The sequence below is a fragment of the Pseudonocardia ammonioxydans genome (genome assembly GCF_900115005.1).
Classification (GTDB): Bacteria; Actinomycetota; Actinomycetes; order Mycobacteriales; family Pseudonocardiaceae; genus Pseudonocardia; species Pseudonocardia ammonioxydans.
In genome coordinates this window covers 57,672-173,014 of sequence record NZ_FOUY01000003.1, presented here as the reverse complement: position 1 = coordinate 173,014, position 115,343 = coordinate 57,672, and the positions used below count along the sequence as shown (strand labels likewise).

92 protein-coding genes and 1 riboswitch (2 of these 93 cut by a window edge) are annotated in these 115,343 nt (G+C 74.6%); of the genes, 42 read left to right on the top strand and 50 right to left on the bottom strand.

Going from position 1 to position 115,343, the window contains the following annotated elements:
* Positions 1 to 449, top strand: partial view of a PucR family transcriptional regulator gene (locus BM093_RS37835; protein WP_093337879.1) — the 3' portion only. 1,066 nt of this gene lie to the left of the window's left edge; 449 of the gene's 1,515 nt are visible here — the last part of the coding sequence; the start codon falls outside the window, past its left edge; it ends in the stop codon at positions 447 to 449.
* Positions 450 to 532: 83 nt separating this feature from the next.
* Positions 533 to 1,213: an NADPH-dependent FMN reductase gene (locus BM093_RS05065; RefSeq protein ID WP_093337875.1), complete on the top strand. Its 681-nt coding sequence runs from the start codon at positions 533 to 535 to the stop codon at positions 1,211 to 1,213.
* 993 nt (positions 1,214 to 2,206) lie between these two features.
* Here BM093_RS05065 and BM093_RS05060 read toward each other — a convergent pair.
* From BM093_RS05060 to pdhA, 3 genes are read right to left on the bottom strand one after another with little or no spacing between them, the layout of a single operon-like run.
* Positions 2,207 to 3,643, bottom strand: a complete 1,437-nt coding sequence (locus BM093_RS05060; protein WP_093337872.1) for a dihydrolipoamide acetyltransferase family protein — start codon at positions 3,641 to 3,643, stop codon at positions 2,207 to 2,209.
* Positions 3,640 to 4,629 (bottom strand): alpha-ketoacid dehydrogenase subunit beta, encoded by a 990-nt coding sequence (locus tag BM093_RS05055; protein WP_177238273.1) that lies wholly within the window; start codon positions 4,627 to 4,629, stop codon positions 3,640 to 3,642. Before BM093_RS05055 ends, BM093_RS05060 begins: the two co-directional genes overlap by 4 nt.
* Positions 4,629 to 5,705 (bottom strand): pyruvate dehydrogenase (acetyl-transferring) E1 component subunit alpha, encoded by a 1,077-nt coding sequence (pdhA, locus tag BM093_RS05050; protein ID WP_093338125.1) that lies wholly within the window; start codon positions 5,703 to 5,705, stop codon positions 4,629 to 4,631. The genes BM093_RS05055 and pdhA overlap by 1 nt, the downstream gene beginning before the upstream one ends.
* 159 nt (positions 5,706 to 5,864) lie before the next feature.
* On the opposite strand from pdhA, the gene BM093_RS05045 reads away from it, so the two are divergent.
* Entirely contained in the window at positions 5,865 to 6,323 is a 459-nt protein-coding gene (locus BM093_RS05045) for an Lrp/AsnC family transcriptional regulator (protein WP_093337870.1), read from the top strand.
* Between the two features lie 158 nt (positions 6,324 to 6,481).
* Positions 6,482 to 7,219, top strand: a complete 738-nt coding sequence (locus BM093_RS05040; protein ID WP_177238272.1) for a sulfite exporter TauE/SafE family protein — start codon at positions 6,482 to 6,484, stop codon at positions 7,217 to 7,219.
* Positions 7,220 to 7,438: 219 nt separating this feature from the next.
* Here BM093_RS05040 and BM093_RS05035 read toward each other — a convergent pair whose 3' ends face one another.
* Positions 7,439 to 9,523 (bottom strand): serine/threonine-protein kinase, encoded by a 2,085-nt coding sequence (locus BM093_RS05035; protein ID WP_143105262.1) that lies wholly within the window; start codon positions 9,521 to 9,523, stop codon positions 7,439 to 7,441.
* 145 nt (positions 9,524 to 9,668) lie between these two features.
* Positions 9,669 to 10,208: a MarR family winged helix-turn-helix transcriptional regulator gene (locus tag BM093_RS05030; protein ID WP_177238271.1), complete on the bottom strand. Its 540-nt coding sequence runs from the start codon at positions 10,206 to 10,208 to the stop codon at positions 9,669 to 9,671.
* 206 nt (positions 10,209 to 10,414) lie between these two features.
* On the opposite strand from BM093_RS05030, the gene asnB reads away from it, so the two are divergent.
* A complete protein-coding gene (gene asnB / locus BM093_RS05025) occupies positions 10,415 to 12,307 on the top strand; it encodes an asparagine synthase (glutamine-hydrolyzing) (RefSeq protein WP_177238270.1) in 1,893 nt (630 codons plus the stop codon).
* A 39-nt stretch (positions 12,308 to 12,346) separates the two neighbouring features.
* Positions 12,347 to 13,186: a DUF427 domain-containing protein gene (locus BM093_RS05020; RefSeq protein WP_093337859.1), complete on the top strand. Its 840-nt coding sequence runs from the start codon at positions 12,347 to 12,349 to the stop codon at positions 13,184 to 13,186.
* A gap of 42 nt (positions 13,187 to 13,228) precedes the next feature.
* On the opposite strand, the gene BM093_RS05015 is transcribed toward BM093_RS05020, so the two are convergent.
* Together BM093_RS05015 and BM093_RS05010 are read right to left on the bottom strand one after the other, a co-directional pair.
* The gene (locus BM093_RS05015) at positions 13,229 to 14,407 is read right to left on the bottom strand and encodes an erythromycin esterase family protein (protein ID WP_177238269.1); all 1,179 of its coding nucleotides are present in this window, start codon (positions 14,405 to 14,407) and stop codon (positions 13,229 to 13,231) included.
* 51 nt (positions 14,408 to 14,458) lie between these two features.
* A complete protein-coding gene (locus tag BM093_RS05010) occupies positions 14,459 to 14,941 on the bottom strand; it encodes a MarR family winged helix-turn-helix transcriptional regulator (RefSeq protein WP_093338117.1) in 483 nt (160 codons plus the stop codon).
* A gap of 93 nt (positions 14,942 to 15,034) precedes the next feature.
* Between BM093_RS05010 and BM093_RS05005 the strand changes: the two genes are divergently transcribed.
* Complete coding sequence (locus BM093_RS05005) at positions 15,035 to 16,123, top strand: M20 family metallopeptidase (protein WP_245773306.1); 1,089 nt, start codon at positions 15,035 to 15,037, stop codon at positions 16,121 to 16,123.
* Positions 16,124 to 16,162: 39 nt separating this feature from the next.
* On the opposite strand, the gene coaA is transcribed toward BM093_RS05005, so the two are convergent.
* Entirely contained in the window at positions 16,163 to 17,092 is a 930-nt protein-coding gene (gene coaA, locus BM093_RS05000) for a type I pantothenate kinase (RefSeq protein ID WP_177238282.1), read from the bottom strand.
* A 272-nt stretch (positions 17,093 to 17,364) separates the two neighbouring features.
* Here coaA and BM093_RS04995 point away from each other — a divergent pair, with 272 nt between their 5' ends.
* Both BM093_RS04995 and BM093_RS04990 read left to right on the top strand, forming a co-directional pair.
* On the top strand, positions 17,365 to 18,690 hold the full coding sequence (locus BM093_RS04995) for a hemolysin family protein (RefSeq protein ID WP_093337848.1): 1,326 nt from the start codon (positions 17,365 to 17,367) through the stop codon (positions 18,688 to 18,690).
* Complete coding sequence (locus BM093_RS04990; RefSeq protein ID WP_093337845.1) at positions 18,687 to 19,739, top strand: hemolysin family protein; 1,053 nt, start codon at positions 18,687 to 18,689, stop codon at positions 19,737 to 19,739. Before BM093_RS04995 ends, BM093_RS04990 begins: the two co-directional genes overlap by 4 nt.
* A 4-nt stretch (positions 19,740 to 19,743) precedes the next feature.
* Here the strand turns inward: BM093_RS04990 and BM093_RS04985 are convergent, their stop codons facing one another.
* From BM093_RS04985 to BM093_RS04970, 4 genes are read right to left on the bottom strand one after another with little or no spacing between them, the layout of a single operon-like run.
* Entirely contained in the window at positions 19,744 to 20,307 is a 564-nt protein-coding gene (locus tag BM093_RS04985; protein WP_093337842.1) for a DUF7676 family protein, read from the bottom strand.
* The gene (locus BM093_RS04980; RefSeq protein WP_093337839.1) at positions 20,304 to 22,271 is read right to left on the bottom strand and encodes an ATP-binding cassette domain-containing protein; all 1,968 of its coding nucleotides are present in this window, start codon (positions 22,269 to 22,271) and stop codon (positions 20,304 to 20,306) included. Before BM093_RS04980 ends, BM093_RS04985 begins: the two co-directional genes overlap by 4 nt.
* 1 nt (position 22,272) lies before the next feature.
* Positions 22,273 to 23,403, bottom strand: a complete 1,131-nt coding sequence (locus tag BM093_RS04975; protein WP_093337836.1) for a FecCD family ABC transporter permease — start codon at positions 23,401 to 23,403, stop codon at positions 22,273 to 22,275.
* The gene (locus BM093_RS04970) at positions 23,403 to 24,629 is read right to left on the bottom strand and encodes an ABC transporter substrate-binding protein (protein WP_218162665.1); all 1,227 of its coding nucleotides are present in this window, start codon (positions 24,627 to 24,629) and stop codon (positions 23,403 to 23,405) included. Before BM093_RS04970 ends, BM093_RS04975 begins: the two co-directional genes overlap by 1 nt.
* Before the next feature lie 302 nt (positions 24,630 to 24,931).
* Here BM093_RS04970 and BM093_RS04965 point away from each other — a divergent pair, with 302 nt between their 5' ends.
* On the top strand, positions 24,932 to 25,816 hold the full coding sequence (locus BM093_RS04965; RefSeq protein WP_093338114.1) for a 3-methyladenine DNA glycosylase: 885 nt from the start codon (positions 24,932 to 24,934) through the stop codon (positions 25,814 to 25,816).
* A 25-nt stretch (positions 25,817 to 25,841) separates the two neighbouring features.
* Here BM093_RS04965 and BM093_RS04960 read toward each other — a convergent pair whose 3' ends face one another.
* Positions 25,842 to 26,039, bottom strand: coding sequence for a hypothetical protein (locus tag BM093_RS04960; RefSeq protein WP_093337829.1), 198 nt, complete (start codon positions 26,037 to 26,039; stop codon positions 25,842 to 25,844).
* A 266-nt stretch (positions 26,040 to 26,305) separates the two neighbouring features.
* Here BM093_RS04960 and BM093_RS04955 point away from each other — a divergent pair, with 266 nt between their 5' ends.
* The gene (locus BM093_RS04955) at positions 26,306 to 28,261 is read left to right on the top strand and encodes a vWA domain-containing protein (protein WP_177238268.1); all 1,956 of its coding nucleotides are present in this window, start codon (positions 26,306 to 26,308) and stop codon (positions 28,259 to 28,261) included.
* Positions 28,262 to 28,306: 45 nt separating this feature from the next.
* On the opposite strand, the gene BM093_RS04950 is transcribed toward BM093_RS04955, so the two are convergent.
* Complete coding sequence (locus BM093_RS04950) at positions 28,307 to 30,082, bottom strand: ABC-ATPase domain-containing protein (RefSeq protein WP_093337826.1); 1,776 nt, start codon at positions 30,080 to 30,082, stop codon at positions 28,307 to 28,309.
* Positions 30,083 to 30,332: 250 nt separating this feature from the next.
* Between BM093_RS04950 and BM093_RS04945 the strand changes: the two genes are divergently transcribed.
* Positions 30,333 to 31,406: a DUF368 domain-containing protein gene (locus BM093_RS04945; RefSeq protein WP_093337822.1), complete on the top strand. Its 1,074-nt coding sequence runs from the start codon at positions 30,333 to 30,335 to the stop codon at positions 31,404 to 31,406.
* Positions 31,407 to 31,490: 84 nt separating this feature from the next.
* Here BM093_RS04945 and BM093_RS04940 read toward each other — a convergent pair whose 3' ends face one another.
* The 4 genes from BM093_RS04940 to BM093_RS04925 all read right to left on the bottom strand — a co-directional run bounded on the left by BM093_RS04940 (position 31,491) and on the right by BM093_RS04925 (position 37,146).
* Positions 31,491 to 32,996 carry a CoA transferase gene (locus tag BM093_RS04940; protein ID WP_093337818.1) on the bottom strand — a complete coding sequence of 502 codons (1,506 nt, stop codon included), beginning with the start codon at positions 32,994 to 32,996 and terminating at the stop codon, positions 31,491 to 31,493.
* Positions 32,993 to 34,744, bottom strand: coding sequence for an acyclic terpene utilization AtuA family protein (locus BM093_RS04935; protein WP_093337815.1), 1,752 nt, complete (start codon positions 34,742 to 34,744; stop codon positions 32,993 to 32,995). Before BM093_RS04935 ends, BM093_RS04940 begins: the two co-directional genes overlap by 4 nt.
* A gap of 243 nt (positions 34,745 to 34,987) precedes the next feature.
* Positions 34,988 to 36,361, bottom strand: coding sequence for an MFS transporter (locus BM093_RS04930; RefSeq protein ID WP_093337813.1), 1,374 nt, complete (start codon positions 36,359 to 36,361; stop codon positions 34,988 to 34,990).
* A gap of 128 nt (positions 36,362 to 36,489) precedes the next feature.
* Positions 36,490 to 37,146, bottom strand: coding sequence for a TetR/AcrR family transcriptional regulator (locus BM093_RS04925; protein WP_093337810.1), 657 nt, complete (start codon positions 37,144 to 37,146; stop codon positions 36,490 to 36,492).
* Positions 37,147 to 37,266: 120 nt separating this feature from the next.
* Here BM093_RS04925 and BM093_RS04920 point away from each other — a divergent pair, with 120 nt between their 5' ends.
* Positions 37,267 to 38,178, top strand: coding sequence for a shikimate dehydrogenase (locus BM093_RS04920; RefSeq protein ID WP_093337808.1), 912 nt, complete (start codon positions 37,267 to 37,269; stop codon positions 38,176 to 38,178).
* Positions 38,179 to 38,266: 88 nt separating this feature from the next.
* Entirely contained in the window at positions 38,267 to 40,531 is a 2,265-nt protein-coding gene (locus BM093_RS37005) for a bifunctional sugar phosphate isomerase/epimerase/4-hydroxyphenylpyruvate dioxygenase family protein (RefSeq protein ID WP_093338108.1), read from the top strand.
* Positions 40,532 to 40,642: 111 nt separating this feature from the next.
* Here the strand turns inward: BM093_RS37005 and gcvP are convergent, their stop codons facing one another.
* Positions 40,643 to 43,552, bottom strand: coding sequence for an aminomethyl-transferring glycine dehydrogenase (gcvP, locus tag BM093_RS04910; RefSeq protein WP_093337805.1), 2,910 nt, complete (start codon positions 43,550 to 43,552; stop codon positions 40,643 to 40,645).
* A 163-nt stretch (positions 43,553 to 43,715) separates the two neighbouring features.
* Positions 43,716 to 43,811: riboswitch (glycine riboswitch) on the bottom strand.
* 81 nt (positions 43,812 to 43,892) lie between these two features.
* On the opposite strand from gcvP, the gene BM093_RS04905 reads away from it, so the two are divergent.
* The gene (locus tag BM093_RS04905; protein WP_093337803.1) at positions 43,893 to 44,192 is read left to right on the top strand and encodes a YiaA/YiaB family inner membrane protein; all 300 of its coding nucleotides are present in this window, start codon (positions 43,893 to 43,895) and stop codon (positions 44,190 to 44,192) included.
* A gap of 12 nt (positions 44,193 to 44,204) precedes the next feature.
* On the opposite strand, the gene BM093_RS04900 is transcribed toward BM093_RS04905, so the two are convergent.
* The 5 genes from BM093_RS04900 to clsA all read right to left on the bottom strand — a co-directional run bounded on the left by BM093_RS04900 (position 44,205) and on the right by clsA (position 47,458).
* Positions 44,205 to 44,783 (bottom strand): MerR family transcriptional regulator, encoded by a 579-nt coding sequence (locus tag BM093_RS04900; RefSeq protein WP_218162664.1) that lies wholly within the window; start codon positions 44,781 to 44,783, stop codon positions 44,205 to 44,207.
* 239 nt (positions 44,784 to 45,022) lie between these two features.
* Positions 45,023 to 45,499, bottom strand: coding sequence for a bifunctional nuclease family protein (locus BM093_RS04895; protein ID WP_010224693.1), 477 nt, complete (start codon positions 45,497 to 45,499; stop codon positions 45,023 to 45,025).
* A 278-nt stretch (positions 45,500 to 45,777) separates the two neighbouring features.
* Positions 45,778 to 46,227, bottom strand: coding sequence for a glycogen accumulation regulator GarA (garA, locus tag BM093_RS04890; protein WP_093337799.1), 450 nt, complete (start codon positions 46,225 to 46,227; stop codon positions 45,778 to 45,780).
* Positions 46,228 to 46,414: 187 nt separating this feature from the next.
* Positions 46,415 to 46,807 carry a glycine cleavage system protein GcvH gene (gene gcvH / locus BM093_RS04885; RefSeq protein ID WP_093337797.1) on the bottom strand — a complete coding sequence of 131 codons (393 nt, stop codon included), beginning with the start codon at positions 46,805 to 46,807 and terminating at the stop codon, positions 46,415 to 46,417.
* A gap of 9 nt (positions 46,808 to 46,816) precedes the next feature.
* Positions 46,817 to 47,458, bottom strand: coding sequence for a cardiolipin synthase ClsA (gene clsA, locus BM093_RS04880; RefSeq protein ID WP_093338105.1), 642 nt, complete (start codon positions 47,456 to 47,458; stop codon positions 46,817 to 46,819).
* A gap of 176 nt (positions 47,459 to 47,634) precedes the next feature.
* Between clsA and BM093_RS04875 the strand changes: the two genes are divergently transcribed.
* From BM093_RS04875 to BM093_RS04860, 4 genes are all read left to right on the top strand, one after another.
* Entirely contained in the window at positions 47,635 to 48,189 is a 555-nt protein-coding gene (locus BM093_RS04875; protein WP_245773305.1) for an OsmC family protein, read from the top strand.
* Between the two features lie 294 nt (positions 48,190 to 48,483).
* Positions 48,484 to 49,392 carry an MEDS domain-containing protein gene (locus BM093_RS04870; RefSeq protein WP_093337793.1) on the top strand — a complete coding sequence of 303 codons (909 nt, stop codon included), beginning with the start codon at positions 48,484 to 48,486 and terminating at the stop codon, positions 49,390 to 49,392.
* Positions 49,393 to 49,405: 13 nt separating this feature from the next.
* Entirely contained in the window at positions 49,406 to 50,380 is a 975-nt protein-coding gene (locus BM093_RS04865; protein WP_093337790.1) for an ATP-binding protein, read from the top strand.
* Between the two features lie 258 nt (positions 50,381 to 50,638).
* A complete protein-coding gene (locus BM093_RS04860) occupies positions 50,639 to 51,520 on the top strand; it encodes an AfsR/SARP family transcriptional regulator (protein ID WP_143105261.1) in 882 nt (293 codons plus the stop codon).
* An 82-nt stretch (positions 51,521 to 51,602) separates the two neighbouring features.
* On the opposite strand, the gene BM093_RS04855 is transcribed toward BM093_RS04860, so the two are convergent.
* Positions 51,603 to 52,418 carry an enoyl-CoA hydratase/isomerase family protein gene (locus BM093_RS04855; protein ID WP_093338103.1) on the bottom strand — a complete coding sequence of 272 codons (816 nt, stop codon included), beginning with the start codon at positions 52,416 to 52,418 and terminating at the stop codon, positions 51,603 to 51,605.
* Between the two features lie 5 nt (positions 52,419 to 52,423).
* A complete protein-coding gene (gene fgd, locus BM093_RS04850) occupies positions 52,424 to 53,428 on the bottom strand; it encodes a glucose-6-phosphate dehydrogenase (coenzyme-F420) (protein ID WP_093337785.1) in 1,005 nt (334 codons plus the stop codon).
* A gap of 200 nt (positions 53,429 to 53,628) precedes the next feature.
* Here fgd and BM093_RS04845 point away from each other — a divergent pair, with 200 nt between their 5' ends.
* From BM093_RS04845 to BM093_RS04830, 4 genes are all read left to right on the top strand, one after another.
* Positions 53,629 to 54,471 (top strand): polysaccharide deacetylase family protein, encoded by an 843-nt coding sequence (locus BM093_RS04845; RefSeq protein WP_093337783.1) that lies wholly within the window; start codon positions 53,629 to 53,631, stop codon positions 54,469 to 54,471.
* Positions 54,472 to 54,617: 146 nt separating this feature from the next.
* Positions 54,618 to 56,456: a DNA helicase RecQ gene (gene recQ / locus BM093_RS04840; RefSeq protein WP_093338100.1), complete on the top strand. Its 1,839-nt coding sequence runs from the start codon at positions 54,618 to 54,620 to the stop codon at positions 56,454 to 56,456.
* A gap of 63 nt (positions 56,457 to 56,519) precedes the next feature.
* Complete coding sequence (locus BM093_RS04835) at positions 56,520 to 57,101, top strand: DinB family protein (protein ID WP_245773304.1); 582 nt, start codon at positions 56,520 to 56,522, stop codon at positions 57,099 to 57,101.
* 97 nt (positions 57,102 to 57,198) lie between these two features.
* Positions 57,199 to 58,218, top strand: coding sequence for a fatty acid desaturase family protein (locus BM093_RS04830; RefSeq protein WP_093337779.1), 1,020 nt, complete (start codon positions 57,199 to 57,201; stop codon positions 58,216 to 58,218).
* Positions 58,219 to 58,276: 58 nt separating this feature from the next.
* On the opposite strand, the gene BM093_RS04825 is transcribed toward BM093_RS04830, so the two are convergent.
* From BM093_RS04825 to BM093_RS04810, 4 genes are all read right to left on the bottom strand, one after another.
* A complete protein-coding gene (locus BM093_RS04825; protein ID WP_177238281.1) occupies positions 58,277 to 60,541 on the bottom strand; it encodes a HelD family protein in 2,265 nt (754 codons plus the stop codon).
* 170 nt (positions 60,542 to 60,711) lie between these two features.
* Positions 60,712 to 63,117: a glycoside hydrolase family 65 protein gene (locus tag BM093_RS04820; protein ID WP_093337777.1), complete on the bottom strand. Its 2,406-nt coding sequence runs from the start codon at positions 63,115 to 63,117 to the stop codon at positions 60,712 to 60,714.
* Positions 63,114 to 63,845, bottom strand: coding sequence for a beta-phosphoglucomutase family hydrolase (locus BM093_RS04815; protein ID WP_093337775.1), 732 nt, complete (start codon positions 63,843 to 63,845; stop codon positions 63,114 to 63,116). The genes BM093_RS04820 and BM093_RS04815 overlap by 4 nt, the downstream gene beginning before the upstream one ends.
* A gap of 73 nt (positions 63,846 to 63,918) precedes the next feature.
* On the bottom strand, positions 63,919 to 66,126 hold the full coding sequence (locus BM093_RS04810; RefSeq protein WP_177238266.1) for a histidine kinase: 2,208 nt from the start codon (positions 66,124 to 66,126) through the stop codon (positions 63,919 to 63,921).
* A gap of 139 nt (positions 66,127 to 66,265) precedes the next feature.
* Here BM093_RS04810 and BM093_RS04805 point away from each other — a divergent pair, with 139 nt between their 5' ends.
* Together BM093_RS04805 and BM093_RS04800 are read left to right on the top strand one after the other, a co-directional pair.
* Entirely contained in the window at positions 66,266 to 68,812 is a 2,547-nt protein-coding gene (locus BM093_RS04805; protein WP_093337770.1) for a DEAD/DEAH box helicase, read from the top strand.
* A gap of 76 nt (positions 68,813 to 68,888) precedes the next feature.
* Entirely contained in the window at positions 68,889 to 71,078 is a 2,190-nt protein-coding gene (locus tag BM093_RS04800; protein WP_143105260.1) for a putative bifunctional diguanylate cyclase/phosphodiesterase, read from the top strand.
* Between the two features lie 12 nt (positions 71,079 to 71,090).
* On the opposite strand, the gene BM093_RS04795 is transcribed toward BM093_RS04800, so the two are convergent.
* The 3 genes from BM093_RS04795 to BM093_RS04785 form a co-directional block, all read right to left on the bottom strand.
* Positions 71,091 to 71,876: an LLM class F420-dependent oxidoreductase gene (locus tag BM093_RS04795; protein WP_093337764.1), complete on the bottom strand. Its 786-nt coding sequence runs from the start codon at positions 71,874 to 71,876 to the stop codon at positions 71,091 to 71,093.
* A gap of 59 nt (positions 71,877 to 71,935) precedes the next feature.
* Positions 71,936 to 72,652 (bottom strand): DUF742 domain-containing protein, encoded by a 717-nt coding sequence (locus tag BM093_RS04790; protein ID WP_093337761.1) that lies wholly within the window; start codon positions 72,650 to 72,652, stop codon positions 71,936 to 71,938.
* Positions 72,653 to 72,723: 71 nt separating this feature from the next.
* Complete coding sequence (locus tag BM093_RS04785; protein WP_093338095.1) at positions 72,724 to 73,701, bottom strand: alpha/beta hydrolase; 978 nt, start codon at positions 73,699 to 73,701, stop codon at positions 72,724 to 72,726.
* Positions 73,702 to 73,968: 267 nt separating this feature from the next.
* Between BM093_RS04785 and BM093_RS04780 the strand changes: the two genes are divergently transcribed.
* Entirely contained in the window at positions 73,969 to 74,484 is a 516-nt protein-coding gene (locus tag BM093_RS04780) for a DUF3093 family protein (RefSeq protein ID WP_143105259.1), read from the top strand.
* A 7-nt stretch (positions 74,485 to 74,491) separates the two neighbouring features.
* Here the strand turns inward: BM093_RS04780 and BM093_RS04775 are convergent, their stop codons facing one another.
* Positions 74,492 to 75,697 (bottom strand): acyl-CoA dehydrogenase family protein, encoded by a 1,206-nt coding sequence (locus BM093_RS04775; RefSeq protein WP_093337755.1) that lies wholly within the window; start codon positions 75,695 to 75,697, stop codon positions 74,492 to 74,494.
* Between the two features lie 137 nt (positions 75,698 to 75,834).
* Between BM093_RS04775 and fdhA the strand changes: the two genes are divergently transcribed.
* Positions 75,835 to 77,049 (top strand): formaldehyde dehydrogenase, glutathione-independent, encoded by a 1,215-nt coding sequence (gene fdhA, locus BM093_RS04770; protein ID WP_093337752.1) that lies wholly within the window; start codon positions 75,835 to 75,837, stop codon positions 77,047 to 77,049.
* A 3-nt stretch (positions 77,050 to 77,052) separates the two neighbouring features.
* Here the strand turns inward: fdhA and BM093_RS04765 are convergent, their stop codons facing one another.
* Entirely contained in the window at positions 77,053 to 77,622 is a 570-nt protein-coding gene (locus tag BM093_RS04765; RefSeq protein WP_177238265.1) for an NAD(P)-binding domain-containing protein, read from the bottom strand.
* A gap of 51 nt (positions 77,623 to 77,673) precedes the next feature.
* Between BM093_RS04765 and BM093_RS04760 the strand changes: the two genes are divergently transcribed.
* Positions 77,674 to 78,423 carry an HpcH/HpaI aldolase family protein gene (locus tag BM093_RS04760; RefSeq protein ID WP_177238264.1) on the top strand — a complete coding sequence of 250 codons (750 nt, stop codon included), beginning with the start codon at positions 77,674 to 77,676 and terminating at the stop codon, positions 78,421 to 78,423.
* Between the two features lie 6 nt (positions 78,424 to 78,429).
* On the opposite strand, the gene BM093_RS04755 is transcribed toward BM093_RS04760, so the two are convergent.
* The 13 genes from BM093_RS04755 to BM093_RS04690 form a co-directional block, all read right to left on the bottom strand.
* Positions 78,430 to 78,816, bottom strand: a complete 387-nt coding sequence (locus tag BM093_RS04755) for a nuclear transport factor 2 family protein (RefSeq protein ID WP_093337748.1) — start codon at positions 78,814 to 78,816, stop codon at positions 78,430 to 78,432.
* A gap of 100 nt (positions 78,817 to 78,916) precedes the next feature.
* Positions 78,917 to 80,041, bottom strand: a complete 1,125-nt coding sequence (locus tag BM093_RS04750; RefSeq protein WP_177238263.1) for a VanZ family protein — start codon at positions 80,039 to 80,041, stop codon at positions 78,917 to 78,919.
* Between the two features lie 109 nt (positions 80,042 to 80,150).
* Complete coding sequence (locus BM093_RS04745; RefSeq protein WP_218162662.1) at positions 80,151 to 81,116, bottom strand: hypothetical protein; 966 nt, start codon at positions 81,114 to 81,116, stop codon at positions 80,151 to 80,153.
* 28 nt (positions 81,117 to 81,144) lie between these two features.
* Positions 81,145 to 82,176, bottom strand: a complete 1,032-nt coding sequence (locus tag BM093_RS04740) for a hypothetical protein (RefSeq protein ID WP_177238262.1) — start codon at positions 82,174 to 82,176, stop codon at positions 81,145 to 81,147.
* Positions 82,173 to 82,703 (bottom strand): UGSC family (seleno)protein, encoded by a 531-nt coding sequence (locus BM093_RS38310; RefSeq protein ID WP_425439103.1) that lies wholly within the window; start codon positions 82,701 to 82,703, stop codon positions 82,173 to 82,175. Before BM093_RS38310 ends, BM093_RS04740 begins: the two co-directional genes overlap by 4 nt.
* A gap of 45 nt (positions 82,704 to 82,748) precedes the next feature.
* Positions 82,749 to 83,645 carry an NAD(P)/FAD-dependent oxidoreductase gene (locus tag BM093_RS04725; protein WP_093337731.1) on the bottom strand — a complete coding sequence of 299 codons (897 nt, stop codon included), beginning with the start codon at positions 83,643 to 83,645 and terminating at the stop codon, positions 82,749 to 82,751.
* Entirely contained in the window at positions 83,642 to 85,033 is a 1,392-nt protein-coding gene (locus BM093_RS04720) for a UGSC family (seleno)protein (RefSeq protein WP_143105258.1), read from the bottom strand. Before BM093_RS04720 ends, BM093_RS04725 begins: the two co-directional genes overlap by 4 nt.
* A gap of 9 nt (positions 85,034 to 85,042) precedes the next feature.
* Positions 85,043 to 85,366, bottom strand: a complete 324-nt coding sequence (locus BM093_RS04715) for a UGSC family (seleno)protein (protein WP_093337726.1) — start codon at positions 85,364 to 85,366, stop codon at positions 85,043 to 85,045.
* A gap of 5 nt (positions 85,367 to 85,371) precedes the next feature.
* The gene (locus BM093_RS04710) at positions 85,372 to 86,649 is read right to left on the bottom strand and encodes an MFS transporter (RefSeq protein WP_177238261.1); all 1,278 of its coding nucleotides are present in this window, start codon (positions 86,647 to 86,649) and stop codon (positions 85,372 to 85,374) included.
* Between the two features lie 106 nt (positions 86,650 to 86,755).
* Positions 86,756 to 87,469: a GntR family transcriptional regulator gene (locus BM093_RS04705; RefSeq protein ID WP_218162660.1), complete on the bottom strand. Its 714-nt coding sequence runs from the start codon at positions 87,467 to 87,469 to the stop codon at positions 86,756 to 86,758.
* 66 nt (positions 87,470 to 87,535) lie between these two features.
* Positions 87,536 to 88,522 carry a methylmalonyl Co-A mutase-associated GTPase MeaB gene (gene meaB, locus BM093_RS04700; RefSeq protein ID WP_093337721.1) on the bottom strand — a complete coding sequence of 329 codons (987 nt, stop codon included), beginning with the start codon at positions 88,520 to 88,522 and terminating at the stop codon, positions 87,536 to 87,538.
* A 143-nt stretch (positions 88,523 to 88,665) separates the two neighbouring features.
* Positions 88,666 to 90,894: a methylmalonyl-CoA mutase gene (scpA, locus tag BM093_RS04695; RefSeq protein WP_093337718.1), complete on the bottom strand. Its 2,229-nt coding sequence runs from the start codon at positions 90,892 to 90,894 to the stop codon at positions 88,666 to 88,668.
* Entirely contained in the window at positions 90,891 to 92,837 is a 1,947-nt protein-coding gene (locus BM093_RS04690; RefSeq protein WP_093337716.1) for a methylmalonyl-CoA mutase family protein, read from the bottom strand. The genes scpA and BM093_RS04690 overlap by 4 nt, the downstream gene beginning before the upstream one ends.
* 192 nt (positions 92,838 to 93,029) lie before the next feature.
* Between BM093_RS04690 and BM093_RS04685 the strand changes: the two genes are divergently transcribed.
* The 12 genes from BM093_RS04685 to BM093_RS04630 all read left to right on the top strand — a co-directional run bounded on the left by BM093_RS04685 (position 93,030) and on the right by BM093_RS04630 (position 112,049).
* On the top strand, positions 93,030 to 93,659 hold the full coding sequence (locus BM093_RS04685) for a molybdopterin-dependent oxidoreductase (protein ID WP_093337713.1): 630 nt from the start codon (positions 93,030 to 93,032) through the stop codon (positions 93,657 to 93,659).
* 2 nt (positions 93,660 to 93,661) lie between these two features.
* On the top strand, positions 93,662 to 94,375 hold the full coding sequence (locus BM093_RS04680) for an FAD-binding oxidoreductase (RefSeq protein ID WP_245773303.1): 714 nt from the start codon (positions 93,662 to 93,664) through the stop codon (positions 94,373 to 94,375).
* 114 nt (positions 94,376 to 94,489) lie between these two features.
* Positions 94,490 to 95,566, top strand: a complete 1,077-nt coding sequence (locus BM093_RS04675) for a hypothetical protein (protein ID WP_143105257.1) — start codon at positions 94,490 to 94,492, stop codon at positions 95,564 to 95,566.
* 211 nt (positions 95,567 to 95,777) lie between these two features.
* Positions 95,778 to 100,091, top strand: a complete 4,314-nt coding sequence (locus BM093_RS04670) for a Pls/PosA family non-ribosomal peptide synthetase (RefSeq protein ID WP_218162659.1) — start codon at positions 95,778 to 95,780, stop codon at positions 100,089 to 100,091.
* Positions 100,088 to 100,813, top strand: coding sequence for a BPL-N domain-containing protein (locus BM093_RS04665; protein ID WP_245773302.1), 726 nt, complete (start codon positions 100,088 to 100,090; stop codon positions 100,811 to 100,813). Before BM093_RS04670 ends, BM093_RS04665 begins: the two co-directional genes overlap by 4 nt.
* Positions 100,810 to 102,597, top strand: coding sequence for a heparan-alpha-glucosaminide N-acetyltransferase domain-containing protein (locus tag BM093_RS04660; RefSeq protein WP_093337705.1), 1,788 nt, complete (start codon positions 100,810 to 100,812; stop codon positions 102,595 to 102,597). Before BM093_RS04665 ends, BM093_RS04660 begins: the two co-directional genes overlap by 4 nt.
* 10 nt (positions 102,598 to 102,607) lie before the next feature.
* Positions 102,608 to 104,050, top strand: a complete 1,443-nt coding sequence (locus BM093_RS04655) for a M1 family aminopeptidase (protein ID WP_093337703.1) — start codon at positions 102,608 to 102,610, stop codon at positions 104,048 to 104,050.
* Positions 104,051 to 104,195: 145 nt separating this feature from the next.
* Entirely contained in the window at positions 104,196 to 105,662 is a 1,467-nt protein-coding gene (locus BM093_RS04650; protein ID WP_093337701.1) for a cytochrome ubiquinol oxidase subunit I, read from the top strand.
* A gap of 27 nt (positions 105,663 to 105,689) precedes the next feature.
* Positions 105,690 to 106,724, top strand: coding sequence for a cytochrome d ubiquinol oxidase subunit II (gene cydB, locus BM093_RS04645; protein WP_093337698.1), 1,035 nt, complete (start codon positions 105,690 to 105,692; stop codon positions 106,722 to 106,724).
* On the top strand, positions 106,721 to 108,667 hold the full coding sequence (cydD, locus tag BM093_RS04640; RefSeq protein ID WP_093337696.1) for a thiol reductant ABC exporter subunit CydD: 1,947 nt from the start codon (positions 106,721 to 106,723) through the stop codon (positions 108,665 to 108,667). Before cydB ends, cydD begins: the two co-directional genes overlap by 4 nt.
* Complete coding sequence (gene cydC / locus BM093_RS04635; RefSeq protein ID WP_093337694.1) at positions 108,664 to 110,385, top strand: thiol reductant ABC exporter subunit CydC; 1,722 nt, start codon at positions 108,664 to 108,666, stop codon at positions 110,383 to 110,385. The genes cydD and cydC overlap by 4 nt, the downstream gene beginning before the upstream one ends.
* A gap of 311 nt (positions 110,386 to 110,696) precedes the next feature.
* On the top strand, positions 110,697 to 112,049 hold the full coding sequence (locus BM093_RS04630) for a GH39 family glycosyl hydrolase (protein WP_093337692.1): 1,353 nt from the start codon (positions 110,697 to 110,699) through the stop codon (positions 112,047 to 112,049).
* Positions 112,050 to 112,119: 70 nt separating this feature from the next.
* Here the strand turns inward: BM093_RS04630 and fabG are convergent, their stop codons facing one another.
* A complete protein-coding gene (fabG, locus tag BM093_RS04625; RefSeq protein WP_093337690.1) occupies positions 112,120 to 112,878 on the bottom strand; it encodes a 3-oxoacyl-ACP reductase FabG in 759 nt (252 codons plus the stop codon).
* A gap of 164 nt (positions 112,879 to 113,042) precedes the next feature.
* Between fabG and BM093_RS04620 the strand changes: the two genes are divergently transcribed.
* Both BM093_RS04620 and BM093_RS04615 read left to right on the top strand, forming a co-directional pair.
* Positions 113,043 to 113,801 (top strand): class I SAM-dependent DNA methyltransferase, encoded by a 759-nt coding sequence (locus BM093_RS04620; protein ID WP_093337688.1) that lies wholly within the window; start codon positions 113,043 to 113,045, stop codon positions 113,799 to 113,801.
* Between the two features lie 107 nt (positions 113,802 to 113,908).
* Entirely contained in the window at positions 113,909 to 114,670 is a 762-nt protein-coding gene (locus BM093_RS04615; protein ID WP_093337685.1) for an SDR family NAD(P)-dependent oxidoreductase, read from the top strand.
* On the opposite strand, the gene BM093_RS04610 is transcribed toward BM093_RS04615, so the two are convergent.
* Positions 114,663 to 115,343, bottom strand: the 3' portion of a protein-coding gene (locus BM093_RS04610; protein WP_093337683.1) for an IclR family transcriptional regulator. Its footprint extends 102 nt past the window's final position; the window shows 681 of its 783 coding nt (coding positions 103-783); its start codon lies beyond the right edge, outside the window; the stop codon is at positions 114,663 to 114,665. The genes BM093_RS04615 and BM093_RS04610 overlap by 8 nt on opposite strands.

Here is a 115,343-nt window from a genome sequence, read left to right as displayed (position 1 = left end):
GGGTCCGCGGCATCCGCGCCGGCATCTCCGACCCGGTGCCGGTGACCGGCCTCGGCCGGGCGCTGCGCGAGGCGGGCCGGGCTCTCGACGCGGCCGGCCGGCGGGACCGGGCGGTGCTGCGGTTCGCCGACCTGGCCGGCAGCGGGCTCGCCGCGCTCATGGCCCCGGAGGACGCCACCGCCTTCGCCGAGTCGGTGCTCGCTCCCCTGGTGCGGCACGACGCGCAGCGCCGGGGCGACCTGATCGGCTCGCTGCGCGAGTGGCTGGCCCACCACGGCCAGTGGGATCCGGCCGCGGGCCGGCTCGGGGTGCACCGGCACACGCTGCGCGCCCGGATCGAGAAGGCGGGCTCGCTGCTCGAGCGGGACCTCGACTCGCCGGGTGTGCGGGCCGAGCTCTGGTTCGCGCTGCACTCGCGGGAGGCCGGCGACCCCGCCCATCCGAGCTGAGCTTGACCTGAAGTGAGATCGAGCTTTTAGCGTGGTCCGGGAGCGGGCGGAAGGGCCGCCCGACGATCCCGAGGAGCGCACCCGTGTCCACCTCCGGCACCACCCTCACCGGCACCACCACCTCCGGCACTTCCGGCTCCGATACCACCGCCTCCGGTGTCACCGGCTCCGGTACCCGGACCGCCGCGGCGGCCGATGACGGCGGGCGCGACGGTCCCGTCCGGATCGCGGTGATCATCGGCAGCGTCCGCACCGGCCGGTTCGGGCCGACCGCGGCCCGCTGGTTCGCCGGGGAGCTCGCCGGGCGCGACGACGTCGTCACCGATGTGGTCGACCTGGCCGCGGCGACCCTCTCCCCCTCCCTCGACACGGCCGACGACGACCTGCGGCGCCGGCTCGACGCCGCCGACGCGTTCGTCGTCGTGACCCCGGAGTACAACCACTCCTATCCGGCCGGGCTCAAGTCCGCGATCGACGCGTTCCACGCCGAGTGGGCGGCCAAGCCGGTCGGGTTCGTCAGCTACGGCGGCCTGTCCGGCGGGATCCGCGCCGTCGAGCACCTGCGTACGGTGTTCGTGGAGCTGCACGGCGCGCCGGTGCGGGACGCGGTGAGCCTGCACGAGTTCTGGTCGCTGTTCGACGCCGACGGCCGCCTCACCGACGGCGGCGCCGGGGCGGCCGCCGCCCACGTGCTCGCCGGCCAGCTCGTCTGGTGGGGCCGCGCCCTGCGGAACGCCCGGGCGGCGCACGGCACGCCGGCCTGACCTGTCGGCTCCGGTACCCGCACCCCCGGGGGCCGCCCCGCCCCAGCTCTTGCTGCAGAGCTTGCCGGCCCTCGGTCCGGTACCCGCGCGCCCCCCGGGGCCGCTCGCCCCGGACCGCCGGCTCCCGGACCGCGGCCCAGGCAGCGCGGCTCCCGAGCCGGCCGGGACACGGCCCGGTCGGCGTCGCCGGAGCGCATCGCCGTCGGGCGTCCGCCGCGCCGGATGGCCGGTCGCGAGGCGGCCGGGCCGGGGCACACCGAGCCGGCTGCCGCCGCGCCCGGCCAGCCCGCCCCGGACGCCAGGGGGTGCGGCGCCGGTCCGGGCGATGCCGGTTCTGCCGGTGAGCCGGACCCGGGCCAGGCCGGTGGGCGCGGCGGCTGTGGGCTGTGGGCTGTGGGCTGTGGGCTGTGGGCTGTGGGCGACAGCGTGCACGTCGGGCCGGGCGTCGGCACCGAGCGGCACGTTCTCGCCCTCCAAGGGGCGACAGCGTGCATCTGGGCGGACCGCGGGTGGCGAGTGGCACGTTCTCGCCCTCGGACGGGCGCAAGCGCGCGTGTCACAGCACCAGGGCCCGACGATCAGCACGTTCTCGCCCGGTCCGGGGCGGAGCGCGGCCGGGTTCCGGCCGCTCCCCCGGCGGGCCGGGGGTCGTCGGTTCGTTGACGAAATGCCGGCGTCAACGAACCATTGACAACGAAGCAGTGACACCTAGGCATCGACACCTAGGCATCGACAACGAAGCGTGACCACAGCACCGCCGGCATGTCGACGCCGTACGGCTCGGCACGCACGCCGACCTGCGCCGCGCCCCTGGCGTAGTCGGTCACCTCGGCGGCGTGCAGCAAGGCCTCGGTCGGGATGCCGCCCCGGTGCAGGCAGGTGCCACACCCAGCTCGTCCTTCTCCACCAGGACGAGCTGGGCGACGCGCTACACGCAGGCGTAGCGGCCGGAACCCTCGCCCAGGACGACGAGGTCGACGCTGCGTCCGGCGGTCACAGGTCGGCCATCGCGGAGGCCGGGGACTCGACGGCGTCGGCGACGAACCGGAGGAACCCGCCCGCCGTGCCGCCGTCGCACACGCGGTGGTCGAACACCAGCGACAGCTGCACGATCTGCCGGGCGACGATCTCGCCGTCGACGACCCACGGGCGCGGCAGGATCCGGCCCATGCCGAGGATGGCGGCCTCGGGATGGTTGATGATCGCGGCGCTGCCGTCGACGCCGAGCACCCCGTAGTTGTTCAGGGTGAACGAGCCGCCGCTGAGCTCGGCCGCGGTCGCGGTGCCCGCGCGGGCCGCCGCGGTGAGCCTGCGGATCTCGCTGTCGAGGCCGCGCATGCCGAGCCGGTGCGCGTCCCGGACCGCGGGCACCACGAGTCCGCGGTCGGTCTGCGCGGCGATCCCGAGGTGGACGCCGTCGAGGTGGGTGATCTCGCCGCGTCCGGTGTCCACACGGGAGTTGAGCTCGGGGAAGCGGGCCAATCCGGCGACGACGAACCGGGCGACCATGGCGAGGACACCCGGTGCCGCACCACGCGCCCCGAGCTGCGCGCGCAGCTCCAGCAACGCGGTCGCGTCCACGTCCACCCAGGTGGTGGCCTCGGGGATCTCGGAACGGCTCCGCGACAGGGTCTCGGCGACGGCCTTGCGCAGGCCCGTGAGCGGGACGCGGGTGCGGATCGGGAGGCCGGTCCGGCGGTCCACGCCGTCCTCGGCGACGGGAGCCGGCGGTGCCGTCGGGCCCTGCTGTGTCGTCGGGCTCTGCTGTGTCGTCAGGCTCTGCTGTGTCGTCGGGGGCTGCTGTGTCGTCGGGGGCTGCTGTGTCGTCGGGCTCTGCGGAGCCGGCGGGCTCTGTGGCGCCGCGGCGGCCACGGCGGCCTCGACGTCCCGGCGGGTGATCAGGCCGGCCGGACCCGTCCCCGCCAGCGCAGCGAGGTCCACTCCCTCGAGCCGGGCGAGCCTGCGGACGATCGGCGAGATCACCGCGGGCCGGTCGCCGTTCCCCCGGGGATCCCGCGGGGCGGGGGCGGGCACCGCGGAGGTGGGAGCGGCGCCCCGGCGCCGGCGCCGGGACGACGGGGCACCGCCGGAGGTGCCGTACCCGATGAGGACGTTGCCCGACCCGGCCCGCTCCTCCTCCACGTAGGTCTGCTCCGCGGCGCTCGGCGTCTCCTCGGTGGTGGCAGCCTCCTCGGTGGTGACAGAGATGAGCGGCTCGCCGACGGCGAGCGTGGCGCCCTCCGCACCGTGCAGCTGAGCGACCACGCCGCCGAACGGCGAGGGCACCTCGACCATCGCCTTGGCCGTCTCGACCTCGGCGACGGGCGCGTCGACCGCGACCGTGTCACCGACCGCGACCAGCCACCGGACCAGCTCCGCCTCGGTGAGGCCCTCCCCCAGGTCGGGCAGGGTGAAGACCTGCGCGCTCACGCGGCGTCCTCCCAGTGCAGGGTGTCGACGGCGTCGAGGATCCGGTCGACGCCGGGCAGGAAGTGGCGCTCCAGCTTCGGAGCGGGATAGGGCACGTCGAACCCGGTGACGCGGCGCACGGGGGCCTCGAGATGGTGGAAGCAGCGCTCGGACACCCGCGCGGCGATCTCCGAGGCCACCGAGGCGAAGCCCGGTGCCTCGGCGACCACGACGGCGCGCCCGCTCCGGCGGACCTCGGCGGCGACCGTCTCGTCGTCGAACGGCACGATCGAGCGCAGGTCGAGCACGCCCAGGTCCCGCCCCTCGGTCGCGGCCTGCTCGGCGGCGGCCAGCGCCACGGGCACCGAGGGTCCGTAGGCGATCAGCGTCGCGTCCGCGCCGGGCCGGCGCACGACCGCGCGGCCGATCGGCGGCACCCCCGCGCCGACGTCGACCTCCTCCTTGGCGAAGTAGTGCTTCTTCGGCTCCAGGAACACGACCGGGTCCGGACTCTCGATCGCCGCCCGCAGCAGGCCGTAGGCGTCCGCGTTGGTGGCGGGGGCGACGACCGTGAGGCCCGGGGTGTGGGCGTAGTAGGCCTCGGAGGAGTCGCAGTGGTGCTCGACCCCGCCGATCCCCCCGGCGTAGGGGATCCGGATGACCATCGGCAGCCGCAGGGCGCCCCGCGTGCGGTTGGCCAGCTTCGCGACGTGGCTGGTGACCTGCTCGAAGGCCGGGAAGGCGAACGCGTCGAACTGCATCTCGACGACCGGGCGCATCCCGTTCATCGCCATCCCGACCGCCATCCCGACGATCCCGGACTCGGCCAGCGGGGTGTCGAAGCACCGCCGCTCACCGAAGTCGCGGTGCAGCCCGTCGGTCACCCGGAACACCCCACCGAGGGCGCCGACGTCCTCGCCGAACACCACCACCGCGTCGTCCGCGGTCAGGGCGTCGCGCAGCGCGGTGTTGAGGGCCTGCGCCATGGTCATCTTCGGCTCGGACATCAGGCCTCCTCGAACGCGAGCTCGGTCCGCAGGCCCGCACGTTGCTCGACCAGCTGGGGTGTGGGCGTGGCGTAGACGTGGGCGAACAGCTCCTCCGGGGCGACCGCCGCCTCGGCGCCCAGTCCGGCCCGGACGCCGGCGGCCATCTCCTCCGCCACCGCCGCGATCTCGTCCTCGCGGGCGTCGTCGAGGGCTCCCGCCGCCCTCAGGTAGGTCTGCACACGGCGCAGCGGGTCGCGGCCCACCCACTCGGCGACCTCGTCGTCGGTGCGGTAGCGGGTGGCGTCGTCGGCGTTGGTGTGCGACTCCATCCGGTAGGTGTCCGCCTCGACCAGCGTCGGGCCCTGCCCCGCCCGGGCGCGCGCCACGGCCTCGCCGAGGGTGTGGTCGAGGGCGACGAGGTCGTTGCCGTCCACGCGGACCCCGGGCATGCCGTAACCGATCGCCTTGGCCGCGAGCGAGGGCGCGACCGACTGGCGGGCCAGCGGCACCGAGATCGCGTACTTGTTGTTCTGCACGAGGAACACCACCGGCGCGGCGAAGACGGCCGCGAAGTTGCACGCCTCGTGGAAGTCGCCCTCGCTCGTCGCGCCGTCCCCGCACAGCGCCATCACCACGGTGTCCTCGCCGCGCAGCCGGGCGGCGTGCCCGACGCCGACGGCGTGCAGGAGCTGGGTGGCCAGCGGCGTGGCCTGCGGGGCGACCTTGTGCACGACCGGGTCGTACCCGCAGTGCCAGTCCCCGCGCAGCATGCTCAGCACCTCGACCGGGTCGACCCCGCGCGCGGCGATCGCCGCCGTGTCGCGGTAGGTCGGGAACAGCCAGTCCCCGTCGCCGAGCACGGACGCGCACGCCACCTGGCAGGCCTCCTGCCCGCGCGAGGACGGGTACACCGCCAGCCGGCCCTGGCGGACGAGCGCGCTCGCCTGCTCGTTCAGCCTGCGGGCGAGCACCAGCCGCCGATAGCCCTCGACCAGGGCACCGGTGTCGGGCGCCGGCACCCCCTCGACGAGCTCGCCGGTCTCCTCCAGCGCCCGGGCCACAGTGATGGCCTGCGCGAGCGGGTCGGCTGTCATCTGGACCTCCATCGGCACGACGTCGAGGCACGATCCTCGCGAGCCGAACGCCCATTCGGCTACGGTTGCGTGGAATTCCGAGACGACCGGACGAGACGAGTCGCTGTCGCGCAACGAGTGGCTCACCCGGCGCGCCGTACAGCGGGACGGGAGAGACGATTGGACGCCCCTCTGGACGCCGTCGACCACCGGATCGTCGCCGAGCTGCAGGCGGACGCCCGGCTGTCCGGCCGGGCGCTCGCCGAACGCGTCATGATCTCGCGGGCCAACGCCTACGCCCGCCTCGAACGCCTGGTCGCCGACGGCGTGATCACGGGCTTCTCCGCCCGGGTGGACCCCGCCAAGGTCGGCCTGACGACCTCGGCCTACGTGACGATGACGGTCCGGCAGAGCAACTGGCGGGACCTGCAGGAGCGGCTGCGGACGATTCCCGAGGTCCGGCACATGGCCCTGCTCGGTGGTGAGTTCGACGTGATGCTGCTCGTGCGGGCCGCGGGGAACGACGCGCTGCGCCGTGTGGTGCTCGAACAGCTCCAGGCGCTGCCCGGAGTGATCGCGACCCGCACCTTCCTGATCTTCGAGGACGCGGAGAACCTGCCCGCCCCGCCCCACCACTGACCCGTTGCGCGGGCCGCATCCGTCCTGGGACGCCTGTGCGGTGTCGGTGGTGCCAGGTGTGCCAGGATGATCCCGTGACCAGGTCGTGGGGGCGTCGGCCGCGGTGACCGACCGGTAGGCGTGGACGGGCATCGCATTCGTCGCGCTCGGTGCGCCCGGTGACCGCGACCGGGGCCGCGCTGCTGTTCGCGGCCGGGGTCGCCGCCGGGCTGATCGGCTCCGTGGCCGGCCTGGCGTCGCTGTTCTCCTACCCCGCGCTGCTGGCCGTCGGGCTCCCGGCGACGACGGCGAACGTCACCAACACCGTCTGCATGCTGTTCCTGGGAGCCGGCTCGGTCTCCGGGTCCCGGCCCGAGCTGCGCGGGGCCGGGCACCAGGTCCGGCGCTGGGTGCTGCCCGCACTGCTCGGCGGGGCCACCGGCGCCGGCCTGCTGCTGGTGACGCCGGAGGGCGGCTTCGAACGCATCGTGCCGTTCCTGGTCGCCGCCGCCTCGGTGCTGCTGCTCGTCCCGCCGCGCCCGGCCGCGACCCGCCGGCCCGGCGCGGGGGTCGCCCTCGGCGTCTTCGGGATCGCCATCTACGGCGGCTACTTCGGCGCCGCCGCCGGGGTCCTGATGCTGGCGCTGCTCGCCGCGCTGCCCGGGGCGACCCTGCTACGGGCCAACGCGCTGAAGAACGTCCTGACCTGGGCGGCGAACGCGATCGCCGCCGTCGGGTTCGCCGTGCTCGGTGACGTGGCCTGGGCTGCGGTCCCGGCACTCGCCCTCGGCCTGCTCCTCGGCGGGCGGCTCGGACCCGCCGTCGCCCGGCGGCTCCCGGGCCGAGCCCTGCGGGTCGCGATCGCGCTGGCCGGGATCGGCCTCGCGGTGCACCTGTTCGTCGATGCCTGGATGTGACGGCGTGGATGCGACCGCGTGGATGCGACCGCCTGGATGCGACCGCCTGGATGCGACCGCCTGGATCCGGCCGCCTGGATCCGGCCGCCTGGATCCGGCCGCCTGGATCCGGCCGCCTGGATGCGAGGGCCTGGCTGTGGCCAGCCCGTTTGTGACCGGCCCGCCGGCCCCCGACGGCCGCAGCGCCCGGCCACGGGCCGCCCGGCACGGCACGGACCGCTACTGGCGCTCGAACACCGCGGTGACCGGCCCGTCCGCCCGGTAGCCGTGCCGCTGCAGCCAGCCGTCCAGCTTGGACTGCACCGTGCGCAGCTCCGGACGCCGCTGCGGCTCGGTGCGCATCGCCTGCTTGAGCAGCGACAGGTGCGCCGTCCGGTTCGGCAGGTGGGTCAGCTTCGCCCCGGCCGCGGCCGCCCGCAGGCCGGCCACCGCGTCGCTCGACTCGCCCCGCGGCGGGTGACCGCTCAGCGCGAACGACACCGCGGCCGCGAGCTGCCAGCCGTCGGACGCCGGCGACGCCGGCTTGCCCGCCGCCGTCTCCGGGGCGAGGTAGTCCGGGGTACCGAGCACGTACCCGGTCTGGGTCAGGGTCGAGTCCCCCTGCTTGCGGGCGATACCGAAGTCGATCAGGTGCGGGTGCCCCTGCGGGTCGACGACGATGTTGCCCGGCTTGATGTCGCGGTGCAGCACCCCACCGCGGTGCGCGGTGTCCAGCGCGCCGGCGATCCCGGTCCAGATCCTGGCCGCGGAGATGTCGTCGACCGGGCCGCGCTCGCCGACCAGCTCGCCCAGCGACTTGCCGTCGACGTACTGCATGACGATGACCAGCCCGTCCATCCCCTGCAGCCCGGGGTCGGACGACGCGTGCAGCAGGTCGTAGATCTCCACGCAGCACGGGTGCCGCATGGAGCCGAGCGCGGCGGCCTCGCGGCGGATCCGCTCCTCGGTCTCCGGGTCGGCGGCGTGCGCGGACTTGACGGCGACGGTGTGGCCGAGCTTGGCGTCGTGGGCGAGCCAGACCCCGCCGAAGCCACCGGCCCCGAGCCGCTTGAGCAGCCGGAACCGCGGCCCGCGCGGCGGCGCTCCCGGAACGGGTGCGACGAGCGTCGGGTTGCGGGGCGGCCGGCCCGGGGGCGCCGGCGGCGGGTAGGGCCCGCCGGACGGTGGCCCGTGCGGGCGCAGCGGCCCGGCCGCGGGGTGCGCGGCGGGCCCGGTCGGGGGCCGGCCCGGGCCGCTCGGCGGGGCCGCGCCCGGCGGGCCGCCGTGGTAGGCCTGCGGCGGTCGCCCGCCCGGCCCGGGCCCGGGCGGCGGCGCGTGGAAGCCGGCGTACGGGGCGGACTGCGCGACCGGCGGCGCGCCGGCCGCCTGCTCCGCGCCCCGGCCGGCGGCGGTCCGTCCGGACAGCTCGACCGGGTGCTCCGGCTCGCGCCGGCCGAAGCGCTCGGCCAGCCGTTCGGCCACGCTCGGGGTCGCGGTGACCCGGCTCTGCGGGGCGACGCCGGTGCCGCTGCCCCGACCGGCCCGCGACGACCCCGTGCCCGCCTGCGGCGCAGCCGGCGACGCCCGCGACGAGCGCGCCTCCGCCCGCCCGGCACGGATCTGCTCGATCCGCGCCCGCGACGGGGCCGGGACCATCGGGACGACCAGCACGCCGGCGAGGCTCCCGCCGAGGATGCCCACCCACAGGTGCTCGGCGGTACCGGCCGGCACCGCCGCGGTGAGCACGATCAGCGAGAACAGCGACAGCCAGAAGAACTTGGCGGGCCAGCGCGGCCCGCGGCGCAGCGCGGTGCGGGCCTGGACCGCGACCAGCGCGACGGCCAGCAGCGGGACGACACCGAGCAGCGCCACCGCGGTCACCGAGGTGACGACGTCGCCGCCGCCGATGGAGCCCGCGACGCTGCCCCGACCCAGGTAGCTGCTCTGGGTGCCGACGATGTCGCAGGTGGTGACCCGGATCGAGCTCGTGGCCGCGGCGCTCAGCCCGGGGACCGCCTCACCCTGGGTGGCGAGCGAGAACGCGCCACCGGCGCCGAGGAACACGGCGAGCGGGAGCAGCCCCGCGGCGAGCACGCCCACGCCGCCGATCAGCACGGACTCGGCGGCGTTGTAGCCGGACGCCGAGCCGGACCCGATCCGGCGGCGCAGCAGCGCCACGGTCAGGGCCCCGGCGGTCGGCAGCAGACCGGTCAGCACCCCCAGGGCGGTGACCGACCATGCCCAGTCGCCGGGGCACGCGTCCGGGATCCCCAGACCCCGGATGCCGTCCAGTACCCCGGCGACGAGTGCCACCAGCGCATCCACGCTCGCACCGACCCCCCGTCACCGGTTCCGCGTCGCCGGGCGTGACCGCCCGGCCCCCCACTATGGCATCACCCGGAGGGCGGACCGCCGCGCGCACCGGGTAGCGACACCGATGAGCCGGTCGGGTGCGGGCGCGGCGGCGGGCCTACCGCAGGTACTGGTCCAGGTCGGTGTTGAACCGGTCGAGGAGCCCGGCGAGGGCGTCGCGGTCGGCGTCGGGCCAGTGTGCGATCACGTCGCGCAGCGGGGCCAGCCGGGCGGCGCGGACCTGCTCGCGGGCGGCCAGGCCGGCGGGCGTGAGCGTGACGCTCACCGAGCGCGGGTCACGCTCGTGCGGCGAGACGTCGACCAGCCCGGCCCGGGACAGCCGCGACACCTGGCGGCTGGCGGTGGGCTTGCTGACGCCCAGCTTGCCGGTGAGCGCGGTGAGCGAGAGCGAGCCCTCGTCGTCGAGCAGCATCAGCACCGGGTAGGTGTAGCGGTCGACGGCCTCGTTGGTGCCGTAGCCGTGCGCCCACACCGACTCCATGGTGCGCCGCACGAGCAGGGTGATCTGCTTCTCCAGCGAGTACAGCGACTCCTCGGCGGACGAGCGCCGGGGGCCGGTCGGGGCGTCGCGCTCGGCCGTGGCGACACCGCCACCGGTTCCGCCGTCGTCAATCGGGCCAATCGGACGTTCCGTCATGATTCGCATGCTACACACGTTGCGGACCGCAACATTGACGATCGCAATCACGTAAGCGGATCGAAAGGTTCCCGTCGGCCCGGCCGCCGCGGACTGCGCCGTCCGGCCGTGATCATCGTCAGCCGTTCGCCATGTTGCGTTACGCAACGATTAGCGATGCAATCGACTTCGCGGAGGATCTTCACCCAACCCACGAGGAGGCGCCCGTGTGCGGAATCTGCGGCTGGATCGACCACCGCCACGACCTCGGTGCGGACGAGCACGCCCGCACCCTGGCCGCGATGAACGAGACGATGGCCTGCCGGGGACCGGACCAGCAGGGCGTGTGGGCCGAGGGCCCGGCGGCGCTGTGCCACCGACGGCTGGCGGTCATCGACGTCGAGGGCGGCCGCCAGCCCATGTCGCTCGACGACGACGGCGAGCCGGCCCTGCACATCGTGTACTCCGGCGAGACCTACAACTTCCGTGAGCTCCGCGAGCAGCTCGCGGCCGCGGGCCACCGGTTCCGCACGGCCAGCGACACCGAGGTCGTGCTGCGCGCGCACCGCGAGTGGGGCCGGCGCGACCCGCGCGACGTCGCCCGGCGGCTCAACGGCATGTTCGCCTACGCCCTGTGGGACACCGCGACGCAGGAGCTCGTGCTGGTCCGCGACCGGCTCGGGATCAAGCCGCTCTACTACCTCCCCACGCCGCACGGGGTCCTGTTCGGCTCCGAGCCCAAGGCGATCCTGGCGAACCCGCTGGCCGACCGGACCGTCGACGCCGACGGGCTGCGCCGGGCGCTGGTGTTCGTCGCCGACCCGTCGAACGCGGTCTTCCGCGGGATGCGGGAGGTGCCGCCGGGCTGCATCGTGCGCATCGGGCGCAGCGGTGACAGCGGCTACGGCGGCTGCAGCGGTTGCAGGGAAGAGCGCTACTGGCAGCTCGCCGACACCGGGCACACCGACGACGTCGACACCACCGTCGGGCACGTCCGCGAGCTGCTCGAGGACACCGTCGAACGCCAGCTCTACTCCGACGTCTCGCTGTGCACGCTGCTCTCCGGCGGGCTCGACTCCTCGGCGCTCACCGCGCTGGCCGCCCGGCACGTGCCGGAACCGGTCCGCTCGTTCGCGGTCGACTTCGCCGGCCACGCCGACAACTTCACCGCCGACGACGTGCGCGGCACGCCGGACACGCCCTACGTGCACGAGGTGGCGAAGTGGGTCGGCACCGACCACCGCGACATCGTGCTGCGCACCGAGGACCTGATGGACCCGGCCGCGCGGGCCGCGACCCTGCACGCCCGTGACCTCCCGGCCGGCATCGGGGACATGGACACGTCGCTGTACCTGCTGTTCCGGGCCGTGCGGCAGGAGTCGACGGTGGCGCTGTCCGGGGAGTCGGCCGACGAGGTCTTCGGCGGGTACCGCGACTTCCACGACGCCGACACCATCGCCGCCGACACGTTCCCGTGGCTGGCCGGGCGGATGCTGAACCAGGACCAGCGCGATCCGGGGCTCTTCGACCAGGCGCTGTGGCGGGCCCTCGACGTACCCGGCTACGTCGAGGACCAGTACCGGGCCGCGCTCGCCGAGGTCCCGGAGCTGACCGGCCCGGCCGCCGACGATCCGCACGAGCGGCGGATGCGCGAGGTCTGCTACCTCTACCTCACGCGGTTCCTGCCGGTCCTGCTCGACCGCAAGGACCGGATGAGCATGGCCGTCGGGCTCGAGGTGCGGGTCCCGTTCTGCGACCACCGCCTGGTCGAGTACGTCTTCGGCACCCCGTGGGCGCACAAGACCTTCGACGGCCGGGAGAAGTCGCTGCTGCGCCACGCCACCACGGACCTCCTGCCGGAGTCGGTGGTGCAGCGGGTGAAGAGCCCGTACCCGTCGACGCAGGACGCGGGCTACGAGACCTCGCTGCGCGAGCGGGTGACCGCGATCCTCAACGAGGGCGACGACGCCCCGGTCGCGCCGCTGGTGGACCGCGCGGCGGTGCGGGCCCGGCTGGACGCCCCGGCCGGTCGCACCCCGATGGGCGAGCGGATGCAGCTGGAGCGGATGGTGGACCTGAACACCTGGATCCGTGACCTGGACGTCACGCTCGCCGTGTGACACGCCGGCCCCGGACGGGACCGGCGGAGAGGAGGACCCGTGGGACTGACCCGCCGTCCGGGGCCGCTGTCGTCGTACGCACCGGAGACGGTGAACTACGCGATCGACGGCCCGCCGCACAAGCTGCTGCTGCACCCGTTCCCGCGCCGGGTCCGCGCCGAGTTCGCCGGGCGGACCGTGCTCGACACCCGGCGCGGGTTCCTGCTGCACGAGTCGAACCTGCTGCCGGTGCTCTACGTGCCCGAGGAGGACCTCGACGCGGGCGTGCTCGTCCCGAGCGGGCACACCACGCACTGCCCGTTCAAGGGTGACGCGACCTACCGGTCGCTGCGGGCCGGGGACCGCACCCAGGACGACGCGGTGTGGACCTACCCCGAGCCGGTCGCGGCCGCCCAGTGGCTGCGCGGGCTCGCCGCGCTGTACTGGGGCGCCGCCGACGCCTGGTACGACGAGGACGAGCAGGTCTTCGCCCACCTCACCGACCCGTTCACCCGGGTCGACATCCGCCCGACCCGCCGCCACGTCGTCGTCACCCACACCGCGCCCGGTGGCACCCGCACCGTGCTCGCGGAGTCGGATGCGCCGGCCGTGCTGTCCGAGACCGGGCTGGGCAACCGCTGGTACCTGCCGCCCGCCGACGTCCGCACCGACGCCGTGGAGCTGGTGCCCAGCGAGACCCGCACCCGCTGCCCGTACAAGGGCGAGGCCCACTACGAGCACGCGGTCCTCGGTGACGGCACGACGCTGGCCGACGCGTTCTGGCACTACCCGGACCCGCTGCCGGAGTCGGCGCGGATCGCCGGGCTGCGCAGCGTGACCGACGGCCGGCGCGACGACGGCTCGGAGATCACCGTGACCGTGGACGGCGAGCCGGCCTGAGGTCCCGGGCCGTTCGGGCCCGGTCACGAGCGGTCGGGAGCGTCAGAGCGGGCTGTGGGCCACCTCGGCCCGCACCCGGTCGGCCGCGCCGGGCTCGGGTGAGACCGCGCGGACGTGCAGCACCGCGTCGAACGCCGCCGCCGCGGTGGGCACGGTGAGGTGCTGGAACGCCTTGGTGTCCACGCCGTCCGTCGTGCCCGGCGGCAGCCGCCGCAGGTCGGTGAGGTGCAGCGGCCCGAACCCGTCCATCAGGTGGTCCAGCGACCCGGGAGCGGCCCGCGGGGCGGGCACCACGACCGCGTCCTGCGGGACCAGCGGCTCGTCCGGGTCGGCTCGCAGCTCGATCACCTCGCCGCCGGCGAAGGTCGTCCCGACGACCACGACGTCGCCACCGAGGCGCGGGGCCAGCAGCGTCCCGAGCGACGGCGCGCCGAACACCGGCAGGCGCTGCACGTGCCCGTCGTGCGCGGCCACCACGACCCGGGCGTGCGGGCCCAGCTCGTCGAGCAGGCCGAGCACGGTGTCGGCCATCAGCTCGTCGCGCGGGTTGGAGTCCGGGGCGATCACCGGTCCGTCGGTCAGCCAGTCCGCCACCAGCGCGGCGCCGCGGGCGCACCGCAGCGCCACCGGGTCCCCCGCGGCGCGAGCGGGCAGTGCCCGGATCGCGGCCACCAGCCGGGCCCGGTCGGCCGGCGCGAGCGCCCGGAACCGGCGCAGGGCCCGCGACCGCGGGCACGTCGGCGCCCGGTCCCCGAGCGTGGCCAGCGCACGCAGCTCGTCGTCGCCGGGCTGCGGCGGCACCCGGTCCAGGCACTCGCGCACAGCGGGGCCGGGGTCGGTGCCGGACCCGGGCAGGTCCATCCCGGCCACCCGCACCCCGCCGTGGTCGCGCAGCCATCCCAGCTGGGCCCGGGTCGCCGGGTTGTCGCCGAGCCCGTGCCCCACCGCGTGCACGCCGAGCTCGGTGACCTCGCCCGGGCCGCCGGCGACCCACCGGTCCAGGGTCAGTCCCTCGGCGTAGCCGGACTCCAGCACGAGCACGGTGAACCCGAGGTGCCGCACCAGGAACCGGGTCAGCCGGTCGCGGGCCTGCAGGAACTCGTGCGCCAGGTGCGCGCTCTCGCCCAGGCAGACCACGCGCGCGTCGCCGACGATCCGGGCCAGCGCCTGCAGGTCGGTGTCGTCCGGATCCGCCGGTTCGAGGGTGCGCAGCGCGCTCACGGCATCCGGCGGCGGGTCACCGCGCTCACCCCGGCCCACGACCGCGGGACCTCAGTCCTCGTCGGGGACGATCAGGGCCTCCAGCGCGGGCAGCGCCGCCTCCAGGGCGTCCCGCTGCCCGGCGTCGAGCCGGTCCAGCCGGCGGGCGATCAGCGCGGTGCGCTGGTTGCGGACCTCGCGCAGCTTGGCCCGGCCGTCGTCGGAGACGGACACGAGCACACCGCGGGCGTCACCCGGGTCCGGGGCGCGCTGCACCATCCCCTGGTCGTCGAGGGCGGAGAGCACGCGCGACATCGTCGGGGCCGTCACGCCCTCGCGGCGGGCGAGCTCGGAGAGCCGCAGCGGACCGTGCTGCTCCACCGTGACCAGGGTGGACAGCTGCAGCGGCGGCAGCGACTCGCTGCCGTCGATCCGGATCCGCCGGTGCAACCGGCCCACCGCGAGGCGTAGCCGGGCCGCCACCTCGTCGTCGAGCGTCTCGAATCGGCTGCTCACCGCAGTGGCGGCGTCGGCACCGCCGGAGTTCCCACCCATCCGCACATGGTGCCAAAGAACTGCTGAGCAATGGCATCGGCCCCGGCGCGTGTCACAGTCGGTGTCCGACTCCCCCCTCGGAAGGAGCACCCCGTGTCCGACAGCAGCTCCGGGCCCGACCCCGTCGATCTCGCCGGCCGCCTCGTCGCCCTCGACACCTGCGGCGGTGGTGAACGGGCCGCCGCCGACCTGCTCGCGAACCTGCTCGACGACGGCGGGTTCGCCGTCGACGTCCGCGAGGAGCAGCCCGGCCGGGCCAACCTCGTCGCCCGCCGCGGCAGCAGCGCGCCCCCGACCACGCTGACCGGTCACCTCGACACCGTCCCGGCGGACCCGGCCGGCTGGTCGTTCGACCCGCACGCCGGTGACGTCGTCGACGGGCGGCTGCGCGGGCGCGGCACCACCGACATGAAGGCCGGGGTCGCCGCGATCACCGCCGCGGCCCTGCGCAGCGCCCCGGCGACCCCGCTGCAGCTGGTGTTCACCTTCGGCGAGGAGACCGGCTGCGACGGCGCCCGCACCCTGACCGGGCTGGAGCCCTCACCGTTGCTGGTGGTGGCCGAGCCGACGTCGAACCGGGTGCTGCACGGACACAAGGGTGTGCTGTGGCTGCGCCTGGTGCAGGACGGCGTCAGCGCGCACGGCTCGCGGCCCGACCTCGGACGGAACGCGCTCGTCGCGCTCGGCCGGGTCGCCGCCGCGCTGCACGACCACACCTGGCCCACCAGCAGCACGCACGGCCCGGCGACCTGCAACCCGGGCGTGTTCCGCGCCGGCACCCAGCCGAACCTGGTGCCCGACCACGCCGAGCTCGAGCTGGACCTGCGGCTGGTGCCCGGGGTGGACGCGGCCGCCGCCCGCGAGCAGGTCGAGACGATCGCCCGCGCCGCCGCGCCCGGGCCACAGCCGCGGGTCGAGGTGCTGGTCGACCTGCCCTCGGTCGCCACCGACCCGGCCGACCCGCGGGCCACGGCGGCCGCGCGGGCACTGGGCCACACCGGCCCGGGCGCCGGCGCGGCGTACGCGTCCTACTTCACCGACGCCTCGGTGCTGGCAGGGCTGCTCGGCGACCCGGCCGTGCTGGTGTACGGGCCGGGCGACCCGGAGCTCGCCCACGTGACCGACGAGACCTGCTCCGCGTCGAACATCGTGGAGTGCACGGAGGCGCTGACGCACCTGTGAGTGGTTTTCGCGGTCGGAGCCGCGAAAACCACTCACGGGTCACAGCTTCCGGAGCCGCACCCGTGTGACGTCGTGGTCCGCTCCCTTGGTCAGCACCAGGCTGGCCCGGGAGCGGGTCGGCAGGATGTTCTGCTCCAGGTTCGGCGCGTTGATCGACGACCAGATCGTCTCGGCGCGGGCGACGGCGGCGTCGTGGTCCAGCTCGGCGTAGCGCCGGAAGTAGGACTGCGGGTCGCGGAACGCGGTCTCGCGCAACCGCAGGAACCGTTCCACGTACCAGCGCCGCACGTCCGCGGTGGCGGCGTCGACGTAGACCGAGAAGTCGATGAAGTCCGACACGGTCAGCGCCCCCGCCACCGCGGGCTGCAGCACGTTCAGCCCCTCGATGATCAGGATGTCGGGGCTGCGCACGACCAGCCGCTCGTCCGGGACGATGTCGTAGACCAGGTGGGAGTAGACCGGTGCGGTGACCTCCGGCCGGCCTCCTTTGATCTCCGAGACGAACCGCAGCAGCTTGCGGCGGTCGTAGGACTCGGGGAAGCCCTTGCGCTCCATCAGCCCGCGCTGCTGCAGCTCGGCGTTCGGGTAGAGGAACCCGTCGGTGGTGACGAGCTGGACGTTCGGGTGCTCCGGCGAGCGGGCCAGCAGCAGCCGCAACAGGCGCGCCGTCGTCGACTTGCCGACCGACACCGACCCGGCGATGCCGATCACGAACGGGGTCCGGGCGTTGGCCGCGCCGAGGAAGCGGCGGTAGGCGCGGTAGAGCCGTCCCCCTTCCTCGACGTGCAGGTTGAGCAGCCGCGACAGCGGCAGGTACACCTCGCGGACCTCGTCGAGGTCGACGAAGTCGCCGAAGCTGCGCAGCTGGTCGAGCTCCTCGGCCGAGAGCGGCACCCGGGTCGAGGAGGCGAGCTGTGCCCACGAGGCCCGGTCGAAGTCGACGAACGGTGACGCGCTGCCCTTGGCCAGCCCGGACGGCTTGCGTCCCCGGTAGTACGGGGTCGAGGCCGCCGCCGTCACGGTGCCACCGACGTCGGCGCGTGCCGGTCGGCCCGGGCCGGGCCGGGCAGGGGCTCGCGGGCGGAGGGCGTCGTCGCCGTGGTCATGGCAGACCAACCTAGACCCCGTACCGGGGGCACGGACCGTGAGATCACTCGCAGCTCCGGCGCGCGGGACCACCCGTCCGGCCGTATCGTCGCCCCCGGCCGTATCCGTCCGCATCGATCCAGGAGAGCCTCCCGGTGTCCGTCGTCCTCGCGTTGCTCGGCCTGCTCGCGGTGGTGGCCCTGACGCTGGGCACGGCGGTCTCGGTGGCCTCGGAGTTCTCGCTGACGGCGCTGGAGCGCAGCCGGATCGACGCCGCCGTCGCCCGCGACGACGACCGCCGCACCCGCGCGCTGCGCGACGCCCACGCGACGCTGTCGTTCCAGCTCTCCGGCTGCCAGCTGGGCATCACCGCCACCACACTGGCGACCGGTTACATCGCCGAGCCGGCGATCGCGCAGCTCATCGCACCGGTGCTCGGGGCGGCCGGGCTGCCCGCCGGCTGGGCCTCCGGGACGGCGACCGTGCTGGCCCTGGTCGTCGCGACGGCCCTGTCGATGGTGTTCGGCGAGCTGGTGCCGAAGAACCTGGCGATCGCCCACCCGCTCGAGGTCGCCCGCGCGGTGGTGTGGCTGCAGGCCGGGTTCGCCCGGATCTTCCGGCGGCTGATCACCGGACTGAACGGCGTGGCGAACGCGATCGTGCGCCGCCTCGGCGTCGAACCGGCCGAGGAGCTGCGCTCGGCCCGCTCCCCCGGCGAGCTGAGCTCGCTGGTCCGGGCCAGCGCCGAGAGCGGCAGCCTCGACGCCGCGACCGCGACCCTGCTGGACCGCTCGCTGCGCTTCACCGACCGGGTCGCCGAGGACCTGATGACCCCGCGGGTGCGGGTGGCGACGATCGACGGCGACGACAGCGTGTCCGAGCTGATCGCGCTGGCCCGCCGGTCCGGGTTCTCCCGGTTCCCGGTCGTCGACGGCGACCCGGACCTGCCGCTGGGGCTGGTGCATGTCAAGCAGGCGTTCGCGGTGCCTGCGGACCGGCGGCCGTCGACACCGGTGCGCGAGCTGGCCCGGCCGCTGGAGACCGTCCCGTCGTCGCTGGACGGCGACGAGCTGATGACCCGGCTGCGCGCGGCCGGGCTGCAGACCGCGGTGGTGGTCGACGAGTACGGCGGCACCGCGGGCCTGGTGACGATGGAGGACCTGATCGAGGAGATCGTCGGTGACGTCCGCGACGAGCACGACCGGCCCGAGCAGAGCCCGGTCCGCCGGCTCCGCGACGGCGTGTGGGCGCTGTCCGGGCTGATGCGGACCGACGAGGTCGAGCGGGCCACCGGGGTGCGGCTGCCCGAGGGCGACTACGAGACGCTGGCCGGGCTGGTCAACGCCGGCCTCGGGCGCATCCCCGACGTCGGCGACCGGCTGGTCGTGGACGGCCGGGCGCTGACCGTGCTGCGCCGCGACCGCAACCGGGTGGCCGAGATCCGGCTGCACCGCTCGGCGGGCCAGGAGGCGCCGGTATGAGCACCGACCTGGCGGCACTGCTCGCCGCGCTCGCGCTGCTCGGGGCGAACGCGTTCTTCGTCGGCGCCGAGTTCGCGCTGATCTCGGCCCGCAAGGACCGGCTGGAGGCGATGGCCGAGGCGGGGTCGGCCGGGGCGCAGCGGGTGCTGCGCGCCGCGCACGACCTGTCCCGGATGCTGGCCGCCTCGCAGCTGGGCATCACGATCGCCTCGCTGCTGCTCGGCCGGCTGGGCGAGCCCGCGGTGGCGCACCTGATCGACGGCCCGCTGGCCGCGGCCGGGATCCCGGATGCGGTGGCGTTCCCGATCGCGTTCGCGGTGTCGCTGGTGGTGGTCGTCGTCGCGCACATGCTGCTCGGCGAGATGGTGCCCAAGAACATCTCGATCGCCGGCCCCGAGCGCGCGGCGATGCTGCTGGTCCCGCCGTTCCTGGTGTGGACGGCGATCGCCCGCCCGTTCATCGACCTGTTCAACTTCCTGGCCAACGGCACGCTGCGGCTGGTGGGGGTCACGCCGAAGGACGAGCTGGAGACGGCGTACACCACCGGCGAGCTGTCGGAGATGATCGACGACTCACGGCGCGAGGGCCTGCTCGACGACGAGGAGTCGACCCGGCTCGCGCGCACTCTCGCCTCGGCCGAGTCGACGGTGGCCGACGTCGTCGTCGCACTCGACGACCTGGTCTGCCTCCCCGCCGACCCGACCGTGCGGGACCTCACCGAGGCCGTGGAGCGCACCGGGTACTCGCGGTTCCCGATCCGCGGCGCGCGCGGGCGGCTCACCGGGTACCTGCACGTCAAGGACGTGCTCGACCTGGCGGGGGCCGGGTCGGCGGTGATCCCGCCGCAGCGGGTCCGCGGGCTGCCCGCGGTGCCGGTCGCGGCCCGGCTCGACGAGGCGCTCGCGACCCTGAGCAGCGGTCGCGCGCACCTGGCCCGGGCGGTCGACGCCCGCGGCGACACCGTCGGGGTGGTGGCGATGGAGGACGTGACCGAGGCGTTCGTCGGGACCGTCCGGGACGCCACCCACGCGCCGGGGACACCGGCCTGAGCTCCTACCCGTGGGCGAAGCCGGTGCCGGTGCGGTCGAGCGGGTCGGGCTCGAGGCCGAGGTGGGTGCGGCGCAGCGCGTCCCAGGCGGCGAGCCGGTCGTAGCGCGGCTCGGGCAGGATCTGCTGGAGGTCGTCGAGGAACGGGCCGGGCAGCATGACGGTCAGCTGCTGGTCGCCGACGCCGTTGAACAGCCGGATCCCCCAGGACGTCGGCGCCCCGTCCGAGATCCGGCGGTAGAACTCGGCCCGGGCGCACCGGCGCTGCCTGCCCAGCTCCGGTCCGCTCGCGGTGTGCTCGCCGATGCAGATGTGGAAGTGCCAGCGTCCGAAGTCGATGGTCGCGTAGCCGTCGTAGGTGCTGATCCGCTTCGGCGCGTTGGGGGCGGCCACCTCCAGCGCCGAGCCCGGGATGAGCACGCCGAAGAAGATGTGCTCCCAGTGGTCGGTGAACACGTCGGTGAGCAGCGCGAGCAGCGACTGCTCGTCGGTGGGCACCGGCCAGACGTGCAGCAGGCCGTTGCCGGGCTCGTCGACGACCTGCGGTTCGGTGGCGGGCGAGGCGGTCATGGTTCCTCCACTGGCTCCCCGACCGGGTGGTGGCCCCGGTCGTGATCTCGATCCGGCTCGCCCCCGGTGGGGGGCACCGGTGCGGGCCGTGTACGCGGCCCGGGCGCGCGGGCCCCGGAGCGCCCGGGTGGGGTCTCGGCCAGGGCGCAGTCGGCGCAGTGTCCCCCGGCCGCGGTGCGGTAGTACAGGCAGCAGGACCGGCGCCGGAACGGCGGCGTCGCCCCCGGGGCCGCGAGCGTGCCGGTGCCGGCCAGCGGCGGCCGCGCCAGCAGGTGCTCGACGACGGCGCGTACCCGGCTCGCCGCGTCCGGGGCCAGGTGGGTCTCGAGCATGCGCAGCGCCCCGGCCAGCGCCGAGGCGACGTTGCCCCACAGCAGGCCGGGCGTGACCGGGCAGCTCCGGCGCAGCGCGTCGATCATCGGGGCGAGGTGGGCGTCGAGCAGCCGCTCCCCGACCCGCTCGGCCAGCTCCGCGGCCGGGAGCCGCTCGGCGCCGGCCCAGCCCCCGGGGCGTGCGGACCGCAGCCCGGCCGCCTCGCCGAACCGGTTCTGCACGGCGAGGTCGCCGGGATCGAGGTCGAGCAGGATCCCGCGGGCCGCCGCGGCCAGCATCGGCGAGGCCAGCCGGGCCGCCAGCCCGAGCTGGAACACCGACACCGCCACCCGGGGCTCGTCGTTCCCCAGCCGCCGGCCGACGGCCTCGAGCAGGTCGTCCGGCGCCCCGGAACCGCCCCGGTAGAGCTCGGCCAGCGGCCACCAGCCTGCCGGGTCGGCGTCGTCGTGACCGCACTCGACGGCGAACCAGGCCCCGACCGACGCCGCGGCGCGCAGGCAGGCGGCGACGTCCGGCGCCGCGGCCCGGTACAGCGCCCAGCCGCCGGGCGGACGCCGGTCGTGCTCCTCGCGGGCCCACTGCGCCAGCGCGGTCCAGTCCGGCAGGTGGGTGGCACGCCCGTCCACCCCCGCCAGGAACCCGGAGCAGGTCGCCGTGACGGCGATGTCGGCGGATCCGGGACCGGCGGGACTCCCCGCACCGGCTGGACTCCCCGCACCGGCCGGACTCCCCGCACCGGCCGGGTTCGCAGTCACGACCGTCCAGCCCTGGCGGCGCAGCGCCCGGGTGACCAGCGGCGCGCGATCCGCAGGCGCGTCGACGTGTGCGGTCGCGGTGACCGGGCCGGTGAGCGCGAAACCGCCCGAGCGCGGGTCGAACGCCAGGTCGGCGGTGTCGAACACGGTCGCGACCGCCCCGTCGGCGATCAGCTGTTCGGGCCCGCCGGTGTGCAGCCGGCGATCCCGGTCGATCAGCCAGACGTGGTCGGCCAGGCGCAGTGCGAGCTCGAGGTCGTGGGTGGAGAGCAGCACGCAGAGCTCGTGCTCGCGCGCCAGCCGGCGCAGCAGCCCCAACAGCTCGACCCGCGACGTCGCGTCGAGGAACGCACCGGGCTCGTCGAGCAGCAGCGCCGAGGGGTGCTGGGCCAGTGCCCGGGCGGTGAGCACCCGCTGGCGTTCCCCGTCGGACAGCTCGGTGACCCGCCGCGCGGCCAGGTGCTCCGCGTCGACCGCGGTGATCGCCGCGTCCACGGCGGCGTGGTCCTCGGCGCGCAGGAACCCGCCCGAGCCGGTGTGCGGGTGCCGGCCGAGCTCGACCAGCTCCCGGGCCGAGAGCAGCCCGGCCTCGACCCGCTCGGTGAGCACGACCGCCAGCTGCTGCGCGCGGTCCGCGGGCCGCATCCGCGGCAGGTCCGCCCCGTCGAGGGTGACGGACCCGCCGAGCGGGGGCTGCAACCCGGCGACGGTGCGCAGCAGCGTCGACTTGCCCACGCCGTTCGGGCCGAGCAGCACGGTCAGCTCCCCGCGGGCGGCCCGCGCCACCTGGCCGGACAGCACCGGCGTGACCCGGCGCCTGCCCGCCCGGTAGCCGACGGTCAGCTCGTCCAGCCGCAGTCCGTCCGAGGCACTCATCTCACACCGCCCCCGCCGTCGTGCGCCTGCCCCGCAGCAGCACCCCGATCACCACCGGCGCCCCGACCAGCGAGGTCACCACGTTGAGCGGGATCACCGTCTCGGTCCCCATCGGATGGCTCGCGATCGAGCAGGCCAGTGCGGTGAGCGCCCCGACCACCAGGGTCGCCGGGACCAGGACGCGGTGGTTGGAGGTGCCCAGCAGCGAGCGGGCCAGGTGCGGGATCGCGATGCCGATGAACCCGATCGGCCCGCAGAACGCGGTGACCGCCCCGGCCAGCACCGCGGCGCTCACCATGATCAGCATGCGGACCCGGCGCACGTTCACGCCCATGCTGCGCGCGTAGCCCTCGCCCAGCAGCATCGCGTTCAGCGGTTTGATCAGCAGCAACGCCACGAGCAACCCGGCCACCACCACGGGGACGAGCACGGCGAGGTCGTCGTGGTTGGTCGCGTCGAAGCTGCCCAGCCCCCACACGATGAACTGCTGCGCGACGCGCGGGTCGGTCCACACCAGCACCAGGCTGACCACCGCCGTCGTCACCGACCCGATCATCACCCCGACGATCAGCAGGGTCACCGACGAGCGTGCCCACCGCGACAGCACCAGCACCAGGGCGAGTACGGCCCCGGCGCCGGCCGCCGCGGCGCCCACCGCACCGATCCGGCCCAGCCCGACCAGACCGCTGCCGAACGAGCCTCCGAACGCCGCCGCGCTGGTCGCCGCGACGAAGACCGCCACGCCGAGGCTGGCGCCGGAGCTCACGCCGAGGATGTAGGGATCAGCCAGCGGGTTGCGGAACAGGGTCTGCATCATCAGCCCGGCGACGCCGAGCGCGGCGCCAGCGAGCATCGCGGTGAGGGCCCGGGGCAGCCGCACCGTGCCGATGACCACCTCCCACCGCGGGTCGGACGGGTCGGCGCCGACCAGGACCCGCACGGTGTCCGCAGGCGGCACGGTGACCGGCCCGAGCGCGACCGCGGCCACCAGCCCCGCCAGGCCGGCCACGGCCAGCGCCGGCCAGAGCAGCCGGCGGCGGGCCCGGCCCCTTCCGGGCCGTGCAGGGGCGGCGGGCGGGTCGCGGTCGGCCTGGTCACGGTCGGTCTGGTCACGGTCGGCCTGCAGGGTCATCAGGGCGCCCCGAGCCGCTGGAAGTAGACGAACTCGTGGCCGGGCAGCAGCTCCGGGTGCAGGATCGCGATCAGGTCGGCCAGCACCTCGTCGGGCCGGGTGACCCCGCGCTCGTGGAACTCGTTGCCGCCGGTCGGCCCGAGGCACTTGTTGCTGTTCCACACGTTCGGAGACCGCACGGCGGCGAACTCGCCGTGCCGCGGGTCGGCCGCGGTGACGTCGGCCATCGACGTCCAGGACGTGGTCGCCAGCCAGACCGGTGCGGCCCCGTCAGCCGCGTAGACCCGCTCGAAGTCCCGCTCCACGCTGCCCGGCGCCGGGTTGTCGGCCTCCGACCAGGTGCCGCCGGCGTCGCGGACCAGCGTCCCGGTGGTGCTGCCGCCCGCCGCGAGCGACCAGCTGCCCTGGAACAGGCCACCGAGCACGACCGGCACCGCGGGGGCGTCCGCGGCGGTGGCCGCCATCGTCTCGTACCGGCTCTCGATCTCGCCGAACACGTCGGTGGCCTGCTGTTCCCGCCCGGTCAGCGCACCCATGGCCTTGATCCACTCGGCCTTGCCGAGCGGGCCGCCGTCGAGGTACTCGGCCCAGCCGATCACCGGGATCCCGCCCTCGCGCAGGGTGGGGAACGCCGGGTTGTCGACGCCCTGGCTCAGCAGCACGTCCGGGCCCGCGGCGATCACCTGCTCGGTGGCGAGCTGCTGGTTCTCGGCGAACCCGGTGACGCTGCCGTCGTCGATCCTGCCCCGCACCTCGGCCCCGGACACGAAGGCCGGGTCCCCGACGCCGGTCAGCACGTCGGTGGCGCCGAGGTCGACCAGCAGCGGCAGCTGGGTGGTCGATTCGGCGTACAGGCTCCGCACCGGTGTCTCGATCACCGGGGCGCCGGCGAGCTCCGGCGGGACGACGGACGCCGGGGCACCGCACTTGAGCAGGACGTAGGACTCGGGCGCCCCGCCGGGGTAGGGCTGGTTCACGGTCAGCACCTGGTAGGCGCGCTCGTAGCGCAGCGAGAAGTTCGTGGCGTGCTCGACGCGGGACTTCACCGGGAAGTAGTCGACCGCGGGGTCGAAGTCGCTGATGCAGCCCTCCGCCGCGGGGTCGGCCCGTTCGGCCGGCGGTGCGCCCGCCGAACACGCCGACGCCGCGAACACGGCCACACACCCCACCACGACCGCGACGCGCCGCCACCACGGCGCCGCCGTCACCCCTCCGGATCCGATCACCCCGACGACATTAGACATGAAGAGTTGTTCAACCAAGCCGGTCGTGTGGGCGGTCACGCCCGCGCTGCCCGGCGCGCGCCGAGATGCGGCTCACGGTCCTGGGAAGATCCACAATTCGCGCTGTGCTGCATCTCGGCGGGCCCCGGGCGTCCCGCGAGCGTCGCGCGCCCGGCCGGGCCCGGCACCGCCCCCGGGCCCGGACCCGCAGGCCGGCGGGACGTACCGTCACGACCGTGACCACGGACGCCGCCCGCACCGGCCCCGGACCGGCCGCAGAGTGCGCGGGCGCGGTACACACCGTCCTGGACGCCCCGGCCCGGCGCGCACGGGCCCGGGCACACCGCGAGCGGGTCGCGGCGTGGACCGGCCCGCACCGCGAGCGCCGCCGGCGCGGCGAGCCGCACCCGGTGTGGGACTTCCTGTTCACCTACTACTCGCACCGGCCCGCCCTGCTGGAACGCTGGGATCCCGGCCCGGGCGTGCTGCTCACCGGCGACGGCGCCGAGGAGTTCCTGGACCGGCCCGGATACCGCCGCACGGCGGGCAACGGCCCAGCGGGCGCCGGTGCAGGGGACGACGGCGTCATCTTCGATCCGGCCGCCGTGCCGCAGCGGTTGCGCACCACGGCGGGTTTCGTGCACCGGCTGCTCACCGCGACCCGGTCACGCGCGCCGCAGCTGGGCTGTTTCGGGCTGCACGAGTGGGCGATGGTCTACCGCACCGACCAGCCGCGGCACGGCGCCACGACCGGGCTGCGGCTGGGCGCCCGCGGCACGGACGAGGTCGTCGAGTCGATGTCGATCAACTGCTCGCACGTCGACGCCTACCGGTTCTTCACCGAGGCCGCCGCACCCCGCAACGCGCTGCGGCCGACCCGGGAGTCGCAGGTCGACCTGGAGCAGCCGGGCTGCCTGCACGCCACGATGGACCTCTACAAGTGGGCCTACAAGCTCGCCCCGGCGGTGCCCTCGGAGCTGGTGGCGGACTGCTTCGCGCTCGCCGCGGACGTCCGCGAGCTCGACATGCGCGCGAGCCCGTACGACCTGACCGCCCACGGGTTCACGCCGGTGCGGATCGAGACCCCGCAGGGCCGGGCCGACTACGTCCGGGCCCAGGCCGGGTTCGCCGCCCGCGCCGAACCGCTGCGCGAGCGGCTGATCGAGATCACCGAGCTGCTCACGACCTGATCCGGCACGGGCGGCGGCCCGGTGCTCAGCCGGCGACGAGCTCGTCCAGCACGCCGGTGCGCGCGGACGCGACCAGGTCGGAGAACTGGTCGACGCTCATCTGCACCCGCTGTCCGAAGTCGTCGGTGATCACGATGCGCTTCTCCGGCGCGGCCGTGTCGTCGACGTGGAGCTCGGGGCAGCCGCAGTTGCAGCTGCCGCAGAAGGTGGCGATGTGACGCACGCGGGGTCTCCCCTCGTCGGTCCGCGGTCCGGGCGGACGCCCGCACCACCGGCAGTGGTCGACCGCGCTGCCGCCGCGGTTCCCGCCGTCACCCGATGGAGGACGTGTTCGGCCGGTCGGGCACGGCTGCTCGCCCCGCGTCGGCAGGTGCGGCTGCGGGCCGTACCCGGCGGTGTGATCTTGTGAGCTGCCACTGATCACATGGGCACCAGCGCCGCCCGTACGGGGCGACCGGCCGCCTCGCACGGAAGGCCGGTGTCCCGGACATGATCTCGAGAGAACCGCGGCGGGCGGGGCTGCGGGCCCTGCTGCTCGTCGGCGTGGCAGCGGCACTGATGGCGGTACCGGTCCTCGTACCGGTGCCTGCGGTCGCCGCGCCGCAGGTCGCCACGTCGCAGGTGCCCGGGCCGGACCGCTCCGGTCCGGGACCGGAGTTCGCCCCGACGATGGTGGTCCTGGACGCGTCGGGCTCGATGACCGGGCCCGACCCGTCGGGCGGCACGAAGATGCAGGCCGCGCAGCAGGCCGTGCACACGATGATCGACGCCACGCCGGACGCCGCGCAGGTCGGGCTCGCGGTCTACGGCACGCAGACCGGCAACTCCGAGGCCGAGCGGGACCGGGGCTGCCAGGACGTCTCCGTCCTGGCGCCCCCGTCCGCCCTCGACCGGGCCGCGCTCACCGGCGCGGTCGACGCGATGACCCCGCGCGGCTACACCCCGATCGGGCAGGCGCTGACGGTCGCGGCCGAACAGCTGCCGGCGGAGGGCCCGCGGTCGATCGTGCTGGTCTCCGACGGCGAGGACACCTGCGCCCCGCCGGAACCCTGTGACGTCGCGCGCGACCTGGCCGGCCAGGGCCTGGACCTGGTCGTGCACGCCGTCGGCTTCGGCGTCGACGACACGGCCCGGGCCCAGCTCAGCTGCGCCGCCCAGACGACCGGCGGCACGTACACCGACGCCCTCGACGGGGAGGCCCTCTCCCGGGTCCTGCCCCGTATCACGGCCACGGCACTGCGCAACTACGAGCCGACCGGCAGCCCGATCGCCGGTGCTCCCGCCGTCGACGGCGCCCCGGTCGCGGCCCCGGGCCAGTACCTGGACACGCTCGGGCAGAAGGAGACCCGCTACTACTCCGTCGACGTACCGGCCGGGGCCACGGCCTACGTCACCGCGACGGTCTCCTACCCGCGGGTTCCCGGCGTCGGGGTCCTCGACGACTTCAACGGGCTGAACCTGCGCACCTATGGCGAGGCGGGCGAGGACTGCAACCGGTTCGAGGCCGCGCAGCAGTCGCGGTCCAGCGACGGGGCGACGCTGACGGTGGCCACCACCTGGGCCGGGGCCACCGAGGAACGGACCGGCGGCGGATCGGACCGGTGCAAGGGCCCCGGCCGCTACACCTTCGGCCTGACCTGGAACCGGGTGTCCGAGGGCGTCCCGGCCCGGCTGCCGGTGGAGCTGCTCGTCGGCGTCGAGCAGCCGGTCACCGACCCCGGCCCGGTCGAGGTGCTCCCGGCACCCACCCTCGCCGCGACCGAGGCCGCACCGGCGCCGGTGGCCGGCGGCGGGTCCTTCGCCACCGCGGGCGTGCTCGACGGGTCGGGCAGCTACACCGACACCGTCCGGCGCGGCGAGTTCGTCTTCTACCGGGTGCGCCTGGACTGGGGACGGTCGCTGGCCTACCGGGTGCGGTTCGCCGCGACCCCCGGCCGTGGGCTCGCCAACCTCTCGCCCGTACGGACGACGCTGTACGCGCCCACCCGGGAGGAGATCGACACCGATTTCGCCTCCTACACCGGCCGGGACACCGTCCTGCCCAGCAACGACCCGGCGCTCACCACGGTCGGCGTGCGGTACCTCAACCGGGAGGCCGACGTGCGGTCGGCCCGCTCGCAGAGCCTGCCCGGCTGGTACTACATCGGGGTCCAGGTGTCCCCGGCGCACGAGGACGACGGACGGGCCGCACCGCTCCCTGTCCGGATCGACCTCACCGTCGCGGGCGACCCCGAACCCGGGCCGGTCCACGCGACCGACCAGGACACGCCGTTCGAGCCCGCCGCAGGGACCGGCGGTGGGCTCCCGGCGGCCTCCGGGACCGACGAGCCCGCCGCCGGCTCCGGCACCGTCGCGCTGGGTACACCGGTCGTCGTGGCGGGACTCGTCCTGCTCGTCGTGGGAGCCGGCGGGCTGGTCGTGCTGCGGCGGCGCCGGCGCGGCTGAGCGCCGCCCGGTGCCGTTGCGCCGGTCCCGCTGGGCCGGTGCCGCTCAGCCGCTGCCGTCCCGCTCCTGGCGCGCGACCCGGGCCGGGCGCAGCCGGTTCAGCGCCGCGGCGACCTCGTGCCGCCGCGGCACGGCGAAGTCGGCGAGCGAGCCGTGCGCGAGGGCGGCCGCTCCCCCGCGCGCCACGTCCGCGTCGAACCGGTCGAGGGCCTCGCCGAGGGTGACGCCGTCGAGCGCGAGGTGGGCGAGCGCGAGCCCGACCCCGGTGGTCTGCGACGGGTCGGCCAGCTGGGACACCGCGGACAGGTCGATGTCGTCGCCGCCGAAGGTCAGCCGGCCGCGGCCGCGGGCGGTCGTCTTGCGCCGCCCGCGCACCTCGGGGTCGACGCTCGCGGCATCGAACACCCGGTGGCCGTACCCCGGGAACGGGGTGTCGTCGTCCTCGGGAACCGTCCCGGCGATCTCGCGGGCCCGGCCGGTGATGTCGGAGACCCGGTAGTCCTGCAGCAGGATCACCGTGTCGGCCCGGTCGAGGTAGTCGCCGGACCCGCCCATCACCAGCACCGTCGACACGCCGCGGCCGCGGTGCAACGGCCGCACCCGGTCCACGAACGGCACCAGCGGCTCGGCCTCGATCAGCTCCCGCATCCGGGCGTCGCGGATCATGACGTTCGTCGCCGAGGTGTCCTCGTCGATCAGCAGCACGTCCGCGCCGGACTCGAGCGCCTCGATCGTCGACGCCGCCTGCGAGGTCGACCCGGACGCCGACTCGGTCGAGAAGTCCTCGGTCGGCTTGCCCGACGGGAGCCCGGACACGAACGCCCGTACGTCCACCCGCTGCACCGAGCGCTCGTCCTCGGCCCGGACGGCGACGGCGTCCGGGCGCGCCACGACGAGCTCGCGCCCGTCCCCGGGGACGTGGTCGTAGACACCGGTCTCCAGCGCCCGCAGCAGCGTGGACTTGCCGTGGTAGCCGCCGCCGACGATCAGCGTGACGCCCTCCGGGATCCCCATCCCGGTCACCTCGCCGCGGTGCGGCACCGGCAGCGTCACCCGCATCGACTCCGGCGCCGCGAACGGCACCCCGTCACGGAGCCTGCGGTCGTCCACACCGGACGCCCGCGGGAGCACGGCGCCGTCCGCCACGAACGCGACGAGCCCGTTGTCGCGCAACGCGTCCCGCAGCGCACACGAGTCCTCGACGGTGTCCACGAACTCGGTCGCCGCGTCCTGGTCGGCGCGCTGCCAGGTCAGGGCCGCGTGCACGGCAGCGGGCAGGTCACCGGCGAGGGTGCGGGCCGCGTCGTGCCCGGCGATGCGGCGCCCGTGCCCGGGGAACGGCGCGCCGAGCTCGACGACCACGGTCCCGGCGGCGTCACCGCTGCGCTCGATCCGGACCGCGCTGCGCTCGAGCACCTCCTGACCACCCGCGTCGACGGTCACCGGGGTGCCGCGCAGGGCGCGACGCAGCGCGCGCAGCAGGAAGCTCCCGAGCGCGCGGGCCCGGACCGGGGACCGGTACAGCTCGGCCGGCAGCTGCGCGGTGGCCGGCGGGACGGTCACCCGCAGCCGCGACGGTGGGGCGAACGGGTCGGCCTGGACCTTGCGGATCTCCAGCTCGAAGCCGTCCATCGCCCAGCGTCCGGCGAGGCCCTTGTAGGCGCCGTAGCTCGCGCCGTCGAGGTCGTGCAGCCGGGAGCCGAGCTCGTGGCCGTCCCCCCGGATGCCGGACGGGGGCGGCCCGTCGTGGCGGCGCGGTCCGCCCCGGCGGGGCGGACCGCCCGACCGGGAGCCGGGACGGGAGCGCTGCGGTCGGGTCATGCGGTCCTCTCGGGAAGGGGGCGGGCCGTTCCACGGTAGGTACCCGTCGTCGGCCGCCCGAACCCCGTGTCCATCTCGGACGCCCGCACGCGACCGGTCGGGCGCGGTCGGTACTCGGGAGCCCGGCAGCGGGCCCCGCTCGCCGGGTGAGTGCCGACCGGCGCCCCCGTGGTGCCGGGTGCTGCACACCACCGCCCGGCCGGATGGCCGATACGGGTGGTCGGTACCGTTCCCGAACGTGTTGTCGCGTATGTCCGGAGTCCACCTCGCCCGTGGGGCCGCCATCGGTGTCGTCGAGACGATCCCGGGGGTCAGCGGCGGGACGATGGCCCTCGTCGTCGGGATCTACGAGCGGCTGATCGCCCAGGCGGGTCACCTGGTGGGCGCCGTGCGTGCACTGCTGCCCGGGGGTGGTGACGCGCGTCCGCGGGAGGAGCTGCGCCGGCTCGACTGGGGCCTGCTGGTGCCCGTCGCGGTGGGCATGGTGCTCGCCGTGGTCCTCGCCTCGCAGGTGCTCCCCGACCTCATCGAGGACCACCCGGTCGGGGCGCGGGCGGTGTTCTTCGGGATGGTCGCGGCGTCGGTCGCGGTCCCGCTGCGGATCACCGGGATGCTGCGCGGGGTGCGGGAGTGGGCGGTCGTCGCCGTCGCGTTCGTCGGGACGTACCTGGTCAGCGGCCTGCCGCCGGCCGCGGGTGACGGGCGGCCGCCGTACCTGCTGATCGCGGTCGCCGCCGCGATCGCGATCTGCGCCCTGGTGCTGCCCGGCTTATCCGGCTCGTTCCTGCTGCTCGTGTTCGGCCTCTACGAGCCGACGCTGCGGGCGGTGCGCGACTTCGATCTCGCCTACATCGCCGTGTTCGGGCTCGGCGCGGTCGTGGGGCTCGGCACCTTCGTCTCGCTGCTGCAGTGGCTGCTCGAGCACCACCGCCGCACGCTGATGGTGATCATGGTCGGGGTGCTGCTGGGGGCGCTGCGGGCGCTCTGGCCCTGGCAGGACGACGCCCGCGGCATCCTCACCCCCGACCCCGGCTGGTACGCGATGCTCGTCCCGGCGCTGCTGGGCGCCGCGCTCGTCGCCGGGATCATGGTGCTGGAGCGTCGCCTGGAGGGCACCACCACCGACGCCGCCCCGGCCGCTCCCGCCGAGGGCCCGGACCGGCGGGACGGGGGCGCCGCGGGTCCGCTCGCGCATGGCCCCGCGACCGGCCTCGCGACCGGCCCCTCGAACAACACGGACGCCGGGACGGAGCGGCTGGCCCCGGTCGAGCCGGGCAGCACCGACGCGACCCGCCCGCTCCCCCGGGTGGACCCGCGGTCCTGACCGTCGTCCGGGGGTGATCGGGCAGTGGTGGCGGTCCGGTGCCGGATCCGGCACCGGACCGCCGCAGCTCCCAGATCATGCCGGTCAGGGTCGCGGCAGCCACTCCGGCCTGCTCGACCCGCGGGGCACCAGCACCGTCCGGTACTCCCCCGGTGTCGCCGACATCCGGACCTGGTCGGTCACGCCCTGGTAGCACCCGAGCGGGGTGTCCGCGGTGAACGTCTCCGGGTCGAGGTAGGCGTGCTCCTCGCCGCTCCCGGCGACCTCACGGGCGTAGCCGAGGTCGAACACGCCGAGCTCCAGCATCCACAGCGCGGCCCGGACCAGCGAGACCTCGACCGCCCAGGACCCGCCCTCGACCGCGCGGCGGCGCAGCGCGGCAGCGACCCCGGCCGCGGTCAGCCAGGACACGATGTAGTCGTTGACCACGACGATCGGGGACAGCCGCGGTGGGGTGCGGCCGTCGACCGCGGACCCGCCCTCCAGCGTCATCATCCCGACCAGCGTGCCCGCGGACTGGTCGAACCCGACCCGCCCGGCCCACGGCCCGACCGGCCCGTGCAGCGAGTTGGTGGCGTGCACGATCCCCGGCCGCACCGCGGCGGCCTGCTCGGCGGAGAACCCGATCGAGTCCAGGTAGCCGGGCCGCCGGTTGGCGTAGAACACGTCCGCACCGGCGAGCAGGCCGTACAGCCGTTCCCGGCCCTCGGCCGCACGCGGGTCCACGGTGGACGACCGCACCCCGACGTTGGCCGTGGCGTAGATGGTGTCGTGCTCGAACTCGGTGGGCCGCCAGACGTTGAGCACGTCCGCCCCGTGCAGCGCCAGCGCGCGGCCGGTGCCCGCCCCGGCGATCACCCGGCCCATGCCCAGCGCCCGCAGCCCGTCCAGCGGCAGGTTCGGCCGGGACCGGGCGGGGAACGGCTCCGGCGGGGCGTCCCCGATCCGGCGCAGCGTGATCGGCGGGGTGCCGGCGATCGCGGCGTGCTGGGCGGTGTCCAGCCATTCGCCCGGCGTGCGCGCCATCGGCATGACGATCCCGGCGGCCGATCCGGCCTCCTCCAGCTCGGCCGCGTCCCACTGGCGGACCGCCGCGTCCACGGCGGCCGGGTCGTCCGGCACGCCGAGGAACTGCTGCGCCGCCGTCCGCAGCCGCGGGTACCCGTTGAGCGGCATCACCCAGCGCCCGTCGCGGGTCTCGTGGAACCGGAAGCCCAGTGCCGGGGTGACGTTGACCGGGCTGGCCGGTGGGTGGCCGCCCAGCAGCTCCCAGCGCCGGTCGTAGAACGGGCACAACCGGTGCGGGGCGCTGCGCAGGTCGGCCACGACGTCCTGGCCCGGCCCGCCACGGTCGCGGTGCACCGCCGCCATCGCGACCGACTTGGCGGCCAGGGCGATCGCGGCGCCCCCGCCGAGCCGCAGCGCGCTGGGCACCACCGGGTCGGCCCCGCGGAAGCTCACCCGTCCGCCGGCGTCGGCCGGGGACAGCCCGACGCAGCCGAGCAGCTCCGCCAGCGACGCCCCCGGGTCGAACGCGTCGTCGGTGGCGGGGGCCGCGACGGCCGCGCGGACGCGGTCGGTGACGCTCACGCGGGTCCCGCCACGTGCTTGGCCCGCAGGTACTCCCCGACCGACTTGCCGATCTGGTCCACGCGCAGGTTGGCCGAACCGCCCGACCCGAGCAGCCCCACCAGCACCAGGTGCACCGCACGCAGGTGCGGGAACTCGTGCCGCACGATCGCGCCCTGCGCCTCGGGCAGCAGCTCCTTCGCCCGCGCGGTGGTCAGCGTCGCCCGCAGCCAGTCCCAGTGCGCGGGGTCAGGGGCCCAGACGCCGACGTTGGCGTTGCCCCCCTTGTCGCCGGCCCGGGCCCAGGTCAGCGCGCCGAGCTCGATCGGGTCCCCGCCCGGGGCCGGCAGCTCCGGCTCCGGATGCACCGGCTGGGCCAGCTCCTCGGGGGTCGCGGTGCGGGCCGGGCGGGGGACGTCGACGCGGGTGCCGTCGTCGAGGACGGCGTGGTGGTCGAGCTCGGCCGACTCCAGCAGCGCGGGCCAGTACTCGATCCGCGGCCACGGCTCGGACGCGCGCGGGGCGTGGCCGTCGTGGTGGAAGCCGGGGAAGCCCTGCAGGTACAGCGAGCCGACGGCGGGGGCGAACCGGCGCAGCGGCTCCTTCTCCCGCGCGGTGGCGATCACCCGCACCGGCACGGTGGCCGCCCACTGGTCCGGCGGATCCACCGCGGCGACCCCGAGCGGGGTGACGTCGAGCTGGTCGACGTGCCCCTCCAGCTGCGCCCGCAGCTGGGCCCGCAGCAGCTCGACCTTGCCCTCGACGTCCGGCGCGGTGCAGAACAGCATCGTCGAGATCTCGTAGCCGATCGGCGCGAACACCGCGACCTTGGCCGTCGGCGGCGGCGGGGACCCGGTCACGGGGCCGATCGCGACCCGGTCCGGGCCCTGCTGGGACAGCTGCACGGTGTCCAGGTGCACGGTCGCGTCCGGGTTGAGGTAGCGCGGGCCCTGGATCTCGTAGAGCAGCTGCGCGGTCACGGTGTCGACGGTGACCGTGCCGCCGTCGGCCGCATGCTTGGTGATCACGCTGCTGCCGTCGGCGGCGATCTCGGCGATCGGGAACCCGGGCCGCACCATGCCCGGCACGGTGCGGAACCCGGAGAAGTTCCCGCCGGTGGCGTGCGCCCCGCACTCGATGATGTGCCCAGCCGTGACGGCGCCGGCGAGCGCGTCGTGGTCCTCGGGGGTCCACCCGTGCCACCAGGCCGCGGGGCCCGCGGTGAGCGAGGCGTCGGTGACCCGGCCGGTGACGACGATGTCGGCACCGGCCGCCAGTGCCGCCGCGATCCCGAACCCGCCCAGGTAGGCGTTCGCCGCGATCGGCTCGAACCCCCAGTCCTTGAGCGGGGCACCGGTGTCGAGGTGCTCCATCCCGTGCCCGGCCGCGTGGAACTCGCCCAGCCGGCCGTGCACCGCGTCGCCGGCGACGTGCGCCACGCGCAGCCCCTGCGCCCCCTCGGTCCCGGCGATCCGCTCCCGCAGCTCGGCCGCCATCCCCGCGGGGTCGAACCCGCCGGCGTTGGTGACGACCCGGATCCCCCGCCGGGCGATCTCCGCCAGGTGCGGGGTGAGCTGGTCGAGCGCGTACTCGACGTAGCCGGGCCTGCCCCGCCCGGCCGCCGCCGCGAGCGCGGCGAGGGTGACCTCGGCCAGGTAGTCGCCCATCAGGACGTCGACCGGGTCACCCGCCATCGCCTCGTCGACCGCGGTGAAGCGGTCGCCCAGGTAGCCGGAGACGTTGCCGATCCGCAGTGATCGAGATGCCATGCCGGGCACGCTACGTACGCGCCCCGAGGGTGAACAGGACCGGCCCCGGCCCGCCCACCGCGCCCCGAGGGGCACCCTCATGGCGCCATGTGCCCCGAGGGCGCCCCTGGAGGCGGGCCCGCGCCGGAATCGCGCTGTCACCGCGGCTCCGAGGGGCACCCTCGTAGCGCCATGTGCCCCGAGGGTGCCCCTGGGGGCAGGGGCAGGGGCAGGGGCGGGCCCGCGCCGGGACCGGCCCCGGGGTCAGACCCGGGCCGGCGCCGGGCGTCGGTGGTCCTGCACGGTCTCGATCTCCTGCAGGCTCAGGTGTGCGGTCTCCCGGGCGCTCAGCGCGGACCCGGCGGCGACGAGGCAGATCACCGCACCGAACACCGAGACCGGCAGCCACCCGGCGGGCGAGGTACCGGCCAGCGCCGCGGCGATCGTCGGGGAGAACCCGCCGAGCGCGAAGCCGATCTGTGTGCCGACCGCCGTGCCGGTGAGCCGGACCCGGGCGGGGAACATCTCGCCGTAGAACGAGGGCCACACCCCGTTCGCGGCGCTGTAGACCACACCGGACAGCAGGATGCCGGTCACGAAGATCAGGACCCAGCTACCGGTCGAGACCGACCAGAAATAGGCCGCCAGCAGCACCGCGCTGCCCAGCGCGCCCCCGATGAACACCGGGCGGCGCCCGATCCGGTCGGCCAGCGAGGCGAGCAGCGGGATGGCGACCAGCGCGACGACGTTCGCGGCCACGACCACCCACAGCATCGTCGAACGTTCCAGCCCGACGTTGTTCACCGCGAACGACAGCGAGTACACCGTCATCAGCGTGCTGACCGATGCGACGGTCGCGGCGAGGGTGACCCGCAGCAGGTTCGGCCAGTGCCCGGTCAGCAGCGCCGCGATCGGCAGCTGCCCCTTCGCCGACGGCAGCGGTGTGCCGTCCCGGCGGGTCTCGGCGATCTCGGTGGCGAACACCGGGGTCTCGTGCAGCGAGCGCCGGATGAGCACGCCGACGACGAGCACGAGCAGGCTCGCCCAGAACGGTACCCGCCAGCCCCAGCTCAGCAGGGCCTCCTCCGGCAGCATCGCCACCGGCAGGAACACCGCGGTCGCGATGATCTGGCCGGCCTGGGTGCCGGAGAGGGTGAAGCTGGTGAAGTACGCCCGGCGGTCCTGCGGCGCGTGCTCGAGCGTCATCGAGTTCGCGCCGGCCTGCTCGCCGCCCGCGGACAGCCCCTGCAGCAGCCGGCAGGTGACCAGCAGCACCGGCGCGAGGACACCGACCTGGTCGTAACCGGGGAGGAAGCCGATCGCCAGCGTCGCCAGCCCCATCATGAGCAGCGTCGCGACCAGGACCTTCTTGCGGCCCAGCCGGTCCCCGATGTGCCCGAACACGACGGCGCCGAGCGGGCGGGCGACGTAGGCGGCACCGAACGTGGCCAGTGACAGCAGGGTCCCGGCCGCCGGGCTGGTGTCGGGGAAGAACACCTTGTTGAACACCAGCGCCGCAGCGGTGCCGTAGATGAAGAAGTCGTAGTACTCGAGCGCGCTACCGACCCACGCGGCCAGGGCGGCCCGCTTGGGCTGGGCCGTCGGCGGGGAAGCAGCCGGTGAGGGGCTGGGACTCACGGGTCCTCCAGGCGGTGCGTCATTGCAGGCACGGGCGCCGCGGTCGACGCGCTATGTACCGTCCAGTTACGTACCGAATGGTGAGTTGAGGCTCGTGGGGTGTCAACCCCCGGGACCGCGGAACCGGTTCAGGAGTGCCCGACGTGGGCGGTGAGGTACTCGACGACGAGATCGCCCACCATCCGCCGGTAGTGCTCACGCCGGACGGGTTCCAGCAGGTCACGGCCGAAGATCGCGGCGAAGGTGTGCCGGTTGGACAGCCGGAACACGCAGAACGCACTGATCATCATGTGCACGTCGAGCGCGTCGGCGTCGTCGCGGAACAGCCCGGCCTCGCGACCGCGGGCCAGGATCCCGTCCAGCACGTCCACCGCCGGCCCGGCCAGCCCGGACAGCACCGGCGAGGTCCGCAGGTGCTCGGCGTGGTGGATGTTCTCGATCGCGACCAGCCGGATGAAGTCCGGGTGCGCCTCGTGGTGGTCGAAGGTCAGCTCCGCGACCGCGCGCACGGCCTTCGCCGGATTGAGGTGCGCCACCTCCAGGTCGCGCTCCAGCGCCCGGATGCCGACGTAGGCACGTTCGAGAACGGCCAGGTAGAGGCCCTGCTTGGAGCCGAAGTAGTAGTACAGCATCCGCTTGGTGGTGCGGGTGCGCGCGGCGATCTCGTCCACCCGGGCACCGGCGAACCCGCGGTCGGCGAACTCGGAGGTCGCCTCGTCCAGGATCTCGGCACGGGTCCGCTCCGGGTCGCGCTGCCGACCGGTCCCCTCCGGGGCTGTGGCCACGACGGACCTCCTCGTTCGTTCCGGGCGGCCCGACGCTACCGGCCGGACGGCGGCCGGGGCTGGTGCCACCCGCCCGGCGTCCGGTACAACTAACCATACGGTACATAACAAGGAGGGGAAGTGCGGAGCAGCCACACCGCCGCCGGGACCGAAACCGTCCTGACCGGACTGATCGGCGCCGGGATCGGCCCGTCCCTGTCACCGGCACTGCACGAGCGTGAGGCCGCCGCTCTGGGACTGCCCCTGCGCTACCTGTGCTGGGACCTCGACGAGCTCGGCGCCACGCCCGAGGACGCCGGGCGGTTGCTGGCCCGGGCACGCGCCCAGGGCTACGCCGGGCTGAACATCACCCACCCGTGCAAGCAGCTCGTGATCCCCCATCTCGACGCGCTCGCGCCCGAGGCGGCCGCGATCGGAGCGGTCAACACCGTCGTCGTCGGCGCGGACGGGTCGCTGACCGGGCACAACACCGACTGGGCCGGCTTCGGTTCCGGGCTCCGCGACGGGCTCCCCGGCGCCGCGCTCGGCCGCGTGGTGCTGCTCGGCGCGGGCGGGGCGGGTGCCGCGGCCGGCTATGCGCTGGCCCGGGCCGGGGTGCACGCGCTGGACATCGTCGACGTCGACGCCGACCGCGCCACGGCTCTCGCGGACAGCCTCGGCCCGCACCTGGCCGCCGGCGCCACGGCGACCGGGCACGCCCGTCCGGCCCTCGACGACCTGCTCCCCCGCACCGACGGGCTCGTGCACGCCACCCCCACCGGGATGGCCGAGCACCCGGGCCTGCCGTTCGACACCGACCTGCCGGCGTCCCGGCCGTGGGTGGCCGAGATCGTCTACCGGCCGCTGGACACCGCGCTGCTGCGCGCCGCCCGGGCCGCCGGGTGCCGCACCGTCGACGGTGGCCGGATGGCCGTGCACCAGGCCGCCGAGGCGTTCCGCCTGTTCACCGGGCGGGTTCCCGACCCGGGGCGGATGCTCGCCCACCTCGCCGAACTGGTCGCCGACGAACAGGAGTCCGGCCGTGTCGCATGAACCGGCTGTGCCGCACGAACCGGCTGTGTCGTCACCGGACCCACCCGGCGAGCCGCCGGCCGTGCTCCCGGGGGCACCCTCGGGGCGCATGGCGCCTCCGGGGTGCCCCTCGGGGCAGTCCGGGCCGGGGCGGGCCGGGGCGGGGCCGTCCGGGGCGGGGCCGCCCGGACCGGGGCGCGCCGGACCGGCGCGGGCCGAGGTGGAGCAGACCGGACCGGGGTGGCGCGCACCGGCTCGGCCCCGGCTCGCCCTGGCCACGGTCTGTCTGTCCGGGACGCTGGAGGACAAGCTCGAGGCCGCCGCGACCGCCGGGTTCGACGGCGTCGAGATCTTCGCCCCGGACCTGGTCGCCGACCCGCTCTCCCCCGCAGGCATCGGCGACCGCTGCCGGGACCTGGGCCTGTCGGTCGACCTGTACCAACCGTTGCGCGACATCGACTCGACCGACCCGGACCGGTTCGCGGCGAACCTGCGCCGGGCCGGTGCCACGTTCGACGTGATGGCCGGGCTCGGTGCCGACACCGTGCTGGTCTGCTCCTCGGTCGCTCCCGACGCCGTGGCCGACCGCGACCGGCTCGCCGAACTGCTGCACCGCCTGGCCGAGCAGGCCCACGCGCGCGGGATGCGGATCGCCTACGAGGCCCTGGCCTGGGGCCGGCACGTCGACACCTGGGACGCCTCCTGGCAGGTCGTGCGCGACGCCGACCACCCGGCGCTGGGGCTGTGCCTGGACTCGTTCCACATCCTGGCTCGCGGGTCCGACCCGGCCCCCATCGCCGACGTCCCCGGGGAGAAGCTGTTCTTCCTCCAGCTCGCCGACGCCCGCGAGGTGTCGATGGACGTGCTGTCCTGGAGCCGGCACCACCGGCTGTTCCCCGGCCAGGGCGGCTTCGACCTGCCCGCCTTCCTCGCACCGGTCCTGGCCGCCGGCTACGCCGGGCCGCTCTCGCTGGAGGTGTTCAACGACGTCTTCCGGCAGGCCGATCCGCTGCGTACCGCGGTCGACGCGCGGCGCTCACTGCTCGCGCTCGCCGAGGCCACCGCCCTGCCGGGCACACCGCCCGCGGCCGCCGCACCGCCGTCCGGGGGCACCGCACCGCCGTCCGGGAGCACTGCGGCGGCTCCCGGGATCACTGCGGCGCCGCCCGCGCACTCCGCGGCACGGTCCACGGACTCCGCTGCGCGGTCCACGAACCTCGCAGCGCGGTCCACGGACTCCGCAGCGCGGTCCGCACACCCCACGGCACCGCCCGCGCACTCCGAGGCGGCGCCCGCGCGCGCCGCCGCACCGCACGGCGGGTCCGCGCCGCTCCGAGACGTCCGAGGCACGCGCCGTGGGGTCGGAACCGACCCGGTGGACACCGCGCCGCCGGAGCTCGCCGGGCCGGCGTTCGTCGAGCTGCACGGCGGCCCGGAGCTCGGCCCGGTGCTGCGCGCGCTCGGGTTCGGCCGCACCGGCGTGCACCGCACCAAGCAGGTCGAACGCTACGAGCAGGGTGGGGCCCGGCTGCTGGTGAACGCGGCCGGCGACGGGCCCTCCGCGGTCGCCGCGATCGGCGTCGAGTCGGCCGACCCGGTCGCCTCCGCCCGGCGGGCGTCGCGGCTGTGCGCCCCACCGCTGTCGCGCACGACCGGGCCCGGCGAGGCGGACCTCGCCGAGATCCCCGCCCCGGACGGCACCTCGGTGTTCTTCTGCCGGACCGCCGACGACGGCGGCGCGCCGGTCTGGTCGCACGACTTCGTCGCGGTCGACGAACCACCCGTGCCCCGGGCCGGGGTCACCGGGATCGACCACGTCGGACTCACCCAGCCCTACGACGCGTTCGACGAGGCGGTGCTGTTCCACCGGTCGGTGCTCGGCCTGGACACGATCGCCGACGGCGAGTTCGCCGCCCCGTTCGGCCTGGTCCGCAGCCGCGCGCTGGCCGACCGCGCCCGCCGGGTCCGGCTCGCGCTGACCGTGTCGCTGCTGCGCCGCGGCGAGTGGGGCCCGGCCGTCGCCGACCCGCAGTACGTGGCGCTGGCCTGCGACGACGTCCTCGCCACCGCCCGTGCGGCGCGCGACGCCGGGGCCCCGCTGCTGGCCGTCCCGGCGAACTACCACGACGACCTGGCGGCACGCCTGGAGCTGCCCGACACCACGATGGCCGCGTACCGGGAACTCGGCGTGCTGCACGAGCGCGATCCCGGCGGCGACCTGCTCCAGGTCTGTACCGAGCTGCTCGGGGGCCGGCTGTTCCTGAGCCTGGTGCAGCGCACCGGGACCCACGACGGGCACGGCTGGGCCGACGCACCCGTCCGGATGGCCGCGCACCGCCGCTCCCGCCTGGGCCGGGCCGTCTCCGGGACCTGAACCGGCTCGCCCGGGGCCCGGCCTCCCGCGCCCCCACATGCCGCGAGGGGCACCCTCGGAGCGCTCAGCGCTCCGAGGGTGCCCCTCGTGGTCGTGCGGGAGGGCCCGGTGTCAGGCGAAGGCCTCCGGCGGCGGGCAGGAGCAGACCAGGTTCCGGTCCCCGTGCGCGCCGTCGATCCGGCGCACCGGCGGCCAGACCTTGCGGTCGTGCACACCCAGCGTCCCACCGGCCGGGTAGGCGGCCAGCTCCCGCGGGTACGGGTGCTCCCACTTGTCGTCGGCCAGGCACGCCGCGGTGTGCGGGGCGTTGCGCAGCGGGTTGTCGTCGGCAGGCCACTCGCCCGCCGCGACCCGGTCGACCTCGCCGCGGATCGCGATCATCGCCTGCACGAACCGCTCGATCTCCGGCAGGTCCTCGGACTCGGTGGGCTCGACCATCAGCGTCCCGGCGACCGGGAACGACATGGTCGGGGCGTGGATGCCGTGGTCGATGAGCCGCTTGGCGACGTCGTCGACGGTCACGCCGGTGTCCTTGGTGATCTGGCGCAGGTCGAGGATGCACTCGTGCGCGACGGAGCCGTCGACACCCGAGTACAGCACCGGGTAGTGCTCGCCGAGCCGCTTGGCGACGTAGTTCGCGGCCGCGACCGCGGTCAGCGTGGCCCGGCGCAGCCCCTCGAGCCCCATCATCCGCAGGTACGCCCAGGAGATCGGGAGCACGCCGGGGCTGCCGTGCGGCGCGGCCGACACGGGTCCGACGCCGCCCTCCTCCCGCGGCGACCGGCCGGGCAGGAACGGCACGAGGTGCTCGGCCACCGCGACCGGCCCGACGCCCGGCCCGCCCCCACCGTGCGGGATGCAGAACGTCTTGTGCAGGTTGAGGTGGCTGACGTCGCCGCCGAACGCCCCCGGCCGGGCCACCCCGACCAGGGCGTTCAGGTTCGCCCCGTCGACGTAGACCTGCCCGCCCGCCTCGTGCACGGCCCCGCACACGTCGCGGACCTGCGCCTCGTAGACACCGTGCGTGGACGGGTAGGTGATCATCAGCGCGGACAGCCGCTCGCCGTGCTCGGCGATCTTCGCGCGCAGGTCGTCGAGGTCGACGTCGCCCTGGGCGTCGGTCCCGACCACAACCACCCGCATCCCGGCCATGATCGCCGACGCGGCGTTGGTCCCGTGCGCGGACGCCGGGATCAGGCAGACGTCGCGCTCGTGCGCACCGCGGCTGCGGTGGTAGGCGGCGATGGCCAGCAGCCCGGCGAGCTCGCCCTGGCTGCCCGCGTTCGGCTGCAGCGACACGGCCGCGTAGCCGGTGAGGTCGGCCAGCCAGGTCTCCAGCTGGGTGATCATCTCCCGGGAGCCTGCGGTGTCGGCCTCCGGCGCGAACGGGTGCAGGTCACAGAACTGCGGCCAGGTCACCGCCTCCATCTCCGCGGCGGCGTTGAGCTTCATCGTGCACGAGCCCAGCGGGATCATCGTGCGGTCCAGCGCCAGGTCGGCGTCGGCGAGCCGTCGCAGCCAGCGCATCAGCGCCGTCTCCGACCGGTACTCGTGGAACGTCGGGTGGGTCAGGTACTCGCTGGTCCGCCCCAGGGCGGCCGGGAGCGCGTCCGGGGTGGCCGCGTCGAGCTCCCCGACCGGGCCGGCGGAGACGCCGAACGCCGCCCACACCGCCTCCAGGTGCGCGACGGTGGTGATCTCCGAGGTGGACACGCCCACCTCGTCGCCGGAGATCCGGCGCAGCGCGATCCCGGCGTCGTGCGCGGCGGCGACGACGGCGTCGGCGCGGCCGGGCACGCGGGCCAGGATCGTGTCGAAGAAGTGCTCGTGGGCGAGCTCGACCCCGCCCGTACGCAGGCCGGCGGCGAGCACCGCGGCCATCCGGTGGGTGCGCTGCGCGATCTGGCGCAGCCCGTCCGGGCCGTGGTGGACGCCGTAGCAGGCGGCCATGACGGCCAGCAGCACCTGCGCGGTGCAGATGTTCGAGGTCGCCTTCTCCCGGCGGATGTGCTGCTCGCGGGTCTGCAGCGCCAGCCGCAGGGCGTAGTTGCCGTCGGCGTCGCGGGAGACACCGACCAGCCGCCCGGGCAGCTGCCGGGCCTGCTTCTGGCCCACCGACATGTACGCGGCGTGCGGGCCACCGAACCCGAGCGGCACGCCGAAGCGCTGCGTGGACCCGACGGCGACGTCCGCGCCGAGCTCGCCGGGCGGGGTCAGCAGGGTCAGCGCCAGCAGGTCGGCGGCGACGGCGACCAGCGCGCCCCGCTCGTGCGCCTGGGTGATCAGCGCGGCCGGGTCGGCGACGCGTCCCGAGGCGCCCGGGTAGGACAGCAGGGCCCCGAAGAACTCGCCCTCGGGCAGCGTGCCCCCGGACATGTCGGTCACCACGAGCTCGATGCCCAGCGGCTCGGCCCGGGTGCGCAGCACGTCGAGGGTCTGCGGCAGCGTGTCGGCGTCGACGACGAAGCGGGGGCTCTTCGAGCGCCCGGAACGGCGCAGCAGCGTCATGGCCTCGGCCGCCGCGGTGGCCTCGTCCAGCAGCGAGGCGCCCGCGACCGGCAGGCCGGTCAGGTCGGCCACCATCGTCTGGAACGCCAGCAGCGCCTCCAGCCGGCCCTGGCTGATCTCCGGCTGGTACGGCGTGTACGCCGTGTACCAGGCCGGGTTCTCCAGCACGTTGCGCCGGATCACCGACGGGGTCCGTGTCCCGTGGTAGCCGAGCCCGATCATCGGGACGGTCACGGTGTTGCGGGCGGCCAGCCCGCGCAGCTCGGCGAGCATGTCGGCCTCGCCGGCCGGGGCCGGCAGCGAGCCGCCGACCGGCTCGGGGTCGCGGATCGCGGCGGGCAGCGCGCGGTCGGCCAGGCTGTCGAGGGAGTCGACGCCCAGCACCTCGAGCATCCGGCTCAGCTCGTCCGGCCGCGGGCCGATGTGCCTGTCGGCGAACGGCACCCCGCGCTCGAGCTCGGCGAGGGTCGGGCGGTGCCGATCGGTCGGATGGGTCGCGGGTGTCGGGCTCACGGCGCCTCCGGAGGGTTCTCGGTCAGGCCGGGGACAGGGCGGTCACGCCCCTCCCCCTCTGTCCGTACCCGCCGGGCGGGCGCCTGAGAGATTCACCCGAGGCTTCGGGCTTTCCCCGTCGGCGGACCGGCTCCCCGAGGTGCCGATCGCTTTCCAGAGGCGTCTCGACCGTACGGTCCGTGTGCCTGAGAGATTCCGGGAAGGGATTTGCTCCTTCGGCGCCCGGCTTCCTGCACCGGGACTCTCCCGCACGGCGTCAACGACTACCGAGGAGAGCATACCGCCCTTCTCCGTACTTTCACGGCGCCGACGCGCTCCGGTCGCCCGGCACACTCCCGCCATGTCGAACACGAGCACCACGAACACCACGCCCGCCACGACCGCGGCCTTCCACATGCAGGCGGTCCTGTCCTTCGGCGTCTCGCTGGCCGCGGTCGTCGTCGGGACCGTGTACCTGCCCGTCGACGGCTGGGTGAAGGCGTTCCTCGCGATCGCGGTCCTCTACGCGATCACGTCGGCCTTCACCCTCGCCAAGTGCGTGCGCGACCGCCAGGACAGCCTGACCGTGGTCAACCGGGTCGACCAGGCGCGGATGGAGAAGCTCCTGTCCGAGCACGACCCGTTCCGGTCGGTCGCCTAGGTGAGGGACCGATCAGGAGATGGCGCGCCGGGCCCGGCGGCGGGCCAGCTCGTCCTCCGGCGCGTCGTCGACGGTCCCGCCGTCGGCACGCTCCGCCGGGAAGTCCTTGATCACGCCGCTGATCTCGCGCATCGCGCCCGAGACGGCGATGCCGAACACACCCTGCCCGCCCTGCAGCAGATCCACGACCTCCTCCGGGGAGGTGCACTCGTAGACCGTGGTGCCGTCGGAGAACAGCGTGATGCCGGCCAGATCTCTTATCCCGCGCCGACGCAGGTGCTCGACGGCGATCCTGATGTTCTGCAGGGACACGCCCGCGTCGAGCAGCCGCTTCACGATCTTGAGGACGAGCACGTCCTTGAACGAGTACAGCCGCTGGCTGCCCGAGCCCGCCGCGTTCCGTATGGACGGCGCGACCAGGCCCGTCCGCGCCCAGTAGTCGAGCTGCCGGTAGGTGATCCCGACGACCTGGCAGGCGGTCGGGCCACGGAAGCCGACGAGGCGGTCCTCCACCCCGTCCAGCCCGTCACCGACGAGCGGGTCCGGGAAGAGCTCTCCCTGGCCCGGCCCCTCGGGTGGTGGCGTCTGCACCGCGCGCTCTCCCTCATTCGGCGCACCGTGGCCCTGCGCCGCCCCCCTGATCACTCCGGGTGACGACGAGTTCCACGCTTGTCATCAGTCGTGATGACGGTATGCCCGGCGACCGGGACGGTCAACGCGGCTCGCCGACGGCCTTGTACCGGACACCGCGGCCGGCCTCAGCCGATCCCCGGACGATCACGGTCAACGGTCGGAAGACGCGCCGAGCGGCCGATCCGGCCTCGTCGGGTCTAGCCCGGCTGGGCGCCGCGGAAGTCCTCCGGCGAGACCGAGTCGAGGAACTCGCGGAACTTCTCGACCTCGTCCTCCTGCTCGTCGGGGATGACGAGCCCGGCCTCGGCGAGCACGCTCTCGTCGGCGTGCACCGGCACCCCGGTCCGCAGCGCCAGCGCGATCGAGTCGCTCGGCCGCGCGGACACCGTCACCCCGCCGTCGAAGATCAGCTCGGCGTAGAAGGTGCCCTCCTGCAGGTCGGTCACCCGCACCTGCTCGAGCCGCCTGCCGAGCGCCCCGATGACGTCCTTGAGGAGGTCGTGGGTCAACGGCCGGGCCGGCTTCACGCCCTGCTGCTCGAGGGCGATGGCCGTCGCCTCCACCGATCCGATCCAGATCGGGAGGTAGCGGTCGCCGTTGGTCTCCCGCAGCAACAGGATCGGCTGGTTCGCAGGCAGTTCGACCCGAACACCCACGACGCGCATCTCGCTCATCAGCCCGCCTCCCCGGCCCTCGCGGGCCTGTCGGCCGACCCGGATGGCCCCGCCACCCCGGCCGCCCGGATCACCTTGCTCGCCCTGGTCCGTGTCATCTCGGCTGTGACACCTCGGGCCGCTCGTACTCCCGACACCGACACGTTCCGACGCTACACGGGCGAGGGCCCCGATGCGTGCCTCCGGACGGGGAGTGACGGCGCTGGCGGACGATCGTCACACGCTCGTCCCGCACGGCGTGTCGGCTCGACGTCCGCACGCCGGGGCCCGCGCCGGCGTCAGTCGCGGCCGGGCTCGCGGGGGCCGGTCAGGAAGACCAGCCGGAACTTGCCGATCTGGACCTCGTCACCGTTCGCGAGCACGGCGGTGTCCACCGGCTCACGGTTGACGTAGGTGCCGTTGAGGCTGCCCACGTCGACGACGACGAACTCGCCGGCGTCCCGGCGGAACTCGGCGTGCCGCCGGGAGACGGTCACGTCGTCGAGGAAGATGTCACTGTCCGGGTGCCGGCCGGCGCTGGTGGTCGGCACGTCGAGCAGGAAGCGCGAACCGGCGTTGGGACCGCGCCGGACGACCAGCAACGCCGACCCGGCGGGCAACCCGTCGACACCGGAGACAGCCGGTTCCTCGGTCGGCTGCTCGACGTCGGCAAGGAAGTCCGCCCGGAAGACCGACGTGGTCTCCGGTGCGCGCTCCGGTGGCACGTCGCGCGGGTCGTTCGTGGTCACCTCGGGGTCTCCTCCTGTAGGAAACGGGTCCGGACGCGGTCCGGAGGGCGATCAGCGGCGCCGCTCGCGCGGACGCGGCGACGCCGGTGACGTGGCTGACGGTGTCAGGGGGACCGAACCTACCGGTCCGGCCCCGGCGGCGATACGGAGAACGCCGCCCGGGCCGGGTGGTGCGTCGGACGGTTCCTCAGGACCCGTCAGCGAGCTGGCGGTAGGCCTCGGCGTCGAGCATGCCGTCCAGCGAGGCGCCGTCGGCGAGCTTGATGTCGACGATCCACCCCTCGCCGTAGGGAGCCGAGTTGACCAGCTCCGGAGTGGCATCGAGCGCCTCGTTGACGGCCACCACCTCGCCACCGACGGGTGCGTAGATGTCCGAGACCGACTTGGTCGACTCGACCTCACCCATCGTGTCCCCCGCGGTCAGCGTGTCGCCGACCGTGGGCGGCTGGACGAACACCACATCCCCCAGCTGGGACTGGGCATGGTCGGTGATGCCGATCCGGACCACCCCGTCCCCGGTCTCGCGCACCCACTCGTGTGCCTCGGTATAGATCAGGTCCGACGGAATCTCCGAACTCACGCGGCGAGCCTAGCCCCCCGCACCGCCGTGATCGAACCGGGTGGGACCGGACGGTGGCGACCCGGCCACCGGACGGCGCAGCGCCAGCACGAACTGCATCAGGTAGAGCGCCCCGGACCAGAGGTAGAGCGCCACGCCCCACACCGCGAACGCGTGCGCGATCATCCGGACGACGGCCTCCGCGCCCGAGGGGCCGTCGCCGAGCAGCAGCAGCGGGAAGGCGTAGAGCAGGACGAACGTGGCCGCCTTGCCGAGGTAGACGACCTCGAACGGGCCGTAGCCGCGCCACCGCAGCACGAGCACGCAGCCGGCCAGCACGACGTCGCGCGCGACCAGTGCCGCCACCGCCCACCACGGGACGATGTCGCGCACCGCGAGACCGACCAGCGCGGCGAGGATGTAGAGGCGGTCCACCGCCGGGTCGAGCATCGCGCCGAGGCGGCTGTACTGGTCGAGGACCCGGGCGAGCTTGCCGTCGAGCCAGTCGGTGAACCCGCCGATCGCGAGCACCGCCACGGCCCAGCCGTCGGCCTGCGGGCCCAGCATCAGCCAGAGGAACAGCGGGACGCCGAGCAGCCGCAGCACGCTCAGCGCGTTCGGGACGGTCCAGAGCCGGTCCTCGCCGGTGGGCGGGCCCGCGACGTCGTGCACCGCTTCGCGCACCGTGTCCCGCACGGTGTCCCGGGCCGTCTCCCGCGCCTCGCGCACCGTCTCGCGGGCGTTGCGCCGTACGGCCCGGCCGGCTTCCTCCTCCCCGCCCACACGGCCAGCCTAGACATCCCCCGCCCCACTGTGCGCACCGCGCCCGGTGGGTGAGGATGGGGGCCGTGACGGACACAGAGACCACCGGACCCACCGGCAACGACAGCACGGCACTGCGGGAGATCCAGGCCCCGCTGAAGCAGCAGTACCGGGACGACCCGGACTCCGCGGTGGTCACCCTCTCCGCGGACGGCGAGCTGGGCAGCGGCGTCTCCTGCAAGGTGACGACCGGGCAGGCGCTGGCCGAGGCCGGCCTGCACCCCGCCACCGGTGGCGACGGCGCCCAGCTCTGCTCCGGCGACATGCTGCTCGAGGCACTGGTCGCCTGCGCGGGCGTGACCCTGCGGGCGGTCGCCACCTCGCTCGAGATGGAGGTCGACGGCAGCCTGCGGGCCGAGGGCGACCTCGACTTCCGCGGCACCCTGGGCGTGGCCAAGGACGCGCCGGTCGGCTTCCGCGAGATCCGCCTGACCTTCGACATCGACGCGCGCAGCGGCTCCGGGAAGGCCCCCGAGGACAAGGTCGCCACGCTGATCAAGCTGACCGAGCGCTACTGCGTCGTCCTGCAGACGATCAAGGGCAGCGCGACCACCTCGGTCGCGGTCACGACGCCGTCCTGACCCGACCGGCTGGGCCGGACGGTCGGAACGCGCCCCACCGTCCTGGCCCGGCCGGCCACCCCCGCCCGGATGTCACTGCCGTGCGCCGAACGGCGGTACTTTCCAGCACCCTGTCGCGTCCACCCGCGCGCACCGGCCGGTCGCGGCCCGCTCGTCGCGTGTCACTGTCTGTTCGGCGCCCGGCACGCTCCGAGGTCTCCGGGGTGGCGTTCGGACGTCCGTACGGTGAATACGTCCCGGGAGTCGTGACTGGGCGTACCCGTACTGCTGCGGGCGCGCCACGGCAGGTGATACGTGATCAAACTGGCGGGCGATCTGTCGTCCGGCGATCACGTCTGCGCGATCCCGGACAGTGCCGAACACCTCGGCGAGATCGCGGCCGGCTTCGTCGCGCACGGGCTGCTCCGGGGTGAGCGGGTCCTCTACTTCGACGACGACGGGGCGGCCGACGCGTTGCTGCGCAGGCTGGCCGAGGACGGCGTCGAGATCGACGGGCCGCTGCGCCGCGGACAGCTCGACATCCAGCCGGAGGAGGTCACCCGGCAGACGTTCCGGACCGCGCTGCCCGACGTCCACGCCGGCGTCAGCGCCCAGCTGGCACACTCGCTCGCCCAGGGCTGGGCGGGCACCCGGCTGACCGGCCAGATGCACTCCGCGATGGCGCCCGGTGCCGCCGGCACGCTGCCCGAGTACGACGGCCTGCTGGCCCGGCTGGTCCGCGAGAACCAGGACTCGCTCACCGCGCTGTGCACCTACGACCCGGGGCACTTCCCGGACGAGCAGATCGACATCATGCGCGCGCTGCACCGCGACCACCTGGCGCTGACCGGCGCCTACGACGACGGGCTGCTGCGCATCGTCCGGCTCGGGGTCGGGTACGCGCGCCTGGCCGGGGAGATCGACCACAGCAACCGGCCGAAGATCACCAACCTGCTGCACCAGCAGCTCGACGCCGTGCTGCGCTCCGCCGACGCACCGGCCGACATCGGGCTGGACATGGCCTCGGTGCGGTTCGTCGACGTCGCCTCGGCCGTCGCGTTCGTGCACGCCGCCGAGGGTTTCCCGGCCTCGCACCGGCTGGTCCTGCACCGTGTCCGACCCCGGGTGCAGCGGATCCTGGACCGGTGCGGGGCGGCGTTCTCCGCACAGCTCGCGTTCGACGACGACCCCCCGCCGGTCGATCCTCCCCCGCCCGCCCGGTGACCGGAGCGCCCCGATGCAGATCAACGCCGTCCCCCGCCCACCGGGCTTCGTGCACGCCCTGGTGCACGCCGACGACCCCGCCGAGCTGGTCTCGCAGGTCGTGCCGCCGGCCACGGCCGCGGTCCGCGACACCGGCGCCCGGCTGGTCGTGGCCGTCTCCGAGCCGGTCGAGCAGGCGCTGCGCGACGAGCTCGCCGGCACCGGAGCGCGCATCGAACGGCTGACCACGCTGACCCGGTCGGCCCGCGAGTCCGGGCAGACGGTCGCCGCATGGCGCTCGCGCGAGCTGCGGGCACTGGCCTCGCCCGGGAAGCCGGTGCTCGTGATCGCCGAGCACGACCCGGAGCTCGACGGCGTCGACGGCGGGTTCTGGACCGAGCTCGAGGCGGCACTGAACATCTCGCTGAACGGCCTGCCGGTCACCCAGCTCTGCGCCTACCCGCGGCTGCCGCTGCACGGCGCCGTCGGCGACGCCGCGCTGGCCAACCACCCGGTGCGGCTGCGCGGCGAGGAGCTGGTGGCCAACCCCGCGCACCGGCCGCCCGCCGAGGTGCTCGCCCGGTGGCCGTTCGCGCCGCCGCACCTGCTCGGCCCCCCGGATCTCCGCCTGCGGTACAACACCTTCGAGCTCTCCCGGGTCCGCGACGCCGTCGAGCGGGCCGCCCGGACCTGCGCGTTCGACCCGGTCCGCGGGGAGGACATGGTGCAGGCGGTGAACGAGGTCGCCACCAACGCCGTCGAGCACGGCTCGGTGGAGGCCGGGCTCTCGATCTGGACCAGTCCGGGCGAGCTGGTGTGCGAGGTGCAGGACGCCGGCGGCGACAGCACTGCCGGCGGCGGACCGGCACTGCCGCTGATCGGGCTGGCCCCGCCGCACCCGTCGCAGCCGCGCGGGCGGGGGACGTGGATCGCCCGCCAGCTCTGCGACAGCCTGCACGTGTGGCGCGGGCGCGAGGGCACCCACGTGCGGCTGCTGGCCCGCTCCTGAGCACCGGGTCCCGTCCCGCCCCGCCCACCGCCGCGAGGGGGCGGTGGGAAATCCCTCACCCGGCTCTCACGTCCCGGACCGGGCTCGGCTATCGTGGGCAGGCGAGCACACCGCACGGAGACGCCGCCCGCCGTCCGTGCTGGTGCGGTCTCGTCGTGCCCTCCTTGCGCCCCGCGGCCTCCCGCCCGGGTGGCGCACCCCGGCCCGGCGTCCGACCGCCTGCGGGCCGCACGCCACGACCGATCCGGGGAAACGGCCATGTCCGACGATCACTGTCGATCCAGTGAGTCCACGCCGAACGGCGACACCGACGGTTCCGTAGCGCAGGTACGCGTGCTGGGGGCCTTCGGCCTGCGGGTCGGGGGCCAGCCCGTCCCGCTGCCGGTCGACTCCCGCCGGCTGGTCGCCTACCTCGCCGTCCACCCGCGCCCGCAGCCGACGGCCGCGCTGGCCGCGGACCTGTGGCCGGGCGTGGATCCGGCCCCGGCGGCCCGGCTGCTCGACGAGGCCGTCGCCGGGGTCGACGTCCCGGGGCTGCTCACCGCCGACGACCGGGGGCGGCTGCACCTCGACGACGACGTGACCGTCGACCTGGCCGAGGCGATGCTGCTGGTCCGGGGGCTGTCGGCGCCGAGCACGCTGCGCACGGTGCGCGAGATCGGCAGCCCGGGGACGGCGCCGCTCGAGGCGGACATCCTGCCGTCGTGGACCGCCCCGTGGATCGCCGTCGAGCGCGAGCGGTTCCGCCAGCTGCGCCTCGCCGCGCTGGAGGGCCTGTCCGGCACGCTGACCGCCGCGGACCGCCACGACGACGCCGTCGCCGTCGCCCGGCGGGCCGTGCAGTCCGCACCGAGCCGCGAGCGGTCCCGCCGCGCGCTGGTCGAGGCGCTGCTGGCCGGCGGGCACGTCGGTGACGCGCTCGCCGAGTACGAGCAGTTCCAGCAGCTGCTGCGCAACAGCGTCGGCGCCACGCCTGACTCCGAGCTCGACCGGCTGCTCGCCCCGCTCGACTCCGGCTGGCCGCTCGGCCCGGGCCTGCACCGCCCGGTGCAGCGCTGGGGCGTCGGGCTCCCCGGCGTGTCCCGCCCGGAACGGCGCAAGCGCCGCCTGGCCGCGGGCAGCCCGGCCAGCGGGCGGTAGCCGCCCCGTACCCACGGCCGGACGCCCCGGCCGCGGCCCCCGAGGGGGCTCGCGGACCGGGGCGTCCGTGTACGTGTGCCGATCAGTGGAAGCGCGGGCGCCGCTTCTCCCCGAACGCGGCGAGCCCCTCGGCGCCCTCGGGTCCGGCCGCGCAGGTGGCGATCGAGTCGGACTCGGCGTCGAGCTGCTCGGCGAACGACATCTCCCAGGTCCCGGCGAGCAGGTTCCGGATCTGTCCGAGCGCCGCGGTCGGGCCCTGCGCCAGCCGGTGTGCCGTCGCCGCCGCCTCCTCGGCCACCGCGTCGTCGTCGACCACCGAGGCCAGCAGGCCGAGCTCGGTGAGCGTGTCGGCCTCCAGCACCTCGTCGGTGAGCAGGATGCGCCGGGCCCGGGCCATGCCGACCAGCCGCGGCAGTGTCCAGCTCATGCCGCCGTCCGGCGAGAAGCCGATCCCCGGGTAGGCGGGACGCATCCGGGTCGACCGGCCACCGACGGCGATGTCGCAGGCCAGCACGACGCTCATGCCCGCGCCGGCGGCCCAGCCGGCGACCGCGGCGACCGTCGGCACCGGTGCGGTCGCCAGCGGGCGCTGCAGCGCGTGGAAGGTGTCGGCCAGGGCGTGCACGTAGGCGTAGCGGTCCTCGGCACCGGCGAAGGCGCGCACGTCGCCGCCGGTGCAGAAGTTGTCGCCGTCACCGTGGAGCAGGACCGCGCCGACGCTGTCGGGGTCGGCTGGGTCCTGCCCGGCCAGCTTCTCCAGGGCGGCGCCGACCTCCTGCATCGCCGGGCCGTCGAGGGTGCCGTGCCTGCCGGTCGAGATCCGGCACCGCAGCACCCGGCCGTCACGCTCCACTGCGGACTTCTCGTTCGACGTTCCGCCGGCCGTCTCGCTGGACATCGCGCTCACCCCAGCTTCCGCAGCTTCGGCAGGACGTCCTCGGTGAACTGCGTGAGGAAGCGTTCCTGGTCGCCGCCCGGCCCGTGGACGACGAGGTGGTTGAGCCCCGCGTCGAGGTAGGGCCGGATCTGCTCGACGGCCTGGTCCGGGTCGGAGGCGACGATCCAGCGCTGGGTGACCTGCTCGATCGGCAGCTCGTCGGCGAGGCGCTCCATCTCCTGCGAGGACCCCACCGAGTGCTTCTGCTCCGGCGTGAGCGACAGCGGCGCCCAGAAGCGGCAGTTCTCCTGCGCCGCCTCCGGGTCCCGGTCGTAGCTGATCTTGATCTCGATCATCTTGTCGATCGCGCCCGCGTCGCGGCCCTCCTTGTCCGCACCCTCGGCCACGCCGGGCAGGAGCTTGTCGGTGTAGAGCTCCATCCCCTTGCCGGAGGTGCAGATGAAGCCGTCGCCCTGGCGTCCGGCGTAGCGGGCGACCATCGGGCCGCCGGCCGCGATGTAGACCGGGACCGGCTGCTCGGGCCGGTCGTAGATCGTGGCGTCGACGAGGGTGTAGTAGTCGCCCTCCACGCTGACCGTGTCCTCGGTCCACAGTGCCCGCATCAGGCGCACGGCCTCGCGCAGCCGCGCGAAACGCTCCTTGAACTCCGGCCACTCCCGGCCGGAGACGGCGATCTCGTTCAGCGCCTCGCCGGTGCCGACCCCGAGCGTGGTGCGCCCGCCGGTCAGCATCGACATCGTCGCGAACGTCTGGGCCAGCACGGCCGGGTTGTAGCGGAAGGTCGGGGTCAGCACCGAGGTGCCGATCTGCACCCGCTCGGTCCGCTCACCGACCGCCGCCATCCAGGGCAGGGCGGCCGGCGCGTGCCCGCCGGTGTGCCGCCAGGGCAGGAAGTGGTCCGAGGCCCAGACGCTGTCGAGCCCCAGCCGCTCGGCGAGCACGGCGTACTCGACGAGGTCGCGTGGGCCGAATTGCTCGGCCGACGCCTTGTATCCGATCTTGAGATCCACGGATCAGTCCTTACCGCGTGCCGGGCGCGCCCATCGGTCGACGCGCCGTGTCGCCCCCGACGTTGCCACACCGGGCCGCTCCCCGGTGCACGCCCGAGCCCGGCATCGTCCCGGCCGGGTCATCGGCGTGTCGGTCGTCACCACGGGCCGGGCTTTCGTACGGTGCGTGCACTGCCGGTTCACCCGATCGAGGTACGACGATGCCCGATACCCGCCGCCGGGCGACGCTGGGCCGGATCGTGCGCCCGCCCTACCTGCAGCGCTGGGCGGTCCTCATCGCCGTCGTCGTCACGCTGGTCGTGCTCGCCGTCGCCGGCATCGCCCGGATCGCGGGCGGTGGCGCACCGGCCACCGCGGCCGAGCAGGGGACGCTCCAGTCGGCGCCGGTCGACCCGGCGGTCCGGACGACGACGGCCGCGGGCGGGCGGACCGTGGCCCTGACCTTCGACGACGGCCCCGACCCGGTGATCACCCCGCAGGTGCTCGACCTGCTGGCCCGCCACGACGCCCGCGCCACGTTCTGCGTCGTCACCCGCAACGCGATGGAGCACTGGCGACTGGTGCGCCGGGCGGTCGCGGAGGGCCACCGGCTCTGCGACCACACCTCGGCCCACGACGCCGCCCTCGGGACGGCGTCACCACAGGAGATCGGCCGGGCCCTGCGGATCTCCCGGACCGAGCTCAGCGCCGCCGCGGGCGACCCGGACGCGCCCGTGACGCTGTTCCGCGCTCCCGAGGGCGCCTGGTCGCCCGCCCTCACCGAGGGCGCGGCCGCGGCGGGCATGACGCCCCTGGGCTGGTCGGTCGACCCCCGGGACTGGGCCGGTGCCCCGGCCGCGTCGATCGTCGCGACCGTGCAGCGGGACCTGCGCGACGGCGGCGTCATCCTGCTGCACGACGGTGGCGGCACCCGCACCGAGACCGTCGCGGCGCTGGGCGTCCTGCTCGGGTGGCTGCGCGAGCAGGGTTACCGCGTCGTCCTCCCGGACGCCCCCGCCGAGCCGGGGCGGGCCGGTGCACCCGCACCCGGCGACGCCGGCTGAACCCGGCTCGTACGATCGACCCCGTGTTCGACGCCTCCTCCGACGCGGACGAGATCCCGCTCCCGCCCGAGCCCGAGGACGACCACGGCTGGGAGCCGCCGCCGGAGGACGACCTGCCCGCTGCAGCGGCGTCCGGTCCGCCACCGGTGCGCTCGTCGGACCCGCACGAGGTGCTGCGCCGGGTGTTCGGCTACGACGGGTTCCGCGGCGACCAGCAGGAGATCGTCGAGCACGTCACCGGCGGCGGCGACGCGCTCGTCCTCATGCCCACCGGCGGGGGCAAGTCGCTGTGCTACCAGGTGCCCTCGCTGGCCCGCTCGGGCACCGGCGTGGTGATCTCCCCGCTGATCGCGCTGATGCAGGACCAGGTGGACGCGCTGCGCGCGCTGGGCGTGCGCGCCGGGTTCCTCAACTCCACACAGGACGCCGACGAGCGCAGGCTGACCGAGCAGGAGTTCCTGGCCGGTGAGCTCGACCTGCTCTATCTGGCTCCCGAGCGGCTGCGCGTCGAGTCCTGCGTCCGGCTGCTGGAGCGGGGCCGGATCGCGCTGTTCGCGATCGACGAGGCGCACTGCGTCGCCCAGTGGGGCCACGACTTCCGCCCGGACTACCTGCTGCTCTCCGAGCTGCCGAAGCGCTGGCCGGACGTGCCGCGGGTCGCGCTCACCGCGACCGCGACCGACGCCACCCGCACCGAGATCGCCCAGCGCCTCGAGCTGGCGCAGGCGCGGCACTTCGTCGCGAGCTTCGACCGGCCGAACATCGCCTACCGGATCGTTCCGAAGAACGAGCCGCGCCGTCAGCTGCTCGACCTGCTGCGCACCGAGCACCCCGGTGACGCGGGGATCGTCTACTGCCTGTCCCGCAAGTCGGTCGAGCAGACCGCGGAGGCCCTCACCGCGCAGGGCATCCGCGCGCTGCCCTACCACGCGGGTCTGGACGCCGCGGTCCGGCGGGAGAACCAGGCGCGGTTCCTGCGCGAGGACGGCGTGGTGATGGTCGCGACGATCGCGTTCGGAATGGGGATCGACAAGCCCGACGTCCGGTTCGTGGCCCACCTGGACCTGCCGAAGTCGGTCGAGGGCTACTACCAGGAGACCGGCCGCGCGGGCCGCGACGGCGAGCCGTCGACGGCGTGGCTGGCCTACGGGCTGCCCGACGTGGTCCAGCAACGCAAGATGATCGACGACTCGGACGGCGACGCCGCGCACAAGCGCCGGCTGCGGGCGCACCTCGACGCGATGCTGGCGCTGTGCGAGACCACCGAGTGCCGCCGCGCCCAGCTGCTGCGCTACTTCGGCCAGGATCTCGGCACCGCGAGCTGCGGGAACTGCGACACCTGCCTGACACCGGTGTCGTCGTGGGACGGGACGGTCGCCGCGCAGAAGGTGCTCTCCACGGTCTGGCGGCTCAAGAACGAGCGCCGGCAGAGCTTCGGCGCGGTGCACGTCATCGACATCCTGCTCGGCAGGCGCACCTCGAAGATCGACCAGTTCTCGCACGACGAGCTGTCCGTCTTCGGTGTCGGCTCCGACCTCACGGAACCCCAGTGGCGCAGCGTGATCCGTCAGCTCGTGGCGCGTGGCCTGCTGACCGTCGGCGGGGCGCACTCGACGCTGGTGTTCACCGACGAGTCCCCCGCCGTGATGCGCGGTGAGCAGCCGCTGACCCTGCGGACCGAGCCGGAACGCGCCACCCGCGGCTCCCGGTCGCGGTCCGGCGGCTCCAAGCCCCCCGCCGCCGAGCTGTCCGCGGACGCCGCACCGGTGTTCGAACGGCTACGGGCGTGGCGCGCCGCCGCCGCGAAGGAGCAGGGCGTGCCCGCCTATGTGATTTTCCACGACGCGACGCTGCGCGAGATCGCGTCCCGCTCCCCCGCCGACCGGGCCTCGCTCGGGACGATCTCCGGGATCGGCGAGGGCAAGCTCGCCCGCTACGGCGACCAGGTGCTCGAGGTCGTGCACGGGGGCGACGACCAGCTGTGAGGCCCGAGGTGCGCCGGGCGTCGCGGACGGTAGGTGTCCGCGTCGGCTCGTAGCGTGCCCGGCATGACACGAACCGGCACCACGATGGACTGGAACCGGGAGCTGCGCGAGCAGCTCACCTTCGGGTGGGAGCACCTTCTGCGCCCCCGGTTCGAGGGCCTGACCGACGACGAGTACTTCTGGGAGCCCGCGCCCGGTACGTGGAGCGTGCGCCCGCGCGGCGAGGCGGTCTCCTCGCACAGCGCGGGCGCCGGCGACCTGGTCGTGGACTTCGCCTTCCCCGAGCCCGACCCGCCCCCGGTCACGACGATCGCCTGGCGGCTCGCGCACGTGATCGTCGGGGTGTTCGGGATGCGCAACCACGCCCACTTCGGCGGCCCGCCGGTCGACTACGCCTCGCACACCTACGCCGCGGGAGCCGACGAGGCGCTGGCCCAGCTCGACGAGCACTACCGCCGCTGGACCGAGGGCGTGGCCGCGCTGGGTACCGACGGCCTGAGCAGGCCCTGCGGGCCCGCCGAGGGCCCGTACGCGGACGCGCCGCTGGCGGCGCTCGTCCTGCACATCCACCGCGAGGTGCTCCACCACGGCGCCGAGATCGCGCTGCTGCGCGACCTGTACCGGGCCGCCCCGCCCGGTACGTGACGACGGCCACAACCGACGTCACTGGTGCCTGCCCCCGGTTCCGGCCGGGTGCCCGTCGGCTTACCGACCGGGGTGCACCACGCAAGCATCAACCGGCATGACCAGCTCTCTCACCCGCAACGACTTCGCGGCCCTGTCCCGGCGCATCGCCGACGCCGGACTGACCGCTCGCCGTCCCGGCTACTACGTGCTGCGGTTCGCCCTGGTCGGCGGCGCCTACGTCGGTGCGTGGTGCGCCGTGGTCGCGCTCGGCGACTCGTGGTGGCAGGTCGCGGTCGCCGCGTTCCTGGCCGTCGTGTTCGCCCAGGTCGCCCTGCTCGCGCACGACGTCGCGCACCGCCAGGTGTTCCGCCGGGCCCGCACCTCGATGCTCGTCGGCCGGATCCTGGGCAATCTCGGCATCGGCATGTCCTACAGCTGGTGGATGGACAAGCACACCCGCCACCACGCGCACCCGAACCACGCCGAGCGGGATCCCGACGTCGAGCCGGACCTGCTGGTCTGGTCGCCGGACCAGGCCCGCGCCAGCAGCGGCCTGCCCCGGTGGTTCGGCCGCTACCAGGCGTGGCTGTTCGTCCCCGCGCTGCTGCTGGAGGGCTTCTTCCTGCACTACGCCGGGTTCCGTGCCTGCCTGGACCGCTCCACCCGCGGCCGGGGCACCGAGGCGACCCTGCTGTTCGCGCACGTGCTGCTCTACGTGGCGCTGGTGTTCGGCGTGCTGCCGCTGGGCAAGGCCGTGGTGTTCGTGCTGGTGCACCAGATGCTGTGGGGTCTCTACATGGGCGCCACGTTCGCCCCGAACCACAAGGGGATGCCGATGCGCAGCGGCGACGAGCCGGAGGACTTCCTGCGTCGCCAGGTGCTGACCTCGCGCAACATCGCCGGCGGCCGCCTGGTCGACATCGCCTACGGCGGGCTGAACCACCAGATCGAGCACCACCTGTTCCCGGCGATGCCCTCGGTCAACCTGCGCCGCGCCCAGCCGATCGTGGCCGCCTACTGCGCCGAGATCGGTGTGCCGTACCTGCGGACCGGTCTGGTCGACTCCTACGCGCAGACGCTGCGCTCGCTGCACGCGGCCGGGGCCCCGCTGCGCACCCCCGAACGAACCGGGTGATCGGGCAGTGGTGGTGGATCGGTGCCGGATCCGGCACCGATCCACCACGACTCCCCGATCATGAGGACGAGCGGCCGAGCCCCTTCAGCACCGGGGGCAGCTCGCCCGAGTACAGGACCCCGAGGCGCTGGGTCGCCCGGGTCAGCGCCACGTACAGGTCGTTGCGCCCCCGCGGCGACTCGTCGAGGATCTCCTGGGGCTCGAGGACCAGCACCGCGTCGAACTCCAGGCCCTTCGACGCGCCCACCGGCAGCACCACCACGGCGACGTCGAGGTCGTCCGGGTCGGAGTCGGCCCCGACGAGACCCGCGTCCACCAGCGCGGCCCGGGCCTCGGGCAGGCGCGCGGCCGGGACGAGCACCGCCGTGCGGCCCTCCCCCACGGCGTCGCGCTCGGCCGCGACCCGCGCGGCGAGCGTCCGGTTCCGCCCCGCCGCGTCGCCCGGCAGGACCTCGGCCCACGGCGGCACCCCGGTCGAGCGCACCGACGACGGCGGCTCCAGCGAGGCGTCGATCTCGGTCAGGACGTCGTCGGCCACGTCGGCGATCTCCGCCGGGGTCCGGTAGTTCACGGTCAGCTGCTCGAGCCGCCAGCGGCGGGCCACGAACGGCGAGAGCACCTCGTCCCAGGAGCCGGCGCCGCCGCGGTCCCCGGTCTGGGCGATGTCCCCGACCAGGGTCATCGACCGGGAGGGGGCGCGGCGCATGATCATCCGCCAGGCCATCGCCGAGAGCTCCTGCGCCTCGTCGACGATCACGTGCCCGTAGGTCCACTCGCGGTCGGCGGCAGCCCGCTCGGCGGTGGAGTCGTAGCGCTGCACCTGCATGCGCTCGGCGAGCCGGTCGGCGTCGATGATGTCGGTGGCGCGCAGGAGCTCCGGGTCGAGGTCCTCCTCCAGGTCCAGCACGTCGAGCACGCCCTGGGCGTACTCGACCTCCTCGCGCAGCGCGGCCGCCTCGGCCGCCGCCTGCGCGGACCCGTCGTCCCCGAGCAGCTCGGCCGCCTCGTCGAGCAACGCGACGTCCGCGACCGACCAGTGCAGCTCGTAGGGCTCGTCCTCGCCCGGCGCGGGCCGTTCGAGCAGCGCCCGCTCCGCGGCCGGGATCCGCCGGGCCACCGAGTTGAGCCGCTTGCGGTCGGCGAACAGGTCGGTGAGCAGCCGCTCCGGGGAGAGCGTCGGCCACAGCGCCTCGAGCTCGGTGCGGATCTCGGCGGACTCGGCCAGCTCGTCGCGGATGTCCTCGACGTCGCGCCGGTCCAGCAGCTCGGCCCCGACCGAGCGGGCGACCTGCTCGGCGAGCAGCCGCAGCAGCTCCTTGCGGAAGACCCGCCGGGCCTCGTTGTGCGGCTTGCGGGAACGCCGGGCACGGGTGCGGGCCTGGCTGACGGTGTCCCGGTCGAGCACCACCCGCTGCTGCTCCACGACGAGCTCGACCGGCGTGCGCGGCACCTGCTGGCGGTCGCGCACCGCCGCAGCGAGAACCTTGGCCATCTCCGCCCGGCCCTTGAGCTCGGCGGTCGCCGGGTCCTCCCGGCGGCGCGCGTCGAGGCCCGGGTAGAGCTGGGCGACCGTGCCGAGCACGACCGAGGTCTCCCCCAGCGAGGGCAGGACCTGGCCGATGTAGCGCAGGAACGTCGGGTTCGGCCCGACGACGAGCACGCCGCGGCGGGCCAGCCGGTCGCGGTGGGTGTAGAGCAGGTAGGCCGCACGGTGCAGCGCCACCGCCGTCTTGCCGGTACCCGGGCCGCCCTGCACCACCAGCACCCCGGACGGCTTGGACCGGATGATGCGGTCCTGCTCGCCCTGGATGGTCGCGACGATGTCGCCCATCCGGCCGGTGCGTGCCTCGGACACCGCGGCGAGCAGCGCGGCCTCGCTGGTCAGTCCCGATCCGGCGCGAGCCTTCTCCTCGTCGTCCATCTCGGCGAGGTTGAGCGGCTCGTCGTCGATCGCGACGACCTGGCGCAACCGGGTGCGCAGGTGCCGGCGGCGGCGCATCTGTTCCGGGTTCGCCGCCGTCGCCGTGTAGAACGGGCGCGCCGCGGGGGCCCGCCAGTCCATCAGCAGCGGCTCGTACTCGTTCTGCTCGTCGAGCAGCCCGATCCGGCCGATGTAGCGGGTCTCCCCGGAGTCGGTGTCCAGCCGGCCGAATGCGAGGCCGTGCTCGGCGGCACGCAGCGCCGCCAGCCGGTCCGCGAGCAGCGCCGCCGCGGCGTCGCGCTGGCTCAGCGCCTGCGGCGTGCCGACCGTCTCCTCGCGCAGCGTGTCGGCGAGCCGCTTCGCGGTGTCACGCCGCCGGTCCTCGAGCAGCGTGTAGAGCATGTCCACATAGGACCGTTCATGGGCGAGCTCCGGGTCGTCCGGGATCGCGGAGCCAGGGGTGGGTTCGGGCACGGCGCGGGCATCCTCCACCGAGGAGACGAACACGATCGCGCACACGTGTCTTCACGTGGCGCGACGTACCAACGTACCAGCGCCGCGCCCGGACCCGGTCAGGTGCGCTGGCGCGGCGCCCGGCCGTAGGGCTGCTCGACGGCCTCCACCCACTCCGGGGCCGGGACCGGTGCCGTCACCGGCGCCTCCCCGTCGAGGGCGATCGGCTCACCGTGGTGGCGCAGCCGCATCGGAGCCCCCTCGTGCAGCTGGTACTCGACCTCCTCCGGCGTGATCGTCACGCGCAGCCGGCGGCCCTGCCACTTCAGCCCGAACGAGATCCGCGACAGCGACGGCGGGAGCACCGGCGCGAACGAGAGCCCGTCGGCCTCGCAGCGCATCCCGCCGAAGCCGAGCACCACCGCGGTCCAGGTGCCCGACATCGACGCGATGTGCATGCCGTGGTCGGTGTTGCCCGCCAGGTCGTGCAGGTCCACCAGGGCGGCCTCGGCGAGGTACTGGTGGGCCAGCTCCAGGTGCCCGGTGCGGGCGGCCATCACCGACTGGGTGCACGCCGACAGCGACGAGTCCCGCACGGTGATCGCCTCGTAGTAGGCGAAGTTGCGCCGCTTCTGCTCGTCGGTGAACTCGTCCGGGAAGATCTGCATCGCCAGGACGAGGTCGGCCTGCTTGACCACCTGCTTGCGGTACAGGTCGAAGTAGGGGTAGTTCAGCAGCAGCGGGTAGCGCTCGGCGGGGGTGTCCTCGAAGTTCCACAGCTGGTGGTCGGTGAACCCCTCGGACTGCGGGTGCACGCGCAGCCGCTCGTCGAACGGGATGAGCATGGCCGTGGCCGCGTCCCGCCAGGACGCGATCTCCTCGGAGTCGACACCGAGCCGGGCCGCCGAGCGCGGGTGCTTGGCCGCGACCTCGGCCGCGTAGCGCAGGTTCTGCTGGGCCATCAGGTTGGTGTAGACGTTGTTGTCCGCGATCGCGGAGTACTCGTCCGGCCCGGTCACCCCGTCGATGCGGAAGTTGCCCGCCGAGTCGTGGTGGCCCAGCGAGCGCCACAGCCGCGCGGTGGCGACCAGCAGCTCGAGTCCGACCTCGAGTTCGAACGCGGTGTCCCCGGTGGCGGCCACGTGCCGGCGCACGGCGTCGGCGATGTCGGCGTTGATGTGGAACGCCGCGGTGCCGGCCGGCCAGTAGCCCGAGCACTCGTGCCCGCGGATCGTGCGCCACGGGAACGCCGCCCCCTTCAGCCCGAGCGTCTCGGCCCGCTCGAACGCCTGGGGCAGGATCGAGCGCCGCCAGCGCAGCGCGTCGGCGGCCGCGTCCGGGGCGACGAACGAGAGCACCTGCAGGCAGAACGTCTCGGTGTCCCAGAAGGTGTGGCCGTCGTACCCGTCGCCGGTGAGCCCCTTGGCCGGGATGCAGCGGCGCTCGGCACGCGCACCGGCCTGCAGGATGTGGAAGGTCGCCAGCCGGATCGCCTGCTGCAGCTCGGCGTCACCGTCGATCTCGACGTCGGCGGTGGCCCAGAAGTCGTCGAGGTAGGCGCGCTGCTCGGCGACCAGCCCGTCCCAGCCGGTGTAGCGGGCGGCGGCGATCGCGGCGCGGACCTGGTCGTAGACCGCGGGCAGGCTGCGCCGCGACGACCAGCCGTAGGACAGGTACTTGACCACGCGCAGGGTCTGGCCGGGGCGGACCCGGGCGATGATCGTGGTGCGGGCCAGGTCCTCGTTGGCGTCGGTGGAGACCTGCACGCCCTCCGGCCCGGTGACCTCGTGCTCCATCGCCGCACCGCAGCGCAGCTCGGAGGTGCGGGTGCGGTGCACGAGGGTGGCGCCGGCGTCACCGGCGCGGCACTGCTCCGGCTCCAGGACGTTGTCCAGCGCGGTGTCCAGTCGCGGGTCGTCCTCGCCGCGGCCGGGCAGCTGCTCGTTGGCGACCAGCTCGGACTGCAGCACCAGCAGCGCGCCGTCACCGTTGGCGTCGGCACCCTCACCACTACCGGCGCCGTTACCGTTGCCGGTGCCGACCAGCTCGACCTCGTAGCAGATCGCCGCGATCGCCCGCTGGGTCAGCGACACCAGCCGCGTCGAGCGGACCTTCACCGCGCGCCCGGCCGGGGACTCCCACTCCACCTCGCGCGACAGGGTGCCCGCCTGCATGTCCAGCACCCGCTCGTGGCGGCGCAGCGTGCCGTAGCGCAGGTCGAACGGCTCGTCGTCGACCAGCAGCCGGATCAGCTTGCCGTTGGTGACGTTGACGACCGTCTGCCCGGACTCCGGGTAGCCGTAGCCGGCCTCGGCGTAGGGCAGCGGGCGCACCTCGTAGAACGAGTTCAGGTAGGTGCCCGGCAGGACGTGCGGCTCCCCCTCGTCGAGGTTGCCGCGCAGGCCGATGTGCCCGTTGGACAGGGCGAACACCGATTCGGACTGGCCCAGCACGCCCAGGTCGAGACGCGGCTCGCGCACGCACCACGGCTCGACGGTGAAGGTGGGCAGGTGATCGGGCTTCACGAACGCTCCAGCAGGTCGGCGAGATCGGTGACGACGACGTCGGCGCCGTGCTCACGCAGCGCGGCGGCCTGGTCGAGGCGGTCGACGCCGATGACGGCGCCGAACCCTCCGGCGCGGCCGGCCTCCACACCGGCCAGCGCGTCCTCGAACACCACGGCGGCGGCCTTGTCGACCCCCAGGTCGGCCGCGGCGGCGAGGAAGGTGTCGGGGGCGGGCTTGCCGGGCAGGCCCCGCTCGCGGGCGGTGACGCCGTCGACCCGGTGGTCCACGAACCGCTCGAGCCCGGTCACCCGCAGGATCTGCTCGGCGTTTGCCGAGGAAGACACGACCGCGGTGCGCAGCCCGGCCCCCGTCACCGCCTCGAGGTAACGGCGCGAGCCCGGGTAGACGTCGACCCCTTCGGTGATCTTGACCTGGACCAGGTCGTTCTTGCGGGTCGACAGGCCCCACAGGGTCTCGGCGTCGGCCGGGTCGCCGGGGGTGCCCTCCGGCAGGGTGATCCCGCGGGAGGCGAGGAAGCCGCGGGTGCCCTCCAGGCGGGGCCGGCCGTCGACGTAGGGCCCGTAGTCCGCGGTGGCGTCGAACGGCGTGAAGCCCGCGCCGTCGCGCGAACGCAGGTACTCGTCGAACATCTGTTTCCACGCCGCGGCGTGCACGCTCGCGGTGTCGGTCAGCACGCCGTCGAGGTCGAACAGGCACACACGTGTGCCCTCGGGCAGCCCCAGCATGGCGCGCACGGTATCCGGATCGATGAAGCTGCGCCCTCCCGGGGAGTACGACGGCGAGCGCGAGCCGGGGTCGCTATCCGGCCGGTACGTCCAGCGGCAGGCTGAGCAGGACGAACGGGTCGTCGGCGGCATCCGGCCGGTCGGGACGGGCCGGGCGTACCTCCACCCGGCAGCTCCCGCCGGAGAGCCGCACGTGCACCGCGCCGCCCTCGGGGACGGGCTCGATCTCCTCCTGCACCCCGCGCCGCACCGCCGCCAGCACCATCAGCGGCGCGACCGCGGCGGCCGGGTCGGCGCCGGCCTCGCGCGGGTCGTCGACCTCGGCGTGCAGCCGGGTCCCGAACCGGGTGCGTTCGATCTGCAGGTACGCCCGGACCGCCGCGAGCTCCTCGTCGAGCCGGATCGCCGGTTCCTCCGCGCGGTCGGCGGCCCGGGACAGGTCGGCGAAGCCGAGCAGCAGCTCGCGGGCCTGCGGCGGGTCGGTCCGCACGAGTGCGGCGATCGTGTTGAGGGTGTTGTAGACGAAGTGCTGCTCGAGGCGCCGGGACAGCGGCCCGTGCCAGGGCCCCGGCCGGTCCGGTGGCACCGGTTCCTCCGCCGGTCCGGCAGCGGACTGCTCCGCACCGGGCCGGGCGGACGGACCGGTGGCGGGCTGGTCCACGGTGGACTGGTCCGCCGTGGGCCGGTCCGCGGCAGACCGATCCGTGGAAGACCGGTCCGCGGCAGACCGGCCCGTGGCGGGCACCTCCGCGCCGGGCCGGTCCGTGGCGGAGGGATCGGTGGCGGACCGGTCCGCGACGTGCTGATCGGCGGCGGCCCGGGCCGCGGCCGCCCGGTCCGTCGAGGGCGACTTCGTGCCGGACCGGCCCGCGGCAGGCCGTTCCGCCGCAGACCGTTCCGCGGTAGCCCGGTCCGTGGCGGGCCGTTCCGCGGTAGGCCGTTCTATGGCAGACCGTTCCGCGGTAGGCCGGTCCTCGGTAGATCGGTCCGCGGTAGGCCGGTGCGCGGTGCGCCCGTCCGTGGCGGGCCGATCCTCGGCAGGAGGGTCTGTGGCGGGTCGCCGGCCGGCGGGCGGTGCGGCCGTGGCGGTCGACGACGCCGGGGCGGCCCGGCCGGCCGACGTCCGCTTCCCCCGCCCGGCCGGCGTGCTCCGGGCCCCGCCGGCGGCCTCGGCCGTGGCCGGCGCAGAGGCCGTGGCAGGGGCGGTGCCAGGAGCTCCGCCGGTCTCGGCGTGAGCCCCGGCGGAGGCGGCGGCCTCGGCGTGGGCGGCGACCTCGATGTGGGCGGCGAGCTCGGCGTCCTGCTCGTCGGGCGGCACGAGACCCCGCCACGAGGGCAGCGCGAGCCGTCCGGCCGCCGTCCGCCCCCGGTGCTCCACCGCCGCGACCAGCCCGGGGGCCAGCCAGCGCGCGCCGTCCGCGATGCCCTCCGGCACGTCGCGCGGCGGCGCGTCCACGACGGGCGCCCGGACCAGGGTGCGGGCGTCGGCGTCGGCCGCACCGACCCCGACCCGCCCGACGTAGCGCGGGCCGTCCGGGCCGGGCAGCGCCAGCAGCACCGCGGCGACGCGCTCGCGACCGGCCGCCGGCCGCGTTCCCGACCCACCCGGACCGGGCCCGGCCGAACCCGCGCCACCCGAGCCCGGGCCACCCGAGCCCGACCCGCCGGCCGGGACCCAGCCCGCGACCAGCACCTGGCGGCGGCGCCGCAGCGGGACCCGCAACCAGTGCCGGGTGCGCCGCCCCGGCTGGTAGGGCACGTCGAGGCGCTTGAGGTGCAGCCCGTCGAGGCCGTAGCGCTCCGCGGTCCGCGCGACGAGATCGGCCTCGTCCAGCCCGAACGACGGCGGCACGAGGATCTTCGGCCCGGCCAGGTCGAGCGCCTCCAGCTCGGAACGGCGCCGCCGGTAGGGCAGGTCCATGATCCGCCGGCCGTCGCACCAGAGCAGGTCGGTGATCACGTAGCCGACGGGGACCTCGGCCCGCAGCGCGTCGTCCGGGGCGAGTGTCGCGGTGCGCCGCAGCAGCGGCCCGCGGGACGGGCGTCCGGCCTCGTCCAGTGCGACGACGGTGCCGTCGAGCACCATCCCGCCGGGCGGGCAGCCCTGCGCCAGCACGGCCAGCTCGGGGAACGAGCCGGTCACGCTGCGTGCGGTCGACGACAGCAGCCGGACCTTCGCCGGGCGGACGTAGGCCACGCAGCGGTGGCCCTCCCAGCCGAACTCGACCGCCCAGCGGCCCGGGTCGGTCGCGTCGGAGAGCTCGCCCGAGGCGGGCAGCATCGGCGGCACGAGATCGGGAAGGGGCGACCCCGACCCGGATGCTCCTGCGCCGACCACCAGCACACCGTAGCCGCGCACGGGCAGGCCGATTCCGGCCCTGCGCGGCGCGCGCGGGCCGCCAGGCACAATCGCAGGCACCATGACAGCGCTTCCGACCCTGACCGACCGCCTCCCCCGCTCACCCGACGCCGACCCCGCCGAGCTGGTGGACACCTTCGCCGACTGGGCGTTCGAGGAGCGCGGCCTGTCGCTCTATCCGGCGCAGGAGGAGGCGCTGCTGGAGCTGGTCACCGGCGCCAACGTCATCCTGTCCACGCCGACCGGCTCCGGGAAGTCGCTGGTCGCGATCGGGGCGCACGCCGCCGCGCTGGCCCGCGGGGAGCGCACCTTCTACACCGCTCCGATCAAGGCGCTGGTCAGCGAGAAGTTCTTCGCGCTGTGCGAGGTCTTCGGCGCGGACAAGGTCGGCATGCTCACCGGCGACGCCGCGGTGAACGAGAAGGCACCGATCATCTGCTGCACCGCCGAGATCCTCGCGAACCTGGCCCTGCGCACCGGGGCCGGCGCCGACGTCGGGTCGGTGGTCATGGACGAGTTCCACTTCTACGCCGACCCGTCGCGCGGCTGGGCCTGGCAGGTGCCGATCATCGAGCTGCCGCAGGCGCAGTTCCTGCTGATGAGCGCCACGCTCGGCGACACCACCTTCTTCCGCGACGACCTGACGCGGCGCACCGGCCGGGAGACCGCCGAGATCACCTCGGTGGAACGGCCGGTGCCGCTGCACTTCCGCTACGTGCTCGAGCCGCTGCACGAGACGATCGGCGAGCTGCTGGCGACCCGCGAGGCGCCGGTCTACGTCGTCCACTTCACCCAGCAGGCGGCCGTCGAGCGGGCGCAGGCGCTGATGAGCGTCAACGTGACCTCCAAGGAGGACAAGGCGGCGATCGCCGAGACGATCGGGGCGTTCCGCTTCTCCTCCGGGTTCGGCCGCACCCTGTCGCGGCTGGTGCGCCACGGGATAGGTGTGCACCACGCCGGGATGCTGCCCCGCTACCGGCGCCTGGTGGAGACCCTCGCCCAGGCCGGGCTGCTCAAGGTCATCTGCGGCACGGACACCCTCGGTGTCGGGATCAACGTGCCGATCCGGACGGTGCTGTTCACCGCCCTGAGCAAGTACGACGGCCGCCGCGTGCGCCCGCTCAAGGCCCGCGAGTTCCACCAGATCGCCGGCCGCGCCGGACGGGCCGGCTACGACACGGTCGGCACCGTCGTCGCGCAGGCGCCCGAGCACGAGATCGAGAACGCGAAGGCGCTCGCCAAGGCCGGGGACGATCCGAAGAAGCGGCGCAAGGTCCAGCGCAAGCAGCCGCCGGACGGGTTCGTCGGCTGGTCGCAGACGTCCTACGAGAAGCTGCAGCAGGCCCGGCCCGAGGCGCTGACCAGCCACTTCGAGGTCACCCACGCGTTGCTGCTCAACGTGATCGCCCGCGGTGGCGACACCTACGCGGCGATGGAGCACCTGCTCACCGACAACCACGAGCCCCGCAACCGGCAGCGCAAGCACATGCTGCGCGCGATCGCGATCTACCGCGCGCTGCGGACGGCCGGGGTGGTCGAGGAGTACGCCGAACCCGGTGCGGCCCGGCCGCGCGTGCGGATCGTCGACGAGCTGCAGCTGGACTTCGCGCTCAACCAGCCGTTGTCGCCGTTCGCGCTCGCCGCGATCGACCTGCTCGACGCCGAGACCCCCGACTACGCCCTCGACGTGCTGTCGGTCATCGAGTCCACCCTGGACGACCCGCGGCAGGTGCTCGCGGCGCAGCAGAACAAGGCCCGGGGTGAGGCCGTCGCGGCGATGAAGGCCGAGGGGCTGGAGTACGAGGAGCGCATGGCGCGGCTCGAGGAGGTCACCCACCCCAAGCCGCTCGAGGAGATGCTGCACGCCGCGCTGGAGACCTACCGCCGCGGCGCCCCGTGGGTCGCCGACGCCACCCTGTCGCCCAAGTCGGTGGTGCGGGACATGAGCGAGCGGGCGATGACCTTCACCGAGTACGTCTCGCACTACCAGCTCGCCCGCTCGGAGGGCCTGGTGCTGCGCTACCTGGCCGATGCCTACCGGGCCCTGCGCCAGACCGTCCCGGAGCACGCCCGCACCGAGGAGCTCTCCGACCTCATCGAGTGGCTCGGCGAGCTGGTCCGCCAGACCGACTCCTCGCTGCTCGACGAGTGGGAGAAGCTCGCCGCCGGGGCCGACAGCGAGGACGGCGAGGTGCTCCCGCCCGGGGCCGAGGTCGGCGTCGCGGCGCCGGCCGGGGTCTCGGGCAACGTGCGCGCGTTCCGGGTGCTGGTGCGCAACGCGCTGTTCCGCCGGGTCGAGCTGGCCGCCCTCGGCCGCTACGCCGAGCTGGGCGAGCTCGACGCCGACGCCGGCTGGACCGCGCAGCGCTGGCGGGAGGCCCTGGAGCCGTACTACGAGGTCCACGACCGGATCGGCTTCGGGCCGGACGCCCGCGGCCCCGAGCTGTTCGACCTCACCGAGGAGCCGGACCGCTGGCTGGTGCGCCAGGTGCTCGACGACCCGGCAGGCGACCGGGACTGGGCGATCACCGCCGAGATCGACCTGGCTGCCTCCGACGAGGCCGGGGAGGCAGTCGTGTGGGTGACGGCGGTGACCGACGGGTCCTGAAACGACCCGATCCGTGGCCCGGCTGTAACCCGGTCGGCCCCATGGGAGCCCGGGGATCGGTTACCGTGTCTCGATCATGAAAGGGACTCCCTCCACCGGAGACGAACGGGGGCGGTGGATGCAGCAGGCCGACGTCGCCGCTACACGCGCCGACCAGGGCCCGGCCCTGCTCGCCGCCGGGGTTCCCGCCGTCGCCGCGCTCGCCGGGTCGTGGGCCGCCGAGCTGGCCCGCCACTGCGTGCCCTCGGAGGCCGACCTGCGGCCGCTGCTGGAACACCCGGCGGCCCGGCTGCGGGAGGCCGCGCTCGCCGAGCGGCTCGACCCGGCCGTCCCCGCCGACGCGGGCCGGGGCCTGCTCGACGCCCGGGTCACCGACCCGGTGTGCCTGGAGGTCAGCGTCGCGCTGCTCGGTGAGCTGCTGGCACCGGCCGCGGACACCGCGGCCCGCACCCGCAGGCTCGCCGCGGTGCAGGGCGCGTTCGCCCGGGGCTTCCTGGAGTCCGCGCGCCGGCAGGCCCTCGCCGAGCACGAGCAGATCACCCGGGCCGCGCTCGAGGCCCGCGCCGTCGCCGAGCGCGCCCGCTGGGCGTCCGAGGCGCGGTTCGCGGCGATGTTCGACTCGGCCGCGGTCGGCATCATCATCTTCGACCCGGACGTGGCGTCGATCGAGGCGAACGAGGCCGCCGCGGCGATGCTCGGCTACAGCCGGGCCCAGCTCGCGGCCATGAACGTCGTCGAGTTCGTGCCGGTCGAGGAGGCCCCCGAGGTCTGGGCCGAACGGACCCGGCTGCTGGAGGGCACGCTGGACCGGCTCCGGCTCGTGCGCTCGGTGCGCCGGGCCGACGACGCCGAGATCTGGATCGACGCGGTGGTGACCCCGCTGCGTGAGGCCGACGGGTCGGCGCACCGGCTCGTCGCGGTCATCTCCGACGTCACCGACCAGCTCGAGCTGCAGCAGCGCCTGGAGCACCAGGCCTCGCACGATCCGCTCACCGGGCTGCCGAACCGGTCCCTGTTCTTCGCCCGCCTCGGGGCCGCACTCACCGACGCCGGGACCGACGGCGCCCGCGCCGGGGTCTGCTACCTCGACCTCGACGGTTTCAAGGTCGTCAACGACACCCTCGGCCACCAGGCGGGCGACCGCCTGCTCCAGGCGCTGGCCGACCGGCTGCGCGCGGTGCTGGAGCCGGACGGGCACCTGGTCGCGCGGATGGGCGGCGACGAGTTCGTCGTCCTGGTGCCGAGCTGCCGCGACCGCGCGAGCCTGGAGGAGATCGCCGGCCGGGCGCTGGACACGGTGCGCCGCCCGGTGCGGATCGACGGGCGCGACATCGTGATCTCGGCCAGCGTCGGTGTGGTGCGGCACGACGGCGAGCTGGGCCCGGACGAGCTGATGCAGGCCGCCGACACGACCCTGTACTCGGCCAAGCGGTCCGGCCGGGGCCGCTACGCCCTCTACGACCGCGAGCGGCACCGCTCCGACGTCCGCCGCTTCGAGCTGTCCTCGCAGATGCCCGAGGCGCTGCGCCGCGACGACTTCGTGGTCGTCTACCAGCCGCTGGTCCGGCTCGCCGACGAGCGGACGATCGGGGTCGAGGCACTGGTGCGCTGGCAGCGGCCCGACGGGGAGCTGCTCGGCCCGGACCGGTTCATCCCACTCGCCGAGGAGACCGGCCTGGTCGTCCCCCTGGGGCGCCGGGTGCTCGACGAGGCGTGCCGCCAGGGCCGGGTCTGGGCCGACGCGCACCCGGAGCAGCCGCTGCTGGTGAGCGTGAACGTCGCGGCCCGCCAGATCGGCGAGTCCGACCTGGTCGCCGACGTCGCCGCCACCCTCGAACGGCACGACTGGCCGGCCGGGCAGCTGCAGATCGAGCTGACCGAGTCCGACCTGATGGGCTCACCGGGGCGGCCGCTGGCCACGCTGCGCGAGCTGGACCGGATGGGCGTGCGGATCGCGATCGACGACTTCGGCACCGGCTACTCGAACTTGGCCTACCTGCGCCACCTGCCGGTGCACGTGCTGAAGCTGGCCGGGCACTTCGTCGCCGGGTCGGCCGAGCGCGACGACGTCATCCTGCGCACCCTGATCTCGCTGGCCTCCGCGCTGGACCTGGAGGTCACCGCGGAGGCGGTCGAGACCCGCGAGCAGGCCGCCCGGCTGCGCGGCTACGGCTGCGCGAACGCCCAGGGCTGGTACTACGCGCCGGCCGTGGTCCCGGAACGGGTCCCGGAGCTGATCCGCGACCCGTTCCTGCGGACGCCCTGACCCCGGATCTCCTCAGGCGCGCAGCCCGTCGCGCCAGGCGATCCACTCCTTGAGCAGACCGAGGTCGTAGCCGTCCTGCCCGTCCTGGCCGACGGTGAACAGCCGCACCCCGAGCTCGTGCAGGCGGGGGCCGAGCTCGTCCGGGGCCTGCTCGACGGCGACCGAGCGCTCGATCTCCGCCGGGTCGCGGCCGATGTCACGGCAGTGCCCGTCGAGCACGGAGCACTTGTGCGCCACCGTGTCCGGGTCGCCGAACCCGTGCCAGATGGTGGCGTGCTCGGCGGTGTAGCGCAGCGTCTTGCGCTCCCCGCCACCGCCGACGAGCAGCGGGATGTCGCGGGTGGGCGGTGGGTTGAGCTTCGCCCAGCGGTCCCGGATCCGCGGCAGGGCCCGGGACAGGTCGCGCAGCCGGTCGCCCTTGGTGCCGAACTCGAAGCCGTACTCGTCGTAGTCGCGCTCGAACCAGCCGGCGCCGATCCCGAGGATCAGCCGGCCGCCGGAGACGTGGTCGACGGTGCGGGCCATGTCGGCGAGCAGCTCCGGGTTGCGGTAGCTGTTGCAGGTGACCAGGGCACCGATCTCCACCCGGGACGTCGCCTCGGCCCAGGCACCGAGCATGGTCCAGCACTCGAAGTGTTTGCCGTCGGGTTCGCCGTAGAGCGGGAAGAAGTGGTCCCAGTTGAACACCACGTCGACGCCGGCCTCCTCGGCGGCGGCGACGGTGCGCCGGATCTCGGCGTAGTCGGCGTGCTGCGGCTGCAGCTGCAGTCCGATGCGGACAGGACGCGGGTCGGTCATCGCTCCATCCTCACCCCGTCCCGGAGTCTCCGCAGCCCGGCCCGGTACCCCGTCGGGAATCAGAGACCGCGCAGCCCGGACAGCACACGCTCCATCAGCTCCAGGCCGGGCCCGTCCTCGGCGGAGGTGCAGCCGTGCACCAGGAGCCGGCGCTCGCCCACCAGGTCGTCGATCAGGACCCGCGCCACGCCGAGGGGCACCCCGCTGAGTGCGGCCACCTCCGACACCGACCGGGACCGGGCGCAGATCCGCAGCACGGCCGCGTGCTCCGCGGTGGCGACCGGCACCGCACCGGGGGCGGGGCACACCGAGACCAGGGTCTCCAGCCGCAGCTCCGCCCGGACCCGGGTCCGGCCGCCGGTCAGGACGTAGGGGCGGACCGGCGCGGAGCCCACCACCGGGAGCGGGGCGGTGTCCGCGGCCCCGGGCGGTGCCGGCGGCTCCCCGGGACCCCCGGCCGCCGCGGGCCGCTCGGTGGCCCGCTCGGTGGCCCGCTCAGTGGCCCGCTCGGCGGCCCGCTGCCGGCGGGACCGGCGGGTGCGTCGCGTGGAATGACCACCGAACCGGGCCCCGGTCACCCCGACAAGATCCTCGTCCGGGCCCTCGTCGCGGGCATCCTCGGGGGCCTCGTCGGGCCCCTCCTCGGGGCCCTGCTGCACCGGTGGGACCGGCGCCGCCGCCGGTTCCTGCCGGGCAGCCGGTTCCTGCTGAGCCGCCGGTTCCTGCCGGTCCTGCGGCGGCCCGAACCGGGCCCCCGTCCGTCCGAGCTGCGCCATCCACCCCTCCGTCCGTTCCCGGTGCACTCACGCTGCGCCACCGGACAGGCACACAGGGTGGACCGGCGTCGCTACCGGACGGTGTCCCCCGTGTCACGGGCGTGTGACGCGGCCGAGGTGCCCAGCAGGGCGGCGAACCGGTCGAGGGCCTCGGCGACCACGCGCTCGGCCGCGGGGACCGCCCCGAGGAACGCGACGAAGCCGTGCACCAGCCCCGGACCCTCCACGGTGGACACCGGCACGCCCGCGGCGGCGAGCGCGCCGGCCCAGTCCCGGCCCTCGTCGCGCAGCGGGTCGAACTCGGCGGTCGCGACCACGGCCGGGGCCACGCCCGACGGATCGGCCGGCGTCGCCGTCCCCAGCGGCGCGATCTCCGGCCCGGCCGGCTCGGGCCCGGCCAGGTACTGCGCCCAGAACCAGCGCATGTCGGCGGCGGTGAGGAAGTAGCCCTCGGCGTTCTCCTGGAACGACGGGGTCGCCGGGTCCGGGTCGAGCGGTGGGTAGAACAGGAGCTGACCGGCCAGGACGGGACCGCCGCGGTCCCGGGCGCGCAGCGCCAGCCCGGCGGCCAGGTTCGCCCCGGCACTGTCCCCTGCCACGCCCAGCGGGCGGTCCGGGTGACGCCCGGCGACCGCGAGCAGCGCGGCCCAGGCGTCCTCCAGCGGCGCCGGGTGCGGATGCTCCGGGGAACGCCGGTAGTCCACCGCCACGAGGACGGCGCCGGTCGCGTTCGCCACGTGCCGGCAGACCGGGTCGTGGGTCTCCAGGTCCCCGGTCACCCAGCCGCCGCCGTGCAGGTAGAGCACCAGGGCTCCGCGGTCGTCGGCCGGGGTGTAGGTGCGCACCGGGATCCCGCCGCCGGGCCCGTCGAGCACGTCGTCGGCCACCGCCGCGACCTGCTCCGGGACGAAGTCGGGCCCGCGCCGGGCCACAGCCAGCGCGCGGTAGTGCTCGCGCGTCGCGACCGGGTCGCCGTCGCGCACCAGAGGCAGGGCCCCGGCCTCGGCGAGGGTGTCCAGAACGGTACGGAATGCGGGGTCCAGCGGCATGATCCGCACGGTAGCGCCTCGTCGGGGAACGTCGGCATCGGAATCGGTGGATCCAGGTGTTCGCTCGCAAGGCGCCGGGCAGGCCCAGTACCGGAGGTACTCGGCCTGTCCGGCAACGCCGCGAGCGGGCAGCTGGGCCGCCGAGTTCGGTGCTGGACGTTTCCTGACGGGGCGCTGGACGGGCGGCTCGGCTGCGTACAGTCGATGGGGAACCGGCCGGACAAGACCGCACCGGCCGGAGAGGACCGCACCGAGGAGGATCGCGCCGTGGCCGACGCCGGCGGACCCACCGCCCCACCAACCTGGTCGCGCACCGTCGTCTCCCGCCGGCTGCTGGGCGCCGGCACGGCAGCCGCGGTGGGCGCGGTCGTCGTGGCGGCGCTGCACGCGGCAGGCGGCGGTGGCTCGGTGCTCGTCGCGGTCGTCCTGGCGGCGGTCGCGTGCTGGCTGCTGGCCCAGTCCCGCTCACGCGTCGTGGTCGCCGACGACGAGGTCCGGGTGGAGCAGGCCCTGCTGGGGCGGCGTCTCGTCGGGGTCGCGCTCGCCGACGTCACCGCGGCCCGGGCCGGCGAGCTGGACCCCGCCCGGTTCGCGCTCGGCGGCTACGGCGTCGTCCGGACCCCGGCCGGCGACGGGTTCCGCGCCACCCGCGGCGGGGAGTGCCTGGAGCTCGATCTCACCGACGGCCGCTGGTTCGTCGTGACCGTCGGCGACGCCGCCGGTGCGGCGAGCGCCGTCACGGCCCGGCTCGGCGCGCCGGCCGACGGCGACGCCCCGGACTGACCCGGGACTACCCCAGGGGGCTGCGCGGCAGCAGCCGGTCCGCGATGATCTTCTTCTGGATCTCGCTGGTGCCCTCGAAGATCGTGGTCAGCCGGGCGTCCCGCCAGTGCCGCTCGACCTGGTGCTCGGTGGTGTAGCCGTTGCCGCCGTGCAGCTGGATGCCGTCTGCGGTCACCTCGGCGGCCATCTCGGTGGCGACCAGCTTGGCCATCGCCGCCTCCCGCTCGCACGGCTCGCCCTGGTCCAGCCGGTGCGCGACGTGCTGGTAGAACGACCGCGCCTGCTCCACCCGGGCGGCCATCGTCGCGAGGGTGAACCGGACGGCCTGGAAGTCGCCGATCGGGTGCTCGAACTGGCGGCGCTGCTGCAGGTAGACGATGCAGTCCTCGACGGCGGCGCGGGCCAGCCCGACCGCGCGGGCCGCGGTGTGCACGCGGGCGATGTTCAGCCAGCGCTGGGCGTCGGCGAAACCCTCGCCGCCGGCGCCGAGCTGCTCGGAGACCGGGACGCGCAGGCCGTCGAACTCCAGGTCCCAGGTGACGAACCCGTGGTAGCCGATCTTGTCGATCGGGGATCCGGTCAGCCCGGCCGGGAAGCTGTCGCGCGGCTTCTCCACGACCACGGTGGCCAGGCCCGCCGAGCGCTTCTCCCCCGGCTCCGGGTCGTCGGTGCGCACCAGCACCTGGATGAAGTCGGCCGCCTTCGCGTTGCCGGTCCAGCGCTTGCGCCCGGTGATCACGAACTCGTCCCCGTCGCGGACCGCGCGGGTCTCGACCGCGGCCAGGTCGGAGCCCGCCTCCGGCTCGGACAGCGCGATCGCGCCGATCCACGCACCGCGGGCACTGCGGCGCAGCAGCTCGGCACGGCGGTCGGCGTCGGCGACGTTCGTACCCGCCCCCTGCGCCCGGGCGATGATCGACCCGACGCTCATCCAGGCCCGGGCCAGCTCCTCGGCCACCATGCAGTACTCGAAGGCGCCCAGCCCGAGCCCGCCGTACTCGGTCCCGACCGTGATCCCGAAGTACCCCAGCTCGCCCATCTCGTCGAGCAGCGAGCGCGGGATCTCGCCCTTGCGCGGGTCCAGCTCGTCGGCCACCGGCAGCACCCGGCGCATCGCGAACTCCCGCGCCTGCTCCTGCAGCGCCCGGCGCTCGGGGGTGTCGTGCGGGGCGGTCAGTACCGGGATCGGCGGGGCCAGGAGATCGTCGGTCACCCGGGCAGTATGGCGGTATCGGAGCCGGGCCGCCTGTGCCACGGTCGGTCCCGGCGACGCGGCCCCGGCACCCGGTGCGGCGTCGCGCGCCGTCCGCGGCCGCGGTGGCGCACCGGCACCGAGGGGAGCGAGTCGTCATGCCCGACAACCGCGTCGTCGTCTACAAGGGTCCGGGGCAGGTCGCCGTCGAGGGGATCGAGTACCCGAAGCTCGAGCTGCCGACCGAGGTCGTCGACGGACTGAAGATCAAGAAAAAGGCGCCGCACGCCGCCATCCTCAAGATCGTCACCACCAACATCTGCGGCTCGGACCAGCACATGGTCCGCGGCCGCACCACCGCGCCGGTCGGGCAGTCGCTCGGCCACGAGATCACCGGCGAGGTCGTCGAGGTCGGCGACGACGTGCTGTTCGTCGAACCGGGCGACATCTGCTCGGTCCCGTTCAACATCGCCTGCGGGCGCTGCCGGATGTGCAACGAGGGCAAGACCGGCGTCTGCCTGCACGTCAACCCGGCCCGGCCGGGCGCCGCCTACGGCTACGTCGACATGGGCGGCTGGGTCGGCGGCCAGGCCGAGTACGTGATGGTGCCCTTCGCCGACTTCAACCTGCTCCGCTTCCCGGACCGCGACCAGGCCCTGGAGAAGATCCTCGACCTCACCATGCTGTCCGACATCTTCCCGACCGGCTATCACGGCGCCCTCACCGCCGGGGTCACGACCGGCTCGACCGTCTACGTCGCCGGGGCCGGCCCGGTCGGGCTGGCCGCCGCGCACGCCGCGCAGGTGCTCGGGGCGGCCACCGTGATCGTCGGGGACATGATCGCCGACCGGCTGGAGCAGGCCCGCAGCTTCGGCTGCGAGACGATCGACCTGTCCGCGGGCGGGACGCTTCCCGAGCAGATCGACCAGCTGCTCGGCGAGCCGGAGGTGGACGCGGCCGTCGACGCCGTCGGGTTCGAGGCCCGCGGGCACGGCCGCGACGCCGGGGAGGCTCCCGCCACCGTGCTGAACTCGGTCATGGAGGTCACCCGGGTCGGCGGGGCGCTGGGCATCCCCGGGCTCTACGTGACCGGGGACCCGGGGGCCGTCGACGACAACGCCAAGCAGGGCACGCTCGGCGTCCGGATCGGGCTCGGCTGGGCCAAGTCGCACAGCCTGACCACCGGCCAGTGCCCGGTGAAGAAGTACAACCGGCAGCTGATGAACGCGATCCTGTCCGGCCGGGCGCAGATCGCGAAGGCGGTCAACGCCACGACGATCTCCCTGGACGACGCGCCACGCGGGTACCAGGAGTTCGACGGCGGCGTGGCCCGCAAGTTCGTGATCGACCCGCACGGGTCCGTGGCGGCCTGAACCTCACCGCGGGCCGGTGAGCGTCCCGCCGGCGGTGCCGATGTCGCCCACGGCGGTGCCGATGTCGCCCACGGCGGTGCCCCGGACGCGGGCGTCGAACGGGCTGTCCCCGAACAGCCCGGCCACGGCGTCCGCGCCCGGGCCGGCCAGCCACAGCACGGTGCTGCCCCGCTCCCAGGCGGGCGGGCCGTGCACCGCGGCGTCGCACACCGTGGCCCGCCCGGCCAGCACGGCCGCGATCTCCCGGACGGTGCCCGGGTCGATCGTGTTCGCCTCGACGTAGAGCGGCCGGTCCGCCCGTCCCTCGAGACCGGCGGCGACCTGCGCCGCGACCTGCAGGGCCGCCGCCGGCGGACAGACCGCGACGATGACGTCGGAGCGTGCAGCCAGCGCGGCGACATCCGGCACGGCGATCAGGTCGGCCAGCTCGGCGCGCTTCGCCGTGGCGTGCGTGCGTCCGGCGTCCGCCCAGATCACCGCGCCCGCGCGGGCCTTGAGCGCCGAACCGAGCGCGGCGCCCATCACGCCGGGGTGCAGGATCCCGACGACCGGGCGGGGCGGCAACGCGTCCATCCCCGCATCATGCCCTGGCGTGTCGGGACCTGGACACGGCACGGTGCGCGCATGAGTGCGCGCACCCCGGACCCGATGTTCACCGGCGACGCCGTGGGCGGCTGGCTGCAGCTCCCCTCCCCCGCCGTCGCCGAGGTCGTCGGCGCGGTCGGGTTCGACAGCGTCTGCGTCGACACCCAGCACGGGCTGATCGGCGACGACGTCGTCCTGGGCATGCTGCAGGCGCTGACCGCGTCCGGCACGCGCACCCTGGTGCGGGTGGCCGGGCACGGCGCCGAGCTGATCGGGCGGGCGCTGGACCGCGGTGCCGACGCCGTGATCGTCCCCCTGGTGGACACCGCCGAGCAGGCCGCCGAGGCCGTCGCCGCGTGCCGGTACCCGCCGGACGGGCACCGCAGCTTCGGACCGGTCCGGCCGTCGTGGCTGGGCCGCGACCCGCTGGCCGCCGGGCGGTGCGTGGTGATGGTGGAGACGGTCGCGGCGGTGGCGAACCTGGAGGACATCCTGGCCGTCGAGGGCGTCGACGCGGTGTTCGTCGGCCCGTCGGACCTCGCGCTGACCCACGGCTTCCCGCTCGCCGCGCAGGGTCCCGGCGGGCCCCGCAGCGACGAGTACGCCGAGCTGCTGCGCGGGATCACCGACCGGTGCGGAGCCGCGGGCGTCCCGGTGGGGATCTACTGCGACTCCCCCGCCCACGCCCGCCGGTTCCGCGAGCTGGGCGTCACCTTCACCATGCTCGCCGCCGAGCACGCCATCCTGCGGGCGGCGCTCACCGAGCAGCTGGCGGCGGCCCGCGGCTAGTTCTTGTCAGTCGAAGAACTTGCGTGCCCGGATCTCCGCCCGCCGGTGGCGCAGCCGCCAGCCGGCCGGGGTGCGGACGATCTCGTCGTGGTAGTCCCCGGTCACCGGCGGGCCCTCGTTCGGGAAGCCGATGAACTTGCTGTGCCCGCGTACGGTGTCGGCGTCGATCCCGGTCCGCGTCGTGTTCACCGTGAGGTGCGCGTACATGTTGCGCCCCTTGAAGTTCGCCACGATGTCGTCGATGCCGTGCAGGTCCGGGCGGCCGGATGCGGAGCGGTCGAACACGAAGTCCGGGGCGAACACCTCGTGCGCCCGGTCCCAGTCGTGGTCGTCGACGACGTGGCCGTAGTCGGCCAGCAGGGCGTGGATCTGCATCGAGTCCTCGGGGGTCATCCGGCCGAGGATGCCACCCCCGACCCGGCCGGCCGGGCGTGATCGGCGTGTTGTGCAGGGTCGGTGCCGGATCCGGCACCGATCCTGCACCACGGCCCGATCACCGCGGGGTGACCGCGTGCTCCCCGGCCCGAGCGCGGTCGTCGACCATGACCAGCCCGGTGATCCGCCCGGCCAATCCGGTGTGCCCGCTCGTGCGGAACAGGCCCACCAGGCTCGCGACGCCCCACACCAGACCGAGCAGGCCGAACGCGCCGCTCGGGCCCGCGAGCAGCAGCAGCCCACCGGTGCCCAGCAGCACCCGCACCAGCCGCGTGCCCCGGGACGGCACGCCGCCGTCCGGCTGTGCCGGGCGCAGCCGCACGGCCCGCTGGCCGATGGTCCCACCGGTGCCGACCAGCGGGACGACGAGGAACACCACCAGCGGCGCCCAGAACCCGACGAGCTCGTTCGCGCCCTCGAACCAGTCCGGGAGCGGCCCGGAGAGCCCGCCGGCCGCGACGGAGTACCCGGCCAGCACGACCGCGCCCAGCACCGCACCCGAGCCCCACACCGCGAGCACGTCGCACACCGCGCCGAGCAGCCGCCTGCGGGCCGACACCGGCGCCGGCCGGTCCGGGGCCCCGGCCGCGTCGAGCCGGCGCGGGCGCAGCAGCATCGCGGCCAGCCCGCCGAGCAGCGCTCCCGCGGTGTTCGCGATCAGGTCGTCGACGTCGGCGACCCGGTAGGCGCACGGGAACAGGAACCAGTTGCCGGTGTACTGGGTGAGCTCCACCAGCAGCGAGACCGCGAACCCGGCCGCCACGGTCACCGCCAGCGAGCGGCGGAACGGGCCGCGCAGCAGCCAGCCGAGCGGGGCGAACAGCACGACGTTCAGCACGACCTGCTGCACCGCGCCGTTGGCGAGCGCGGCCCGCATCCCGGTCGCCTCCTGCCGGGACGCGATCCGCGCGATGTCGTCGACGAACTGGAACGGGCGGGTCTGCAGCACGTCCGCGACGGACCGGCCGGCGCAGAACGCCGCATCGACCTGCGGCAGCGGCAGCAGCGTGTAGGTCAGGATCGCCAGCCCGTAGACCGGGACCGCGGCCAGCACGACCATCTCCCGCGTTCCGAACCCGCCGCGGCGCCGGTAGGACAGCGCGACGACGGGGACGAGCACGGCCAGCACCAGCACCGCCCCGAGGCCGATCGCGAGGACGGCGGGAACGAGTCGATCGGTCACGACCGAGGAACCTAACCGTCGGATCGCCCCGCTCCGCGGTCCCTGGGCTGCGCGTCCGGGTGGCCCGCACCGTCGTCGTCCGAAGTGGAGCGGCTCGGTGACGCCCGAGTCAGCCTTCCGCCACGGACACCGGCTCACCGCCGGGGCATCGAATGGGGCGGGTGACCGCCCGGCTACCGCCGATCCAGCCGGGCAGATGCACCATCTTGATACCGGCGCCACCGGTGACGAGCACATGTACCGCCTCGGCCGACGCCGCGACCCGCTCCTGCGACAGCCCGTGATTCGCGAGCAACTCGTTGCCGCGCCGATAGAGTTCTGCGGCCACATCAGCGATGCCGAGTGCGTGCACTCGCTCCGCGACCTCCGGGGGCACGACGAGAGCCTGTTCGCAGGCGCTCATCCGTCCCGGGTCCCCCGCCGCCAAGGCCGACCCGGCCAACAGAGCAGCGGGAGGGTCCAGGATCTCGGCGGCGGTGCGGCCCTCACCGCGGGGCAACACCTCGGCTGTGCCACCGACAGCAAGCACGGTGACCGTATCGGCATCCTCCGGTCGATCGTCCGCCGCTCGCGGTGCAACCGGAAGGCACAACCCGTACCGGCCCGGCTGTCCGGTGGTGGCCATGTCGGTCTCGCCCGGTCGGGCACCACCGATCCCGGCCAGCGCGAGTGCGACCGCACGCCCGATCGCGGCGTTGGCCCGATTCCCGGGGCCGAGCAGGTTCGTCCCGGTGTTCATCCCCAGGGCGGCGACCACCGGCCCGCGCACGACGACCGCGACGGCAGCCGTGCCGGTCGTCGTCTGGACGCCGAGGAGGTTGAACTCCGGCGCCAGACAGGCCTGTAGTGCGGTTTGCACCACTCCCAGTTCCGAGGGACGGCATCCGGCGAGTACCGCATGGTATGCGGCGCCCGCCGGAGTCAGCTCGGAGAACAACGGCGGCACCGCTCCGAGGGCGGCGTCCGGGGCAGCGACACCCGCGAGCATCGCCTCCAGTCGCGCCGCCGTCGGTGGCACGACCGGCAGCCCGTCCCCGATGCCGCCGATCAGCAACGCGGCCGTGGCGTCCTCCACCGCTGTCCCCTCGGCCACGAGCGGCCACTCACCCACCGGGAACCCGAACGGACACCGCCTCGGTCGCCCCGAACGACGGGATCCAGGCCGAGTGCTTGCCGGCTCCACCCGCGACCAGTACCTGCAACTGCTCCGGCCCCGTGCTGACGGTGTAGTGGTCGCCGTCGGGCTCGATCCCCCATTCGGTGAACTGGCGGCGGTTGCCCTCGGACACCGCGTCGACCGGGATCCGCGCCCGCTCCCACAGAGCACGACGGATCGCCTCCACCGTCCAGCCGTCGCGGTGCAGCGTCGTTGCATGCTCCGGGCCGAGTACCAGGAGGTGCGGGCCACGGACATAGACGTTGTTGGATCCGGGTTGCGCCATCGTGCCCGCGATCGTGGTGAGGATCCCTTCTCCCGTGGTGCTGCCGTGATCGTTGATGTTGTGTGGGGGCTCGGCCGCCAGAACGGTCACCACGCTCTCGTCCGCATCGAAGCCACGCCGGACGCCGAAGGGCTCCCAGGGGCTGTCCCCGGTGTTCTCCGCGAAGCAGTAGGTGTACTTCGCCGGCGAGCCCTGGGTCGACCGGTCCATCGCAGGTGGCCGGGCCCCAGCCAGGTTGAGCAGGATCAGCGACAACGCGCGGCCGATCACCGCGTTCGCCCGCGTACCCGATCCGAAGCAGTTCCCGGCGCCGTTGAGACCGAGCCGCTCCCGCACCGGGCCGCTCACCACGATCAGTGGCGCACAGGGATGGGTCGTGGCGAGAGTGCCGTGCAGGTTGTAGGCATCCTGCTGCACACCGGCCAGTGCGGCGAGCACCGTCGGCAGGTCGAGAGGACGGCAGCCTGCCATCACGGCGTTCGCGGCGACCGCCCGTGGAGCCGGAACCAGCCGGCTCGGCGGCAGCGGTCCGAACTCCGGTAGGTCGGACGGCAACGCGGCGAGCATGGCGTCCACGAGGTCCTCGGTCGGAGGAACCGTGGGAAGGCCGTCGCCCCAGCCGCGTTCCTCCACCCAGGAGAACCATTCGGCAGGACCGAGGTCGGGTATCTCGAGCACGCCGGGGTCGCTCACATCGCCTCCTCCAGCTCGTCCAGTGCATGCGCGATTCCGGCGTAGGCACTCGCGATCCGTCCCTCGAGCCCGGACGGGTCCAGGCCGCCGACGGGATGCTCGACGACGACCACCCGGGGATCGACCCGTCTGGCCTTCGCCTGCGCGGTGACCAGAGGCAGGAAGGTACGGGTCACGATCAGGAACGCCGTGACGCCGCGACGTTCAAGTTCGACCGAGTCGTGGAGACTCCACGACGAGCAGGATCCTCAATCACCGATCGCGACGACCGCCATCCGGTACCGGGCCGCGAGGTGGTCGAGCTGGTCCTCGTCGGCCCCGGCTGCCGCATTGGGTTTCGCGGCGAAGCCGACGTCGAGGATGCCACGTTCGGCACCGAGCTGGTCTCCGACGCCCCGCAGCAGATCGCTCGCACCGGGCTTGGAGTTCGAGAACAGGCACAGTGTCCCGGCCGGGGGCCGGTCGCCCGCGACAGCGGTACTCGCCTCCTCACTCGGTGTGCCGTAGGTGGGATCGATGATGCGCACGTGCGCTCCTCTCATGTGCGGTGCCGGGCCGACGCAGCCGTCCGGTCATCTCATCTGCAGGTCGGCGACCGCCGCCAGGCCTGCAGCGAGTCCGTCCGCCGCGGCAGCGATCAGATGGTCGGAGACCCCGGCACGCACCGGCCCGGCCACGTGGAGTCCGGGAGCGTCGGCATCCGGCGTGCCGGTGATCCGCCCGTCGGCGGCTCGCTTCAGGACCCCTTCGACCAGCCCGGAGCGCGGTTCCCGCCCGACCTGGGCGAAGACTCCGGTGGCCGGGATCTCCACCCCGTCGGCGAGCCGTATCCCCGTCACGGTTCTGTCACCATCGATCCCGACGACCACCGCGCCCTCGCGCACCGCGACACCGCTCGCCGCGAGAATCGCCGCGCGGCGGGCGGACCACAGCGGCGATGGGCCCGGGAGCAGGACCGTGACATGTGCGGCCACCCCGGCCAGTTCGACCGCCTCCTGGGCCGCCCAGTCGTCGTCACCGACGACGACCACGCGCTGCCCCGTGAACAGCGGACCGTCACAGCTCGCGCACTCGGACAGTCCGCGACCCGCCCACTCGTCCGCACCAGGCACGTCGAGCCTGCCGGGGGCGAGTCCGGTGGCCACGACGACCGTGGTGGCGGCAACCGACCCGTCGAGGGTCCGGACCGTGTGGGGCGACCCGGTAGTCAGTTCGGTGACCTCGGTATAGGAGATCTCCACCCCCGCCGACATCGCGTTCTCGAGCAATGTCCCGGCCAGGTCCGGGCCGCTCGTCTTCACCGGCAGCCCGGGATAGTCACTCACGTCACCGAGGTTGATCAGTTGACCACCGGGTGCCAAACGGTCCAGGGCGACGGTCCGGGCGCCGTGTTCGGCCGCGACCGTCGCCGCGGTCAGCCCGGCCATCCCAGCCCCCACCACAGCCAGATCCCACACGTCGTCGGTCACGGTTCCTCCTCGATCCGCCGGCTCACGGGTGCTCCCTGTACGTGGTTCTGCACGTAGCCGCGTGACTGGTTGCGACTCGGATTCCCGGCCAGCACGATCCCGATGTCGTCGGCCCGCGTGCACATGGGCACGGTCCGCTGCGGGTCGGTCCCGGCGTACCGCTGATCGAGCTCACCACGGCGCACCAGCTCGTCCACCCGGAAGCCGGTCGAGCCGACCGCCCAGGCGCACCGTTCGAGCTCCGCGACCGTGATCCGGGCGTGTTCGGCGAGGTGCGCGCGGATCGCCGTCTTGTCGATCCCGTAGCCCGCCAGCGCCCGGGCGATGCTCGGACCGACGACGAGCAGCGGATGCCACGCCCCGAACTCCATCCCCGTGTAGGACCAGGGGCCCATCGCGTCCCGCATCCCGACCGTCAACGCATGCAGGTGACCGGCCGCGTCCTCACCGGCGGAGTAGATCGGCGCGCTGATCGTCACGCAGCTCTGCACCGTCACGACGCTGTCCGCGGCGGCGAAGCCGCGATCCTCGCGGAACGACGACCATCCGGCGTCGCGCACGGCGTCGTCGTTCTCCGCGAGCACCACGTTGAACGACGTCGCGATGGCTCCCTGGTCGGTGTGGTCCGGTGGGGTCCGCAGCCCCGCCAGGTTCCGGAGGTAGAGCCGGACGAATCGCCCGACGGCCGTGTTCGCGCGACGTCCGACCCGCATCACTCCGGTCCCGGAGTTGAAACCCAGCCGTTCGACGACAGGACCGGAGAGCACCACGAGCGGCTCCCAGCCGGGGGTCGACCCGGCGTCGGCAACGCGGAAGACCGGATCGACCAGGCACTCCACGATCCCCAGCAACACCGGCATGTGCTCCGGGGTGCACCCGGCCAGCACGCCGTTCACGGCCACGTTCCACACGGTGGCCTCTCGCTGCTCCGGGGCGAGGCTTCCGAGCACCTCGTTCGGGTCGCGCCGGGTCCGGGCGAGGAAGGCATCGACCCGCTCGAGTGTGGGCGGCACGATCGGTAGGCCGTCCGTCCAGCCCTGCTCCTCGAAGTGGTCCTGGACGGCGTCCAGCTCACCGGAGAACACGACCGCGCGGGTGGAGTGCTCCCGCTCCGGCTCCTCCGGCGCGGTCGCGACCTCGCCGGTCCCGGGCGACTCGGCCACCAGAGCATCGACCACCGCCGGGGCGACCTCGTAGCGCATCTTGGTCCGGAAGGTCGCCGAGTCATCGGCGAGTATCACACCGGGGTAGCTGACGATCGGCACGTGGCTGATGCCGAGGGACTTGGCGATGGCTCGGCCCATCGGCTCGAAGCCTCCCCCGCCGATGGCCACGGCCGGAACCCCGGCCCGCTCGGCGGCGGCCGCTGCCCGCATCACGGCAGGCATGCACGAGCCTCAAGCACCCACGGCGGCGACCACGAGGTCGACGCGATGGGAGCGGAGCAGCTCGGGCAGCGCTTCCAGGACGCGCTTCTCCTCAGCTGCCGAGGCGTGGAAGTTGCCGAACTCCTCCCAGCCGACGAACTCGACGTCGTCGAACCGGTCGCGAGCGACCTCGGAGATCACCTCGAACATCTCGGGCCCGCGGAACAGCTCGTCCCACAGGTAGGCCACGGTACGACCACCGAGCTCAGCGGGCCGTTCCTGTTCCACGACCTCCCCGACCACCCGGCGCCCGAGCGGCCACACGACGTCGTAGCGCGGTTCGTAGTCAGACATGTCGATCAGTCCTCCGCCGTGATGACTCGCCCTGCGCGGTCGCGCAGGAAGTACGCCGCACCGAAGACCAGCACGGCTCCGAAGACCGCGATTCCGACCGCGATTCCGTAGCCCTCGGTGGTGGCGATGATGCCGCCGATCAGCGTGCCCAGACCGGAGAGGCCCCGGCCGATGTTGTAGGCCGCGGCCGACCCCAACGACCGCAACCGGGTGGGGAACAGCTCGCCGAACCACACACCGAAGATGCCGAAGTAGCCGAGGAAGAAGCTCGAGACCAGGTAGAGCCAGGCGAGGTTGCCCATCCCGGACCCGGTGACCGCGATCCCCAGCATCACTGCGAAGGTCACCGCCTGCAGTCCGGAGAAGGTGAGGAAGACACTCCGGCGGCCGAGCCTGTCGGACAGATAGCCGGCCAGGATGAAGGCGACGAACGACACGGCCGAGGCGAGATAGAGCACCAGGCTCGCGGATCCGGACTCGTAGCCGAGGTCCTCGCGCAGGAGTGACGGCATCCAGGTGGTCGCCGTGTAGGGCACCCACTGGGCACCGAACGCCGCGACCACACCGACCGCGACGATCGGCAGGCTGTCCCGGGAGAGCAGCTGGGCCCAGCCGGAGCGCCGGACCTGCGCGGCCACCTCCGGCGTCAGCTCACCGGCAGCCTTGCGACGCTGCAGCTCGGTCCACTGCTTCGACTCCGGCGTGGCGATCCGGACCCACACACAGGCAAGGGCCGGCAGCACCCCGAGCAGGAACGCCGTTCGCCAGTCCGGGACCAGCTGGGCGGCGAGGATCGCCAGTGCATAGGCCGGCCACAGCGACGACTGCACGAGCCCGCCCCCGAGACCGCGCCGCTTCGGCGACCACGCCTCGTTCAACCAGGCGAATCCCACGGCCCACTCGCCGCCGGTGCCGACCCCGGTCAAGAACCGGAGCACGACGAACACGGTGAAGTTCGGGGCGAAGAACACGAGTCCGGTCGCGATCGAGTAGATCAGGATGGACCAGATCAGCGTTCGCCGACGCCCGAAACGATCCCCGAGCCAGCCGAACAACACCCCACCGACCGCGGAGCCGATCAGCTGCACCACGATCGCCAGGCTGAACGTCGCGGGTGTGATGCCGTACTCGGCCATGATCGGTCCGGCGAGCAGCGACGGAAGCATGAAGTCGAAGTACTCCATGCCCCAGCCCAGACATGCGGCACCGAGGATCCGCCGACGCTCCCCCGGGGTGTACTCGAGCGTCACGGCCGAGCCCGAGCCGGCCTGTCCGGTGCTCATGCGACCTCCCATCCCGGGTCGGTGCAGCAGTGCACCGAGCCGGCCCGGGGATCGAGACTAGGCGGGTCCGGATCGGACCGTCCAGGAAGATTGGATAATTTCTTGACTAACGGCCTCTCGATGCCAGGGTTGCGCCGAGATCGGCGACGGTGAGGTCGCGGTGTGCGTTCATCAGGTCGACCACGGCGGCGTTGTCCCCTCGGCGCAACGCTGTGATCATCGCCTTGTGCTCGCGCACGAGCCGCCGCCGGGCCGCCGAGTCGTAGAGGTGCACGGTGCGATAAGCGTCGGTCATCCGCCAGATCCGCTCGATCTCCCCGACCACGAGGCCGAGGCCGGAGTGCCGGAACATCGTGAAGTGGAAGTCATGGTTGGCCGCCGCGATTCTCGCGACGTCCCCACCGTCGACCTCCTCCCCGACCCGGGCGTTGAGCGCGGCCAGCTCGCGCAGCGCGGCCTGATTCAGCCGTGGCAGTGCCAGGAGGACCTCGGTCTCCAGCGCCCGGCGCATCAGGTAGGTCTGGCGCAGCTCGTCGACGCTCAGCCGGGTGACCGAGTACCCGACGTTCGGCTCATGATGCAGGACACCCTCGGTCTGCAGCACCTTCAACGCCTCGCGCACCGGGATACGGCTCACACCGAGCCGGGCGGCGAGCGACTCCTGGCGAACTTGCTGGCCTGGAGCGAGTTCGCCGGTACGCATCATGTGCCGGATCTCGCCGACGATTCGACTGGCCACGCTCGCCCGGCGGGGGGCCACTGAAGTGGTCGCCGCCGAACCGACGGGCGCCGTCGTCGACTCCGGCGCATCGGTACTCACGCCGCCAGGCTAGTAGGCGCTGCCGCGCCCGTGAGTGGTTGTCGCGGTCAGGGCCGCGACAACCACTCACAAGCCAAGATTCTCGAGGATGGACTGGGCGGCCAGGGTGGGGGTCAGGCCGCCGGTGCGGACGTCGTTGGTGAGCTCCGGGAGCTTGGCCTTCAGGCCGGGGTCGTGCAGCACCCGGTCCATCAGCCGGTCCCGCACCATCTGCCACATCCAGTCGACCTGCTGGTCGGCCCGCCGGGTCGCCAGCTCCCCGGCTCTGTCCAGCGTGTCGCGGTGCTCGCACACCTTGTCCCACACCGCGTCCAGACCCTTGCCGGTCTGCGCGGAGCAGGACAGCACGGGGGTGCGCCAGTTCTGCGAGGTCGGGGTCATCATGTGCAGCGCGCCGGCGAGCTCGCGGGCGGCGGCCTTCGCGTCGCGCTCGTAGGGGCCGTCGGCCTTGTTGACCGCGACGACGTCGGCCAGCTCCAGGATGCCCTTCTTGATCCCCTGCAGCGCATCGCCGGTGCGGGCGATGGTCAGGAACAGGAACGTGTCGACCATCCCCGCCACAGTCGTCTCGGACTGCCCGACCCCGACGGTCTCGACGAGCACGACGTCGTGGCCCGCGGCCTCCATCACGACCATCGTCTCCCGGGTGCGGCGGGCGACCCCGCCGAGCGTGCCCGCCGACGGCGAGGGCCGGACGAACGCGTTCGGGTCGACCGAGAGCTGCGGCATCCGGGTCTTGTCCCCCAGGATCGACCCGCGGGTCCGGGTGGACGAGGGATCGACGGCCAGCACCGCGACCCGGTGCCCCCGGCCGGTGAGCCGGGTACCGAGCGCCTCGATGAAGGTCGACTTGCCCACGCCGGGCACCCCGGAGATGCCGACCCGCACGGCGTTCCCGGCCTTCGGGGTGAGCTCCAGCAGCAGCTCCTGGGCGGCCCGCTGGTGGTCGGGCCGGCTGGACTCGACGAGGGTGATCGCCCGGGCCAGCAGGGTGCGGTCGCCGGCCAGGACACCGCGGGCGAGCTCCGCGGGGTCGGGGACGCGCGGGGCCATGGAGGTCCTCCGGTTCTCGGGGGTCGGGATCCGAACACGGGCGGCCACGGGGGCGGGGCCGCGACACACAGGACGCAGACACACACGACGCAGCGGGGCCGGCACCCCGCGCAGGGGTGCCGGCCTGCGAGCGGGCGGCGGGCTCAGTCCGCGAAGACGCTGCCGGTCCCGGCCGCCTGTCCGGACTCGTCGTGCCCGAGGTTCGCCGACAGCTTCCCGAGCAGGTCCACCGCGGCCTCGGCGATCACCGTGCCGGGCGGGAACACCGACGCGGCGCCCATCTCCAGCAGCTCCGGCACGTCGGCCGGCGGGATGACCCCGCCGACGACGACCATGATGTCCTCCCGGCCCACCGCGGCGAGCTCGCGGCGCAGCTCCGGGACCAGCGTGAGGTGCCCGGCGGCCAGCGAGCTGGCCCCGATCACGTGCACGTCGGACTCGGCGGCCTGCTTCGCGACCTCGGCCGGGGTCTGGAACAGCGGGCCCACGTCGACGTCGAAGCCGATGTCGGCGAACGCCGTCGCGATCACCTTCTGACCGCGGTCGTGCCCGTCCTGGCCCATCTTCGCGACCAGGATCCGCGGCTGGCGGCCCTCGTGCTCGGCGAACTCGGAGACGAGTTCGCGGGCGCGGTCGATCGCCGGGTTCTGCCCGGCCTCCTCGGAGTACACACCGGAGATGATGCGGATCTGACCGGCGTGGCGCCCGAACACCTTCTCCAGCGCGTCGGAGATCTCCCCGACCGTGGCCATGTTCCGGGCCGCGTCGACGGCCAGGCCGAGCAGGTTCTCGTCGTCGCCGCGCCGCGAGCCCTCGGCGATCTTCTCCGCGGCGCCGGTGAGCGCGCGCAACGACGTGTCGACGGCGCGGTCGTCGCGCTCGGCCCGCAGCCGCGCCAGCTTGTCCAGCTGCTCGCGGCGCACGTTCGCGTTGTCGACCTTGAGCACGTCGATCTGCTCGTCGGCCTCGACGACGTACTTGTTGACGCCGATCACCGGCTGGCGGCCGGAGTCGATCCGGGCCTGGGTGCGGGCCGCGGCCTCCTCGACGCGCATCTTCGGGATGCCCGCGTCGATCGCCTGCGCCATCCCGCCGGCCTTCTCGACCTCGTCGATGTGCGCCCACGCCCGCTTCGCGATGTCGTAGGTCAGCTTCTCGACGTAGTACGAGCCGCCCCACGGGTCGACCACGCCGGTCGTCCCGGACTCCTGCTGCAGCAGCAGCTGGGTGTTGCGCGCGATCCGCGCGGAGAAGTCGGTGGGCAGCGCGAGCGCCTCGTCGAGCGCGTTGGTGTGCAGCGACTGGGTGTGGCCCTGGGTCGCGGCCATCGCCTCGACACAGGTGCGGACGACGTTGTTGTAGACGTCCTGCGCGGTCAGCGACCAGCCGGAGGTCTGCGAGTGCGTCCGCAGCGACAGCGACTTGGCGTTCTTCGGGTCGAACCGGTTCACGAGCTTCGACCAGAGCAGGCGCGCGGCCCGCATCTTGGCGACCTCCATGAAGAAGTTCATGCCGATCGCCCAGAAGAAGCTCAGCCGTGGCGCGAACTTGTCGATGTCCAGCCCGGCGTCGACCCCGGCCCGCAGGTACTCCACGCCGTCGGCGAGGGTGTAGGCGAGCTCGAGGTCGTTGGTCGCCCCGGCCTCCTGGATGTGGTACCCGGAGATCGAGATCGAGTTGAACTTCGGCATCTTCGCGCTGGTGAAGCCGAAGATGTCGGAGATGATCTGCATCGACGGCTGCGGCGGGTAGATGTAGGTGTTGCGGACCATGAACTCCTTCAGAATGTCGTTCTGAATGGTTCCGGTCAGCTTCTCGGGCGCCACGCCCTGTTCCTCGGCCGCGACGATGTAGAGCGCGAGCACCGGGAGCACGGCGCCGTTCATCGTCATCGACACCGACATCTTGTCCAGCGGGATGCCGTCGAACAGCTGGCGCATGTCGAGGATCGAGTCGATCGCGACCCCGGCCATGCCGACGTCGCCGGCGACGCGCGGGTGGTCGGAGTCGTAGCCGCGGTGGGTGGCCAGGTCGAACGCGATCGACAGGCCCTTCTGGCCCGCGGCGAGGTTGCGCCGGTAGAACGCGTTCGACTCGGCCGCGGTGGAGAACCCGGCGTACTGCCGGACCGTCCACGGCTGGTTGGTGTACATCGTCGGGTACGGCCCGCGCAGGTACGGCGTGATCCCCGGGTAGGTCCGCAGGAAGTCGACGTCGGCGAGGTCGGCCGGGGTGTAGAGCGGCTTGACGCCGATCCCCTCCGGGGCCTCCCAGGTCGGCGCGGAACCGGACCACGCGGACGCCGCCGGCCCGGCCGCCGCGGCGCCGGCCGGGGCGTTCAGGGGCAACGAGGTGAAGTCGGGAATGGTCACTTCGACCCCTCCAGGACGGTGTAGACGTCGTCGATCACGGCGAGGGCGTCGCACCCCGCGTACAGGGTGCCGTCCACGCCCGGGACCGGCTCCTTCGGCTTGCCGGCCAGCAGGATGCGGGACGCACCGGCCGCGCGCAGCGCGGCGGCGGTCTCGGCGGCCCGCTCGTCGTAGAGCGCGTCCGAGGAGCACAGCACGGCCACCGGCGTGCCGGAACCGCCGAACGCGTCCACCACGTCCTGCGCGGACTCCGTCGGGCCGGCGTCGACGGCGTCGATCCCGCCGGCGGCCAGCAGGTTGCGGGCGAACCCCGCCCGCGCGGTGTAGCTCGCCAGCGGCCCGAGCGTCGCGAGGAACACCGCCGGGCGCGCCCCGTCCGCCGCCAGCGCGGCGTCGGAACGGTCCCGGTAGACCTCGTAGGCCTCGGCCGGGCGGTACAGCGGCAGCCCGCCGCGGTGCACCGGTTCCGGCAGCGGCTCGCGCTCGAGCAGCGTCTCGGCCAGGTCCGGGAACTCCGAGACACCGGTCAGCGGCGCCTTCCGGCGGGCGACGTCGGCCTCCCGCTTCGCGCGGACCTCGCCGACCCGCTGCGCGACCAGGCCCGAGTCGAGCGCGGCGACCGCGCCGCCCGCGCCCTCGATCTCCTGGAAGAACTCCCACGCGACGCGCGCGAGGTCCTCGGTGAGGTGCTCGACGTACCAGGACCCGCCGCCCGGGTCGATCACCCGTGCCAGGTGCGACTCCTCGATGAGCAGGGTCTGGGTGTTACGCGCGATCCGCCGCGAGAACGGCTCGGAGCGGCCCAGCGCGGCGTCGAACGGGGGCACGGTGACCGCGTCCGCGCCGCCGACGCCCGCGGCGAACCCGGCGACGGTGGCGCGCAGCATGTTCACCCACGGGTCGCGCTGGGAGAACAGGGCCTCGGACACGACGGCGTGCTGGCGCTGTGGCACCGCGGTGGCCCCGTCCGGGTCGCAGGCCTCGAGCACCCGCGACCAGAGCCGGCGCGCGGCGCGCAGCGTGGCGGTCGTCGGGAACTGCTCGGGGGTCGCGGCGTAGCGGAACTCGAGCAACCGGGCCGCGCCGGCGACGTCGAGGCCGGCCGCGGTCAGCGCCCGCAGGTAGGCGACTCCGGCGGCCAGCGACCAGCCGAGCTCCTGCGCGTCGGACCCGCCGGCCTCCCGGACGACGGTGGCGTCCACGGTGATCGCGGAGACCTTCGGGAAGTCCGCGGCGACCCGCCGGGCCAGCGCGGTGACGTCCTCGGGGACGCCGGCGGTGGTCCCGGCGTCGGGGCCGGCCCCCTCCGGGCCGGCGCCGGTGCGGGCACGCAGCCCGATCGGGTCGACGCCGAGCGAGCCGAGCAGCTCGGCGTCGTCGATCCCGTTGCGGGCGGCCAGGTCCAGGTAGGCGGTTGCGGCCCCGACGGCGTCGGCGCCGGCGTCGAGCGCCACACCCGCCAGGTCGAGGTGCACGCCCTGCAGCGCGGTGCCGAGGTCGCCGACCGGGACCCCGCCCACACCGACCCGCAGCCAGATCGAGTTGACGCCGCACTCCAGGTCGGCCAGCAGCTCCTCGCGGACCGTCGCCGGATCGGTGCCGGCGTGCCGCTGGCGGATGTCCCAGCCGTCGGGCACGTGCCCGTCGGTGAGTGCGCCGCGGGTGAACGGCCAGGCGCCCGGGACCCCGGTCTCCGGCAGCCCCTCGACGTCCTCGGCGGCGTACAGCGGCGCCACCCGGATCCCGTCCGCGCTCGTGCGGGTCAGGGTCTCGACGCCCGCACCGAGCTCGGCGTCCTCGGCGATGTGGCCCGACTTGCGGACCACCGCGTCCGCCGCGGCCAGCCACTGCTCGCGGGTGACCGGGTCGAACCCGCCCGCGAGAACCAGCTCGTCGGGCTCCACGGGCCCTGGGTCGACCGCGCCGCGGTCGCTCTCCGTCATGCGCTCTGTTCTCCTCACCGGCCCGCGGGGCGGCCTCGTTGCCCGCCGGGCGCCGCCGTCGTGACGTCGCCGAAGTCCCGCGGAGTCTAGTGAGCCGGTGCCGTTCCGGCGCGGGGCCTGTGGCGAGACGCGCACACCGTGTGACGCACTCGACGCCGGGCGCGCGGGCCCGGTGCGGCATCGTGGACGGTCATGTCCCCCGTCACGCGAGGCTTCGTGGGCAGGCGCCGGCGCGACCCGCGGCTGCCGCCCGGCCAGTACGACGTCGGCGACCAGTGGCCGGTGCTGACCGCCGAGCGTGCCCCGAACCTGGACACCGCGCGGTGGACGTTCCGCATCGAGGGCCTCGTCGAGCGGTCGGTGGAGTGGACCTGGGACGAGGCCCGGGCGCTGCCGCGCGAGCGCTGGGACGGCGACATCCACTGCGTGACGACCTGGACGAAGTTCGGGATGTCCTGGGAGGGCGTGCCGATCGACACGCTGCTGGCCGCGGCGGGGCCGCTGGCGCAGGCGCGGTACGTGGTCGCCCACTCGCACTCCGGCTACACGACCAGCCTGCCGCTGGCCGACCTGACCGGCGGGCGGGCCTGGCTGGCCTTCGCCGCCGGGTCCGGTGCCGGGCGGTCCGGCCGACCGGAACCGCTGACCCGCGAGCACGGCGGCCCCGCCCGGCTGCTGGTCCCGCACCTCTACTTCTGGAAGTCGGTGAAGTGGGTCGCGGGCCTGCGGCTGCTCGCCGACGACGACCCGGGCTTCTGGGAGCGCAACGGCTACCACGACCGCGGGGACCCGTGGGCCGAGCAGCGCTTCCAGGGGGACTGAGCGTGCCCACCTCTCGCCGGACCCTGCGCTGGCAGACCGCGACCGTGCTGGCGGTCCGTGACGAGGCCCCGCGGGTCCGGACCGTGCGGCTGCGCCTCGAGCAGGTCTCCGGGCACCTGCCCGGCCAGCACTATGTGCTGCGCCTGACCGCCGAGGACGGCTACACCGCCCAGCGGTCGTACTCGGTGGCCTCCGCCCCGGACGGGAGCGCGGAGATCGAGCTGACCGTGGAGCGGCTCCACGACGGCGAGGTCTCGGAGTTCCTGCACGACGTCGTGGTCCCCGGCGACGTCCTCGAGGTGCGCGGCCCGGTCGGCGGCTGGTTCGCCTGGGACGGCACCGGCCCGGCGCTGCTGGTGGGCGGCGGGTCGGGCCAGGTGCCGCTGGCCGCGATGCTGCGCCACGCCCGCGCGACCGGGCGCCCCGACCTGGTCCGCCTGCTCGTGTCGGTGCGCACCCCGCGCGACCTGTACTTCGGTGCCGAGCTGCGCGGGCCCGGGGTCCACGCGGTGTTCACCCGGCTCGCCCCGCCGGGTTCGCCCCGACCGGCCGGGCGGCTCACCGTCGACGACGTGGCCCCGCTGGTCCGCGGGGACGAGACCGCCTACGTGTGCGGCTCGCCCGCCTTCGCCGACGCCGCGGCGACGCTGCTCGCCCGGGCCGGCGTCCCCGACGGCGCCATCCGGATCGAGCAGTTCGGCCCCACCGGGGCGTGACCGGCACCGCCCGGTCCTCGATCAGGGCGTGCGGGTCGTCGCTCCCCCACGCGAGGGAGGCGGGCCACCCTGCGAGGGGACCCGCGGCGGGACGGCCCGCAACAGCATGGACGCATGACGCAGCATCGACGACGTTCCACGGCGGCTCCGGCCCCCCGGCCCGACCGCACCCGGGTGATCGGCCACCTCGCGATCGCCGCGATCCTGCCGTACCTCCTGCTCAAGATCGCGTGGATCGCGGGCTCGACCGTCGGGATCGTGAGCGCCTCGCCGGTCGACGCCGCGGTGCTGCAGGGAGGGAACCTCGTCACGGCGGCGATGGAGGTCGTCGCCGTGCTGGTCATCCTGACCTTCACCCGTTCCTGGGGTCTGTCGGTGCCGCCGTGGCTGGTCCTGGCACCGACGTGGATCGGGACGGGCCTGCTGGCGCCGTTCGTGGTCACCGGCCCGGTCGTCGCCGTCTCCGTCCTGGGTGATCCCACCTCAGTCGGTGACGGCTCCCTCGCGGCATGGGTGGGCCCGCTGGTGTACCTCAGCTTCGGCGCCCAGGCGATCGGGCTCTCGGCGGCCTTCGTCGGCCATGTGCGGGCCCGGTGGTCGCCGGTGTTCACGAGCCGGATCGCCGCGGGACCGGCGGGTCCCGCCCGGCCGGTCGCGCTCGCGTCCGCCTGGGCGGCCACGACGCTGCTGAGCGTCGTGGTGGTGGCGCGGGTGTCCTGGGCGTGCGGTTCGACCTGGGGGCTGCCGGCGTCGGTGCTCGGGAGCCGGGGGATCGCCGAGCAGCTCGCGGACGGCGGTACGGCGGTCTTCGCCGTCGCCGCGGCGGTGGGAACGCTGTCGCTCCTGCACCGGCGCCCGCGCGCGGGTCGCACCCGGGTGCCGCTCTGCCTCGCCTGGGTGGGCACCGGCGCGATCGTCGGCAGCGGCCTCTACGCGACGACACTCCTGCTCTCCGGGATCACGGGCCCGGTGTCGGCTGCGGCCGGAGCCGTGGGGTTCGTGGATCTCCTCCAGACACTCGCCGGCACCGTGCTCGCCGTCGTGGGAGCGTCGCTGCTCGCCGGGATGGCCGCCGACCGGGCGGCGCCGTCCGTGCGGCCGGCCGAGTACGCGGGTGGGTTTCCTCACCCGGACCCGACGTCCGGACCCGCCGACCGGTCGCCGGGCACCCCGCTCCCCCGGACGCAGTAGCGCGAACCGCCGGAGGCGGCATCAACCCGGCGGCCGATGTACGCAGAGTCACTTTTCGCAGGTCCTGACGGGGCCACCGGCGTAACGCGATGGAGTGGTCGCAGGGACAATCCAGGTGCACCACAACGGCGTGCCGGCCGGAGCGGCTCCCCGCTCCTCCCCTTCCCGAGACCCGGCCGGTCCCCCCGCCGCCCGAGGAGAGTGACAGCACGTGACGACGTCCCCGCCCCGCGCGTCCGGTCCGCCGGCGCCGGTCCCGGCCCCGCGGCCGGCCCGGTTCCCGGACCGGTTGCACCGCTTCTTCGAGGCCACCGTGGCCCGGGCCCCGGAAGCGGTCGCGCTGCAGGACGGCGCGCTGGAGCTGACCTACGCCGAGCTGGACGCGCGCTCCGTGCAGCTGGCCCGCCACCTGCAGGCGCGCGGTGCCGGGCCCGGGCGCCGGGTCGGCATCCTGCTGCACCGCAGCTGGCGGACCTACGCCGCGCTGCTGGCGGTGCTCAAGACCGGCGCCGCGTTCGTCCCGATCGACCCGGCCGCCCCGCCGGACCGGGTGGACTACATCCGCACCGACGCCGGGCTGGACCTGCTGGTCACGACCTCCGAGCTGGCCGTCGGCCTCCCGGAGGACGGGCTGGTCGAGCTGGACCGGTGCACCGAGGAGGTCGCGGCGCTGCCGCGGCACCCGCTCGAGCCGGTCCCGGACGGCGCCGCCCCGCAGGACGAGGGCACCGCGCCGCTCGCGTACATCATCTACACCTCGGGCTCGAGCGGGCGGCCGAAGGGCGTCGCCGTCGCGCACCCGAGCATCTGCAACTTCGTCCACCAGATCACCCGGGTCTACGACGTGCGCCCGTACGACCGCGTCTACCAGGGCATGACGATCTCCTTCGACTTCTCGATCGAGGAGATCTGGCCGACCTTCGCCGCCGGCGCCACGCTCGTCGTCGGGCCGACCGACTCGCGGCGCATCGGGGCCGAGCTGGGCGAGTTCCTGGCCGACACCGGCGTCACCGTGCTGTGCTGCGTACCGACCCTGCTGGCGACGATCCCGCGGGAGCTGCCCGCGTTGCGCACCCTGCTGGTCGGCGGGGAGGCCTGCCCGGCCGGGCTGGTGGAGCGCTGGGCGCGGCCGGGCCGGCGGATGCTCAACACCTACGGGCCGACCGAGGCCACGGTCACCGCGACCTGGGGCGAGCTGGAGCCCGGCCGCCCGGTGACGATCGGCCGCCCGGTCCCCAGCTACTCGGTGGTGATCCTGGACGACGCCCTGCGCGAGGTCGCGCACGGCGAGGTCGGCGAGATCTGCATCGGCGGGCCGGGCGTGGCCGTGGGCTACGTCAACCTGCCGGAGAGGACCGCGGACCGGTTCGTCCGCCACCCCGCCGCCCCGCCGGACGGCGACGGCCGGCTCTACCGCACCGGTGACCTCGGCCGGATCGACGAGGCCGGCGAGATCGTCTACCTGGGACGAGCCGACGACGAGGTGAAGATCCGCGGCCACCGGGTGGACCTGGGCGAGATCGAGAGCGTCGCGCTCGAGCGCCCGGACGTGGAGAGCGCGGTCGCCGCCCTGTCCGCCCCCGCCGACGGCGCCGGGGAGGAGCTCGCGATCTACCTGGTCGCCGCCGCCGGCCCCGGAGCCGAGGCCGGGGTGGACCGGGACACAGTCGACCGGGACGCGGTGCACGACCTGCTGCGCGCCCGGCTGCCCGAGTACATGGTCCCCGGCTACGTCGAGGTCCTCGACCGGCTGCCGATGATGCCCAGCGGGAAGGTGGACCGCCCGGCGCTGCCGGCGCCGTCCGGCCCGCGGATGGTCGTGGCCACCGGGCCGCTGGTGGAGCCCGCCACCGAGCTGGAGACCCGGGTCCGCGAGGTCCTCGCCGAGGCGCTCGGGCTGGACCCGGGCCAGGTCTCGGTCGAGGCCGACTTCTTCGACGAGCTCGGCGGGCACTCGCTGCTCGCCGCCCGGGTGGTGACGCTGCTGCGCGAGCGCGGGGTCGGCCGGACCCCGGCGGTGCGCGACCTCTACGAGCACCCCACGGTCCGCGGCCTGGCCGGCGCGCTCGACCCGGCGGGCGACGCCGCGGGCGCGGGTACCGGGGCGGTCCCGCCGCCCCCGCGCCCGGAGCCGCTGCGGCACTCGCGACGTCGCTACACCGCGGCCGGCGCGGCCCAGGCCGCGGCCCTGTTCGTCCTGATGCTGACGATGACGTTGCCCGCCGCCGGGGTGTACGCCTGGCACGACGGGCAGGTCGGGCCGGCCGCGCTGGCCCAGCTGGCCGTCGGTTCGACCGCGGTCTTCCTGCTGGTGCGCTGGCTGCTCGCGCCGCTGGCCGTCCGCGCGCTCACCGCGGGGATGCGCGCGGGCCAGTACCCCATGTGGGGCACCACGCACCTGCGGTTGTGGTCGGCCGACCTGCTGCTGGCGGTGTCCCCGCTGCCCGTGCTCTCCGGCGGCCCGCTCGCCCCCGCCTACCTGCGGCTGCTCGGTGCACGGGTCGGCCGGGACACCCACGTCGGTACCTCGGTGCTGTCCCTGCCGCGGATGCTGCAGGTCGACGACGAGGCCACCCTCGGCTACGGCGTGGCGCTGCGGCCCTGGACCTGCGCCGACGGGTGGGTCACGGTGGCGCCGATCGCGGTCGGCGCGCACGCCCACGTCGGTGCCGGCACGGTGGTCGAGCCGGGCGCGATGATCGGCGCGGACGCCGTGCTCGGCGAGCAGTCCGCGGTCGCGGCGGACCAGCTGGTCCCCCGCGGTGAGCACTGGGCGGGGTCGCCCTGCGTGCCCGACGCGGCCGACGCCGCGGTCGCCGAGCTGGCCGAGCACGGCCCGGCACCGTCCTGGACGCGGGCCCACCTGGGCGCCGCGGTCGGCGGCGTCCTCGCCCTGGAACTGACCGCGCTGGCCTCGCTGGTCCCGGCGGTGCTGCTGGTGTGGACCGCGCTGCTGCTGTTCGGCGGCGGGCCCGCGCTGGCCGCCGCGATCGTCGTCGGACCGGTGTTCGTGCTCACCGTGTGCGTGCTGGTCGCGGCCGGGCGGTGGGCCGTCATGCCGCGTACCGGGCCCGGCGTGTACCCGGCCCGCTCCGGGATCGGGCTGCGGAAGTGGTTCGGGGACAAGCTGCTCGAGATGAGCCTGGCCTACACCAACTCGCTGTACGCGACGCTGTACACGGTCGGCTGGCTCCGGCTGCTCGGCGCCCGCGTCGGTCGCGGCGCCGAGGTCTCGACCGCCTCGCACATCGACCCCGAGATGCTGACGATCTCGCCGGGCAGCTTCGTCGCCGACATGGCGAGCGTCGGCAGCGCGACGTTCCACCGGGGCTGGATGGTGCGGCGCCCGACGCTGGTCGGGCGGCGGGCGTTCGTCGGCAACGCCGCGGTCGTACCCGCCGGGTCCACCCTCGGCGACGAGTCGCTGGTCGGTGTCGCGACGGTGCCGCCCCGGTCCGGGGTGCCCGCGGACACCACCTGGCTCGGCTCCCCGGCGATGCACCTGCCGGTCCGGCAGGACTCGGGCGAGCAGCCCGAGCACCTGACGTTCCGGCCGTCGCGGGCCCGGGTCGCGGAGCGGCTGGGCATCGAGTTCCTGCGCGCCACGCTGCCCGCCTCGGTGATCGCGGTGTCGATCCACCTGTTCCTGCAGGGGGTCTCCGACGTGGCCCGCGGCGCGCCGTCCTGGGCCGTGGTGCTCGCCGCCCCCGCGCTCGCGCTGGGTACGGCGCTGCTGCTGGTGCTGGCCGTCGCGGCCCTGAAGTGGCTGGTGGTGGGCACCTACCGGCCGCGGGTCGAGCCGCTGTGGAGCCGGTTCGTGCGGCGCTCGGAGTTCGTGACCGGGCTCTACGAGGCCGCCGCCGTGCCGGCGCTGCTGACGATGCTGGCCGGGACCCCGCTGCTGCCGCCGCTGCTGCGGCTGATGGGGGCCCGGATCGGGCGGCGGACGTGCGTGTCCACCACCTACCTCACCGAGTTCGACCTGGTCGAGATCAGGGACGACGCCGTCGTCGGGCGGGACGTGTCGCTGCAGACGCACCTGTTCGAGGACCGGGTCATGAAGATGGCGGCGGTCCGGGTGGCCGAGGGCGCCACGGTCGGCGACCGGGCGATCGTGCTGTACGACGCCGTCGTCGGGCCGGGGGTGCGCCTGGAGCCGCTGTCGCTGGTGATGAAGGGCGAGCACCTGCCCGCCGGCGGCCGGTGGCGCGGCATCACCGCCCAGCCCGTGACCGACGCCGCCCCCGAGCCCGACGACCGCACGGCCGCGGTGGACCCGGAGGGGACGGTCGTCCTGCCCCGGGTGCTCCCGGAGCAGCGGACGGGCCGTGCCGACGAGCCGGCGCACGCAGGCCGCACGGTGCGGATCCGCTCGGTGGACGACACCCGGTCGGCCCCGCGGCTGGTCGGCAGCTCCACCTCCGGCCGGCACCGGATGACCCCGGCCCGGCAGCGCAGCGGCCCGCCGCGCCACGGTGGCGACCGCATGGCGGGCCGGTCCCGGCACCGGGTGGAGGAGCGGTGAGCCTGCGCGGTCTGCTGAGCCGGTTCCTCATGACCCCGGAGCGGGGCGATACAGCGCCGCAGCGGGGCGACGGCCCGCTCGCGCTGGTCTACCGCGGACCGGCGAGCGTGCCCGGCTGCCCCGAGTCGGTCGCGGCGCTGCTGGCCTCGGCCCGCCACGGGTTCGACGTCCGGTTCGTCGGCCCGCGCGAGGAGCTGGCGCTGAGCCCGGCCGTGCTGTCCGCGGCCACGCTGTACGCCCAGCCCGGCGGCGGCACCCTGGAGGCGGCCTGGCCGCGGGTGCGCCGGGTCCGCGGGCCGCTGCGCGAGCTCGTCGCGGGCGGCGGCCGCTACCTGGGCTTCTGCCTGGGCGGCTACCTCGCCGGTGCCACCCCCGGCTTCGGGCTGCTGCCCGGCGACACCGACCGGTGGATCGACAGCCGCGGCGCCACCGTCACCCACGACGGCGACGACCTGGTCCGCCTGGACTGGTCCGGTCGCGACCGCACCCTGTTCTTCCAGGACGGCCCACGTTTCCTGCTCGACGCGGGGACGGACGTCTCGGTCCTGGCCCGCTACCCGAACGACGAGGTCGCCGCGGCGGTGCTGCCGTTCGGCGCCGGGCGGGTCGGCGTCGTCGGCCCGCATCCCGAGGCCGGCCCCGACTGGTTCGACGACGCCGGCCTGCCCCGTACCGATGCCCGCGACCTCGGCCTCCAGCTGATCGACGAGGTGATGGCGTGAACCGCCCGCATCCCCCGCCCGACCCGGGCACCCTGCCCGCGATCCCCGTGCAGCGCTCCCCCGAGCAGCCGTCCGGGCCGGACCGCGACAGCGCCCCGGCCCGCACTGCCCCGACCCGCACTGCCCCGGCACACACTGCCCCGGCGCCCGCTGCCCGGACACCCAGCACCCCGGCACCGACCGCTCCGGGCCCGACCGCTCCGGCCCCGACCGCTCCGGCCCCGACCGCTCCGGCCCCGACCGCCCCGGCGATCGCGCCGGTCGACGGCCCGACCGTGCAGCTGCTCCCGGTCGCGGCACCGCCCGCCGGCTCGACGACATCGGTCGCACCGACACCGGCACCGCGACCCGGCCCGCGACCGGCGACCGGCCCCGTACCGGCGACGGACGGCGTCGGGACGCCCGGGACCGGGCCGGACGGCTCGAGCTCCGGCAACACCGGTTCCGGCGCCCTGGCGTCCGGCGGCTCGGCGTCCGGCGGCTCGGGATCCGGTGGCTCGGGATCCGGTAGCTCGGGGCTGCCCGGCAGCACCGGCAGGCCCGGCCGGCTGCTCGGCCTCGACGCGGCCCGCGGCATCGCCCTGTTCGGGATCATCGCCGTGCACGCGCTGGTCGAGTCCACCGACGACGGCGCCCCGACCCTGAACTACCTGATCTTCGGTGGGCGCTCGGCGGCGCTGTTCGCGCTCCTCGCCGGCGTCTCGCTGGCGTTCATGACCGGGCGTGCCCCGGTGCGGCGGGGACCGGAGCTGCGCTCGACCGCCGCGATGCTCGCCACCCGGGCGGCGGTCCTGCTGCTGCTCGCGCTGGCACTGAGCTGGACCGATCCCTCGATCGCCACGCTGATCCTGCCCTACTACGCGGTCGCGTTCGTGCTGGCGATCCCGCTCGTCGCGCTGCGCACCCGGGTGCTCGCCCCGCTGGCGGTGCTGCTGTGCCTCGGGGTGCCGGTGCTGTCGCACCTGGTGCGCCCGTACCTGCCGGCGACCGACCCGGGCCACCCGTCGGTGGTCGACCTGGTCACCGACCCGCTCGGGCTGCTGTCCGGGCTGGCCGTCACCGGCGCCTACCCGGCGGTGATCTGGCTGGCCTACATGGCGGTCGGGATCGTCGTCGGACGCCTGCGGCTGACCTCGGTCCGTACCGCGGCCACGCTGCTCGGCGGCGGTCTCGCAGCCGCGCTGGCCGCGACCGGGATCTCGATGCTGCTGCTGGGGCCCGGCGGCGGCTACGCCGCGATCGCGGCGGCCGGCCCGCCGGAGCTGGCGACCTTCGCACCGACGATCGCCGACGCCGTCGCCTACTACCCCGACGGCGTCACCCCGACGACGACGTGGTGGTGGCTGGCGACGGTCGCACCGCACTCGGGCACCCCGCTCGACCTCGTGCAGACCACCGGGTCGGCGCTGGCGGTGCTCGGCGCGGTGCTGCTGCTCACCGCGGTCACCACCCGCGGCGTGTCCACCGTGCTCGGGCACCTGCTGCGCCCGCTCGCCGCGGCCGGGTCGATGACGCTGACGTTCTACGTGGCCTCGGTGCTGTTCATGAACTCCCCGCTCGACACGTTCGAGCCGGTGCAGGGCTACCTCGTCCAGATCGCGGTCGCCGCGGCGGCCGGTCTCGCGTGGCGGCGGGCCGTCGGGCGCGGCCCGCTGGAGACGCTGGTGTCCGCGCCGTCGCGCACCGTGCGCGACCGGGTGCGTGCCCGGGCCGTCGGCCGCGATCGGGTGAGCTCAGCGACCGCGGGCCCCGCCCCGGTCGCCGGAGGGGCGGATCGGACCTAGCCTCGCGGCCATGATCGACCAGGCCCGGCGCTACCGCGGGTTCGCCGCGGCCGCGATCGTCCTCGCCGTGCTGGGCGGTTGCGCCGCCGGCGTCCCGGAGCCGGACCGCGCTCCGCCGCGGGAGGACCGCCCGGTCGTCGACGCCACCCTGGACATGGCGCCGGACCTGTCGTCGGCGACCGGGACGCAGACCGTGCGGTTCACCCCCGACGCCCGGATCTGTGAGCTGGTGTTCCGGCTCTGGGCCAACCGCCCGGCGACGGTCGAGGACGGCACCTCGTCGCGGGTCACCCGGGCGGCGGTGGACGGGACGGCGGTCACCCCGCGCACCGAGCAGGCCGGAGCTCCCGCCGGGGCGCCGGGCACGCTGGTCGAGCTCCCGCTGCCGTCCTGTGTGGACGCCGGCACGACGGTGACCGCCGAGCTCGGGTTCGACCTCACCCTCGGCGCCGACTCCACCGAGCGGATCGGCCACTCCCCCGCGGCCGGGACCGCGTGGCTCGGCACCCCGCTGCCGGTGCTCGCGTGGGTCCAGGGCCGCGGCTGGGCCCGGGACCCGGCGGTGCGGATGTCCGGCGAGACGGTCGTGTCCGAGGACGCCCGGATCGCCTCGCTGGCCGTCACCGCGGGCGCGGACCAGCAGGTCGCCGGCGTGGGCACCCCGACCGGCACCGCGCCCGCCGGACCGGGCCGCACCACGCACACGTTCACCGCCGAGGCACTGCGCGACGTCGCGGTCGCCGTCGGCGCCTACCGGATCACCGAGACGACCGTCGGGGCGACCCGGGTGCACATCGCGGTACCGGCCGCGGGCCGGGCCGGGGTCGGGCACGGCGGTGCACTGCGCGGCTCCGCCCAGGACTGGGCCGACGCCGTCGCCGAGCACCTGCCGCGCCTGGAGCGGCTGCTCGGGCCCTACCCGTACCCGGAGCTGTGGCTCACTGTCGTGCCCACCCAGAGCGACGGCGTCGAGTTCCCCACCCACCTGCAGTTCGGCGACGTCGCCGACGGCACCCGGGGGTCGCTGGCCGCCCACGAGCTCGCGCACATGTGGTTCTACTCGCTGGTCGGCAACGACCAGGGCCGCGACCCGTGGCTGGACGAGGCGTTCGCGACCTGGGCCCAGGCGCTGGTCGCCGGCCAGGTCGGCCAGTACCGGATCGCCGACTTCTCCCGCGGCGAGGACGGCCCGATCGGTGCCCCGATGGCATTCTGGGACCGGCGCGGCGGCGGCTTCTCCGACTACGTCACCGGCGTCTACGACCAGGGCGCCGCCGCCCTGCTCGAGGGCCGCCGGCGAGTGGGCGAGGAACGCTTCGACGCCGCGATGCGCGACTACGTGGCCACGCACGCGCACCGGGTCGCGGCACCGGGCGACGTCGAGCGGGCCTTCGCCGACCTGCCCGAGGTGCTCGAGGTACTCCGGGCCCACGGGGCCTTCGCCGGCTCCTGAGCGGGGCCGGCGGGCGGCGAGCCAGGCGCCGCACCGTCCGGACGCGACACACGTAACGCACCCCACGGCGGCTGGTCGCGCGCTCACCTTCTACGTACGGTAGAACTACTACTGAACGTAGAACTTCGCGGAAGGCGGGGCGCAGATGGACGCGTTGGACCTGGCGCGCTGGCAGTTCGGGGTCACGACGATCTACCACTTCCTGTTCGTGCCGCTCACGATCGGGCTCTCGGTCATCGTCGCCGCACTGCAGACCGCGTGGCACCGCACCGGCCGCGCCGAGTACCTGCGGGCCACGACGTTCTTCGGCAAGCTCTTCCTGATCAACTTCGCGATGGGCGTCGTCACCGGCATCGTCCAGGAGTTCCAGTTCGGGATGAACTGGAGCACCTACTCGACCTTCGTCGGCGACGTCTTCGGCGCCCCGCTGGCGATGGAGGCGCTCATCGCGTTCTTCCTGGAGTCGACCTTCATCGGTCTGTGGATCTTCGGGTGGGACCGGCTGCGCAAGGGGGTGCACCTGGCCTGCATCTGGGCCGCCGCGATCGGCTCGAACCTGTCGGCGTTCTTCATCCTCGCCGCGAACGCCTGGATGCGGAACCCGGTCGGCTTCGAGGTCGACGAGGCCACCGGGCGCGCCCGGCTCACCGACATCGGCGCCGTGCTGGGCAACCCGCAGGCCTGGTCGACCTACCTGCACGTGGTCGCGGCCGCGTTCGTCATCGCCGGCCTGTTCGTCGCGGCGGTGAGCGCGTGGAAGCTGCTGCAGGAACGGCGTGCGGCGCAGGAACCGGACCACACAGTGCACGAGCTGTTCCGCAAGAGCCTGCGCGCCGGGTTCCTGGTCACCGCGATCGCCGGCGCGCTCGTCGCGGTCTCCGGTGACCAGCAGGCCAAGCTGGCCACCCAGCACGAGCCGATGAAGATCGCCGCCGCCGAGGCCCTCTGGCAGACCGAGGAGTCCGCCGGGTTCTCGCTGTTCGCCGTCGGTGACATCGAGGGCAGCCGCAACCACATCAACCTGCAGATCCCCGGGGTGCTGAGCTTCCTCGCCACCGGCGACCCGTGGGGCACCGTGCAGGGCATCGAGAACGTCCAGGCCCAGTACGAGGCCTACTACGGCCCCGGGGACTACCGGCCCAACATCGCCGTCCTGTACTGGTCGTTCCGGCTGATGATGGGCCTGGGGCTCGCCGGGGTCGCGGTCTCGGTCGCCGGGCTGTGGCTGACCCGCCGGGGACGGCTGCCGCGCAGCCGGTGGATGTACCGGGTCGTCGTCGCGGCGCTGCCCGCCGCCCTGGCCGGCAACATCTTCGGCTGGATCCTCACCGAGATGGGCCGCCAGCCCTGGACGGTGCACGGCGAGCTGCTGACCGCGGCCAGCGTCTCCCCCGGCGTCAGCCTCGGCCAGGTCGCGTTCTCCCTCGCCGCGTTCACCCTCATCTACGGCGTGCTCGCGGTCGTGGAGGTCGGCCTGCTGTTCCGCTACGTCAAGGCCGGTCCCGGCCCGGCGGTGCCGGCCACCGACGACCCCGGTGCCGATGACGGCCCGGACTCCGGCGGGGCGCCGCCCGAGCCGGCCGAGCACCGCGAACCGGCGTTCACCTACTAGTCGGCACCGAGCTCCCAGGAGGAGATCATGGACCTGCCCACGGTGTGGTTCCTGGCCGTCGCCGTCCTCTGGACCGGTTACCTGGTCCTGGAGGGGTTCGACTTCGGCGTCGGGATGCTGGTGCGCCCCCTGAGCCGCACCGAGGACGACCGCGAGGTCGCCCTCGGCGCGATCGGCCCGGTGTGGGACGGCAACGAGGTCTGGCTGATCACCGCGGTCGGCGCGATGTTCGCGGCGTTCCCCGCCTGGTACGCGGCCACCTTCTCCGGGTTCTACCTGCCGGTGCTGCTCGTGCTGCTGGCGCTGATCCTGCGCGGGGTCGGGCTGGAGTACCGGCACAAGCGCGACGACGACGCCTGGCGGCTGCGGTGGGACGTCTGCATCGGCGTCGGGTCGCTGGTGCCCGCCTTCGTGTGGGGCATGGTGCTGGCCAACCTGGTCCGCGGCCTGCCCACCGTGGCCTCCGCGCCCGGCAACGGCGCGAACACCGTCGTCACCGCCTCGGTGGGCGAGCTGCTCAACGGCTACGCCCTGCTCGGCGGCGCGGTCACCACGGCACTGTTCCTGCTGCACGGCGCCGTGTTCCTCGCGCTGAAGACCGACGGCCCGGTCCGCCGCCGTGCCCGGCGGTTCGCCGTGCGGGCGGTCGTGCCGGTGCTGCTGCTGACCACGGCCTTCCTGACCGCCACGCTGGCCCTGCGCGATCCGTCCTGGACCACCCCGGTGGCCTGGGCGTCCGGGCTGGCGCTGGCAATCGCCGGGTTCGCCCTGCTCCTCGGCCGCGAGGGCTGGGCGTTCACCGCGACGGCCCTGGCCGTCGGCGGGTTGTCGGTCGTCCTGTTCGGCCAGCTCCACCCGGAGGTGCTGCCCTCGACGACCGACCCGGCGCACACACTCACCGTCGCCGGCGCGGCGTCGGCGCCGTACACGCTCACCGTGATGAGCTGGGTCGCCGTGGTGTTCCTGCCCCTGGTGCTGGCCTACCAGAGCTGGAGCTACTGGGTGTTCCGCAAGCGGCTCGGCGGCGAGCGGGTCGAGCCCCAGGTACCGGCGCCCCGATGACCGGCCCGGCGACGACCGGCCCTGCGACGACCGGCACTGGGGGGACCGGGCCCGCGTCCCGGGCGGGCGGCGGCCCACCGGTGGACCCGCGGCTGCTGCGGACCGCGAGCGCGGTGCGGGTGCACCTGCTGGTCGCCGCGGGCTGCGGGGTCGCGGCGACCGGGCTGATCCTGGCCCAGGCGTGGCTGGTGTCGCGCGTGGTCGCCGGCGCCACCCCGTCCTGGGGCACCGACGGGTCCTTCCTGGGCACCGGCGCCGGCCTGGACACCCTCGGCGGGCTGGTCGCGGCGGTGGCCGTGGTCGCGCTGGCCCGGGCGCTGCTGTCCTACGGCGCCGAGGCCGCGGCGCTGCGCAGCGCGGCACGCGCCAAGTCCCAGCTGCGGATGCGCCTGGTCCGCGCGCTCGCCACCGCGGCACCCGACCCGGCCCGCTCGACGGGGGAGATCGTCACCCTGGCCACCCGCGGGCTCGACGCGCTCGACGACTACTTCGCCCGCTACCTGCCGCAGCTGGTGCTGGCCGTGCTGGTCCCGGGCGCGGTGCTGGTCGTCGTCGCCGACGCCGACTGGATCTCCGCGATCGTCATCGGGGTGACGCTGCCGCTGATCCCGGTGTTCATGGTGCTGGTCGGGATGCACACCCGGGCCCGCACCGAGCGGCAGTGGCGGCTGCTGTCGCGGCTCGGCGGGCACTTCCTCGACGTGGTGCAGGGGCTGCCGACGCTCGCGCTGTTCCGGCGGGCCCGGGTCGTCGCCGGCAAGGTCCGTGAGACGACCGACGAGCACCGGCGGGCCACGATGGGGACGCTGCGGGTGGCGTTCCTGTCCGCGTTCGTCCTCGAGGTGCTCGCGACGCTCGCGGTGGCCCTGGTCGCCGTCGAGGTCGGGCTGCGGCTGCTCTACGGGAACCTGGACTACGCGACCGCGCTGTTCGTGCTGATCCTGGCCCCCGAGGCCTACCTGCCGCTGCGCGAGGTCGGCGCGCGCTTCCACGCCAGCATGGAGGGTGTCGCCGCCGCCCGGCAGGTGTTCGACGAGCTGGACCGGGCGGACCGGACCGGCGGGGCCGGCGCGACGGGAGGGACGGCCCCACCCCCGGCCCCCGCCCCGGCCGGGCGGGCGCTGCTCGTCGACGACCTGCGGGTCCGCTACCCGGGTGCGCCGGACGAGGCCCTCACCGGGCTGTCGCTGCACGTGCGGCCCGGGGAGTCGGTGCTGCTGCGCGGGCCGTCCGGCTCCGGGAAGTCGACGCTGCTGGGTGTGCTGCTGGGCTTCGTGGCCCCCACCGGAGGGACGGTGCGGGTGCCGACCGGCGATTCCGGTACCGGGACCGCCGCGCCCCCCGGGCTCGCCGAGCTCGACCCGGACGCCTGGCGGCGCGGGATCGCGTGGGTGCCCCAGCGGCCGCACCTGTTCGCCGGGTCGCTCGCCGACAACGTCCGCCTCGGGGAGCCGGAGGCCTCCGATGCCGCCCTGCACGCCGCGGCCCGCCGGGCCGGGCTGGACACCGTCGTCGAGCGCCTCCCGCAGGGCTGGGACACCCCGCTCGGCGAGGGCGGGGCCCGGCTGTCCTCCGGCGAGCGCCAGCGGGTGGCGCTGGCCCGGGCCTTCCTGCGCGACGCACCGCTGGTGCTGCTGGACGAACCGACCGCGCACCTCGACCCGGACTCCGCCGCCGCCGTGCGGGCCGCGGCCGCGGAGCTGCTGCGCGGGCGGACCGCCCTGGTCGTCGCGCACGACGCGGGCTGGGCCGGGCACACCGACCGCACCGTCCACATCGACCACGGCCGGCTCGCCGGCATCCCCGGCACCGGGTCCCCGGACCGCGCCGGCAGGGCCGGAGCCGCCGAGGTCTCCGTGACCGCGGACGCCGGTCCCGGGCCGGTCGGTCCGGGCGCCGCCACCGGCGGCCCCGCCACCATGGCGCGGGAGGTGCACCGGTGACCACCGGTACGTGGAACCTGGCGGGCGCCGTCCTGCGCCCACGGCTGCGCGGGGTGCTCGGCGGCGTGCTGCTCGGCGCGCTCGCCACCGCCTGCGGGGCGGGGCTGCTGTCGCTGGCCGCCTGGCTGATCGCCACCGCGGCCCAGCACCCGTCGGTGACGGCGCTGTCGGTCGCGGTCGTCCTGACCCGGGCGCTCGGGGTCGGCCGCGGCGTCGCGCGCTACGCCGAGCGGCTGGTCGGCCACGACGCCGCGCTGCGGGCGCTGGCCGACATGCGCAACCGGGTCTACGCCCGGCTCGCGGCCACCGAGCCGGTGCACCGGTTCCGGTCCGGTGACCTGGTGACACGGCTGGTCAGCGACACCGACTCGGTGCAGGACCTGGTGGTGCGCGCGGTCCTGCCGGTGGGCGCCGCCGCCGTGGTGGGCTCCGGCGCCGTGCTGCTGGCGACCGCGCTGCTCGTGCCCGGCGGGGTGCTGCTCGCGGCCGGGCTCCTGCTGGCCGGGGTCGCCGTCCCCGCCGTCGCCGCGGCGCTCTCGCGCGGGCCGGCCGAGCGCGCCGGGCGGGCCCGGGCCCGGCTCTCCACCGGGCTGGTCGACCTGCTCGACGGTGCCCCCGACCTGATCGCGTACGGCGCGACCGACCGGGCGGTGCGCGCGGTCGAACGGGCCGACACCGACCTGACCCGCACCGCCCGGCGCGACGCGGCCGTGCTCGGCCTGGGCGCGGGCGCCGGGGCGCTGGTCGCCGGGCTGACCCTCGCCGGGACGCTGCTGCTCGGTGTCGCCGCGGTCGACGCCGGCACGCTCGGCGCCGTCCCGATGGCCGTGCTCGTGCTGACCGCACTGGCCGCATTCGAGATCGTCGCCCCGCTCCCGGCGGCCGCCACGAAACTCGCCGCCGTGCGCGCCGGGCTGGCCCGGCTGCTGCCGGTGCTGTCCGCGGAGCCGGCGGTGCGCCACCGCGGACCGGGCCCCGCGCCGCTCCCCGGCCGGGGCGAGCTGCGGATCCGCGGGCTGCACGTCGCCCACCCCGAGCCGGACGGCACCCACGGTCCCCCGGTGCTCGCCGGGCTCGACCTCGACGTCGCCGCGGGCGAGCACGTCGCCCTCGTCGGCGCGAGCGGGTCGGGCAAGTCGACCCTGGCCTCGGTGCTGTTCCGGTTCCTGGACCCGCTGGCCGGGTCGGTCACCCTCGGCGGCCACGAGCTGACCACCCGCCCGCCGGACGAGGTGCGCCGGGTCGTCTCGGGGGTGCCCGCCGACCCGCACGTGTTCGACTCGACGGTGCGGGAGAACCTGCGCCTCGCGGTGCCGGCGGAGAACGGCCGGCCGGCGACCGATGCGGAGCTGGCCGCGGTGCTGGACCGGGTGGGGCTGTCCGGCCTGGGCCTCGACGACGAGGTCGGCGCGCACGGCGCCCGGCTCTCCGGCGGGATGCGCCGCCGGCTCGCGCTGGCCCGCGCGCTGCTCGTCGACCCGGCGGTGCTCGTGCTCGACGAGCCCACCGCCCACCTCGACCCGGACACCCGCGACGCCGTCCTCGACGACCTGCTGGCCGCCGCGGCCGGCCGCTCGGTGGTGTTGATCACCCACGATCCGGCCGTCCTCGAGCGCGTCCGCACCGTTCACACGCTGCGTGACGGGCGGTTGCACCGCCGGTACGGACCTGGTGACGGCCGCGGTGAACCGCGGCCCTACCCTGCTCCGAACACCTGAGTGGCGGTACCGGTGACGTCCGCGCACCGTCGGCCTCTCAGGAGGATCACAGCAGCCCGCTGCCACCCTGGGCGCCGGTCACGTCGCGACACGGTCTCGTCGGTGGCCGCGGAACGAGTCAGCGACGTTGTCCGAACGAGCCGGGTCGGTACGAGAGCCGCCGGAACCACCCGGCTCAGAACCACCCGGCCCGGGACGACCCGGCCCAGAACGTGAGGTCCCCACCCGTGCGAGCGTCACGCCGTCCCACTCCGACGACGTCCCCGCGGCGGCTGCTGCCGTCACCGTCGTCCGGATCGACCCCGCGCCGGGTGTCGGCGTCGGCCCTCCTGCTGGCCGGCCTGCTCGCCCTGGTCTCGTGCACCTCGGGCCCCGGTGGCCCGGGTACGGACCCGGCTCCGGCGTCCGGTCTGGAGGCCTCCGCCCGGGCCGTCGACCTCGAGCAGGGCTGGACCTGGGAGCAGCAGCCGGGCCCGATGGAGCTCGGTGTCACCCACACCCAGAACAGCCTCGACGACACCGAACCGGCCGCGGCCCGTCAGCGGGGCACCGACATCCTGTCCAGCCTGGGCAACGAGTACCAGAACCACCACCTCATGGGCTTCGGGACGCTGAACCCCGAGCCGGTGCCGGACCAGTACGAGTGGGGTTCGCTCGACCGCCGGATGCAGCTGACCGAGGAGACCGGCGGCAAGGCGATGCTCACGCTGTGCTGCGCGCCGGACTGGATGAAGGGCGGCCCGCCCGGGGTCACGGCCTGGGACAAGCTGGAGCGCCAGGTCCTGCCCGAGTTCTTCGACGACTACGCCGAACTCGCCAAGGAGGCCGTGCAGCGCTACCCGCAGGTCGACCGGGTCCTCGTGTGGAACGAGCTCAAGGGCTTCTACCACGAGGAGGAGAACCGCTGGGACTACGAGGGCTACACCGAGCTCTACAACAAGGTCTACGAGGCGGTGAAGTCGGTCCGGCCCGACGTGCAGGTGGGCGGCCCGTACGTGGTGATGAGCAGCGTCGCGCCGGACTCGCCGGACGCCTCCCCGATCCGCGGGCCGTGGGGGGCGCTGGACCAGCGCCCGCTCGACGTCCTCGACTACTGGCTGGCCAACAACGTCGGTGCGGACTTCATGGTCGTCGACGGCGCGACGACCAACCGCGGCCAGCAGGACGCGATCTCCCCGGTCGACGTCGGGGCCGACAAGTTCGCGGTGATCAACCGCTGGATCCAGGAGCGGACCCAGCTGCCGATCTGGTGGGCGGAGTTCTACGCCAACGTCCCGGCCGACGCCCAGGCCGGCTACGGCACCCCGGCCAGCGCGGTGTCCACCCTGGCGGTGCTGCAGGCGATGGCCCGCTCCGGCACCCAGGGCGCCCTGCTGTGGGGCCCGGAGGGCAGCGAGGACCTGGAGTACTCGTCGCTGTGGAGCCCGGCCACCGAGGAGGACGGCGGGCAGCCGACCCCGCTGACCGACGCCTGGCGCTGGCTGGTCCCGAAGCTGCGCGAGGGTGACGTCGAGCTGGGCCGCGCGCAGGGCTCCTCGCTCGCCGCGTTCCGCTCCGCCGACGGTGCGGTGCTGATGATGAACCTCAGTGCCGACCCGGTCCCGGTGCCGGGCCAGGAGGACATCCCCGGCTGGGCGATCGTCCCGATGGAGAGCACCACCTGACGACCCCTCCGGAGCCCAGGACGGGGCCGGCCCACACCGTGGGTCGGCCCCGTCCGTCGTCGGTGCCCGCTCAGGTCTTCGGGCCGCCGGCGACGTAGATGACCTGGCCGCTCACGAACGACGACCGCTCGTCGGTGAAGAACGACACCGTGTTGGCGATGTCCTCGACCACACCCGGGCGCTGCACCGGGATCTCCTTGGCGCGGGCGGTCTTGAAGTCCTCCCAGTCCACGCCGAGCCGCTCGGCGGTCGCCTTGGTCATCTCGGAGGCGATGAAGCCCGGGGCGATGCAGTTCGCCGTGATGCCGAACTTGCCCAGCTCGATCGCCAGGGTCTTGGTGAAGCCCTGCAGCCCGGCCTTGGCGGCCGAGTAGTTCGCCTGGCCGCGGTTACCCAGCGCCGAGGTCGACGACAGGTTCACCACCCGGCCCCACGCCGCGTCGACCATGTGCTTCTGCACGGCCCGGGTCATCAGGAACGACCCGCGCAGGTGCACGCCCATGACGGCGTCCCAGTCGTCCTCGGACATCTTGAACAGCAGGTTGTCCTTGGTGATCCCGGCATTGTTGACCAGGATCGTCGGGGCGCCGAGCCGCTCGGCCACCGCGCCCACTGCCTGCTCCACGGCCGCGGAGTCGGCCACGTTCGCGCCGAACGCCGCGGCGGTGCCGCCGGCGCCCTCGATGGCCTCGACGGTCGCCTTGGCCGCCGACTCCTCCAGGTCCAGCACGGCCACCTTGTGCCCGTCGGCCGCGAGCCGGACGGCCGTCGCCGCCCCGATCCCGCGTGCTCCGCCCGTCACGATGGCGGTCCTCTGCTGCTGGGTCATGTCTCTCCTCGCGTTCTCGGTCATCGCCGGTGATACCGGAGTCGATCGTGTCACCCGCCACCCGTGGTTGGGCAGGCGAGTGTGCGGCATTGCTCACCCCGCCCGGGGACCACGTGTTCGACTACCGTCGAGGTGTCCGTTGTTCCCGATCCGGAGGTCCTTCTATGGCCGTAGAGCGTTCCGCACCGTCCTTCCGGCTCGCGCTGCCGGAACCCACCACGAACTACGAGCAGGACACCGAGTACTGCGTCCTCGACACCGGGACCGGGTGGACCGAGTACCGGTTCCACGACTACGACGAGCTCTTCAAGGTCCCCGGGCTCTACGAGAAGCTGTTCTACGAGATCCTGCAGTGCCAGTCCCCGCCCGTGGTCTGCGACCTGCTGGCCGAGCAGCTCACCGCGGAGCGGGTCGACCCGTCCGGGCTGCGGGTGCTCGACGTCGGCGCCGGCAACGGCATCGTCGCCGAGGAGCTCCGCAACCGCGGCATCGGCAAGGTCGTCGGCGTCGACATCATCCCGGAGGCCCGCGACGCCGCCGAGCGCGACCGGCCCGGGGTCTACGACGACTACCACGTGCTCGACCTCACCGCCCTCAACGAGGACCGGGCGTCGGCGATCGCCTCGGGCGGCTTCGACGCGATGACGTGCGTGGCGGCGCTCGGCTTCGGCGACATCCCGCCGGAGGCGTTCCGGGCGGCGTTCGACATGGTCGCGGTCGACGGCTTCGTGGCCATCACGCTGCGCGACGACTTCCTGTCCGACGGCGACACCACCGGCTTCGCCGGACTGATCAACTCCATGCTGGCGTCCGGGGAGCTCGAGCAGCTGGGTTCCACCGTCTACCGGCACCGGCTCGCGACGAGCCGGGACCCGTTGCTGTACCGGGCCGTCGTGGCCCGCAAGCACCGCCCGCGGGCGTAGCGAGATCGGCGCCCGCGTCGGACGCGACGAGGCGATCGACGCGGGCGCGAGCGCACCGCCGGGCTCGGCCGCACCGGCGCCCGATCCGGCCGGTTAGGGTCACGACCGTGAGCGTGATGGAGCGATTCCGACTGGACGGCAAGGTCGCCGTGGTCACCGGTGCCTCGTCCGGGCTGGGTGTGGCCTTCGCCCGGGGCCTGGCCGAGGCCGGGGCCGACGTGGTGCTCGGTGCCCGGCGCGCCGACCGGCTCGCCGACACCGTGAAGCTGGTCGAGGCCACCGGACGACGGGCCGTCGCCGTCGCCACCGACGTGGCCGACCCCGACGACTGCACGGCACTCGCCCAGGCCGCGATCGACGAGTTCGGCCGGCTCGACGTGCTGGTCAACAACGCCGGGATCGGCACCGCCGTCCCCGCGCTGAAGGAGACCCCGCAGCAGTTCACCCAGGTCGTCGACGTCAACCTCAACGGCAGCTACTGGATGGCGCAGGCGTGCGGGGCCCGCATGGAGCCGGGGTCGAGCATCATCAACATCTCGAGCATCCTCGGGCTGACCACCGCCGCGCTGCCGCAGGCGGCGTACTCGGCGTCCAAGGCGGCCGTCATCGGGCTGACCCGGGACCTGGCCCAGCAGTGGGCCCAGCGCCGCGGCATCCGGGTCAACGCGATCGCCCCCGGCTTCTTCGCCTCCGAGATGACCGACCAGTACAAGCCGGGCTACCTGGAGAAGATGGCCGAGCGGATCCCGATGGCCCGCACCGGCGACCCGGAGGAGCTCACCGCGGCCGTGGTGTTCCTGGCCTCCGACGCGGGCGGCTACGTCACCGGGCAGACCCTCGCCGTCGACGGCGGGATCACGATCACCTGAGTTCGTGCGGGGCCGGGCCCCCGGCCCCGCCCTCCCGTTCCGCTCGCTGTCCGTGGCCCCGCGTCTCGAGCGCACGGGCAGCGTGCCGGCCGAGCGCGGCGAGCCGGCCGACCGTGGGCCGGGAGCGGAACGACTGCTCGGGTCCGATCAGTGCGACAGCCGCCTCGGTCGTCAGGAGCCGCCGTACCGGCGTCGCGAGGGAAGCGGTCCCGTTGATCACTTGCCCGAACTCCAGGGCGTAGCCGTCGTCCCGGGCACGGGCGATGCGGGTGGCGAGATCGTCCCCGCCCCGGCCCGTCCCACGGTGTGGCTGATCGTGCCGGCTCGCGGCGATGACGATCCCGCCTGCTCCGTGGTGGGAGAAGGTGCTGCCCCGGCGCGTCCAGAAGTCCACGGCGCCGCGCGGTTCAGCACGATCGACGTGCACCACGCCCCGCTCGGTGGGGAACACGAGCGCCACCGTGAGCCCGACCTCGGCCGACAGATCACGAAGGATCGGGCGGGCGACCGCTCGCAGGGCCTGCCGCTCCGCCGTGAGCTGGCCCCATTCGTACAGCCGCAGGCCCAGCACGTAGCGGCCGGACTCCGCCTCCTGCTCCACCAGACCTGCCCTGCGCAGCGTGGCGAGCAGGCGGGCCGCCGTGCTCTTGGCCGTCCCGATCCGGTGTGCGAC

Coding starts and splice junctions, on each gene's coding strand:
- BM093_RS04675 (WP_143105257.1), top strand. CDS start 94,490: ATGACGCAGCATCGACGACGTTCCACGGCGGCTCCGGCCCCCCGGCCC.
- BM093_RS04765 (WP_177238265.1), bottom strand. CDS start 77,622: ATGGACGCGTTGCCGCCCCGCCCGGTCGTCGGGATCCTGCACCCCGGC.
- BM093_RS04935 (WP_093337815.1), bottom strand. CDS start 34,744: ATGGCATCTCGATCACTGCGGATCGGCAACGTCTCCGGCTACCTGGGC.
- BM093_RS04825 (WP_177238281.1), bottom strand. CDS start 60,541: ATGCTCTACACGCTGCTCGAGGACCGGCGGCGTGACACCGCGAAGCGG.
- cydB (WP_093337698.1), top strand. CDS start 105,690: ATGGACCTGCCCACGGTGTGGTTCCTGGCCGTCGCCGTCCTCTGGACC.
- fdhA (WP_093337752.1), top strand. CDS start 75,835: ATGCCCGACAACCGCGTCGTCGTCTACAAGGGTCCGGGGCAGGTCGCC.
- BM093_RS04945 (WP_093337822.1), top strand. CDS start 30,333: ATGTCCGGAGTCCACCTCGCCCGTGGGGCCGCCATCGGTGTCGTCGAG.
- BM093_RS04690 (WP_093337716.1), bottom strand. CDS start 92,837: ATGACGGAGAGCGACCGCGGCGCGGTCGACCCAGGGCCCGTGGAGCCC.
- BM093_RS37005 (WP_093338108.1), top strand. CDS start 38,267: ATGGCGCCTCCGGGGTGCCCCTCGGGGCAGTCCGGGCCGGGGCGGGCC.
- BM093_RS04835 (WP_245773304.1), top strand. CDS start 56,520: ATGACACGAACCGGCACCACGATGGACTGGAACCGGGAGCTGCGCGAG.
- BM093_RS04975 (WP_093337836.1), bottom strand. CDS start 23,403: ATGACCCTGCAGGCCGACCGTGACCAGACCGACCGTGACCAGGCCGAC.
- BM093_RS04860 (WP_143105261.1), top strand. CDS start 50,639: ATGTCCGACGATCACTGTCGATCCAGTGAGTCCACGCCGAACGGCGAC.
- BM093_RS04655 (WP_093337703.1), top strand. CDS start 102,608: ATGATCGACCAGGCCCGGCGCTACCGCGGGTTCGCCGCGGCCGCGATC.
- BM093_RS04755 (WP_093337748.1), bottom strand. CDS start 78,816: ATGACCCCCGAGGACTCGATGCAGATCCACGCCCTGCTGGCCGACTAC.
- BM093_RS05010 (WP_093338117.1), bottom strand. CDS start 14,941: ATGGGTGGGAACTCCGGCGGTGCCGACGCCGCCACTGCGGTGAGCAGC.
- cydD (WP_093337696.1), top strand. CDS start 106,721: ATGACCGGCCCGGCGACGACCGGCCCTGCGACGACCGGCACTGGGGGG.
- pdhA (WP_093338125.1), bottom strand. CDS start 5,705: ATGACAGCCGACCCGCTCGCGCAGGCCATCACTGTGGCCCGGGCGCTG.
- BM093_RS04790 (WP_093337761.1), bottom strand. CDS start 72,652: ATGGCGCAGCTCGGACGGACGGGGGCCCGGTTCGGGCCGCCGCAGGAC.
- BM093_RS04895 (WP_010224693.1), bottom strand. CDS start 45,499: ATGAGCGAGATGCGCGTCGTGGGTGTTCGGGTCGAACTGCCTGCGAAC.
- BM093_RS04710 (WP_177238261.1), bottom strand. CDS start 86,649: ATGAGCACCGGACAGGCCGGCTCGGGCTCGGCCGTGACGCTCGAGTAC.
- BM093_RS04685 (WP_093337713.1), top strand. CDS start 93,030: ATGTCCCCCGTCACGCGAGGCTTCGTGGGCAGGCGCCGGCGCGACCCG.
- BM093_RS04620 (WP_093337688.1), top strand. CDS start 113,043: ATGGCCGTAGAGCGTTCCGCACCGTCCTTCCGGCTCGCGCTGCCGGAA.
- BM093_RS04905 (WP_093337803.1), top strand. CDS start 43,893: ATGTCGAACACGAGCACCACGAACACCACGCCCGCCACGACCGCGGCC.
- BM093_RS04805 (WP_093337770.1), top strand. CDS start 66,266: ATGACAGCGCTTCCGACCCTGACCGACCGCCTCCCCCGCTCACCCGAC.
- BM093_RS04950 (WP_093337826.1), bottom strand. CDS start 30,082: ATGACCCGACCGCAGCGCTCCCGTCCCGGCTCCCGGTCGGGCGGTCCG.
- BM093_RS04650 (WP_093337701.1), top strand. CDS start 104,196: ATGGACGCGTTGGACCTGGCGCGCTGGCAGTTCGGGGTCACGACGATC.
- BM093_RS04830 (WP_093337779.1), top strand. CDS start 57,199: ATGACCAGCTCTCTCACCCGCAACGACTTCGCGGCCCTGTCCCGGCGC.
- BM093_RS04715 (WP_093337726.1), bottom strand. CDS start 85,366: ATGTCTGACTACGAACCGCGCTACGACGTCGTGTGGCCGCTCGGGCGC.
- BM093_RS04795 (WP_093337764.1), bottom strand. CDS start 71,876: ATGACCGACCCGCGTCCTGTCCGCATCGGACTGCAGCTGCAGCCGCAG.
- BM093_RS04810 (WP_177238266.1), bottom strand. CDS start 66,126: ATGCTGCCCGCCTCGGGCGAGCTCTCCGACGCGACCGACCCGGGCCGC.
- BM093_RS05030 (WP_177238271.1), bottom strand. CDS start 10,208: ATGACGGAACGTCCGATTGGCCCGATTGACGACGGCGGAACCGGTGGC.
- BM093_RS04980 (WP_093337839.1), bottom strand. CDS start 22,271: ATGAGTGCCTCGGACGGACTGCGGCTGGACGAGCTGACCGTCGGCTAC.
- BM093_RS04855 (WP_093338103.1), bottom strand. CDS start 52,418: ATGTCCAGCGAGACGGCCGGCGGAACGTCGAACGAGAAGTCCGCAGTG.
- BM093_RS04955 (WP_177238268.1), top strand. CDS start 26,306: ATGATCTCGAGAGAACCGCGGCGGGCGGGGCTGCGGGCCCTGCTGCTC.
- BM093_RS04800 (WP_143105260.1), top strand. CDS start 68,889: ATGAAAGGGACTCCCTCCACCGGAGACGAACGGGGGCGGTGGATGCAG.
- BM093_RS04815 (WP_093337775.1), bottom strand. CDS start 63,845: ATGCTGGGGCTGCCCGAGGGCACACGTGTGTGCCTGTTCGACCTCGAC.
- BM093_RS04990 (WP_093337845.1), top strand. CDS start 18,687: ATGAGCACCGACCTGGCGGCACTGCTCGCCGCGCTCGCGCTGCTCGGG.
- BM093_RS04985 (WP_093337842.1), bottom strand. CDS start 20,307: ATGACCGCCTCGCCCGCCACCGAACCGCAGGTCGTCGACGAGCCCGGC.
- BM093_RS04865 (WP_093337790.1), top strand. CDS start 49,406: ATGCAGATCAACGCCGTCCCCCGCCCACCGGGCTTCGTGCACGCCCTG.
- BM093_RS04720 (WP_143105258.1), bottom strand. CDS start 85,033: ATGCCTGCCGTGATGCGGGCAGCGGCCGCCGCCGAGCGGGCCGGGGTT.
- meaB (WP_093337721.1), bottom strand. CDS start 88,522: ATGGCCCCGCGCGTCCCCGACCCCGCGGAGCTCGCCCGCGGTGTCCTG.
- BM093_RS05055 (WP_177238273.1), bottom strand. CDS start 4,629: ATGTCCGAGCCGAAGATGACCATGGCGCAGGCCCTCAACACCGCGCTG.
- BM093_RS04760 (WP_177238264.1), top strand. CDS start 77,674: ATGAGTGCGCGCACCCCGGACCCGATGTTCACCGGCGACGCCGTGGGC.
- BM093_RS04785 (WP_093338095.1), bottom strand. CDS start 73,701: ATGCCGCTGGACCCCGCATTCCGTACCGTTCTGGACACCCTCGCCGAG.
- BM093_RS04845 (WP_093337783.1), top strand. CDS start 53,629: ATGCCCGATACCCGCCGCCGGGCGACGCTGGGCCGGATCGTGCGCCCG.
- fabG (WP_093337690.1), bottom strand. CDS start 112,878: ATGACCCAGCAGCAGAGGACCGCCATCGTGACGGGCGGAGCACGCGGG.